The sequence below is a fragment of the Aminobacter sp. BA135 genome, from assembly GCF_050859125.1.
GTDB classification, from domain to species: Bacteria; Pseudomonadota; Alphaproteobacteria; order Rhizobiales; family Rhizobiaceae; genus Aminobacter; species Aminobacter ciceronei.
Genome location: NZ_CP139572.1, coordinates 1182014 through 1295458, shown reverse-complemented (window position 1 = coordinate 1295458; position 113445 = coordinate 1182014). Strand labels below are relative to the sequence as shown.

Below are 113445 nucleotides of genomic sequence, written 5' to 3'. Positions count from 1 at the left end.
CTGAACCGTCTCGACCCGGCCTTCGCGGAGACACCTGACGGCGATGCGGCGGCCTACGCGCTGCGTGTGTTGATTGCGGTGTCAGGCGGCGTGCCGCATCTGCCTGACGAGGCACGCGTCCGCGACCTGCTGGAGCGTCTCGCCGATGGGCCGGCTAACAAAAAACCGGCCCGCGCCACATTGTCGCGCGCACTCGTCGACATCAGAAGCACAGGCATTTTCCTGCTGCGCGAGGGACGCGGATTGCCGCGGGCAACGCCGTTGGCGACGGGTCTGTGGGACGGCCGCTACCGGATTGCGGCCCCACAACCAGGACAGGCTGAAATGACCGTCGCACCACTCGGTTTGACGGCCGCCATCTCGATGGCGTCGGAGGCGAATGCACCGCAAAGTCTTGTCCGGGCGGCACTTCAGGCCGAGCCCGCCTTGTGGCGCGGCGAAACATTGGCGGGATTGGCGTTTCTAACAAATGCTGACGCGCTGGCCGGCCCTTGGGCGCGTTTCCTCCCCGGCTTCGACCTAGCTCCGGCTCAGGCTGTGTCAGAACTGATTGGCGGGCGAGCGATCCCGGCCTCGCCATGCCGTGGTCACATTGCTGTTTGACCTTAACCGAGACTTAGGGACGCGCTTGGCAATGTCCGAGGCCGTGCCTATGTTAGGGGCAAGCTTACTCTCACCATACGCGCCCCTCGTGGGCGCCAACGGGAAACTCGATGAATCCGAACTATCGCAACTTCGCGCTGTGGGCGATCATAGCCGTTCTGCTCATCGCCCTGTTCAATCTGTTCCAGACCCCGCAGACCCGCGGCGCGTCGAGCGAAGTGGCGTATTCGCAGTTCCTCCAGGATCTGGACTCCGGCCGCGTCAAGACAGTGACGATTGCCGGTGACCGCATCAGCGGTACCTATATCGACAACTCGACAGGCTTCCAGACCTACTCGCCGGGCGACGCGACGCTGGTGTCGCGCCTCGAGCAGAAGAACGTCACCATCAACGCCCGCCCTGAAAATGACGGTTCGGGCTCGATCTTCTCGGTACTCTTGTCCTGGCTGCCGATGATCCTGATCCTCGGCGTGTGGATTTTCTTCATGCGCCAGATGCAGTCGGGTTCCGGCCGCGCCATGGGCTTCGGCAAGTCCAAGGCCAAGCTTCTGACCGAAGCGCACGGCCGCGTCACCTTCGGCGATGTCGCCGGTGTCGACGAAGCCAAGGAGGACCTGGAAGAGATCGTCGAGTTCCTGCGCGACCCGCAGAAGTTCCAGCGCCTCGGCGGCAAGATCCCGCGCGGTGTGCTGCTCGTCGGCCCTCCCGGCACCGGCAAGACGCTGCTTGCCCGCTCGGTCGCCGGTGAAGCCAATGTGCCGTTCTTCACCATCTCGGGTTCTGACTTCGTGGAAATGTTCGTCGGCGTCGGTGCAAGCCGCGTCCGCGACATGTTCGAGCAGGCCAAGAAGAACGCGCCTTGCATCATCTTCATCGACGAAATCGACGCCGTCGGCCGCCATCGTGGCGCTGGCCTCGGCGGTGGCAACGACGAACGCGAGCAGACGCTGAACCAGTTGCTGGTCGAAATGGATGGCTTCGAGGCCAACGAGTCGATCATCCTGATCGCCGCGACCAACCGTCCCGACGTTCTCGATCCCGCGCTGCTGCGTCCGGGCCGCTTCGACCGCCAGGTCGTTGTGCCGAACCCGGACATCGTCGGTCGCGAGAAGATCCTCAAGGTTCACGTCCGCAACGTGCCGTTGGCGCCCAATGTCGATCTCAAGACGGTCGCACGCGGCACCCCCGGCTTCTCCGGCGCCGACCTGATGAACCTGGTCAACGAATCCGCCCTGATGGCTGCGCGCCGCAACAAGCGCCTGGTCACCATGCAGGAATTCGAGGACGCCAAGGACAAGATCATGATGGGCGCCGAGCGCCGCTCCTCGGCCATGACCCAGGCCGAGAAGGAGCTGACCGCCTATCACGAATCCGGCCACGCCATCCTGGCGCTCAACGTGCCGGCCGCCGACCCGCTGCACAAGGCGACCATCATCCCACGCGGCCGCGCGCTGGGCATGGTCATGCAGCTGCCGGAAGGCGACCGCTACTCGATGAGCTACAAGTACATGATCTCGCGTCTGGCGATCATGATGGGCGGTCGCGTGGCCGAGGAGTTCAAGTTCGGCAAGGAGAACATTACGTCCGGTGCCTCCTCCGACATCGAGCAGGCGACCAAGCTGGCGCGCGCCATGGTCACCCGCTGGGGCTTCTCCGACAAGCTTGGCCACGTCGCTTACGGCGACAACCAGGAAGAGGTGTTCCTCGGCCACTCGGTGGCCCGCACCCAGAACATCTCGGAAGAGACTGCCCAGATCATCGACGCCGAAGTGCGCCGCCTGATCGACGAGGCCTATTCGACGGCCAGGACCATCCTGACCAAGAAGAAGAAGGACTGGATCGCACTCGCCGAAGGCCTGCTCGAATACGAGACGCTGTCGGGCGAAGAGATCAAGCAGCTGATCGCCGGCAGCAAGCCCGCCCGCGACATGGGTGACGACACCCCGCCGTCGCGCGGCTCGGCCGTGCCGAAGGCCGGTTCGACCCGCGGCAAGAAGAAGGGTTCGGAGCCCGAAGGCGGCATGGAACCCCAGCCGTCGAGCTGAGGCCCGGACACCGGTACTGAATGAAAACGCCGTCGAGGAAACTCGGCGGCGTTTTTGCATTCTGGGCGGTCGCAGACTGCCTCCAAGCAGATGATCGTTTCCGCCAAGTTTTCGCCGAAGTCATCGGCACGCTGCCGCCAATGTTCGGGCACGCATCCGAATCGCATCCGGTCGGCAGACCGCCAGAAAGCGGAACAGATCATGGTCGCATCGCGTCGTTCATTGCTCAAACTGGGATTGACCGGCATGCTTATCCCTCAGCGATCCTTGGCCTTTGCGGTCGACGCAAGGAACCCGTCTTTCGAAGACTGGCGCCGCGACTTCGCAGCCGGCATTCCTGCACGGATGAAGGCGGCAAACGTCGTGGGCGCGGCCGTTGCAATCGCATCCAGGGAAAACATCACGCTCTTCGCCGAGGCCTTCGGCTTCGCCGACCTGAAACAGCAGCGAAAGCTCACCACCGACACCCCGATGCACCTGGCGTCCATAAGCAAGCTTTTCACGGCCACCGCCCTGGTGCAGCTGTTCGAACGCAAGGGTCTCGACCTGCAGGGCGACGTCAGCGGGTTCATCGATTTTCAGGTCCGCAACCCGCACCATCCACAGTTGCCGATCACGCCACACCACCTTTTGACCCACACATCGAGCATTTTCGACGAAGGCCATGGCGACGTTTCTTTCCCGGGCGATCCCACGCAGAGCCTGTCGGACTTCCTGCGGAACTATCTTGTGAGTGGCGGCCGCGCTTATGCACCCGGGACATCCTTCCTCCAGGCAGAGCCGGGCACAAAGTGGGAATACAGCAACGTCGCCATTGCGCTCGCCGGCTACGTCGTCGAACGCGTCAGCGGGACGAGCTTCCCGGCTTACGTCAAGGAGAACATTCTCGACCCGATCGGCGTCAGCAATGCCCATTGGTATCTAAGGCAATTTCAGCCCGATGTGCTTGCCAAGCCCTACAGCTTCCAGGACGGCACGTTCGTCGAACTGCCGCAGCAGGGTTATCCCGACGTTCCGGCCGGAATGCTACGCTGCTCGGTGAGCGACCTCGTCAAGTCGCTGCATGCCATGCTGGGGGGAAGCCATAATGCCGTCCTGTCCCAGCGAGCATCCGCCGAAATGCTGCGCAGGCAGCTCGACCCGAAGATCTACCCTTATCAAGGGCTCGGCTGGACCGAAGAGGAAAGTGCCAGCCGCAAGGTCGTCGGCCACACAGGCAGCGACAACGGCGCCTCCAACATCGTGGCGCTGTCGGAGGACCAGAACCACGTGGCGGCACTTCTCATGAACAACGATGGCACTCCGGAGAGCGGCGCGTTCCGGGCGTCGGTGATCGACGACCTACTGGCCGGCGCGAAACTTGCGACGTGAGTCGGAAGCGTTCTCAGGGAACCGCCGCTGAGGACACCCAGCGGCGGTTCCGTATCTTCGGTGCAGCAGCCGGTGCGATGCTCAGTTTCGGCTGCCCAGCGCCACCCGGCATGCCAGCCCGGCAAAGACACTGGCGAGGAAATATTGAGGCAGCCTGCCCAGCCGCACCAATCCGCATGCCCGCTGGCGCAGGTGGCTGCTCAGCAGGATGACCGAGCCGTTGACGATAAAGCCGATCCCGTTGAGCACGGTCGCCAGCACCAGCGTCTGCACGATCATCGATCCGGTGTCGGGACGAATGAACTGCGGAAACAGCGCCAGCACGAACAACGCCATCTTGGGGTTGAGCAGGTTGCTGGCAAGCCCTGCGCCGAGGATGCGCCTTGACGAGAACCGCTTGAGACCGGACGTCGGCGCAAAGGCCGAGGTCTCGGAGCGCAGCGTCTTCCAGGCAAGGTAGAGCAGATAGGCGCAACCGGCCCAGCGCACGATCTCGTAGGCGACAGGCACTGCCACAAACAGCTGCGAAAGCCCGAGGGCCGCGGCCAGCGCATGGCAATAGGTGCCGAGCGCGATGCCGAGATAGGTCAGGAAACCCGCCGAGCGCCCCTGGCTGATGCTGCGCGAGGCGATGAGCAGCATGTCGGGACCGGGCGTGGCGGTCAGAACCACCGATGCGGCGGCAAAAAGCATAAGTGTGGAGAGATCCGGCATATCGTGTTCCTTCGAGTGAGCCGGAGTTCCTGTCTAGCTGGATTCAAGGAATTGGCAAGGTGGCGCCTTCTGCATCTGCGCCCGCCAGCTAAGCAACATCTGCAACCGGTGCGATATGGATTCTGTCGGGCTCCAACAATCGGTCTGCCCAAATTTGAGCCGCGCCACGTTTGTAGCCTGGCATCAGGGGGGCCGACAAAAGCTCACCCACCTTCAAGTCGGGGAGACTGCCGCGAAAAACCCCAACCCTTTTCTAAGCTTTTGTGACATAAAATCACCAAATGTGATGCGTTGGTCGGCCCGCGTTGTGGCAAAGCAGGCGCGGGTGGACTCCACGGGGACAGGCTAACATGGCTGGACGCTATTTCGGCACCGACGGCATTCGCGGACGGGCCAACAAATTTCCGATGACCGCTGAGGTTGCGATGAAGGTCGGCATGGCTGCCGGCCTGTCATTCCAGCGCGGCAATCACCGCCACCGCGTCGTGCTTGGCAAAGACACGCGCCTGTCGGGCTACATGATCGAGAACGCGCTGGTGTCGGGCCTGTGCGCCGCTGGCATGGACGTGTTCCTGCTCGGCCCGATCCCGACGCCGGCTGTCGCCATGCTTGTGCGTTCGCTGCGCGCCGACATCGGCGTGATGATCTCGGCATCGCACAATCCCTACCACGACAACGGCATCAAGCTGTTCGGCCCGGACGGCTACAAGCTCTCCGACGAGATCGAGGAACGCATCGAGGCGATGCTCGACCAGGATGTCGAGGCGCTGCTCGCCGATTCCGACGGGCTCGGCCGGGCAAAGCGCGTTGATGGCGTGCATGACCGCTACATCGAATTCGCCAAGCGCACCCTGCCGCGCTCGATGTCTCTGTCGGGCCTGCGCATCGTCGTCGACTGCGCCAACGGCGCAGCCTACAAGGTAGCGCCTGCCGCCCTTTGGGAACTCGGCGCCGAGGTGATCCCGATCAATGTCGAGCCCAACGGCTTCAACATCAACGCCGAATGCGGCTCGACCCATCCGGCCGGCCTGCAAAAGAAGATCCACGAGGTTCGCGCCGACATCGGCATCGCGCTTGACGGCGACGCCGACCGCGTCGTCATCGTCGACGAAAACGGCACCGTCGTCGACGGCGATCAGATCATGGCGCTGATCGCGCAATCCTGGCAGCAGAGCGGCCGTCTCGCCGGCGGCGGCGTCGTGGCGACCGTGATGTCGAACCTCGGCCTGGAGCGCTATCTCGGCGAGCTCAACCTCGAACTGCATCGCACCAAGGTCGGCGACCGCTATGTCGTCGAGCACATGCGCACGCATGGCCTGAACATCGGCGGCGAGCAGTCGGGCCACATCGTTTTGACCGATTACTCGACCACGGGCGACGGGCTGGTGGCGGCGCTGCAGGTGCTTGCCTGCATCAAGCGCTCCAACAAGCCGATGAGCGAGCTCAGCCGCACCTTCGAGCCGGTGCCGCAGTTGCTCAAGAACGTCCGCTTCTCCGGCGGCAAGCCGCTTGAGGAGACACTGGTGAAGGCGGCGATCGAAGACGGCCGCAACCGGCTGGGCAAGACCGGTCGTCTGGTGATCCGCCCGTCGGGCACCGAGCCCCTGATCCGCGTGATGGCCGAAGGCGACGACCCGCAACTTGTCGAAACCGTGGTCAACGACATCGTCGGCGTCATATCGGAAAGCCGCTCGGCCGCCTGAGCCGAGATATCTGAGAGACACTGAAAGGCCCGCCTCCGGCGGGCTCAGACTGCTGACGAACCCCGTCGAATTTCGGCGGGGTTTTGTTTTGTGGGTTGATTGAGCTTTTGGCTTGATTTCGGGGAGCAGATGCCAGGGCCGTTGCGAGCCCGCTTTGGCCTCATGCGAGGCTTGGTTTTGGCTTTGGCCAGAGGCTGATTGCGATCTTTTTCATGTTTTGGGCGGCGGCTGCGATCAGGCACTGGCAGGCGACGCGTGTTCGCCCTCGGAAGCGTGCATAGCGATGGCCGAAGAGCTGCTTGGCATCGGCGAAGGATCGCTCGACCGTCTCCTTGCGGCGTCGATAGATCGCCTTGCCCCATGCGGTTAAGCGGTTGGCATCGACCCGCTCGCGGACATCCTGCCAGACATGGCGCGTGATGGTGCGCTCGGCCTTGGCGTTTGATGTGCAAGACGCCAGCAGCGGACAGTTGCGGCAGATCGTCGGGTCGCTCTTGTAGTGGCGATAACCGCCGCGATCGGTGGTGGCGTAAGTGAGCAACTGGCCCTGCGGGCAACGATAGCCGTCAAGGTCCGGCTCATGGACGAAAGCGCCCTTCCTCATCTTGCCAGGCTTTGGCCGGGGCGGGTTGCGATAGCCGACGACACCCTGGATGTTCCTGTCCTCCAGGCCCTTGGCGATGCCTGGCGTGGCATAGCCGGCATCCAGCCCCGCCGCCGTGACGTCGAAGCCGAAACGCTCCACCTGGCGGTCGAGCCGGTCGAGATAGACGATCGAGTCATGCACGTTGGCCGGCGTGGCAAACGTGTCGGTGATGATGCCGAAGCCGCCATCCACCGTGCGGTGATCGAGATAAAAGAAGCCCTTCGGCTTGCCCTCGCGCACCATATAGCCTGCCTCAGGATCGGTGCGCGAGACCTTCGTCTCTTTCACCGCAGGCTGCCGCTCCTGCTCCTTCAGCGCCTTCTGGCCGTGCAGCGCCCGTTCGGCATCGATCGCCCGGTCGAGTTCGCCCCAGTAGTCGGCACGCGACTTGGCGACCATGGCAAGGTCGTACTTGCCCTTGTTGGCATTGGCCTTCAGGTGCGTGCTGTCGGTGTAGAGCACCGTGCCGTCGACCAAGCCTGCCCCGATCGCCTGCTCGACAATGCGGTCGAAGATCGCCTGCGCGATCGTCTCGTCCTGGTAGCGCCGGCGGCGGTTCTGCGACAATGTCGAGGCGTCGAACACCTTGTCCGTCAGCTTCAGCCGCAGGAACCACCGGTAGGCGACATTGACCTCGATCTCTCGCACCAATTGCCGCTCCGAGCGCACCCCGAACAGGTAGCCGATGAACAGCGCCTTGAACATCAAGGTCGGATCGAGTGGCGGGCGACCATTGTCGGCGCAGTAAAGCGGCGCTGTCAGATCGTGGATGAACGAGAAATCGATAACACCATCGATCTTGCGCAGAAGGTGATCAACTGGAACCAGTTGATCAAGCGTGACGATCTCAAGTGCGGTTTGTTCAGGGCCAGCTCGCTTCAACATCACACACTGAATCACAAACCCCCAACTCTCGCCAGGGGTTTGTCAGCAGTCTGGGCCCGCCTCCGGCGGGCTTTTTGTTGTTCAAAAGCTTGAGGCCACAACCTCGGCAACCATTGAGCGCAGGCAAACGTGGTTAATCGCCAAGGTTAAGCGGGCCTTAACCTATACCAAGCATTATCCATCCCGGTTAGTGACGTCGGGCGCGTAGCGGGTCCGCAAGTATAGGGTTATGGGCAATGTTCAATATTGGAAGGAACGCATTATTCGCCGCGCTGCTCGTCGGGGTCGCCGGGCCGGCTTTCGCCGCCGACATGCCCGAGCCGATCATCGAGGTCGAGCAGCCATCCTATGGCGGCTGGTACCTGCGCGGCCACATCGGCATGAGCAACCAGCGCATCAAGCGACTGGAATCGCCGCTGTTCGACATCCCGTTCGAACATGGCTGGTACGATGACGGCAGCTTCGGCTCGGCGCCGACTTTCGGCCTCGGCGTCGGCTATCAGTTCAACGACTTCCTGCGTGGCGACATCACCGCGGAGTATCGCGGCGCGGCGGACTTCACCGCACAGGACTGGCTGAGGGCCACGGCTCCCGGTGATCCGGTAACAACCAACAACTATCGCGGCAGAAAGTCGGAATGGCTGTTCCTGGCCAACGCCTATGCCGATGTCGGCACGTTCTATGGCATCACGCCATATGTCGGTGCGGGTATCGGCGCGTCGCGCAACACGATCTCCAGCTTCACCGACACCAACCCGCAGACGGGCGGTGGCGCCTATGCCGCCGACAAGTCGCGCTGGGATCTCGCCTGGGCACTTCATGCCGGCCTCGGCATCAAGGCCACCGAGCGCATGACCATCGACCTCGGCTACAGCTTCGTCAATCTCGGCGACGGCCAGACCGGTGAGCTGAAGAACGTCGACCCGTCCTTCCCCTTCCCACCTGCCAATGACGGCATCCGCTTCAAGGACATCACCTCGCACGACTTCAAGCTTGGTGTCCGCTACTCGCTGAACTAAGCGTCCAAGCGGATTTTCCTGACGCCAAACCGCCCGGCTCGCCGGGCGGTTTTTCTTTGCGGCGACGTCCGCAAACACCAGCTAACCATCTGTTATCCTTAACTGTGACTTAACCTCTATGGTTAATGATGAGGTGAACGGCTGCTGGGCTCATCGGCAACATCTGGCGCCATTTCGGGAGAATGCGATCATGACCTTGACGTCTCGCATAGCGCTGGCACTGGCCGCGACCATGCTTTGGCCACTCGCAGCCGGCGCTGCCGACTACGACCCGCCAATCGCCATCGACGAGGCCCCGGAATATGTCCCGGTCGAAGTCGGTTCCGGCTGGTACCTGCGCGGCGACGTCGGCTACAACATCACCAAGTCGCCCTACGACTTCACGCTGTTCGGTGTTGAATCCGACAGCACCAGCATCACCGGCAGCATCGGTGCGGGCTATCATTTCAGTGACTTCCTGCGCGGTGAGCTCAATGTCGGCTTCCTGGGCACCGACAGTTTCAGCGCTTCGGATGCCGACACCACCGTCTCGCTGAAGAACAGCTTCTGGAACGGCATGGCAAATGTCTATGCCGATCTCGGCACCGTCGCCGGCTTCACGCCCTATGTCGGCGCCGGCCTGGGCCTGATCTATTCAAGCCAGCGCGTGAGCATCGACGATGTCGACCCGACACTCGACTTCTATGCCCGCGACGCGCAATACAAGGTCGCATACTCGGTCGGCGCCGGTGTCGCATATCGCGTCGCCCAGAACACCTCAATCGACGTCGGCTACCAGTATCTGAGTGCGCCCGATCTGGAATATATGGATTTCAGCACGCTCACCACCAAGAAGGGCCTCGACTACCACCAGGTCAAGGTCGGCCTGCGCTACGATCTTTGGTAAGCGCCTGATCTCCCCTGGATGATGACAGCGGCGGGCAAAGGCCCGCCGTTTGCTTTCTGGAAGCGCTGCGTTCTCTCGAAGAAGCCAGCCGTGCCTCACATCTGGCTTTTTGCTGTCGGGATGCATGAGGCGCCGCGCTTGAGATCGTATATTCTGACGGTCGGCGCAACGAAGCCGTAGTCCCCATAGAGCCGGGAAATCGTTGCGACAGCATACCCGTCGAGGCAATGGAACATCGATGCCAGCTCGTAGACTTGCGAGCCTTGAGCTCTCAGCTCGCCACCGCGCAAATAGCGCTCGAATCTGAGCGACAGCAGATAGTCATACGAGGCCAGCGCTTCATAGTCCCATGTCTGCGCCACTGGATGACCGATCGGATAGTCGGAGATCACATTGGTCATCCCGTTTGCCGTCAGGAATTCGACTGCCCTCGTCCGCGTGTCCTTGCCGGGATTCATGTTCCGAACATAGGAAATCCCCGCATGTGCTGTGACCGTCAGCGCAACAAGGGCCAACACCATGGCGCCGGCTCGGCTTCGAATGGCGACTGAGCGCGAGCAGGCAATCCCAGCGGCGAGCAGGAAATAGATGACAACTGGAAGCACATAGCGCATCTGCCCCACGATCTTGAGCGGCGAGAGCTCAAGCGCGAACAACCATATGATCGCGGCCGCCGCGAAGGCTGCCACTTGCCGGTCTCGGTCCTTCACCAGCGCCAAACAGATTGCCCCGAGACCTATCAGAAACGTCATCGCCGTGATGCTTGGAAGCAGGTGGTGACGCAGATGGGTGAATCCATAGCCTGCCCAGACCCATTCCTTGAGGTCATGACCATCCTCGGCATGCCTGAGTTCCCTTGCGAGGCCAGTCAACACATCGCCAAGACCGGTTCCGCTTTCGCCCGCGAAGGAGACGAGCAGAACGGCGAGAATGGTGGCGGCGCCCGCGACGACCACCAATGCGCCCCCCCTCTCGCCTAACCGGCAGTACCACAGGGCAAACGCGAACAACCCGACGCTGTTCAGGAAACCAACATACTTGGCAGACGGCGCAAGACCGAGAGCAATGCCCAAATAGATCAGATTGTGCAGGTCGGTTCTTTCCGCAACCCGCACCAGCGCGTGGAGGCCAAGGCAAATGGCGAACACGAGCAACGCATCTTCCTTGAAGTAATGGGCGTGCACGGCGATTGCCGGAGACGACGCGAAAACGCAACTCCAGATAACGGACTGCAGGCGATCGACGTAGCGCGCCATGACAAGGTAGAAAAGCGCGCTTGCGGCCGTCATTGCCATGACACTGACGAAGCGGCCGGCCCAAAGCTGATCGAGGTCGCTGGAAGCCGACACGAGCCACACAACGCCCCTCGCCAGAACGATCAGCAACGGTGGGTGGAAATAATTGTTGGGCTTGTCCGCGACCAGTGCCACCTTCGTTGGTTCGTCGACATGGGCGCCATAGAGGAAGTCGAGATTGTAGAATCCAAGGGCCAGAGAAATGCCGACGATTGCAGCCAGTGAAGCCACGGTCACGGCTTGCGGACGAGCGGCAATCAGCCCCTGAAACCGCAGTCCGAGTGAAAACACGTGAGCCACGAACCACCCCGCCAATGCAAGCCCCGCAAACCGATGCCCGTTCTGCGTTAATTCCAATCGCCGCACAACCGCTGACCTAAACCGGTCTTCCCTGTGGCCACAAAGAGCGTTGGAGGCATTTCCGCCACCTCCCACCAGCCACTTCGTTATTGCAATTTCATCTTTCGGAATTTACGATTCTCTAAATTAGACTTTGCTTGGGGGCGGACTTGCGTGAACAACTTCCGAAACGAGGGCGGCGGCCGGTGGGGACCGAGGCCGTGCATATGAGGTTTCCATCGACCGTGCTGGACGCCGTGGACGAATATCGCCGCAACAAGCAGAGCGACGCCAGCCGGCAGGAAGCCATCCGGGAGTTGCTGCACGACCATCTGGTCCATGCGGGCTATCTGCCGGCAGAGTAGGTGGCGATTGCGGGCATGCCTGGTCGGCGACCAGCGCTGCCTCCGCACCTTCAGGGCATGTCCTCTTTGCGACAGAAACTTTCCTCTTGACGCTCGAACGCTAAACGCATATCGCCGTCCGTGGGCCACCCCTCCCCAACGAGGGGCCAACTATCTGGAAGGATAGAACCACGATGACGATCGTCGCCAAGCCCGGACTCCGTCCGGCAAACCCCAATTTCTCCTCAGGTCCCTGCGCAAAACGTCCCGGCTGGTCGCTCCAGGCCCTCGCTGACGCGCCGCTCGGCCGCTCGCACCGTGCCAAGATCGGCAAGACCAAGCTCGAGCAGGCCATCGCGCTGACCCGCGAAGTTCTCCAGGTCCCATCGGACTACCGCATCGGCATCGTTCCGGCTTCCGACACCGGCGCCGTCGAGATGGCGATGTGGTCGCTGCTCGGAGAACGTGGCATCGACATGGTCGCCTGGGAATCCTTCGGCGCCGGCTGGGTCACCGACGTTGTCAAGCAGCTCAAGATCGAAGGCGTCCGCAAGGTCGAGGCGCCTTATGGCGAGCTGCCGGATCTCACCAAGGTCGATTTCGACCGCGACGTCGTCTTCACCTGGAATGGCACGACCTCGGGCGTGCGCGTCGCCAATGGCGATTTCATCCCGGCCGACCGCAAGGGCTTGACCATCTGCGACGCCACTTCGGCGGCCTTCGCCCAGAAGCTCGACTTCCAGAAGCTCGACGTCGTCACCTTCTCCTGGCAGAAGGTGCTGGGCGGCGAAGGCGCCCACGGCATGCTGATCCTCAGCCCGCGCGCCGTCGAGCGGCTCGAGACCTATAAGCCGGCCTGGCCGCTGCCCAAGATCTTCCGCCTGACCTCGGGCGGCAAGCTGATCGAAGGCATCTTCAAGGGTGAGACGATCAACACGCCGTCGATGCTGTGCGTCGAGGACTACCTCGATGCGCTGAACTGGGCCAAGGGCCTCGGCGGCCTCGATGCCCTGGTTGCCCGCGCCGACGCGAACTTCGCGGCCATCGACGCGTTCGTCGAAAAGTCCGGCTGGCTCGCCAACCTGGCCGTCGTTGCGGAGACGCGTTCCAACACCTCGGTCTGCCTGTCGATCGTCGACCCTGAGGTCGCCGCTCTCGACAAGGACGGTCAGGCGGCCTTCGCCAAGGGCATGGTTTTAGCGCTGGAAAAGGAAGGCGTCGCCTTCGACATCGGCGCCTATCGCGACGCGCCTCCCGGCCTGCGCATTTGGGCCGGCGCCACCGTCGAGACGTCCGATCTGGTGGCGCTGATGCCCTGGCTCGACTGGGCCTTCGCCAACCAGAAGGCAGCGCTCAAGGCTGCGGCCTGACGCCCTTGCCCTCCCCCGCGCGGGGGAGGTCGATCCGCACGGCGGATTGGGATTGGGGGCGCTTCAGACTTTGCTCCCATCCCCGCGTTCAACCCATTCCCCCACCCGGTCGCTTCGCGACCGACCTCCCCACAAGGGGGAGGCAGACCAATCGCAAAGGGATTAAGACCCATGCCTCGCGTTCTCGTTTCCGACAAACTCTCCACCACCGCCGTCCAGATTTTCAAGGATCGGGGCGTCGAGGTCGACTACCTGCCCGACCTCGGTAAGGACAAGGAAAAGCTGCTCGAAGTCATCGGCAAATATGACGGCCTGGCCATCCGCTCGGCGACCAAGGTCACCGAAAAGCTGATCGCTGCGGCGACCAATCTCAAGGTCATCGGCCGCGCCGGCATAGGCGTCGACAATGTCGATATTCCTGCCGCCTCGCGGCGCGGTATCATCGTCATGAACACGCCCTTCGGCAATTCGATCACCACCGCCGAACACGCCATCGCGCTGATGTTCGCGGTCGCCCGCCAACTGCCCGAGGCCAATGCCTCGACCCATGCCGGCAAGTGGGAAAAGAACCGCTTCATGGGCGTCGAGATCACCGGCAAGACGCTCGGCCTGATCGGCTGCGGCAACATCGGCTCGATCGTCGCCACGCGCGCCGTCGGCCTCAAGATGCATGTCGTTGCCTTCGATCCGTTCCTGTCGGAGCATCGCGCCGAAGAACTCGGCGTCGAAAAGGTCGAGCTCGACGAGTTGTTCGCCCGCGCCGATTTCATCACGCTGCATACGCCGCTGACCGACAAGACGCGCAACATCATCAACGCCGAGTCCATCGCCAAGATGAAGACGGGCGTGCGCATCATCAACTGCGCCCGCGGCGGCCTGATCGTCGAGAAGGACCTGATCGCCGGCCTGAAAAGCGGCAAGGTGGCAGGCGCCGGCATCGACGTGTTCGAGGTGGAACCGGCTGAGCAAAACGAACTGTTCGGCATGGACAACGTCGTCTGCACCCCGCATCTCGGCGCCTCGACCTCGGAAGCGCAGGAGAACGTCGCCTTGCAGGTGGCCGAGCAGATGGCCGACTATCTGGTCAAGGGTGCTGTTTCCAACGCCATCAACATGCCGTCCATCACCGCTGAGGAAGCGCCGCGGCTCAAGCCCTTCGTCAAGCTCGCCGAAGTGCTCGGCGCCTTTGTCGGCCAGGTGACGGAAGACCCGATCACCGAGGTCGAGATCCTGTTCGACGGCCAGACCGCACAGATGAACACCAAGGCGCTGATCAGTGCTGCGCTCGCCGGCCTGATCCGGCCGCAGGTCTCCGACGTCAACATGGTGTCGGCGCCGATCATGGTGAAGGAGCGCGGCATCATCGTCGCCGAGGTCAAGCGCGACAAGTCTGGCGTGTTCGACGGATACATCAAGCTGAGCGTGAAGACCGAGCATATGACCCGCTCGATCGCCGGCACGTGCTTCTCCGACGGCAAGCCGCGTTTCATCCAGATCAAGGGCATCAATCTCGATGCCGAGGTCGGCCAACACATGCTCTATACCACCAACGCCGACGCGCCTGGCATCATCGGCCTGCTCGGCACCGTGTGCGGCGAGAGCGGCGTCAATATCGCCAACTTCCAGCTCGGCCGCGACCAGCCGGGTGGCAATGCGATCGCCTTGCTCTATCTCGACGCACCGTTCCCCGAAGACGTGCTCGCCAAGGTGCGCGACCACAAGTCGATCGACTCGGCCAAGCGCCTGCAGTTCGACGTCAACGGAATCTGACAAAGCCTCCCAAGGCACGAAAGGCGCGGGCCGATCCCCGCGCCTTTTTCTTTTCAGGCATCGGAGCTGTGTTTTTCGGCAGCCAAAAGCTCCTCGGCGCTCGCCATTTTCCGCCCGCTGTGCTCGGCAAGCCAGATGCCGCCGAGCACCAGCACGATGGCGAATGCGTGGTAGAGCTGGAAGTCCTCGCCGATGATCATCACCGACAACAACGTGCCGAAGATCGGCACCATGTTGATGAACAGGCCCGCACGATTGGCGCCGATGAGTTCGACACCCCTGATGTAGAAGATCTGCGCCAGGATCGAGGGAAACAGCACCATGTAGGCGGTGATCGCCCAGCCCGTCGCGTCGGGCGCGATGGCCCTGCCAGTGCCGATTTCCCAGGCGACGAACGGAAGAGAGGTGACGAAGGCTGCCGATGTCATGACGATCATCAGGCTCAGCCAGTGGATGTCCGGCTTGAAGCGCAGCGCAACTGTGTAGGCACTGTAGACGAGAACGGCGATCAGCATCAGCGCATCGCCGAAATTCATGTCGAGCGCGAGCAAGCTCCTGAGATCGCCATGGCTGGCGGTCAGCGCGATGCCTGTCAGCGACAACAGGAAGCCCAGAATCTGGCCCCAGCTGACCCGCATGCGAAACAGGATGAAGTTGGCGGCAAAGATGACCATGGGCATGCCGGCCTGCTCGATGCTGGCATTGATGGCCGAGGTGAAATTGAGCGCCGAATAGAGCGCGGCGTTGAAGGCGGTGAACCCAAGCCCGCCCAGGGCGACGAGCAGCCAGATGTGCCTGCGCGCCACCGCCCAGTCCACCCGGAGCCTGGACCAGCCGACGGCGCCGAGAAATGCTGCGGCGAACGCCCAGCGCAACGAGGTCAAAAGCATCGGCGAGGCGTGGCCCACGGCAAGCTTGCCCGCCACCGCATTGCCACCCCAGAACAGGGTGGTCGCCAACAGCAGGACATAGGCGTTTCGATGCATGCGGCCGGACTTTCGCTGGCGAGGGGCACCATGCCGGCCTAGGCGCTGGCTTTCGGCATGTAAATGCGCCCAAAGGCTGAATTTGTTGTGCCTGAGGCGGCAAAGAAAGGTCGCACATCCAATTGCTTGGCGTTATAGAGGCCTGTCATTTTGCACTGTTCGCGGCCTCAGCCGCGATGTCGGAAGGAAAATATTATGGCCAATGTGGTGGTCGTCGGTTCCCAGTGGGGCGACGAAGGCAAGGGCAAGATCGTCGACTGGCTGTCGGAGCGCGCCGATGTGGTGGTGCGTTTCCAGGGCGGGCATAATGCCGGCCATACGCTGGTGGTCGACGGTGTGGTCTACAAGCTGTCGCTGCTGCCATCCGGCGTCGTGCGCGAGGGCAAGCTGTCGATCATCGGCAATGGCGTGGTCTTCGACCCGCATGCCTTTGTCGCCGAGATCGAGAAGATCCGCGCCCAGGGCGTCGAGATCGGCCCCGATCGCCTGAAAATAGCCGAAAACACCGCGCTTATCCTGTCGCTGCATCGTGAGCTGGATGGTTTCCGCGAGGACGCCGCCTCCAATTCCGGAACGAAAATTGGCACGACCCGCCGCGGCATCGGCCCCGCCTACGAAGACAAGGTGGGCCGCCGTGCCGTCAGGGTAATGGACTTGGCGGATTTGGAAACGCTTCCCCAGAAGGTCGATCGTTTGCTGACGCACCACAATGCGATGCGCCGCGGCCTTGGCCATCCCGAAGTGACGCACGACGTCATCATGGCCGAGCTGACCTCGATCGCCGACAAGATCCTGCCCTACATGGACCGCGTCTGGAAGGTGCTCGACGACAAGCGCCGCGCCGGCGAGCGCATCCTGTTCGAAGGCGCCCAGGGCACCCTGCTCGACATCGACCACGGCACCTATCCGTTCGTGACCTCGTCGAACACAGTCGCCGGCCAGGCGGCAGCGGGTTCCGGCATGGGCCCGGGCTCGATCCACTACGTGCTCGGCATCACCAAGGCCTACACCACCCGCGTCGGCGAGGGCCCCTTCCCGACCGAGCAACAGAACGAAGTTGGCGAATTCCTCGGCACCCGCGGCCACGAATTCGGCGTCGTCACCGGCCGCAAGCGCCGCTGCGGCTGGTTCGATGCCGTGCTGGTGCGCCAGGCGGTTGCCGTCAACGGCATCAAGGGCATCGCGCTGACCAAGCTCGACGTGCTTGACGGCCTCGACGAGATCAAGGTCTGCACCGGCTACATGCTCGACGGCGAGCTGATCGACTACCTGCCGGCGAGCCAGGGCGCGCAGGCGCGTGTCGAACCGGTCTACGAGACCCTCGAAGGCTGGAAAGGCACCACCGCGGGCGCCCGCAGCTGGAACGACCTGCCGGCCCAGGCGGTAAAGTATGTGCGCTACATCGAGGAGCTGATCGGCGCCCCGGTGGCCATGCTTTCCACCAGCCCCGAGCGGGATGACACGATACTTGTGACCGATCCGTTTGAAGACTAGTTTTGGCAACTTTCCGGCGGCTGATTTGCCGCCGGAATCGCCGCGGCCCAGAAGAAGAGATAGGTCGACGAGAGAATGGCAGACTTCGTAGCGGTTCTGAAAAAGACGCTGGATGGCATGGGTGACACCACGCCGGCGATGCGAGCTCGGGTGTATGACAAGGCCCGCAGCACCATCGCGGCCAAGCTCGCCGCGCTCAACCCGCAGCCGCCCGCAGCCGTTGCCGAACGCCAGACCAAGTCGCTCGAGGACGCGATCGCGATCGTCGAGGCGGAATTCCATCCGCCCGTTGTGGAAGACGATCCGCTGGCCGAGCTGGAAAACGTCTTCACCTCGATCGCCCGCAATAAGGATCAGCCGGCCTATACCAGGGCGGCACCTGCACCGGAGCCACGCAGCCCGGTGACCCCGGTCGCGCCACCGCCTGCCGCAGCCCCCATTCCGGCCTACACGCCGCAGCAGCGCGAGCCCCTGCCCGACTTCTCGGCAAGCGACGATGACGAAGCGCAGGACGGCGAAGGCGACAACAGCTTTGGCGACGCCGCAGCCAACAATGGCGATCCATTCGCCAACACGCGGCAGAAGCCGCGCAAGCGCATCAGCGGCGGCCTGATCGCAGCGGCACTTGCCGTGGTGGTGGTCGGCGCCGGCGGCTATGCGCTGTGGTCCAACCGCGATGCCTTTGTCGGCAGTGGCAGCGACACGGCGGCGGAAACGCCCCCGCCAACGAATGAGGCAGCCACTCCTCCGCCCGCCAATGGCGGCCAGGCAGCACAAGCACCGGCAAGCGGCGAGCCCGGCAAGTTCACCCAGCGCATGACCGCGGATGGCAAGGAGGTCGATCCTGGTCCGGCCAGCGGGAGCAACACCGTCGGCGAAGGCACCTCGGTTGCGGCACTGACCCAGCCGGCTCCGGCAACGCCACCGGCGACGCCCGAGACCGCGCCGGCAACCCCTGCCACGCCCGCTACACCCGCCGAGGGAACATCGGCGACGACAACGCCTGCGGCAGGCGAAAACGCACCCGTGGCCGTCGGCCAGAAGGCGATCTTCTACGAAGAGCGCACCAGCGTCGCCCAAGGTTCGGCTGAGCCGGGTTCCGTCGTCTGGACGGTGGTACAGGAATCGCCCGGCGGCGAACTGCCGCCCGAGCCTGCCATCCGCGCCGAAGCGACAATCCCCGGCAAGGACATCCAGTTGCGCATGACGATCCGCCGCAACGCCGACAAGACGCTGCCGGCGAGCCATATCCTGGAAATGATCTTCCTGACGCCTCAGGGCTTTGACGGCGGCGGCATCGAGAACATCCTGCGCGTGGCGATGAAGAGCTCGGAACAGGACGCCGGCAATTCGCTGCTCGGCATTCCGGCAAAGATCGCCGACGGCTTCTTCCTCGTTGCGCTCAATGACACCAAGGCCGAGGTCGACGCCAATCTGAACCTCCTGCGTCGCCAGAGCTGGATCGACGTGCCGGTCGTCTACAAGTCGGGCCGCCGCGCGCTGTTCACGCTCGAAAAGGGCATCCCGGGCGACAAGGTGTTCGAAGACGCGATGAAGGCCTGGCAGGCCAAGGAAGCCGGCTGATCTGAAGCTTTCGCTGGCGCGGATGATCATCCTCCGCGTCAGTAGCCCTGGAACGGCGCGCCTGCAGGGCAACCATGACCGCCGCTTGCACGACGACCGAGACGTACCTTTCGGTCCCCGCGCGTCGTCTCACGCCAGAGATTCCAGCCGGCGGCTTAAAGTGGAAACACCTGAAGTAAGATGTTAGGTTGAAGAACGCCTTCGGCCGCGTCCAGGCTGACGGATATGACCCAGCCGACGGAAAGCCGAACGCCTTCGGTACATCATGTGCGCTGCGACGACAGATCTTCCGCATCTCGGCGCTTCCGTCGCACTCACCGACGGCGGCCTCAAGACAACGTTGGTCTTCCTGGACGGGATGGACCTGCCGTGTTTCGCGGCGTTTCCGCTGTTGCTCGATGCGGCCGGCCGCGACAGGCTCGACGGCTATTTCAGGCGCTATCTCGATATCGCCGAACAACACGACGTGAGTTTCGTGCTGGACACGCCGACATGGCGCGCCAATCCCGACTGGGGTGAGAAGCTCGGTTACTCCCGTACGGCACTTTCGGACATTAATCGTCGCGCCGTCGCCCAGGCGAAGGCGCTGCGAGCGCCCTATCTCGCCCGCGGCATGACGGTGCTGGTCAATGGCGTGGTCGGGCCGCGTGGCGATGGCTACCGCCCCGACATGAAGATGACGCCTGTCGAGGCCTCAGACTATCATCGCGACCAGGTCGTCGCATTCCGCGACGCCGGCGCCGACATGGTCAGCGCCGTGACCATGAACTATCCGGAGGAAGCTGTCGGCATAAGCTGTGCCGCCATGGGCGAGGGCCTGCCATCGGTGATCTCTTTCACGGTCGAGACCGACGGGCGATTGCCGTCGGGAGAGAGCCTGGCGGAAGCGATCGAGATCGTCGATGACGAGACGGACGGCGCGCCCGCCTACTTCATGATCAACTGCGCCCATCCCAGCCATTTCCAGAGCGTGCTGGCGGACGCCGGCAGCTGGGTCCAACGCATTGGCGGCGTGCGGGCAAACGCATCGACAAAAAGCCACGCCGAACTCGATGCCGCAACAGAGCTCGACCCCGGCGATCCTGACGATCTCGCCCGCCGCTATCGCGTCATGCGGGACGGCTTCGGTCACATCAAGGTTCTTGGCGGCTGCTGCGGCACCGACCATCGCCATATCGCGGCGATCTGCGAAGCCTGCCTTTAGGCCCCTGGCTAGCCTTCCAGTTCCTCGCGCAGCATCTCCAGCTCCAGCCACTCCTCTTCGAGAGCGGTCAGCGTCGCGCGCTCCTTGTCGAGCGCGGCTATGGTCTTCTGGAAGCCGTGCGGGTCGCGCTCGTAGAAGGCCGGATCGGCGATCTGGTTTTCCAGCCGCGAGATCGAAGCGGTCACCGCCTCCATCTTCTTGGGTAGGCTTTCGAGCGCGAACTTCTGCTTGAACGACAGCTTTTTCGACGCGGCCTTGGGCGCTTCGGCCTCACTGCGGCCAGCTGAGGCCTGACCACTGGCCGCCTTGCGCGACTTGCGGTCGTCGAGCTTGGTGCCTCCGCGCTGGGCCAGCATGTCGGCGTAGCCGCCGGCATACTCGATCCAGCGGCCCTCGCCGTCGGGCGCGATGATGCTGGTGACGGTGCGGTCAAGGAAATCGCGGTCGTGGCTGACCAGGATGACGGTGCCGGCGAAACCGGCGACCAGTTCCTGAAGCAGTTCCAGCGTCTCCATGTCGAGATCGTTGGTCGGTTCGTCGAGCACCAGAAGATTTGCCGGACGCGCCAGCACGCGCGCCAGGATCAGCCGGGCACGTTCGCCGCCGGAGAGTTCGCGCACCGGCGTCCGCGCCTGCTCGGGCTTGAACAGGAAGTCCTTCATGTAGGAGACGACGTGGCGCTGCTCGCCATTGATGACGAGGTTTTCGCCACGGCCATCGGTCAGGTAGCTCGACAGCGTCTCGTTCGGATCGACCGCCTCGCGCTTCTGGTCGAGGGTGGCGATCTCCAGATTGACGCCAAGCCGCACGCTGCCGGCATCGGGCTCCATCTCGCCAGTCAGCATCTTGAGCAAGGTCGTCTTGCCGGCGCCATTGGGGCCGACGAGACCGACGCGATCACCGCGCTGGATGCGGGTCGAGAAACCCTTGACGACTGAAAGCTCGCCAAAGCTCTTTTCGATGTTCTTGGCCTCGATGATAAGCTTGCCGGATTCTGCCGCCTCGCTCGCAACCATGGTTGCCGCGCCCTCGGCGCCGCGATGGCTGCGGAACGTCTGGCGCATCGTCTGCAGCTCGCCGAGACGGCGCATGTTGCGCTTGCGCCGCGCCGTCACGCCATAGCGCAGCCAATGCTCCTCGCGCACGATCTGACGGCCTAACTTGTGCTGCTCGCGCTCCTCTTCCTCCAGGATCTGGTCCCGCCATTCCTCGAAATGGGCAAAGCCGCGGTCGAGCCGGCGCGTCTGGCCGCGATCGAGCCAGACGGTGTTGCGGCTGACGCGCTCGAGGAAACGGCGGTCGTGCGAGATCAGGATCAGCGCCGAGGAGGTGCGGATCAGTTCCTCTTCCAGCCATTCGATGACCGACAGGTCGAGATGGTTGGTCGGCTCGTCGAGCAGCAGGATGTCGGGCTCGGGCGCCATGACGCGGGCAAGTGCTGCGCGGCGCGCCTCGCCGCCCGACAGGTCGGCCGGAGACTCCTCGCCGGTCAGGCCGAGATGGTCGAGCAGATAGGTGGCGCGATGCGGATCGTCAGCAGGTCCGAGCCCGGCTTCGACATAGGCGCGGACAGAGGCGAAGCCGTCCATGTCAGGCATCTGCGGCAAGTAGCGGATGGTTGCCGTCGGCTGGCGGAACACCACGCCGTCCTGCGGCTCGATCATGCCCGCCGCGATCTTGAGCAGCGTCGACTTGCCCGAGCCGTTGCGGCCGACAAGCGCGATCTTGTCGCCGGCAGCGGCCGTCAGTGCGGCGCCGTCGAGCAGCGGTGTGCCGCCAAAGGTCAGACGGATGCCGTCGAGATTGAGAAGCGGAGGCGCCATGTTTCAGAAATCCGAAGCAGGAAAGGGATGAGCGAGGAGCAGGGCACGGCCGCTGCCGAGCGAAATCCGCAACGGACCCCGCACTTCATTGGAAAGGGTCAGCGACGAGCCGAACGGCACGTCGACATTGTCGAGCGGCCACTTGGCGCCCTGTTCGGACAGCCCGGTCAGCTCGGAGAAGGCGAGCACCGAAAACAGCATGCCGTCTTCATAGTCGAAGCCGGCGCTGCCGGGCAGGAGCGGCAAAGCCTCCTGGCGCCCGCTGCTCAGCAGCACCTCGATGCCGGCTTCGGCAAGCCTGAGCGCCAGGGCGAAATGAAGGAAGGCGTGGTCGGCGCGGGCGCCGCCGAAGGCGCCGACAAGCACCAGCGAGGTCGCGCCGAGCCGAAGCGCGGCATCGATGGCCAGTTCACCGTCGGTCCTGTCCTTTTCGGCCGGAAAGGTCGCCCGCGGCAGGTCGGCAAAACGCGGGTCGAGATCTGATGGCACGGAATCGAAGTCACCGAGCCACAGTTCCGGCATCAGCCCGAGCGTGGCGGCATGGCGGATACCGGCATCTGCCGCAATCACCCTGCTGCCCGCCACCTGGCGGTCGAGGCGCGGGGTGCGGAAAAGCTCGCCGCCGAGAAGTATGGTGAACCGGGTCATGGCATGCGCATTACCAGCCCGGCAGCCGAAACGGAAGGCCGCGACGTGGTCGGTGGCCGGCAAACTACCGCTTGCGTGGCCTGATGCGCGGGCCTATTTGTTGAACCGCTCTAACGGGGTGCCGGTCGCGCAATTGCGTGCCGGCTGAGAGGCATAGGGAACCGTCCCGGCCAACCCGCTGAACCTGATCCGGTTTGTACCGGCGGAGGGATTAGATGCTTCGGACGCCCGGCGCTTCAAATTCCCTTTCAACACCAATGAAGGAGGCGCCGATGCGCTCGTTGATCCTGTCCATGACTTCCGCCCTGGCGCTGGCCACGGTTGCTTTCCCTGCCGCTGCCGAAGGCAAGCTTACCGTCTACACCTATGAAAGCTTCACCTCCGAGTGGGGCCCCGGCCCGCAGGTCAAGAAGGCCTTCGAAGCCGACTGCGCCTGCACTGTCGACTTCGTCTCGGTCGCCGATGGCGTAGCACTGCTCAACCGCGTCAAGCTCGAAGGTGCATCGACCAAGGCCGACATCGTGCTTGGCCTCGACACCAACCTGACAGCCGAAGCCAAGGCCACCGGCCTGTTTGCGCCGCATGGTGCCGCCGGCGCCGACGTCAAGGTTCCGGGTGACTGGAAGGACGACACCTTCGTTCCTTACGACTACGGCTACTTCGCCGTCGTCTATGACACCGAGACGCTGAAGAACCCGCCGAAAAGCCTGAAGGAACTTGTCGAGGGCAATCCGGAAGAAAAGATCGCGATCCAGGATCCGCGCACCTCGACGCCGGGCCTCGGCCTGCTGCTCTGGGTCAAGTCGGTCTATGGCGACAAGGCGCCGGAAGCCTGGGCCAAGCTCAAGGGCCGCGTGCTGACCGTCACCCCGGGCTGGAGTGAGGCCTATGGCCTGTTCACCAAGGGCGAGGCGCCGATGGTGCTGTCCTACACCACCTCGCCAGCCTACCACATGGTCGCCGAGAACACCGAGCGTTACCAGGCGGCATCCTTCGAAGAAGGCCACTACCTGCAGATCGAAGTCGCCGGCATCACCACGACCGGCGCCAAGAACCCGCTGGCCGAAAAGTTCATGGCCTTCATGACCAGCCCAGGCTTCCAGGACGCCGTACCCGAAACCAACTGGATGTTGCCCGCCGGCAAGACCGACAAGCCGCTCAACCCAGCCTTCGACAAGCTGGTGAAGCCGACCAAGACGCTGATCTTCAGCGCCGACGAGGTGGCTGCCAACCGCAAGGCCTGGGTCGACGAGTGGCTCGGCGTGATGAGCAAGTAGGCTCTGTCGACCTGCCATGGTTGCGCTTGAACACCCCCCTCTGGCCTGCCAGCCATCTCCCCCGCAAGGAGGGAGATTGGCTGTGGCATGGCCTGCGCCAACCTGCATGGTTGCAGAGGACAAGCGGGCGTTGAAGCTGCCGATCTCCCCCCTTGCGGGGGAGATGGCCGGCAGGCCAGAGGGGGGTGGGACGGAGCGCGACCTTCCTCGAGCTGGCAACCCAAAGCCTGCAAAATCTGATCCGTCATGTCCATAAGCCGCACCGACCCCCGCATCACCTCAGGCATCATCGCGCTGGCGGCCATCGGCATCCTGATCGGCGGCGCATTTGCCGGTCTTGGCATCGAGGCCGCACGCAATCCACAAGGTGCTGCCGACGCCTTCGATTCCTACCTCTTCCGCATTGCCCGTTTCACCCTGTGGCAGGCGCTGCTGTCGACCTTGCTGTCGGTTGTGCCGGCGATCTTCGTTGCCCGAGCGCTCGCACGGCATCCCGCCTTTCCCGGCCGCGCCCTGATCCTGCGCCTGTTTGCCATTCCCCTCGCCTTGCCGGCGATCGTCGCAGCCCTTGGCATCCTGTCGCTCTACGGCCGCGCCGGCTATTTCGCTGAACCGCTTGCGGCGCTGACCGGCGGCACTTGGCCCGGCATCTATGGCCTGTCCGGCATTCTCGTTGCCCATGTCTTCTTCAACCTGCCGCTGGCGACGCGGCTGATTCTGGAGGCGCTGCAGACGGTGCCGGCGGACCAGTGGCGGCTGGCGAGCCAGCTCGGCATGGGCGCCCGGTCGAGCTTCCGCATGATCGAATGGCCGGCAATCCGAGCAGCCTTGCCCGGCATTGCGGGCCTCGTTTTCATGCTGTGCATCACCTCCTTCACCATCGTGCTGACGCTCGGCGGCGGCCCGGCCGCAACAACGCTTGAGGTTGCGATCTATCAGGCGTTGCGCTTCGACTTCGACCCCGCGCGCGCAGTAGCCCTGACCCTGCTGCAGATCGCGCTCACGGCAGTTGTGGTTCTGGCGCTGATGCGGCTCGGCGCCAACACGACCGGCGACGCCAACCTGCCGGTGGCCCAGCGCAACTACATCAAGGCAAAGACCGGCGAGACGGCGTTCAACGCCGCCATCATCGTCGCGGCACTCGTCTTCGTCGGCGGCCCCATGCTGGCGACGATCGCCTCAGGGCTGGAGGCCGATCTCGGCCGCCTCGCCGGCGAAGCATCGGTGCAACGGGCGACACTGACCAGCATCGTGCTTGCCACGCTGTCGGCGACACTCGCGGCCATGCTTGCCCTGTCCCTCGTCATGGCGCGTCGGGCACTGGCCGGCCGAAGGACAGGCGGCGAAAAGACATTGCTCGAACGCTTCACCGACACCGGCGCCGGCTTCGTGCTGGTGGTGCCGCCGATCGTCATCGGCGCCGGCTGGTTCGTGCTGGTGCGGCAGTCGGTCGACGTGTTTGCGCTGGCGCCATTCATGGTCGTCACCGTCAACGCCGTTATGGCCATGCCATTTGCCGTCCGCGCCGTCCGCCCTGCCTATGACGCGGCCAGCGAACGTCACGAAAGGCTGTGCGCCCAGCTCGGCATCTCAGGCTGGAACAGGCTGCGGTTGATCGACTGGCCAGTGCTCAAGCGCCCGCTTGCAACGGCATTCGCCTTTGCCATGGCGCTGTCGCTCGGCGATCTCGGTGTCATCGCGCTGTTCGGCAGCGACGCGGTGCAGACCTTGCCCTACCTTTTGCTCGCCCGCATGGGCAGCTACCGCACCGATGACGCGGCGGGACTTGCGTTGATGCTCGGTCTGTTGTGCCTGGCGTTGACGATGCTCGCCGACCGCCTCGGCAGGGAGACTGCGAAATGACCTCGACCAGTGCCGCGGTACGCCTCGACCATGTGGTGTTCAGCTATAGCGACACCATGGTGCGCTTCGACGTGACCTTTGCACCGGGCGAGATTACCGCGATCATGGGACCGAGCGGCGCCGGCAAGTCGACATTGCTCAACCTCGTCGCTGGCTTTGAGATACCGCGCGAAGGCCGCGTGTTGATCGGCGACGTCGACGTGACGATCGCACCGCCATCCGAGCGGCCGGTGTCGATGGTTTTCCAGGAAAACAACCTCTTTGCCCATCTCGACGTCGTGAAGAATGTCGGGCTCGGTCGCTCGCCTGCGCTGCGCCTGGACACTGCCGACAGGCGGGACGTGGCAACCGCACTGACACGCGTCGGCCTCGCCGGCATGGAGAAGCGCCTGCCCCGCGAACTGTCGGGCGGCGAACGCCAGCGCGTGGCGCTGGCGCGCGTCCTTGTCCGCGACCGGCCGATTCTCCTGCTGGATGAACCCTTTGCCTCGCTTGGACCAGCATTGCGCGAGGATATGCTGGATCTCGTGGCGAGCCTTCATGCAGAACGCGGCATGACCGTGCTTTTCGTGACACACCAGCCCGAAGATGCCCGAAAACTGGCTAAAAACATGGTTTTCGTCGAGGCTGGCACTGTCGCGGCGGCTGGAAAGACTGCGGATTTCTTCACCAATGCTGGACCTGAAGCGTTCAGACACTATATCGGCGGTGAACGGTGATGACGCGATCACGCCGGGTTGCCCGGAAGCGGACATAATTTACAGCCAAATCGCCACATTGGCGGTATCGGCCTTATTGTGTCGGCGAGTCGTCTGTGGCTACGTCCATCTGGTCGGGCCCGCTTCTGCTTTGCCTGCCGCCTAAAGACTTCGAAAGGACGCGAGCTCTGCCCACCTGCCGCGACATGTTGATCGAGACGAGAACGCCCCGCTATGCGCGCCTGATGGTTGCCGTCGCGCTGTCGGCGCTTGTCTCGGGTTGCCAGATACTCAACCCCTCCGATGTCCGCGAGTCAGGCTTCCAGCCGTCCAACAATCCTGTCACCGTCGACAACGTCACCCGCAACGACAAGCTCGCCGAGATCGCCAAGGCGCAGCATCCGCGCATTCTGGCGACCTATGGCGGCGAGTATTCGGACCCCAAGCTGGAGCGCATGGTCGCCAAGGTTGTCGGCAGCTTGACCACCGTGTCGAGCAACCCGAACCAGACCTACCGCATCACCATCCTGAATTCGCCCAACGTCAATGCCTTTGCGCTGCCCGGCGGCTATCTCTACGTGACGCGCGGCCTGCTCGCGCTGGCCAATGATTCGGCCGAGTTGGCCGCCGTCATCTCGCACGAGATGGGCCACGTCACTGCCAACCACGGCATCCAGCGTCAGCAGAAGGAAGCCGAGGAAGTGTTGGCGACCAAGGTCGTCACCGACGTGCTCGGCGAAAGCCCGACCGCCAAGGCAGCGCTGATCCGCGGCAAGCTCCGGCTCGCCCAGTTCTCGCGCAATCAGGAGCTGGAAGCCGACGGCATCGGCATCAAGATGAGCGGCCAGGCCGGCTACGATCCGTTTGCCGCAGGACGCTTCCTTCAGTCGATGGCCGCCTACTCCGACCTGCGCGCGGTCAGCGGCGCCACCGACGCCAGCCTCGACTTCCTGGCCAGCCACCCCAACGCGCCGCAGCGCATCGACCTTGCCCAGCGCCACGCCCGCCAGTTCGGCGCGCCCGGCATCGGCCGCCGCGATCGCGATTCCTTCCTCGCCGGCATCGACGGCCTGCTGTTCGGCGACACGCCTGATGAAGGTTATGTGCGCGGCACCACCTTCATGCACCCCAAGCTCGGCATCTCGTTTGCCGTGCCGCAAGGCTTTGTCATCGACAACACGGCAGCCGCCGTCACAGCGACCGGACCTGACAATACGGCTATCCGCTTCGATGGCGTGGCGATCGACGCCAAGCTGCCACTGACCGACTACGTCAAGAGCGGCTGGGTCGCAGGCCTCGACCCGTCGAGCGTACGCGCCGATACGATCAACGGCAACGAGGCGGCCTTCGCCCGCGCCAGCGCCGAAGGCTGGCAGTTCGATATCGTCGTGATCCGCAATGGCGCGCAGGTCTATCGCCTGCTGACGGCCGCTCCGACGGCCAGCACCGCACTAGACCAGATCGCCCGTTCGGTCAGCTCCAGCTTCCGGGTCATGACGGCAGCGGAGAAGGCTGGTCTGAAGCCGTTGCGCATCCGCGTCGTCACCGTCCAGCCCGGCCAGAACATGGGCTCGCTCGCCGCCAGCATGGTCGGCGTCGACCGCAAGCTCGACCTGTTCAGGGTTCTGAATGCGTTGGCACCCGGCGCCTCGGTTTCCGCCGGCGACAAGGTCAAGATCGTCACCGACCGGTAGCGCATCGGCCCGGAAATCGAGCCGTTCGGGAAGCACGATGCAGGTCCAGGAGATCAGCGCTCAGGCGACCTGGAACGCCGGATTCTTCCGCTCCAGCGCTGATTTCAGCTTTTCCATGGCGCGGGTCTCGATCTGGCGAACCCGCTCCTTCGAGATGCCGAGCGAGGTGCCGAGCTCTTCCAGCGTAGCACCTTCCTCCGTCAGCCGACGTTCTTCGATGATCTGCAGTTCCCTCGCATTGAGCACGGTGAGCGCGTCATGCAGCCATCCCGAGCGGCGCTCGATGTCGATCGCCTCGCCGACCAGCTCGTCCGGCAAGGGATCGTCCGAGACCAGCAGATCCATCCGTTCGCCCGAATCGCCATCGTCGCTGAGCGGCGCATTGAGCGAGGTGTCGGGCACCGACAACCGCATGTCCATCAGCGCGACGTCGGCTTCCGACACGCCAAGGGCTACCGAAATCTCCTGATAGGCTGCGGTGCCGCCGAGCGGGTCGCCGCCCTGGGCGAGCCGGGCGCGCATGCGCCGCAGGTTGAAGAACAGCGACTTCTGCGCCGAACTCGTGCCGCCACGGACTATCGACCAGTTGCGCAGGATATAGTCCTGCATCGAGGCGCGAATCCACCAGGTCGCATAGGTCGAGAAGCGGACCTCACGCTCCGGGTCGAAGCGTGCCGCCGCTTCAAGCAGCCCGACATGGCCTTCCTGGATGAGGTCGCCCATCGGCAGCCCGTAGCGCCGGAACTTGACCGCCATGGCGATGACGAGGCGCATATGGGCGGTGGTGATGCGGTTGAGCGCGTCCTGATCGTGCCGCTCTTTCCAGCGGATCGCCAGCTCGAGCTCTTCGCCGCGCTCCAGATAGGGCGCGCGCGACGCCGCCCTCAGCATCATCTGCTCGCCAGACAGGCCTGCCCGATCCATATACATCTTGCGCCCCTTGTCCTGAGAGCAGCCAGACGCGCACCGCAATTGCCGCGCTGCCCCGCAGCGCCATTAACGCGCCGTGTCGTCGAATGTTCCGGGGCGGCTGGCGGCCTTCAGTTGCGTAGATTCACATTCCATTATTGCGTCAATTTTGAAATTTCATTCCTTATGTCGAGAGCTGGCTTCTGACAGATTGCCGCCAATCACAACTTTCCCGGCCAGCAAGCCGGGCACAAAATCGGGATCACACAAAATGAAGTGGTTTAAGTCGCTGGCCGTTGCCGCAACGATCCAGCTCGCAGCCGTTGCCGCCGGCCATGCCGGTGAAAATCTCAATGAGATCAAGGCAGCCGGCGTATTCAAGATCGGCACCGAGGGCACCTACGCGCCCTTTACCTATCACGACGCATCGGGAGCGCTCGTCGGCCTCGACGTCGAGATCGGCAAGGAAATCGCCAAGCGCCTCGGCGTCAAGGCAGAGTTTCTCGAAGGCAAATGGGACGGCCTGATCGCCGGCATCGACGCCAAGCGCTATGACGCCGTCATCAACCAGGTCGGCATCACGGAGGCGCGCAAGGCCAAGTACGACTTCTCCGATCCCTACATCGCCTCGAAGGCAGTGCTGATCGTCAGCGGCAAGAATGAGGACATCAAGGGCTTCGCCGACCTCAAGGGCAAAAAGTCGGCCCAGTCGCTGACCAGCAATTTCGGCAAGATCGCCGAGGCCAATGGCGCTGAGCTCGTCGGCACCGATGGCTTCGACCAGTCGATCCAGCTGGTGCTGAACGGCCGCGCCGACGCCACCATCAACGACTCGCTATCGTTCTTCGACTTCAAGAAGCACAAGCCCGACGCCGACGTGAAGATCGTCGCCGAAGAGGCCAAGGCCGACTTCTCCGGCGTGATCGTGCGTAAGGGTGAGCCCGAGCTGGTCGAGGCGATCAACAAGGCGCTGGCGGAGATCAAGGCCGACGGCACCTACAAGAAGATTTCCGAGACCTATTTCGGCGCCGACGTCTCGCAGTAACAGCATTGCCCTTCAGGCGGCGCCCGGCGTGGCGGCCGGCTGTAAGGCGCTCATTTTCCACCTCTCATTTTTTCCCATGAACTTGCCCGGAAAATCTGCGATTTTCCGGGCTTGTTTGTTGTGGAGAGGGAGCATTCATCTTGCCACACTGGCTTCAATTGATGCTGGACTCGCTCGGCCCACTGTTGTGGGCCGCGCTCGTTTTCACAGCCCCGCTGACGCTTCTCTCTTTCGCCTTGGGCCTGACCGTGGGGCTGGGCGCAGCCCTTGCCCGCCTGTTCGGGCCTGCCTGGCTTTCTGGCATCGTCCGCTTCTACGTCTGGATCATCCGCGGCACGCCACTTCTGGTGCAGCTGTTCCTGATCTTCTACGGCCTGCCCAGCATCGGCATCGTGCTCGACGCCTTTCCGGCGGCACTGATCGGCTTCACCCTCAATGTCGGCGCCTATTCCTCCGAGATCATTCGTGCCGCCATCAGCTCGGTGGCCAAGGGGCAGTGGGAAGCGGCTTACTCTATCGGCATGACATGGTCGCAGGCGATGCGCCGCACAGTCCTGCCGCAGGCAGCCCGCGTCGCCGTGCCACCGCTGTCCAACACCTTCATCTCGCTGGTCAAGGACACCTCGCTGGCTGCCGCCATTACCGTGCCGGAGATGTTCCAGGCAGCCCAGCGCATCGTCGCCACCACTTATGAACCGCTGATCCTCTATGTCGAGGCGGCCATACTCTATCTCGCAATGAGCTCGGTACTGTCGTCGCTTCAGGTCAGGCTCGAGAAGCGGCTCAACCGTTACGGCGGCTTCCTGGAGGCACGGTCATGATCGGACTGTCCCACATCGTCAAACAATTCGGCGACAATATCGTGCTCAAGGATGTTTCGGTCGAGATCCGCGAGGGCAGCGTCACCGCCCTCGTCGGGCCTTCCGGCGGCGGCAAGAGCACGCTGCTGCGCTGCATCAACCTGCTGGAAATTCCGACCTCCGGCACTGTGCGCATCGGCGACGACACACTCGAATTCCGCCCCGGCCACCGCGTCGCCACCAAGGCAATCCAGCAGTTGCGCCGCCAGACCGGCATGGTGTTCCAGAACTTCCAGTTGTTTCCGCATCGCACGGCGATCGAGAACGTCATGGAAGGGCTGGTGACGGTGCTGAAATGGCCAGATGCGAAGGCACGCGAGCGGGCCATGACGCTGCTCGACAAGGTCGGCATGGCGCACAAGCTCGACGCCTGGCCCGCGACCTTATCCGGCGGTCAGCAGCAGCGCGTGGCCATCGCACGCGCGCTGGCGCCGTCGCCCAAGGTGCTGTTGTGCGATGAGCCGACCTCGGCACTCGACCCGGAACTGGCGCAGGAAGTGGTCGACGTGCTCGGCCAGCTGGCGCGCGAGGGCACGACGATGGTGATCGCCACGCACGATCTGCGCCTGGCGTCGAAGATTGCCCATGAGGTGCTGTTCCTGGAAGCGGGCTCGGTGGTTGAAAAAGGACCGGCGAACGAAGTGTTCGGCAATCCGAAGCATGAGCGCACCAAACGGTTCATCGCGACGATCACGCATCAGCACGACCACGGCAAGGGCGGCGAAGGCTAGACCTCGCTGCCGCCCCAGGCAGTGCTCAGAACGAGATTGCCACGGCCGGGCGGACATCGACCACGGCATTGCCGGCACCAAAACCGTCGAGCGTTTCGTTGTGGTGGGCGATGATGTCGACATGGGTGAGATGGGCCGAGTCGGCGGTCGTATGACAGTCGGCGACGAGCGTGACGTCGTAACCGAGCGACACGGCCCGACGCACAGTCGTGTCGACGCAGAACTGGGTCATGCAGCCGCCGACGACAAGATGCGAGATACCAAGCTCCCCAAGGCGGGCGCCGAGCTCGGTCTCGTGAAACGAGTCCGAGCTCTTCTTGCGAACGAGAAGGTCACCTGCCCGCGGGGCCAGCTCCGGCCGGACTTCCCAACCTTCCGTGCCAACTGCCAGGCGGTGGCCCGAAGGACCGTCATGCTGGATGACTATGACCGGCACGCCCGCAGAACGGGCTCTGTCCTGGAGATCACGCAGCCTGCCGATCGTATCGTCGAGCGCAGCCTCGAGCAGTGGCTGCCGCTCCGAGGTGCCTTTGCCCCTCAGGATCGCATTCTGCACGTCGATGACAAGAAGTGCGGTGCCCATATGCTGCCTCTCCTGTTGCGATGATTGGCGTCGGATACAGCAAAACCGATCGGCTCAGTAGCGGCTTTCAAGCCAAACCGCTCGGCCAGAAGTGGCGGCATCTCATCCAGCCAGAGCCTCTAGGATACTTGCCAAAAGTGACTTTCAGCCGACTGGCCGCGCAACGCACCTTTGTCTGCTGAGACGCGCGGCCTCTCGGCAGACAAACAAAAAACCCGGCCAATGGCCGGGTTTTTCATAGCGGAACTTACAAGCCTTATCAGGCAGCTTCTTCCTGCTCGGCGTCGGCTTCTTCGTTGTCAGCCTTGGTGCCGCGCTTCGGACCCTTGTTGAGGTTGGTCTCGATGAGACGGACAGCCTCGGTCTCCGACAGGCGGTTGACCGCTGCCAGTTCGCGCGCCATGCGGTCGAGCGCTGCTTCATAGAGCTGACGCTCGGAGTAGGACTGCTCCGGCTGGTTGTCGGCGCGATAGAGGTCACGCACGACTTCGGCGATCGAGATCAGGTCGCCGGAATTGATCTTCGCATCATATTCCTGGGCGCGGCGCGACCACATGGTGCGCTTGACGCGGGCGCGGCCCTGCACGACCTTCAACGCACGCTCGACATAGTCGGTCTCCGACAGCTTGCGCATGCCGATGGACGTTGCCTTGGCGACCGGCACCTTGAGGCGCATCTTGTCTTTCTGGAAATCGATTACGAACAGCTCGAGCTTGTGTCCCGCCACTTCCTGCTCGTCGATCGAGACGATCTGGCCGACGCCGTGCGCCGGGTAGACAATGTACTCGCCAGTCTTGAAACCGTGACGTGCTGCGGATTTCTTCTGCGGGATGGAAGTTGCCATACGCCCTGAACTCCTTCTTGTGACACCGGCCCGCCGAGGCCGGTTGATCGGGACGGTCGCAAAACGCGACCTTCTGCCGCACAACATTCGACCCCCAATCGGAAGAGCCTGGACCGGCAAACCGCAAAACGTTGCGACCGCCGGGCCCAGATTACTCTGGTCCGGATTAGGGTTGTCACCTTTCAGTGAATTAGGCTATGCGCCATAAATCGACGTTGTGTCATCGGCATGTTGGGCTAGCTCTAACACAAAAAGTCGGAAGAATCAAGATTTTGCTGCATACGCGAACAATCTGCCGCGTCAAGAGTCGACGGCGGCTCTCAATCCAACGATCTAGCGCCATTTAGGGCGCGCTACCCTCAGTTGCCTTCGCCAGGCTCGGCCGAAAAGAACTTCTCGAACTTGCCTTCGACGCCGTCAAATTCTTTGGCGTCTGCCGGCGGCTCCTTCTTTGCCGTGATATTCGGCCATTTTTCGGCATATTCGGTGTTGATCTGCAGCCATTTGTCGAGCCCCGACTCAGTGTCAGGCTTGATCGCGTCGGCCGGACATTCCGGTTCGCAAACGCCGCAGTCGATGCACTCGTCGGGATGAATGACGAGCATGTTCTCGCCTTCATAGAAGCAGTCGACCGGACAAACCTCGATGCAATCCATGTATTTGCATTTGATGCAGTTGTCGGTGACGACGTAGGTCATGAAGCAGGCTCCGGGACTTCCCGTAGTTTGTATCTTTCGGGTGAGGTATCCCCTTTGCGGGGTCGTTGCAAGGGCGGCCGTTCCGCGCAGAAGCACGTTTGCGGAACGTAATTCTCAACTTCGTTGCCGCGGCTCCAGAGCCTTTGCGTCACTGGTCGCGCAGCCTGTCGGTGGCCCGCCGTTCTTTCTTGGTCGGACGGCCACTGCCAACCTCGCGCAGCGGCGGCCTGGCGTCGGGCGGCGCCTCATCCCTCGGCGTGGGTGCGGGAGAGATGTCGTCGTAGAGCTTGCGTGCTTCTTCGACCGGCCCGCGACGCTCGCCAGCCAGCAGAATCTTGTAGACCAGGATGCGACGATCGAGCGTGATGGTCAGCACGTCGCCTGCCTTGACGATGTCGGAGGCCTGGCTGAGCTTCTGGCCGTTGCACCTGACGCCGCCCGATTGCGCGAGCTTGGCGCCAAGCGAGCGCGACTTGACCGCGCGCGAGAAGAACAGCCACTTGTCGATGCGCTGTCTTCCCTCGCCGGCCAAGGCGCTTACTTCTTGAGCTGGTCGCGCAGCGCGGCGAGCTTGGCGAAGGGCGAATCCGGATCGATGCGCACCGGACGCTCCTCGCGTGGCTTGGGCTGGAAGGCGGGCTTGCCCTTGGGGCCGTTGCGGTCGCCGCCGTGCCTGTCGCCCTGCGGACGCTCATTGCGATTGCGGTGTTCGGGACGCCCACCCTCGCCCTGCGGCTTGCCGCCGGGCTTGCGGTCGAAACGCGGACGGCCGCCATCACGGCCTTCGCCACCCTCGCGCCCGCCATTGCGGTTGCCCTCGCCCTGACCCTGACGGGCTGCGGGTGCGCCGGCGGCACGCTGCTCGCGCTGGCCGCCGCGTGGGCGATTGTCCTGGCGATGACGCGGGCGCTGCTCGAAGCGGCCCTGACGCCACAAAAGGATCGGCTTGGGTTCTTCGACAGGCTCCGCGGCGGCAGTTGCCGGCTGGGCTTCGGCTGCAGCAGTCTCGACGGCGGCCGCTTCCGACAACGCTTCGGCTACAGGTTCTGCGACGGCTTCCACTTCTGCGGCGGGTGCAGCAACTGCCTCGGGTTCGACGGCAGGCTCGGCCGCCACTTCGGCCACGACCTCAGCTGCAACCTCGGCAACAGCTTCCGGCTCCTGCTCGGCATCCGCTTCCTGCGCGGCTTGGGCAAATGCTTCCGTGGAAACCTCGGCGGCCTGACCGGCAGCGGCAGCTGCCGCTGCGGCCTTGTCGGCCTGCGCCTTGGCCACGGCCGCGCGCGTGGCAGCGTCGATCGTCTCGAGCTTGTCCTTGACCTCGGCAGCAGGCTTCGGCTCGGCGCGATAGCCGAGGCCCTTGAGGATTTCTTCCATGTCGTCGCCGGTTGCGCCGAGGATCGACATCATCTGCGGCGTGACGATGAAGGCGCTGCCGTCATAGGCACCGTCAGGACGCGCACCGATGCCCTGCTTCCAGGCAAGCGCCGGGCGGATCAGATCGGCGAGACGTTCGAGAATGTCGACACGCACGGCGCGGCGGCCAAGATTGCGGAATCCGGCGAGCTTGTAGAAGGTCTTGTCGAACGCCTGATCGATGACAACAGACGTACGGCCGGCGGCCAACGCATGGACGACATCGCCGAAGCCCGGCTTGTCCTTGCCGTCATTCTTGAGCGCCCAGAGCAGCGTCACCAGGCCGGACGGTGCCGGTTTGATCAGCGCCGGTACAAAGACGTGGTAGGCACCGAAGCGGACGCCGAGACGGCGAAGTGCTGCGCGACCTTCCTGGTCGAGCGACTTCACCTCGTCGGCGATGTCGCGGCGATTGATCAGGCCGAAATTCTCGACCAACTGGAAAGCGATGCCACGGCCAATGCCGGAAAGCTGTTCGCCGGCCTTGAGATCGACCAACGGCTTGAGCAGCGACTCAATCTGGAAATTGACGAAACGGTCGGCGCGCGCCGCGACCTTGTCACGGGCCGGGCCCGTCAGTTGCTCGTCGGCGAGCAGCACGACGCGCGGCTTGAGCGCGTCCTCGCCCTCGACCAGCGTGCCGATCGGCGCGCCTATCCAGCGCAGAACGCCGTCGGAGCCAAGCGCGATATCGCCATTGGGCGACGCCGAAAAACGCTCCGCGCGGGCATCGAATTCTGTGGCGAGCGCCTTCTGCGCTGCCGTGCGCACGGCCTTGGCGTCTTCTCCGCCAGCGCTCTGATCTGCGGTGAAACGGAACCCTTGCAGTTCGCCGACATGGTGGCCCTCGACGAGGACAGTTCCGGACGGGCTTATTTCGGCTTCAAGCATAGTGTTTTCTCTAAGGCGGCGCATGAGGACGGAAGTCCTGCGGTCTACAAAGCGTTTCGTCAACCGCTCATGCAGTGCATCCGACAATCTGTCTTCGATGTTTCGCGTTTTTTCTTGCCAGTGTGCCGGATCGGCAAGCCAGCCAGGGCGGTTTGAGACAAAAGTCCAGGTCCGGATCTGTGCGATCCGGTGGGAGAGCGTGTCGATGTCGCCTTCGGTGGAATCGGCGCGGCGCACCTGTTCGGCCATGTAGTTTTCGTCGACATGACCGTTGCGGGCGAGATCGTCATACATCGACGCAATGAGGTCGGCGTGCTGGGCAGGCGCAATCCTGCGATAGTCGGGCAGCGCGCAGGTCTCCCACAACAGGGCGACACGTTCGCGACCGGTGGCGAGCGAGCGGATGTTTTCGTCACGCGACAGGTGTTCGAGCGCCTGGGCGTCGACCGCGGGCAGCGCCCGCGTCAGGCCTTCGACGGGCGCCACCGTGTCGATCGAGCGCTTGAGCGTGTCGAGGCTTGTGAAGTCGAACGAAGCGGTGCGCCACTGCAGCACCTTCACCGGCTCGAAATCGTGCCCCTCGATCTTCTCGATCAGTTCCTCGTCGAACGGATCCACCTGGCCGGTGACGCCAAAGGTGCCGTCGCGGAGATGACGGCCGGCACGGCCGGCGATCTGGCCAAGCTCGGCAGCGGTCAGCTGGCGATACTGGTAGCCATCGAACTTGCGGTTCTGGGCAAAGGCAACGTGGTCGACATCGAGATTGAGGCCCATGCCGATGGCATCGGTGGCAATCAGGTAGTCGACGTCGCCGGACTGGTAGAGTTCGACCTGGGCGTTGCGGGTGCGTGGGCTGAGCGCGCCGAGCACGACGGCAGCGCCGCCCTGCTGACGGCGGATGAGCTCGGCGATGCCATAGACCTCATCGGCCGAAAAGGCGACGATGGCCGAGCGGCGCGGCAGCCGCGTCAGCTTCTTGGAGCCGGCATAGGCAAGATGCGACAGGCGCGGCCGGGTGACCACCGACACGCCCTTCAACAGCTTCTGCAGGATGCCGTGCATGGTGGCAGCACCCAGCAGCAGCGTTTCCTGCCTGCCTCGCAGGTGCAGGATGCGGTCGGTAAAGATATGGCCGCGCTCGAGATCGCCGGCGAGCTGTACCTCGTCGATGGCGACGAAGGCGGCATCGGTCTGACGCGGCATCGCCTCGACGGTGCAGACGGAATACTTGGCACCGGCCGGCAGGATCTTCTCCTCGCCGGTCACCAGCGCGACCTTATGGGCACCAACCTTCTCGCAGAGCCGACCATAGACCTCGCGGGCAAGCAGCCTGAGCGGCAGGCCGATGATGCCGCTTTCATGCGCGACCATGCGCTCGATGGCGAGATGCGTCTTGCCGGTGTTGGTCGGCCCGAGGACCGCTGTCACATCGCGACCCGACACGATCAGGGGGTCATTCTGCTTGGAGTGAACATTCATTCTAAGGAACTGCCCTCGGCGCCGGGCCCACCCGGCGTTGCGCCGCTTTCACGACGACTGGACACATAGGGATTTGCGAGACGAAGCGAAAGCGGAATGTTCCAAATTTAAGAGTTGGAACGAGTCTGGAACGAATCAGCGACGAATCACTGACTCCGGCAGATTCAGGTTTTGTTCACCCCAACATATAGATTTCGTGCTGGCAAGTCGCACCACATGCAGATTCTCTAAAGTGGCCCGTTTCATGCTTTAGCCCACTGCTGTTAACCTTTGCCGACCAAGCGCCGGAACGCTTTGGCAAACCCGACGCAAAATAATGATTTTGTTGATGTTTCCTATCTCCGGGTTAACGCTGGAATCGTCGACGAGCGGCATTTCGTTAAGATTTGAACCAAATGCGGAACGAACAGGCGACGAATCACTGATAGGACAAGTTTCCTGATTTGTTCACCGCTAGATGTTGTGTCTTCCCCAACGTCTCCACCGATTATCCACCGTGGAGTCACAGGCTTGTCCACAACAGGCTCCCGGGCGCGTTAATCTTTGCGTGCCAAAGCGGCACACCGCTGGTCCGACGAAAATATCTGTGATTGCATTACGTTAAGGGAACCACACCCGTTGAATGCGGCAGCGAGGCATGTCTCCATCCGCATGTTGAGTCTGCGCGGCGGGGATTGCCCAGGCGGGGCCTCCGGAAAATGCGGCGCACCACGCAGGCGCACGACATCTGGAGGGAAGATCATGAGCAAACGTCTATTCGCCGAGTTCCTCGGCACATTCTGGCTTGTCTTTGGTGGTTGCGGCAGTGCGGTGCTTGCGGCTGCGTTTCCCGAACTCGGCATCGGCTTTGCCGGCGTAGCCCTGGCATTCGGCCTGACCGTGCTGACCATGGCCTATGCCGTCGGCGGCATCTCGGGCGGCCACTTCAACCCCGCAGTCTCTGTCGGCCTGATGATGGCCGGTCGCTTCGAAGCCAAGAACCTGGTACCTTATGTCATCGCCCAGCTTGTCGGCGCCATCGTCGCCTCGACGGTGCTCTACCTCATCGTCAGCGGTAAGGCCGACTTTGCCGGTATCGGCGGCTTCGCGACCAACGGCTATGGCGACGCTTCACCCGGCAAATATGGCCTGACCTCGGCATTGATCATCGAGGTCGTTTTGACCTTCATGTTCCTGATGATCATCCTGGGCTCGACCCATGGACGCGTGCCGGCCGGCTTCGCACCGATCGCCATCGGCCTTGCGCTGACGCTCATCCACCTGATCTCGATTCCGGTCACCAACACCTCGGTCAACCCGGCCCGCTCGACCGGACCGGCGCTGTTCGTCGGCGGCATCGCCCTGCAGCAGTTGTGGTTGTTCTGGGTAGCCCCGATCGTCGGCGCGGCGATCGCCGGCGTCGTTCACAAGGCGATGTTCGAAAAGGACTGAGCCTCACCGGCCAGACGCGAAAACGGCGCCTTGCGGCGCCGTTTTCTTGTTTCGGGGCAGCAAGCCCGACGGTCAGACGAAATATTGTCCGCCGTTTGCGGACAGGGTCGCACCCGTGATGAAGCCCGATTGTTCCGATGCCAGGAACACCACGCAGCGCGCGATCTCTTCAGGCTCGCCGAGCCTGCTGACCGGGATCTGGGCGATGATCGCTTCCCGCACCTTTTCCGGAACCGCCATCACCATCTCGGTGGCAATGTAGCCGGGACAGATGACATTGACGGTGATGCCGGCGCGGGCGCCTTCCTGGGCCAGGGCCTTGGTGAAGCCGATGTCGCCTGCCTTGGAGGCCGAATAATTGGCCTGGCCGGCCTGGCCTTTCTGGCCGTTGATCGAGGAGATGGTTATGACGCGGCCGAACTTGCGGTCGCGCATGCCGCTCCACAGCGGATGGGTCATGTTGAAGGCACCGTTCAGGTTGGTGTCGATGACTTCCTTCCACTGCTCGCGCGTCATCTTGTGGAACATCGAGTCGCGCGTGATGCCGGCGTTGTTGACCAGCACCGAGACGGGGCCGAGGTCAGCCTCGACCTGCTTGATGCCGGCCTCGCAGGCGTCGTAGTCGGCGACCGACCATTTGTAGACAGGAATGCCCGTCTCGGCCTTGAACTTCTGCGCAGCTTCGTCATTGCCGGCGTAGTTGGCCGCAACCGAGTAGCCCGCCTCCTTCAGCGCGATCGAAATAGCAGCACCGATGCCGCGCGATCCTCCGGTAACCAGTGCAACCTTGCTCATGCGTTTCCCCTTTTCTGCTGCTTGATGGACTGCCCTTGCGACAGGCTTTTCCCTTGCGAGAGGCTTTTAGAGACAAAAAGGGCGGCACATTGGCCGCCCTTTTGTTTTCGATTTACATCGCCTCGACACACATGGCGACGCCCATGCCGCCGCCGATGCACAGGGTCGCGAGACCCTTTTTCGCACTGCGCCGGCGCATTTCGTAGACCAGCGTGTTGAAGACGCGGGCGCCGGACGCGCCCACCGGATGGCCGATGGCAATGGCGCCGCCATTGACGTTGACGATCGCCGGATCCCAGCCCATGTCCTTGTTGACCGCGCAGGCCTGCGCGGCGAAAGCCTCGTTGGCTTCGACCAGGTCGAGATCGCCGACCGACCAGCCGGCCTTTTCCAGCGCCTTGCGCGACGCCGGGATCGGGCCGGTGCCCATGATCTGCGGGTCGACGCCGGCGGTCGCCCAGGAAACGATGCGGACCAGCGGGGTGAGGCCACGGCGTACAGCCTCGGCTTCGGTCATCAGCACGACAGCGGCAGCGCCGTCATTGATGCCGGAGGCATTGCCGGCGGTGACGGAGCCTTCCTTGTCGAAGGCAGGCCGCAGCTTGGCAAGCGAATCGAGGGTCGCACCGTGGCGGATGTATTCGTCCTGGTCGACGATGGTGTCGCCCTTCTTGCCCTTGATGGTGACCGGAACGATCTCGTCCTTGAAGCGGCCTGCAACCTGCGCGGCTTCGGCCTTGTTCTGCGAGGCGACGGCGAACTGGTCCTGCTCGTCGCGGGTCAGCTGCCACTGGCGCGCGACGTTCTCGGCGGTGTTGCCCATGTGGTAGCCGTAGAAGGCGTCGGTCAGGCCGTCCTTGATCATCGTGTCGATCATCTTGAAGTCGCCCATCTTCACGCCGCCACGCAGGTGCTGGCAGTGCGGCGCCATCGACATCGATTCCTGGCCGCCTGCGACGATGATCTTGGCGTCGCCGGTGGCAATCTGCTGCATGCCGATGGCAATGGTGCGCAGGCCCGAGCCGCACAGCTGGTTGAGGCCCCAGGCGGTCGCCTCCTGCGGCACACCCGCCGCCATGGCCGCCTGGCGGGCCGGGTTCTGGCCGGCGCCGGCGGCAAGGATCTGGCCGAGGATGACTTCGTCGACTTCCCTGGGGTCGACACCGGCGCGTGCCAGCGCCTCGCGGACCGCGACTGCACCGAGTTCATGGGCCGGGGTGTTGGCGAAGGCACCGTTGAACGAGCCGACCGGCGTTCGGGCGGCGCTGGCGACGACGATGGAGGACGAGGCGGACATGTTTCTCTCCAGACTTCGTTTGACGAATGGTTCTTGCGCCTCGAGGACATTGGCGCTCATGACTTTTCTTGCCCGTTCCAGGACCCGAGTCAAACCGGAAAATCAACGGATTGCCGATGCTGCGGCCGCACTGCAGCAATGCTGCGCAGCATTTTTTTGCCGGCGTTGCCTCGCCTTGCCTTCTTGCAGTGCACAAACCACTTGGATTTGCGATTGCTTTGCGCTTATCCTCGTGGCCGGCGAAATGTTACCGGCTGCTTACACGGCATTCCGGTCTTCCGGGGGAGGATGCTGATGGTTGCCAAAGACACGCCAATCGTAATCAAGAAATACGCCAACCGCCGTCTCTACAACACCGGCACGAGTACTTACGTCACGCTCGAGGACCTGGCCGAAATGGTCAAGAAGGGCGAGGAATTTACCGTGCAGGACGCCAAGACCGGCGAGGATATCACGCACCCGGTTTTGACCCAGATCATCTTCGAACTGGAGAACAAGGACGGCCAGAACATGCTGCCGATCCCGTTCCTCAGGCAGCTGATCTCCTATTACGGCGACCAGATGCAGATGGTCGTGCCGAGCTTCCTCGAACAGTCCATGCTCGCCTTCTCGAAGGAACAGGAACGCTTCCGCGAACAGATGAAGGCGACCCTCGGCAAGGCGCCGATGGACATGATGAAGGGGACCGCGCCGATGAAGGCGCTGGAAGAACAGACGCGCCGCAACATGGAGCTGTTCCAGAACGCGATGCGCATGTTCACCCCGTTTCCGATGCCCGGCACCGCAGCGCCCGCCGAGCCGGCGAAGAAAGAAACGGCCGAGAAGCCGGACGAGCTCAAGGAACTCAAGGACCAGCTCGCCGCCATGCAGCGCAAGATCGATTCGATGGGATGAGCACCCGGTCCGCCTAGGCGGATTGAAACGCCCGGTGGACGTTTCAAAGGGTGCGAACGCCGGGAAGCTGCCGGAGGCAGCGGGGCCCCGGCAGGGAACTGCGGCACGTAAGGCCGACGGAAAGCCAACTTGCTTGGCTTTCCGAGCGTCGAACGCCCGGAGCGACAGCGAAGGGCCGGAGAGACTTGAAGTCTTGAGCTCTTCCTTGAACCACCGGCAAGCCAACGCAGAACGCCCCCGCCCCTACCCTTTAGGACGAGAGATTTTCAACCTGACGCAGGGTTTTGCCGGGCGTCGGGAGGGTGTTTGCTAGACGCCTATCGATTTCATCAGGAGGACTGCACATGACCGAACTGACGCTGGCCAAGGCCAACGCCATCATCGACACCGCTTTCGGCCTTGCCGCCGAGCAGAAGTTCAAGCCGCTCGGCGTCGCCGTGCTCGACGCCGGCGGCCACCTCCTGGCCTTCCAGCGCCAGGACGGCTCGCCCTTCATCCGCGCCGAAGTGGCGTCGGGCAAGGCGTATGGCGCGCTTGCCGTCGGCTCGAGCTCGCGCGCACTCGGCGTTGCCGCCGTCGAGCGTCCGCATTTCTTCCAGGGGCTTTCGGCGGTGTCGGGCGGAAAGATCGTACCGGTGCCGGGCGGCGTGTTGATCCGCAACAAGAATGGCGACGTGCTCGGCGCGGTCGGCATTTCGGGCGATACGTCGGACAATGACGAACTGGCAGCCATGGCCGGCATCGAATCGGCCGGCTTCGTCGCCAAGGTCTGATCTGCAAAGCGCGCTCCCCCGGGGGAGCGCGCTCCTACTCGCGTCCGAACGTGACGTCGCGGTTGGCCGAACGGATCGATACCGAGAAGCCAGCCAGCACGTCGAGCAGCGCAATCACCATCAATATGAAGAAGACCGAGCTGGTGGCGCCGCGCACCAGCAGGAATTCGACCAGGAACGCGACGAAGACGAAGGTCGAAAGCAAGTGATCGACGACAGAGGCGCTGCCCGTGCGGGTCGCCTTGACGATCTCGACGAAGAAAAGCAGCAGCGCCACCACGATCAGCAGGTCGCCGAGGGTAAGCGCAAAACTTCCGCCCGACATCATCCCCAACGTGAGAATCTCGGTTGCCCACGGATTGCCGTCGGGGCCGCTGCCGAACAAGCCGGCCACGCCGATGTTGTAGAGGACGAAGGGTATGATCAGAAGGGGAATGCCCGCGAGCATGGACCGGTCTCCGCTTTGCGCTGGCACCTTCTAGAATCCCCCGACGGCCGGGCGTCAAGGAAATTCAGCACCATCATCCGGACACGCAAAAAGAAAGGACCGGCAAGACCGGTCCTTTCCCAATTTGCTCGCTCGGGTAAAGCCGCTTGGCTTTCCCTCAGGAAAAGCTGCTTAGCTTTCCTTCGGCGTCAGAACCTGGCGACCGCGATACATGCCGGTCTTCAGGTCGATGTGGTGCGGACGGCGCATTTCGCCGGAATTCTTGTCCTCGACATAGGTCGGGGCCTTCAGCGCGTCGGCCGAGCGGCGCATGCCGCGCTTGGACGGGGAGGTTTTTCGTTTTGGAACAGCCATGGATATACTCCACCAATCGGTCAAATGACCCTGTCCGCCCTCGTGAAAGGGCCGCGCATGGGCCGGAAACTGAGAAAGTTGGCGAGCCTATACACGGCGAAAGCAGGCTTGACCAGCCCGAAGCGACTCTTTTTTCAGCCGACAGCCGTCTATCTAGTTCAGGCACTGCACATAGGCGCCTGCCTTGGTGGCGCGGCGCTCGATGACCGATGCGAGCCGCCTCAGCCCGGGTCCAGGCTTGGCCGGATTGCGTGCCGCCGGATTGGGCAAGGTTACCGCCAGAAGCGCTGCCTGGCGCCGCGACAGCTGGCTGGCCGGCTTGCCGAAATAATGCTGCGACGCCGCCTCGACGCCGTAGATGTTGGGGCCCCACTCGGCGATGTTGAGGTAGATCTCCATGATCCGCCGCTTGGGCATCAGCGCGTCGAAATAGATCGCCAGCGGCAGTTCCAGCGCCTTCCGCAGGAACGAGCGGCCATTCCAGAGATAAAGATTCTTCACCGTCTGCATCGGGATGGTCGAAGCGCCACGAGTCGATTCCCCGTCGAGCGCATCGCTGATGACACCACGCAACTCACCCAGGTCGACGCCCCTGTGGGTGCAGAATTGCCCGTCCTCGGACATGATGACGGAATGCGCCATGACGGGCGCGATGTCGTCGAGCGGCACCCACTGGCGGTCATAGCCCTGCAGCGTGACGACATCCTTGATCATCAGCGTCGAGATCGGGCGCACGACCGGAGGCAGATAGAGGATGGTCAACACCACCGGCAGCGCGATCATCAGCGCGGCGAGCAGCGCACCGAGCCGCACCCAGCGGCGCAGGCTTCCGCGCGAGAACATCCCGCGTCGCGCTGCTGCCATCTCCAGCCTTTCGGTTTCCGGCTCTATGATCGGTTCCGACAACCCGTCCGCCCTGTCTTGTCAGCCTTTTGGCATAAAGGCGCTTGGCTTCTTGCGCAACGTCTGACTGTCGGCTACCGCTCGCCGCCATGACGATCGACAGCGATATCATGTTCGAAACCTTCCTGCGCATGCGCGCGGAAACAGTCGAAACGCGGTTGCGGCAGTTGCTCGGCGAGAGCCCCCTGTCCGGCGAGATCGCACGGCCCGGGCATCTGATGGCGGCGATGCGCCATGGCGTGCTCAACGGCGGCAAGCGGCTGCGCCCATTCCTGGTGCTGGAGAGTGCTGCCCTGTTTGATGCTGATGGCGAGGCAGCTCTGCGTGTCGCAACTGCGCTCGAATGTGTGCATTGCTATTCGCTGATCCATGACGACCTGCCGGCGATGGACGACGACGACCTGCGCCGCGGCCAACCGACGGTGCACAAGGCTTTCGACGAGGCGACGGCGATCCTCGCCGGCGACGGCCTGTTGACCTTTGCCTTCGACATTATTGCCGACGAGGCGACGCCGTTGCCGGCCGACCGCCGCGCAGCCCTCGTCTTGGCGCTGGCGCGCGCTGCCGGCCCCGGCGGCATGGTCGGCGGCCAGGCGCTCGATCTCGACGCCGAACACAACAAACCCAGCGAAACAGGCATCATAAAGCTGCAAGCGATGAAGACCGGCGCCCTGATCCGCTTCGCCTGCGAGGCCGGCGCCATCGTTGGCGGTGCATCTGCCGACGAGCGTGAAAGACTGGCCGAGTTCGGTTCGGCGATCGGGCTCGCCTTCCAGCTTGCCGACGACCTGCTCGACCTCACCGCCGACGCCGAGACGATGGGCAAGGCAACCGGCAAGGACGCTGCCGCCGGCAAGGCGACGCTGGTTTCACTCCACGGCCCCAACTGGGCCCGCTCCCAGCTTGTTGGCCTGGTCAACCAAGCGCACGACTTGCTGGAGCCCTTCGGCGAACGCGCAATCATGCTCAAAGCTGCCGCAAGTTTCGTCGCCGAGCGCAACAGCTGATCTTTACTGTCAGCCGGCAAGCAACATTTCGCGGACAAGTTGTGCGGGTCAGAAACTCTTAATGTTAATGGTGTCTATTCCGGCTCTGTAAAATTGTGCGTATGTGTTTGGGGTTGCGCATGCCGGAGCACTCGTCCTTCATCCGTTCGATACGGATCCGATATCTTTCGGGTCTCCTGATCTTCGCCCTGACGTCTATCGCCGTCATGCTGGCCTTCAGCCAGGGCAACACTTATCGCCGCGACGTCGATGCCATTGCCGCCGAGCTACAACTGTTCTCACGCGAACTGCGCAATGCCAGCAGCTTCGCCGAGACGACGAACGGTACCTGGCGGCCGGAAACGCAAGAAGCGCTGGCGGCTGCCGCTCGCAACCATGCTCTCAGGCTCGACGCCCGCATCAGCCACCTGGCCAGTTCGATCGACACCATCCGCCCCAGCCTGTCCAACAAATCCGTGCGCGAACTCGACAGCGCATCCGTCAATGGCGATCTGTTCTGGTCGGCACGCGACATCACCCACAACCTCGGCGCGCTGGCGAGTGCCAAGACCTCCGACGAATGGAGCTATCGCGAGATCCGCAACCAGAACGATCTTTTCGCCCAGCCGATGCTGCTGCGCGCCACCGCCGCCATGGAAAACGAACGCCGTTATGCCGAAGCGCGCAGCGACCGGCTGCTGACCACGGCCGCCGCACTGCTGATCCTGGTCATCGGCGGCGTCGCTGCGTGGGTCTTCCGCCCGATGGAGCACGCCATCCGCAAGGCATTCTCCGAAAGTGCCGAGTCGCTGTCGAAGGCCGAAGCGGCCGACCGGGCAAAGTCGAAATTCCTTGCCAATATGAGCCATGAGATCCGGACGCCGATGAACGGTGTCCTCGGCATGGCCGAGCTCTTGGCACGCACCGACCTGACCCCACGCCAGAAGACCTTCACTGAAGTCATCGTGAAATCGGGCAACGCGCTGCTGACAATCATCAACGACGTCCTCGACTTCTCCAAGATCAACGCCGGCCAGTTGACGCTCGACCCGGCCCCGTTCCATCTCGGCGAGGCGGTCGAGGATGTCGCGACCCTGATCTCGGCCCGGGTTGCCGAAAAGAACCTCGAGCTCATCGTCCGCGTCGATCCCCGCCTGCCGAGCCATGTCACCGGCGACGTCGGGCGCTTCCGCCAGATCATCACCAACATGCTCGGCAATGCGGTGAAGTTCACCGAGCGCGGCCATGTGCTTGTCGACGTGACCGGCGAGGTCGTCGATGGGACCGTGGCACTCAGCATCCGTGTCGAGGACACCGGCATCGGCATCCCCGCGGACAAGCTGCAGAGCGTGTTCGAGAAATTCGCCCAGGTCGACGGCAGCTCGACGCGTCGCCATGAAGGCACCGGCCTCGGCCTTGCCATCGCAGCCCGCCTAGTCGACCTGATGGGCGGCCGTATCGGCGTCGAAAGCGAGCTCGGCAAGGGTTCGGTGTTCTGGTTCACAGCGATGCTGCCGGTCCATGAAGCGCAACAGGAAAGCAGCGTCGTGCCGGTCGACGTCACCGGCGCGCGCGTGCTGGTCATCGACGACAATCCGGTCAACCGCGAAATCCTGCTGGAGCAGCTGAAGAGCTGGGGTTTCGACTGTGCAGCCGCGGAAAGCGGCGCCATCGGCCTCGCCTTCCTGGATCGCGCCGCCCAGCTCGGCGCCAGCGTCGACTGCGTCATCCTCGACTACCAGATGCCCGGCATGAACGGCGCCGATGTCGCCAAGGCAATCGCCGCCGACAGCCGCATCTCGTCGATCCCGGTGGTGCTGTTGACTTCGGTCGACCAGATCGATTTCTCCCGCATGGTGCTCGATTTCGGCATCGCCGCGCATCTGACCAAGCCCGCCCGCTCGGCAGTGCTGCTCGGCACGGTGATCGCTGCCGTGCAGAAGGCCCGATCGCAGGCCGGCCGCACCGAATTCGTGCGCGAGCCGGTCCGACACACACCTGCTTTCACGGTCATCCGCGGCCCTTCCGTCGCACCGGTCGCCCATCACGAGCCGGCAGTGTTGCAATCCAGCGGGCTCGACGTCCTGGTGGCCGAGGACAATGAGGTCAACCAGCTCGTCTTCGGCCAGATTCTATCCGGCCTCGGGCTCAGCCACCGCATCGCCGGCAATGGCCGCACGGCGGTGGAGATGTACCGCACCTTCAAGCCCAAGCTGATCCTGATGGATGTTTCGATGCCGGAGATGAACGGCTACGAGGCGACACGCGCCATCCGCTTGGAGGAAGCGGCCAATGGCAGCCGCACGCCGATCATCGGTGTGACAGCGCATGCGTTGAAGGGCGACCGCGAGAAATGCATTGACGCCGGCATGGACGATTACCTGCCCAAGCCGGTGTCGCCCGACAAGCTCGGCGCCAAGATCGGCACCTGGCTGAGCGAGAGCGCCGAGCTCGTCCAGTCTGCGTGACGACGCAAACTGCCTATGACTTCTTTATTTCTTGGCAGTTCCGCCCGTCTCGAATCCTGATGCGGCTGATTTTACCTTGCTGACGCGACCGGACGACGGCGACCTCGCCGCGCCGGCGTGAACAACAAGGAAGTAAGAAAATGCTTCGTACCCAGATGCCCGACCGGTTCGTCAGTGCACGGACCGCAGAGCCCACGCGCCGTGATGCCGCCAATGACGGTAAGCTGGTCAAGGGCCAGACCGAGCCCTTTATGTTCACCCGCCTGTTCTTCGTCACCGGCGTGCTGCTGGGCGGCCTGGCGTTGGCCACCATGCTTTCAAGCTGACAATGGAAATCTCGGCCGTGATTTCGGTCGAGGATGTGGTCCTCGACCTCCGGCCGGAGAGCAAGACACGACTGCTCAAAGCGCTTGCGGCGCATGCCGCAGGCCGCACCGGCTGTCTGGCCGCCGAGATCAGTTCGGTGCTTGCAGCCAGGGAAAAGCTCGGCTCGACCGGGCTTGGCCAGGGCGTCGCCATCCCGCATTCCAGGTTGCGCGGGCTGCAGACGCCCTATGGCGCGTTTGTAAGACTGGCCGCTCCCTGTGCCTTCGAGGCTATCGACGACCGGGATGTCGACCTTGTCGTGCTGCTGCTGTTGCCGCAGGCCTCGCCGCAAGAACATCTCAACGTGCTGGCCAAGATCGCCCGTCGGCTGCGCGACGTCGAAGTGGTGGCAAGCCTGCGCAAGGCAGGCGACGCTGCCACCTGTCATCGCTTGCTCACGGACCAGCCGCTCAAGAGCTCGGCTGCCGCCTGAACAGACCGGCCATCAGCGGTTCCTGACCACGATGCAGGAGCCGCCGATGCTGCGCAGGCTCTGGCAGATCTGGCCTGCTTCGCTGCGGTCGTCGGCGCCGATGCGCACGGCATAGATGCCACGTCGGCCGATTGGCGTACGCACCCGACTTACGACAGGATCATGCGACGACAGCAGCTTCGGAAATCGTCCCTCGAGCCGCTGCCACTGCCTGATCGCCGCCGCGCGGCGGAAATTGCCGGCGACCTGGATGCCCCAGGGTTTCACATGCACGCTGGCCATGGCGACTGTCTGGGACATGATCACCTTCAGCTTCTGGCAGGCGGCGGCAAAAGACATATTCGGATCGAGCGGCCGGTTCGTCCCGACATGGGCCTTGTCGGCAAAATTGTCGGCCGGCTCGCCCATGATGTCGAGCACATAGTCCTCGGTTTCGAGCGGCAGGAAGCCGCCTGACGACAGCCAGCGCGCGACACGGTTCTCGCCGGCATTGTAGGCAGCGGCGGCCAGGCCAAGATTGCCGAAGCCGGATTTGAGTTCGCCGAGATAGCGCGCCGACGCCGGGATCGCCTGCTCCATGTCGAACGGATTGGCGAGGCCGCGCATCGCTGCGGTACCGGGCATGAACTGGGCAATGCCTTCCGCACCTGCCGGGCTCACCGCATTCGGATCGAAACGGCTCTCCTTCCAGATCAGTCTTGCGAAGAACTCGCTGGGCAGGCCGTGGCGTCGGGCATGGGTGTCGATGAGTTCGCAGACGCGCGCGGCATGGGTCTTCTTCGGCGACCGTGGCGGATCGGCCCATGCAGGCAGGCACATGGCAAGCGAGACGAGGAAAGCCAGAGCTGCCCTCGACAGGTTGCGCATCCCTATTCGGCTGCCGCCTGGCCGCGGCCGAAACGCTGCTCGATATAATCGGCGACCATCTTTTCGAAATCCGCGGCGATCGCTGGACCGCGCAGCGTCGCGGCCTTCTTGCCGTCGATGAACACAGGCGCCGTCGGCGTCTCGCCGGTGCCGGGCAACGAGATGCCGATGTCGGCATGCTTGGATTCGCCCGGGCCATTGACGATGCAGCCCATCACCGCAACCTTCAGCATTTCGACGCCGGGATACTTCTCGCGCCAGACCGGCATGTTCTTGCGCAGATCGTCCTGGATGTTCTGGGCCAGCTCCTGAAACACGGTCGAGGTGGTGCGGCCGCAACCCGGGCATGCGGCAACGATCGGCACGAACTGGCGGAAGCCCATCGTCTGCAGCAGCTCCTGCGACACCTGGACTTCCCTGGTGCGGTCGCCATTGGGCTCAGGCGTCAGCGAGATGCGGATGGTGTCGCCGATGCCCTGCTGCAACAGGATGCCCATCGCCGCCGACGAGGCGACGATGCCTTTCGAGCCCATGCCTGCTTCGGTCAGGCCGAGATGCAGCGCGTGGTTGGAGCGAGCGGCGAGCATTGTGTAGACGGCGATCAGGTCCTGGACGCCGCTGACCTTGGCCGAAAGGATAATGTTTTCGCGCGGCAGGCCGATTTCTTCGGCGAGATCCGCCGAGATCAGCGCCGACTGCACGATCGCCTCGTGCATGACCTGGCTGGCGGTGAGCGGCGAGCCGTTCGCCTGGTTCTCGTCCATCAGCCGGGTCAGCAAATCCTGGTCGAGCGAGCCCCAGTTGACGCCGATGCGCACAGGCTTGTCGTGGCGGATCGCCATCTCGACGATGTCGGCAAACTGCTTGTCCTTCTTCTCCTTGAACCCGACATTGCCCGGATTGATGCGGTACTTGGCCAGCGCCTCAGCACAAGCGGGATTGTCGGCAAGCAGCTTGTGGCCGATGTAATGGAAATCGCCGACCAAAGGCACGTTGATGCCAAGGCGGGCGAGACGGTCGCGGATATGCGGAACGGCGGCGGCACTTTCGTCGCGGTCGACGGTGATGCGCACGATTTCGGACCCGGCGCGATGGAGCGCCGCGACCTGTGCGACGGTCTTGTCGATGTCGGCCGTGTCGGTGTTGGTCATCGACTGCACGACGACGGGTGCTTCGCCACCAACGATCACGCCGCCGACGCTGACGCCGACCGACTTGCGGCGGGGAAATGGGGACGAAAAATAGCCGGTCATCGACGGCCTTCTTGAAGCTCGAGGTATCCGCGCCTGAGGTGGCGCGCGCTGTGCGCGATGTCAATATCGCAGGTGGTCGCGCCCGCCAAGGGCGGCGTTAACCTGGCTGCAAGCGGCGAGATGAACAACGGTATCCAATGCTGTAGTGTGGACCCACATCCATGGGGGATTTCATGGCAGCATCGCTCCGCAGTCCCGTCTTGCCGCTTGTCGCTATATCGGCGCTTCTAGCGTGCGCCCAAGCCCGCGCCCAGGCAATCGAACCCGGCAAGGAGGGTGAACTCGCCAATTTCATTCCCCCTGAAGCTGGCGCCCTCGCCTGTTTCGGCCGGGTCTACGACGAAGCGCATCTCAAGGCGCATCCGAAGCAGCAGGTGACGGAAATACAGTTCCGCCTCGCCTACTATGTTCACGAGCCGGACGCATTTTACCCCAAGGGCCAGCGCAACTATTATTTCGAGGTCCTGGCCAGGCTGCGCGACCACAAGCAGGCGAAGCCGCTCAGCGCGATGGGCGAATGCAGACCCAGCGACGACGGCAAGTCGATCTTCTGCGGCGTCGATTGCGACGGCGGCGGCGTGACGGTCAAACGCAGCGGCGGCGGCAAGATAATGGTCGATCTCGAGGCGCTCGGCCGACTGCGCATGACATCGGATTGCGGCGAGGACGAAGAAGGCGGGGTCGAGTTGAAGTCCGGCGCCGACGACAAGCGCTTCCTGCTGTCGAAGCAGGCCTCATCCGAGTGCCCGGCCTACGACGACTGGTAGGAAAAACTCGGTCCTCACCCCACAATTTCACGAAACTGTGCGACAGCGGTGCTTCTTTTGCGCCGCACAGCACGTATATGTTGCATTGCACCATAAAAATTCCCGAAGGATTTTCCTGCATGACCGCGACCAGGACCGCCATCGTCACCGGCTCGACCTCCGGCATCGGCCTCGCCATCGCCGAGGCTTGCGCCCGCGACGGCATGAACGTCGTCATCAACTCCTTTTCCGATACGCCGGCCGACCATGCCATCGCCGAACGGCTGTCGAAGGAACACAAGGCCGAGGTCGTCTACATCAAGGCCGACATGTCCAAGGCGGCCGAATGCCGGGCGCTGGTCGCCAAGGCCGCCGAGGAATTCGGTACCGTCGACGTTCTGGTCAACAATGCCGGCATCCAGCATGTCGCCCCGGTCGAGGACTTCCCCACAGAGAAGTGGGACGCCATCATCGCCATCAACCTGACGTCGGCGTTCCACACCACCGCGGCCGCGATCCCGCTGATGAAGAAGGCCGGCGGCGGTCGCATCATCAACATCGCCTCGGCACATGGCCTGGTAGCCTCGGCCTACAAGTCTGCCTATGTCTCGGCCAAGCATGGCATTATGGGCCTGACCAAGACGGTGGCGCTGGAACTGGCGCAGGACAAGATCACCTGCAACGCCATCTGCCCCGGCTATGTGCTGACCCCGCTGGTCGAGGCGCAGATTCCCGACCAGATGAAGGCGCACAACATGGACCGCGAGACGGTGATCCGCGAGGTCATGCTCGACCGCCAGCCGACCAAGGAATTCGTCACCGTCGAGCAGATCGCAGCGACTGCCGTCTTCCTCGCCTCCCCGGCGGCAAGCCAGATCAACGGCACCCACATCTCGGTCGATGGCGGCTGGACGGCTCAGTAACGCTCCGCCAGGCGGACGAACCCCGACACAAAGGACAATGACGCCATGACTGGAAACGGCACGGCGGAGGAGAACAAGCCGATCAACGTGGCGCTCCAGGGTGGAGGTTCGCACGGAGCCTTCTCCTGGGGCGTGCTCGATCGCCTGCTGGAGGACGGCCGGCTCGACATCAGGGCCATCTCCGGCACCAGCGCCGGCGCGATGAACGCGGTGGCGTTGGCCGACGGCTGGGTCCGCGGCGGTGCCGAGGGTGCACGCGCCAAGCTCGCTGGTTTCTGGCAGGCAGTCGCACGAAAGGGACGCTTCAGCCCGGTGCAGCGTTCGCCATGGGACGTGCTGTGGGGCAATTGGTCGATCGAGAACACCCCCGGCTACATCTGGTTCGACACCATGTCGCGGGTGCTGTCGCCCTATGTCGCCAATCCCCTGAACCTCAACCCGCTGCGAGACGTCGTCGCCGAGGAGATCGACTTCGCCAATGTCCGCGCCTGCAAGGATATCGACCTGTTCATCTCGGCGACCAATGTCGAGACCGGACAGTTGCGTGTGTTCAGCGACGGCGAGATCGACCTCGACACGGTGATGGCCTCGGCCTGTCTGCCGCAGATCTTCCAGGCCGTCGATATCAATGGCGTGCCCTATTGGGACGGCGGCTATGGCGGCAATCCAGCGATCTATCCGTTCTTCAAGGCCAATGAAACGGACGACGTCCTGCTCGTCCAGATCAACCCCGTCATCCGCGAACAGACGCCGAAGACGGCCAACGAAATCCAGAACCGCATCGACGAGATCACCTTCAATGCCGGACTGCTGCGCGAATTCCGCGCCATCGCCTTCATCAAGGAGCTGATCGCCGCAGGCCGCCTGCCCCATGGTGAGTTCCGCGACATCCGCATGCACCGCATCGACGCCGACGAGGCGTTCAAGGATCTTTCAGCGTCGTCGAAGGTAAATGCCGAGTGGGCGTTCCTCGAATACTTGCGCGACCTTGGCCGCACGGCGGCCAGCGACTGGCTCGAGGACAACTTTGATTCGGTGGGCACGAAGGCCACGCTCGACCTATCCGGGCAACTCGACGACGGCTTCAAGCCGCTGCATGGCCCCTCGGTCGGGCGCCGCGTCCGCGAGTTTCTGGCCACCAGAACCAAGCCAGCTGCCGTTCGCCAGCACAACTAACCCGCGAAAATCCGTCATTGGGGACAAGCAACCACGGCGTGCTGACAGCTCCTGCCAGTTTTGTCAGGATGATGTTTCCATTCTTTTTTATCACTATTTTGTAATCTTCATTTGATGTAGAAGACGCCCTTCCGCCGCTTTGCCCCCGCGGCGGATTGAATGCGGTATTGCGCGCCACCATATCGGGGCGACGCGCCAGGCAAGATGGCGGTAGCCGCAACCGTCCTTAACGGATAACGACAATGTCGAAGATTAGGTTCCATAAGCTTGCAGCCTTGGTCGTGCTCGTGGCATTCGCCGCGTGGATGGGCACTGGCGAATTCTCTTCGGTGGGCAGCGCTCAGACCAAACCCGACGAAAAACCTGCCCAGGCCGCAGAACAACCAAAGGCACCGCTGCGCACTGTCATGGTTGTCGCGCCGCCACGCGTCGAACACGCCCGCGCCATCCGCATTTCCGGCCAGACCGAAGCAGAAAAGCGCGCAACGCTTGCCACTCGTGCGGCCGGCATCATTGCCGAACTGCCGGTCAAGCAGGGCGACCACATCAAGCAGGGTGACCTGATCCTGATGCTCGACGCCGAAGAGAAGGCCGCAGCCGTCGAAACGGCCAAGGCGGTGCTGTCGCAGCGCAAAGCCGAATGGGAAGCAGCGCAGAAGCTTACCAAGGCAGGCTCTGCAGCCAAGCTGACCGGCGACATTGCATGGTCCAACTACCAAACCGCACAGTCGCAGCTCCAGGCATCCGAAGCCGAGCTGTCGCGCAACCAGGTCAAGGCTCCGTTCAACGGCGTCGTCGATCGTGTTTCTGTGGAGCTCGGCTCCTCGGTCGCGCAAGGCGGCGAGGTTGCCACCATCCTGAGTCTCGATCCGATCCTCGCCAAGGGCGAGATCAGCGAGCGCGACCTGCGCTACGTCAAGATCGGCGATGAGGCCGATGTCAGCCTGATCAACGGCGAAGTGGTCAAGGGCAAGGTTCGCTATATCAGCCGCGACGCCACGGCCAAGACCCGCACCTTCCCGATCGAGATCGCGGTCCCCAACAAGGACAATGCCATCCCGGCCGGCATGACTGCTGAAATCACCGTGCGCGCCAACCCGACCGACGCGGTGGTGTTGCCCCGTTCGGTGGTGACGCTCGGCCAGAACGGCGACCTCGGCATCCGCGCCATCGACGCGGCGTCGAAGGTGGTCTTCTTCCCGATCGACCTGGTCGACGACACCCAGAAGGGTCTCGTCCTCGGTGGCATCCCAGCTGATGCGAAGGTCATCATCGCCGGCCAGGATCTGGTCAAGGAAGGCGACGAAGTGCAGGCCCAGGTCGCCGACGAGGCGGCCCTCAAGAAACTCGCTGAAAGCGCAGCCGGGACGCAGTAAAAATGGATATCGTCAGCCTTGCGATCCGCAATGCGCGACTGACCCTTTCGGTCTTGCTCTTCCTGGTCATCGCGGGGGCGCTTGCCTACCGCGCCGTGCCCAAGGAAGCCGAGCCGGACGTCGCCATTCCGATCATGTATGTCAGCCTGGTGTACAACGGCATTTCGCCTGAAGACGCCGAACGACTGTTGCTGCGCCCCGTCGAATCTCAGCTCAAGAGCCTGAAGGGGCTCAAGGAGATGAAGTCGAACGCCTATCAGGGTGGCGCCAACGTCATTGTCGAATTCGATCCGTCGGTCGATTTGGGCGACGCGTTGATCGACACGCGCAACAAGGTGCAGGACGCCAAGCGCGACCTCCCCGCGGGCGTCGAAGAACCGACAGTCAACGAGGTGAATCTGTCCGAATTCCCGGTCGTGTTCATCACGCTGTCCGGCGACATTCCGGAACGCGCTCTGACCGCCGCCGCCAAGGACCTGCGCGACCGCATCGAAGAGGTGCCCGGCGTGCTCGAGGCCGAGATCCAGGGGTCTCGCGACGAGCTCGTCGAGGCGATCGTCGATCCGGTAAAGCTGTCTTCCTATGGCCTGCAGCTCGACCAGCTCATCCAGGGCGTCGGCGCATCGAACAGTCTCGTCGCCGCCGGTACCATCGAGGGAGCGGAAGGCAAATACGCGGTAAAGGTGCCGTCGCTGATCGAAACACCGGAGGACGTCGCGAACCTGCCTGTCGTGGCCGGCCCGAACGCCGTCGTCCGGGTTCGCGACGTCGCCACCGTGCGTTCGACCTTCAAGGACGCCGAGACGATCGCCCGCATCGACGGCAGGCCGGCGATCACGCTGGCGGTCAAGAAGCGCATCGGCGCCAATGTCGTCGAGACCATCGAAGGCTCGAAGAAGATTGCCGAAGAGTTCGTGGCAAAGAGCAAGCAGGCGCTGCCCGACCTGCAGGTGACCTACACCCAGGACAAGTCGGTTTTCGTCAACCAGCTGCTGAACGACCTGCAGAACCACGTGATGATTGCCGTCATCCTGGTCTTCATCGTCATTCTCTATGCGCTTTCGGGGCGGGCCTCGATGCTGATCGGACTGGCGATCCCATCTTCGTTCCTGATCGGCATCCTGCTGCTTGCCTTGATGGGCTACACGATCAACATGATCGTGCTGTTCTCGCTCATTCTGGCGGTTGGCATGCTTGTCGACGATGCGATCATCGTCACCGAATATGCCGAGCGCCGCATGTCGGAAGGCATGCCAAAGGCGCAGGCGTTCGAGGAAGCCGCCAAACGCATGGCCGGACCGGTCATCGCGGCGACCCTGACCCGTATCGCGGCGTTTTCGCCGCTGCTGTTCTGGCCAGGCATCGTCGGCGACTTCATGAAGTATCTGCCGATCACGCTGATCGTCACGCTCGCCGCCTCGATGGCCTATGCGTTGATTTTTGCCCCGGCGATAGGCGCCATCATCGGCAAGGCGCCGCTTCATGGCGAGGAAGAAAACCGCGACGGCCTCTACATGGCGATCGTCAAGAAGGCCGTGGCCTTCCCGATCACCGCCATCGTCCTGACGCTGATGCTGCTGGGCGGCGGCCTCTATTCCTACGTCAAGTTCGGCAATGGCGTGGAGTTCTTCCCGTCGGTCGAGCCAGACTACGGCCTGCTTTACGTCCACGCCCGCGGCAACCTCTCGCTTGAGGAAATGGATGCCGCAACACGTATCGCCGAACAGCGCATCATCGGCTGGCCCGGCATCAAGTCGGTACTGACCAAGGTCGGCAAGACACGCGGCGGCGAGGATGTTCCGGAAGACGTCGTCGGTGTCATCAACTATGAGTTCATCGACTGGCGCGAGCGCGAATCCGCGCACAAGATCCTCGAAGACCTGCGTGTCGCGATGGCCGGCATTCCGGGCGTCGATGTCGAGGTGCGCGTTCCGGACGCCGGCCCGCCAACCGGCAAGGCCATTCAGGTCCAGCTCTCGGCGACCGACCCGACGGGGCTCAACGACTATGCCAAGCTGGTGGCCGCGACCGTGGCCAAGGTTCCCGGCGTCATCGACCTTTCCGATGGCCTGCCGCCCCCCGGGGTCGACTGGGCGCTCGAAGTCGATCGCTCCAAGGCCGCGCAGTTCGGCATCAGCCCGACCTCTGTCGGAACGGTGGTTCAGCTCGTGACCACGGGCCTGAAACTGACCGACTACCGGCCCGCGGGCACGGACGACGCCGTCGACATCAGGCTGCGTCTGCCGGAGGACCGACGCACACTGTCGGCGCTCGACGAGCTGCGCATCGAAACGGCACAAGGGTCTGTGCCTATCTCCAACTTCGTCTCACGCAAGCCGGAGCCGACCGCTGGCGTGCTGAAACGTATCGACAGCAAGCGCACCATCACCATCCAGGCCAATGTGGCAGGCGGCTTCCAGGTCGCCGAAGTACAGGCTGCGGTCGCCAAGGCCGTTGGTGAGATTGCCAAGCCGGGCGTCGACTGGAAGCTCGCCGGGTCGAACGAAGACAGCGCGGAGGCAGCTGCCTTCCTCAGCAATGCGTTCGGCGCCGCGATATTCCTGATCTTCATCGTGCTTCTGGCGCAGTTCAACAAGTTCACCAGCGTGCTCTTGGTGTTGTCCTGCGTCGTCATGGCGGTGATCGGTGCGCTGCTCGGCATGTTGCTGACCGGTCAGACCTTCGTCATCGTCATGTCGGGCATCGGCTTCATCGCACTGGCCGGCGTGGTGGTGAACAACAACATCGTGCTGATCGACACCTATGATCGGCTGCGCGATGAAGGTTGGAACAAGCTCGACGCGGTGCTGCAGACCTGCCGCGAACGCGCGCGGCCCGTGGTACTGACCGCACTGTCGGCCATCCTTGGCGTCATGCCGATCGCCTTCGGTCTCGGCCTGGAGATATTCCACCACGAGACGACGATCAACGCCCCGTCGACGCAGTGGTGGATCGCGCTCTCCTCGGCGATCGTCTTCGGCCTGTCGTTCGCCACCGTGCTGACACTGGTGGTGACGCCGGCGATGCTGATGGTGTTCACCCGCGAGAAGCGCAAGCCCGGCCAGCGTGGCTGGTTCAGCAAGCTTCTCCACCGGAAGGACAAGGTCGAGGCTAGCGCCACCCCGGCGCCTGGCCCCGACGAACCTGCTGTCGCCTTCCCCAAGGCAGCGGAATAGACAGACCAAACAAGACCCCATGAAAGGCCGCCCAGGAACAACCGGGCGGCCTTTTGCGTTGCTGCCTCGATGAACCCCAAGAATCCGAGGCATGAACAATGACGATTTCAACGCTGCTCATCATCATCCTGATCCTGATCCTGCTCGGCGCGGTGCCGGCCTGGCCGCACTCGCGCGGATGGGGATATGGCCCATCGGGCATCGTCGGCATCCTGCTCGTGGTGCTCTTGGTGTTGATGCTGATGGGGCGGATCTGACCGTCGGCGGACCAGCCGGCTAAGGCGACTGGAGCAAGCCTGCGCAGGTCGCCAGTCCCTTGCGGTAATCGTGCCGGGCCGGGATTTCGGGGACGACCGCCCCGGTCCGCAACGCATGCTGGACATCGGTGACATAAGCATTGAAGTCGGACGACGCCTCAAGGCAGACGCCGTACTTTCTGTAGGGGTTGTCGGCCCCGCCCACATCCATGGCCTTCAAAGCCCAGGCCTTCTCCCGCTTCGAGCTTGGCACATAGACGAGCCTCTCGATGTCGGCGGCGGTCTGGGCGGCGTCGTCCACCTTCTCGATCAGACTTTCAAGCACGGCCGACCGGGCGGAGATCGTGTCGTGTAGGTCCCGGCTGTCGGAGAGCGCGTCGGCCACGGCCGGCGCCGCTCCAAGCTGCGCTGCGAGCAACAAGGCGATACAGGTCAACGCGCTCATTCAACGCCCTCCACACGGCAACTATCTCATGCACAGTCACTGGCTGGAAGCTGAAAAGGCTTCAGGCGGCCGACTTGAGTCTGGAAGGGAGCAAGTCAAGATCGTCGAGCGCGCCCTTCACCGCCTCATCCAGCGGCGTGTGCGGGATCTCGCCGATGGCGGCTCCCAGCCGCATCGAGACGAGGCGATGCGGTTCGAAGCGCAGATAGGACATCGATACGATCGCCTTCCACATCGGCACGAACGGGCTGCCGGCGCGCAGCACCCACCATGGCATGCTGGCGAGCTTGAGCTTGCGGCCTGTCACACGCCCCATTGCCGCCTTGATCTCCAGGTCGGTCAGGGAGTGGCCTGGGAGATTGAAGCTTTCATAGGCGCCGAGATACTCTCGCCTGTCGGCCAGCACCACAAACGTCCTGGCGAGATCGGGCAGATAGGCCCAGGCATGAACGAGATCCACGGGGCCAGGCGCGGTGTAGACGCCCTTGGCCAGCTTGGAGGCGATGATCAGGTCGAACCAGGAGCCCGTGCCCTTGCCGCCGAAGAAGTCGCCGGCCCTGAGCAACACAGTACGAACCCGGCCGGCATCGGCCTCGTGCCGGTACAGCTCTTCTTGCTCTGCGCGGATGCGGCCCTTGTCGGTCGTCGGTCGCTGCGGCGTGTCCTCTGATATGACGGCAGGGATCGGCGAGCCGAAGTTGTAGACGGTACCGGCAACCATGTGCAGCGCGCCATTGGCGTGGCAGGCAGCCATGACGTTTTCGGCCATCGGCAGCACCGAGCTCCAGTCGGTGTAGACGGGACTCAGGCCGTTGAAGACGATGTCCATGCCACGTGTGGCAGCGACAAGCGACTGCCGGTCGAGCGCGTCGGCGGCGAACGCTTCGGCGCCAACAAGCTCAGCCGGCAGCGTGCCGTCGCGGGTGATGGCCCTCACCTCGTATCCCGCGTCGAGAAAGGCCTTGGCGACGGCGCGGCCAAGCCGGCCGCGGGCACCCAATATTGCGATCTTGGTCATGTCGGTCACTCCTGTTGTGACCGCAATGTCGTTCATTCATTTCGGGAAATAAATTGACTGGAAATGGCAAATTGATATTCATTCCTGTATAGATGCCTGAGCTCGACTGGAACCTCATCCAAAGCTTCGTCGCGGTTGCCGAAACCGGCAGCCTGTCGGCCGCGGCGCGCAAACTGGGCTCCAGCCAGCCGACCCTGGGTCGCCATATCGCCGAGCTCGAGCACGTACTCGACGTCACGCTGTTTCGGCGTGGCCGCCAGGGTTATGTGCTGACCGAGGCCGGTAGCCTGCTGTTCGAGCGGGGCCGTGCGGTCAGCGAACAGGCAACATCATTCGCGCGGCTCGCTTTGGGCGCGGTGGAAGCGATCGAAGGCACGGTCCGGATCGCGGCGAGCGAGATGGTTGCCGCCCATGTCCTGCCTGTGATGCTGGCGCGTCTCGGAATGGAAGAGCCGGGCATCGAGGTCGAGGTCGTCGCGTCCAACCAGGTCGAGAATCTTCTACGCCGCGACGCCGACATCGCGATCCGCATGGTGCAGCCGGCCCAGAACGAGCTGGTGGCCCGCAAGGTCACCGACATCGCGCTACGGATGTGCGCTGCTACAACCTATCTCGACCGCCGTGGCCGGCTGGGGCATCCGGAGGATCTGCAGCAGCATGACCTGATCGGGTTCGACCGCAACGACGAGATGATCCGCGGCCTCGAACGCTTCTACCCCGGGATGACGCGGCATGCCTTCCGCTTCCGCTCCGACAACCACATCGTGCTCTGGGAGGCCGTACGGGCCGGCAACGGCGTGGGTATCGGCCAGCTGCCGCTGATCCGCCGCGAGTCGGGGCTGGAGGTCGTCCTGCCTGACCTGCCGCTGCCTGTGCTGCCGGTCTGGCTCGCCATGCATCGCGACGTGCGCGCAAGCGTACGTATCCGTCACGTCGTCGACTTCCTGCATGAAGAGCTGAAGCGTTATTCCGCCGGCGCCGTTTGAGCCACGGCCCTGAAGTCGGCATGGCGGGCGAGCCCGGCCATGACGGATACCACGACCAGCAGGCCGGACAAGGTGACGAAAACAGGCGCAAAGCCCGTATGGCCGGCGACGAAGCCGATCGCAGACGGCGCCACCAGTATGCCTGAATACCCCATCGTGGTGACCACGCTCATGCCGATGTTCGGCACCACGCCGGGCTGGTTTCCGGCGGCGGAGAAGGCGATCGGCACCATGTTGGCGACGCCCAGCCCGCACATGGCGAAGGCGGCGATGGCGATCCAGGGATTGGGCGCAAGGCCTGCAGCCAGCATGCCGGCAGCGGCGACCAGTGCCGAGACGCGCAGGGTGTTGACCGCGCCGAAGCGGTTGCGGACACCATCACCCAGGAACCGCATCAGTGCCATGATTCCGGAGAAGGCGGCAAAGGCGAAACCGGCGGTAGCGATGTCGGCGCCAAGTTCCTGCTTGAGGTAGAGCGCCGCCCAGTCGAGCACCGCACCTTCCGGGATCATCGAAAACAGCGCCATGACACCGACGAAATAAATGGCCGCCAGGCGCGGCATGCGGAAATGCCGGTGCTCATGCGCCACCGGCTTGTCCTCGATCAGATAGCGCAGGGCAAAGGCGGTCATGGCCGCTGCAACGAGCGTGACGAACAAGGCATGCGGCAGATGCCCGAACTGCTGGATGATGGTGCCGCCAAGCCCGCCACCGACGAAGCCGCCGAGGCTCCAGAAGCCGTGCGACGAGGACATGATGGCGCGCGACAGCCGCTTTTCCACCGTAACAGCATTGGCGTTCATGGCGACATCCATGGCGCCCGCCGTGGCGCCGAAGATGTACATCGTCACCGCAGTCAGCCAGACATTGGGCGCCAAGGCTACCAGCAGCAGTGCAAAGACCAGAATCCAGGCGAAGCCGATGACAACAGGGCGTGAGCCGCGCTTGGTCATCAGGTAACCGGAGAACGGCATCGCCGTCAGCGCGCCGATGCCGAAACCAAGGATCAACAGGCCGAGCACGAACTCGCTGATGCCGAGCCGGGTGACCAGCAACGGAATCTGCGGCGCCCAGCTTCCGGTCATGAAGCCGTTCATGAAAAATGCTGCTGCGACAGCCCATCGGGCCGAAGCGTTGGCGGGTGTCGGGGTGGCGTCTTTGATGCTCATCGAGCGCGACTCCTAACATAGCTGCCTGGCAGCTGAAATCGATTTCAACCTGCCGTGATCGTCGGATTCAAAAAGTGACCGCCAAGCTCGACAGGCCCCGGTGTCGCCACCGCATTTCAAGGCGAATGCTGATTTTTAAATCGATTTAGAAGCCAGTCAAGTCAGCTTTCACGGCAAACATTGGGCCAGGACGGTAACAAAGGTTAACGATTGCCCGAATTCCGTCGAATAGCTGGGCTAGCAGGGAAGCCTGGAAACTGCGGCGGGACGGGCAACACACTCCACGTTCGCAATCGTTTCGATACGTTGCATGCCAAATCGGGTTGGGGGTCGGCTTCGGCATGTCGCCGGGCTGTACCAGTGTGGAGTCTTGTACCATGAATACCCCCGCCTTCCGGCTTGCCGGGATAGCAAGCGGCCTCGCCGCCCGTCTGCCCCGGCTGCATCTGTCGAAGCTCGAAATCGGCTTGCTTGGCGCAGCTGCGGCGCTGGCGATCGCCATCGTCGCATTCGGGCTCACCGGCAGCGATGAGCCGGACCCGATAGAAACCGCAGCCGTCCTGCCCCCGCGCCTCGAAACCAAGATCCCCGGCACGGAAATCCCCGCCGAGACAGCCAAGCCGATCGCATCGGCCACCGGTCAGACAGCAGCCGCTCCGGTTCCGGCAGTGCCGGCGCCAACACAGGCCCCGCTCCTGTCAGCCCTGGCCTCGGCACCCGCAACCAGCCATTTCGAAAAGCCCCGGGCGACGGCAGCTGCCGGCCCCGACGAGCGAGGCGAGACGGCCACAACGCCATTGACTACGGCCGCCGACCAGGCGCCCGATCCAGCGCCGACCACGGCCATTCCAACGGAAGGGTTGCGCGGTTCGATCGACGTCCAGGTGGCGGAAACGGAAACCGAAGTGGCGATGATCGAGCAGCAGACCGGCATGATCGACGGCGAGACCGGTAATGTTGCCCAGGCGACGACCGGCCCGCTGCCGGAGTTGCGCCCGGCAAAGGTGGTGAAATACGCCAATTTGCGTGACGGACCTGCCGACGAGGCCAAGGTGATCGTCGTCGTTCCGGCCAATGCCGAGATCGAGGCCGAGGTCGACTGCAACTGGTGCACGGTCGTCTACAAGGGCCAGCGCGGCTACATGTACAAGAACCTGATCCGCCGCACCGTGGCGGAAGAAGCAAAGGCAGGTCAGGGGCTGTTCTGAGCCCCCGACCCTGACCGCGATCAGCCGTAGACGACCAAAAGGTCCTTGGCGTCTATCTGGTCGCCGGCACGCACCAGCACCTCGGCAATGGTGCCGTCGCGTTCGGCATGCAGTGCCGTTTCCATCTTCATGGCTTCGATCGACAAGAGCACGTCGCCGGCCTTGATCGGCTGGCCGGCTGAGACGGCGAGCGTCGAGACGACGCCCGGCATCGGCGCACCGACATGGGCGTCGTTGCCGGCCTCGGCCTTGCGCCGTGCCTTGGAAGCGGAGGCGCCGTGGGCACGATCCGGCACCTTGACGCGGCGTGGCTGGCCGTTGAGCTCGAAGAACACCGTCACCATGCCCTTCTCGTCGACGTCGCCGACGGCGAGGCAGCGGATGACCAGCGTCTTGCCCTTTTCGATGTCGACGAAGACCTCGTCCTCCGGCTCCATGCCGTAGAAATAGACCGGCGTCGGCAGCACGCTGACCGGGCCGTAATTGTCCTGCGCCCCGACGAAGTCGGTGAACACCTTCGGATACATCAGCCATGAGGCGAACTCGTCCTCGGACAGCTTGCGCCCGAGCTTGGTCTCGATCTCCTTGCGATTGGCCTTGAGATCGGCCGGCTTGAGCAGCGAGCCTGGACGCGCGGTGATCGGCGTCTCACCCTTCAGCACCTTCTTCTGCAGCGCTGCCGGCCAACCGCCCGGCGACTGGCCAAGATCGCCGCGCAGCATCGACACCACCGAGTCCGGGAAGGCGATGTCCTTGGCCGGGTTCTCGACGTCGGCGACCGTCAGCTCTTGGCTGACCATCATCAGTGCCATGTCGCCGACGACCTTGGACGACGGCGTCACCTTGACGATGTCGCCGAACATCAGGTTGACGTCGTGATAAGCCTGCGCCACCTCGTGCCAGCGGGTCTCGAGGCCGAGCGAGCGGGCCTGTTCCTTCAGGTTGGTGAACTGGCCACCCGGCATCTCATGCAGATAGACCTCCGAAGCGGGTCCCTTCAGGTCGCTCTCGAAGGCGGCATACTGGTTGCGCACGGCTTCCCAGTAGAACGAGATGCGGCGGATCCATTCGGGCGCCAGGCCCGGGTCGCGATCCGAACCGCGCAGTGCCTCGACGATCGAGCCCAGGCACGGCTGCGAGGTGTTGCCGGAGAAGGCATCCATGGCCGCGTCGATGGCATCGACGCCGCTTTCGACCGCCGCCAGCACGGTTGCCGCCGACAGGCCCGACGTGTCGTGGGTGTGGAAATGGATCGGCAGGTCGGTGGCCTCACGCAGCGCCTTGAACAGCACGCGCGCCGCAGCCGGCTTGAGCAGGCCCGCCATGTCCTTGACGGCGATGATGTGCGCGCCGGCCGCTTCCAGCTCCTTGGCGAGGCCGACATAATACTTCAGGTCGTACTTCGCCCTGTTCGGGTCGAGGATGTCACCGGTGTAGCAGATCGCCGCTTCGCAGAGCTTGCCCTCGGCACCGACCGCATCCATCGACACGCGCATGTTGTCGACCCAGTTGAGGCAGTCGAAGACGCGGAACAGGTCGACGCCGCCTGATGCGGCCTGGCGAACGAAATGCTGGACGACGTTGTCGGGATAGTTGGTATAGCCGACGCCGTTGGCGCCGCGCAGCAGCATCTGCAGCAGGATGTTGGGCGCCGCCTGACGGACTTTCGATAGCCGTTCCCACGGGTCTTCGGTCAGGAAGCGCATGGCGACGTCGAAGGTGGCACCGCCCCAGCATTCGAGCGACAGCAGCTGCGGCAGCGCGCGCGCATAGGTACCGGCAATCTTGGCGATGTCATGGGTGCGCACGCGCGTCGCCAGAAGCGACTGGTGGCCGTCACGCATCGTCGTGTCGGTGATCAGTACCTGCTTCTGCGCCCGCATCCAGGCCGCGAACTTTTCCGGGCCAAGCTGGTCGAGCATCTGCCTGGTGCCGTCGGGGATCGGGCCGGTGAACCACGGCACGACCGGTGCTGCGGCCTCTGGATTGGGCGCGGCGCGGCCACGCGTCTCCGGGTGGCCGTTGACGGTGACGTCGGCGAGGTAATTGAGCAGCTTGGTGGCGCGGTCCTGGCGCTTGACCTGCGCGAACAGCTCGGGCGTCGAGTCGATGAACCTGGTGGTGTAGGAGTTATCGCGGAACGACGGGTGCGTGATGATCGCTTCGAGGAAGGTCAGGTTGGTCGCCACGCCGCGGATGCGGAACTCGCGCAGCGCCCGATGCATACGCGCGATCGCCTCGACCGGGTTCGGCGCCCAGGCGGTCACCTTTTCCAGCAGCGGATCGTAAAAGCGGGTGATGACCGCACCCGAATAGGCCGTGCCGCCGTCGAGGCGGATGCCGAAGCCGGTGGCGCCGCGATAGGCGGTGATGCGGCCATAGTCGGGAATAAAATTCTGCTCCGGGTCCTCGGTCGTGATGCGGCACTGCAAGGCATGGCCGTTGAGGCGGATGTCTGCCTGGACAGGCACGCCCGATTCCGGCGTGCCTATGGCGAAGCCGTCGAGGATGTGGATCTGCGCCTTGACGATGTCGATGCCGGTCACCTGCTCGGTGACGGTATGTTCGACCTGAATGCGCGGATTGACCTCGATGAAGTAGAACTTGCCGGTGTCGGCATCCTGCAGGAACTCGACAGTGCCCGCGCCGATATAGGCGGTGTCGCGGGCGAGCTTGAGGGCATAACCGCACAGCTCCTGGCGCAGCTCCTCGCTGAGGTAAGGTGCTGGTGCGCGCTCGACGACCTTCTGGTTGCGGCGCTGGATCGAGCAGTCGCGCTCGAACAGATGCACGGCGTTGCCATGCGTATCGCCAAGGATCTGCACCTCGACGTGGCGGGCGCGTTCGATCAGCTTCTCGAGATAAACCTCGTCCTTGCCGAACGCTGCCTTGGCCTCGCGCTTGCCTTCCGTCACCTCGCGGATGAGGTCAGCTTCGCTGCGGATGGCGCGCATGCCACGACCGCCGCCACCCCATGAGGCCTTGAGCATGACGGGATAGCCAACCTCGGCGGCGAGCCTCTTCACCTCGTCCATGTCGTCGGGCAGAGGGTCGGTCGCCGGGATCACCGGCACGCCGACTTCAATGGCAAGGTTGCGCGCCGCCACCTTGTTGCCAAGCCGGCGCATGGTCTCGGGCTTCGGCCCGATGAAGGTGATGCCATTGGCAGCACAGGCGTCGGCGAATTCGGGGCTCTCCGACAACAGGCCATAGCCGGGATGGATGGCATCGGCACCCGACAGCCGGGCGACGCGGATGATCTCCTCGATCGACAGGTAGCTTTCGATCGGCCCCATGTCCTTGCTGAGGTGGGGACCGCGGCCGACCTGGTAGCTTTCGTCGGCCTTGAAGCGATGCAGCGAATATTTGTCCTCTTCGGCCCAGATCGCCACGGTTTTGAGCCCCAGCTCATTGGCCGCGCGGAAGACGCGGATGGCGATTTCGGATCGGTTGGCGACGAGGATCTTGCTGATCGGCACGAATACGCTCCAGGGAACCGGATATTTAAGAGGCGGCGCATGATTAGCGGGAAAATGCTGCGGTGCAACCGAAAACACACATTGCTAAATCGATTTAATTTCCGTTGGGTCAGACCGGCATTTTTCCACGGCACAAAAAAATGCCCGGCGCAAAGCGCCGGGCATTTCTCATCAGCTGATGGGGCTGAAATTACTTCTGCGGCTTGTAGGTGTACTTGCCGTCGTCGCCCTTCACCCATTCATACATGATGTAGCCGGGCAGCTTCGGGTCGCCCTTCTCATCGAAGCCCATGTCGCCGAGCACGGTCGGGAAGGTGTTCGCCTTCATTGCCTTCGCCACTTCCTGCGGATCGACCGAACCGGCCTTCTTGGCAGCTTCGGCAATGACCTGCATCGCTGCGTAGGAGTAGAGGGTATAGGCTTCGGGGTTGAAGCCGGCGGCACGGAACTTTTCGACCAGCGCGTTGTTGGTCGGGTTCAGCGTCGGATCGGGACCGAAGGTGTTGAGGGTACCGGCAACCGCGTCACCGGCGATCGAGGCGAGTTCGTTCGAGACGATGCCATCGCCCGAAACCAGCTTTGCCTGGAGGCCCTGGTCAGCCGTCTGGCGGATGATCAGGCCGGCTTCGGTGTGCAGGCCACCCCAATAGATGATGGTGACGCCGGCTTCCTTCATCTTGCCGATCAGTGCCGAGAAATCCTTGTCGCCGATGTTGACGCCTTCGTACATGACCTCGGTCAGGCCGGCAGCGTTCATCGCCTTCTTGGTTTCGTCAGCCAGACCCTGACCATAGGGGGTCTTGTCGTGGATCACCGCGATCTTGGCGTCCTTGAACTTCTCAGCCAGATATGCACCGGCGATGGCGCCCTGCTGGTCGTCACGGCCGCAGGTGCGGAAGGTGTTCCACAGGCCGCGCTCGGTGAACTGCGGGTTAGTCGCAGCCGGGGTGATTTCGAGGATGCCGTTCTCGGCGTAGACTTCCGAAGCCGGGATAGAGACGCCCGAGTTGAAGTGGCCGACCACGAACTTGACGCCGTCAGCGACGAACTTATTGGCGACCGAGATGCCCTGCTTCGGATCGGAAACGTCGTCGCCGACAACCAGCTTGATCTGCTCGCCGTTGATGCCGCCCGCGGCGTTGATGTCGGCCACCGCCTGCTCGGCGCCCTTCTGGAGCTGCGCTCCGAAGGCTGCGTTCGGGCCGGTGATCGGGCCAGCGACGCCAACAATGATATCGGCCCATGCGCTGCCGCTGAACGCCACAAGCGCGGTCAGTGCAACAGCCGACAAAAGTGACTTTTTCATTGAAACACTCCCATTAGTTGAGTGGGCGTGGATGTTCTTTCATGCGATGCCCACCCATATCGCAGAAAGGCGAGTTTGCCGATTTTCCGGCAGTTGTCACGCCGATTCATTGGCGAATCGGCGCGTTAGAACCCCCTCAAGACTTGGCGCGCCAAGAAAGCGGCGAGGCCTTTTCATAGAGCCAGTGATATTGCTTCACCATCTGATTGGTGCGGGTGTATTTGTAACCAAGCGTTGCAAAAACCAGCAATATGACGGTGTCGACGATATAGTATTGCAGCGAGAACATGGTGCCCTCGAACAGCGCGTGGTGGATAAAGCGGACACCCAGCCCAAGCCCCAGAATGTAGAGCACTAGCTGCGGATAGCTGCGCCAGGTCTGGGCGCAGGCGCGTCCCGTCATCCAGGCAGCCCATCCGCCCAGCAGGCAGCTGACGAACAGGAACTGCCAGATCGAGGCTTCCTCGTAGAGAATGCCGTGCATGATGGTGTCTCCTAGTGGCGGCCGCCTTCGAGATAGGCTGCGCGGACCTCGGGATTTGCGAGCAGGTCCTTGCCGGTGCCGCTCATCGTGACCAAGCCATTGACCATGACGTAGCCACGGGTGGCGAGCTTGAGCGCACCGAAGGCGTTCTGCTCGACAAGGAACACGGTCAGCCCTTGGGTGCGGTTGAGCTCGCGGATGGCGTCGAAGATCTGCTTCACGATCAGCGGCGCCAGACCGAGCGAAGGCTCGTCGAGCAGCAGCAGCTTGGGTCGAGCCATCAGCGCGCGGCCGATGGACAGCATCTGCTGCTCTCCGCCGGACAGCGTGCCGCCGCGCTGGCCGATGCGCTCCTTGAGACGTGGAAACAGCGTGAACACCTTCTCGACGTCCTCATCATAGTATTTGAGGTTGTCGAGGCTTGCGCCCATCTGCAGATTTTCCATCACCGTCATGCGCGGGAAGATGCGCCGGCCCTCGGGCGATTGCGCAATGCGCAACCTCGCGATCTCGTGCGTCGGCATGTCGGTGATGTCGGTTCCGGCGAAGGTGATGGTGCCGCGGCGCGCCCTTGGTGTGCCGAAAATGGTCATCATCAGCGTCGACTTGCCAGCGCCGTTAGCACCGATCAGCGCGACGATCTCGCCTTCATTGACAGCGACATCGACGCCGCTGAGGGCGCGGATGTTGCCGTAGTAGGTCTCGACACCTTTGATGTCGAGCAAGGTCTTAGCCGCCGTCACTTGCCACCTCCGCGCTTGGCTTTCGCCGGCTTGGCCGCTTCACGCGCCAGCGCCTTGGCCTGCCCCACCCAGTCTTCCCGTTCGATGCGGCCGTCAAAGGCGAGATAGGCCTCGGCCGCCGCGATGTCCGACTTCTTCCACGCCGCCACCTGGTCGAAATGGAAGATACCGTGCTCGTTGAGCTTCTTTTCGTTGACCGGCCCGATGCCCTTGATCGCGATGAGCCGGTCGGCAACGCCGCCACGCGGAGCGGCAAGCACGTTGGAGATGGTCTTCGGAGCTGAGGGCTTCGCGGCGGCAGGTTTGGACACCGCCGGCTTGGCGGCAGTCGGTTTGGGCGTTGACGCCGCAGGTTTGGCGGCCGGCTTGGCCGCAGCCGTTGATGACGGTTTTGCTGGCGTCTTCGTTTCGGCTTTGGCGACCGCTGGCTTGGCAGCCGGGGCAGGCTTGGCGCTGCCCTTTGGTGCCGGCGTGGCCGTGACTGCAGACTTTACGACCTTTGCTGTCTTGGCAGCCGGTTTCGCCGGCGGCGTCGCCGTGCCGGTCGGCTTCGCAGCGGTCGTGGCTTTGGCAACCGGCTTGGCCGATACAGCGGCTGGCTTGGCTGCCGGAGCAGCCTTCGCCGGGGCCTTGGTCGTTGTCTTGGCAGCAGCCTTCGGCGCATCCCCCCTGGCGACTTGCTTTGCAGGTGCCGGCGCTGCCTTGGCCGCGGGCTTGACCGCCTCTTTCACGACCGCAGGCCTGCTTGCCCTGGCCGCAGGCTTCGTCTCAGCCTTTGCCGCTAGCTTGGCAGGAACAGCAGCGGATGCCTTGCCGGCTGCCGCCTTGGGCGCAGGCTTGACCGGCGCAGACATCAACCCCGCGGCTGGTGCAGCCGCAGGCTTGGCCTTCGGCGCCTTTCCGGCGGGAGCCATCTGGCTTGCAGGCGCGGCGGCTGCCCTTGCAGCCTGCGCTTCAACCTGACTGGCTTTCGATGCGCCCTTGGAGACCGAGACGACTTCGCCATGACCATCGCTGTGGCCAATGGTGTCGCTCACCGGTCCGGCCATCATCGACGAAGACGAACCAGGTCCATGGGCCGGATCCGGCATGCCTTCGAGCTCTTCGATGACCTGCTCGTCGCCAACCTCGACCAGAACGTTGGAAACCTCTTCGTCATCGACGCCGAGATAGGCGGCAATGACCTTCGGATCCGTCCTGACCGACATCGGGTCGCCATCGGAAATCTTGCGGCCGTATTCCAGCACCACGACGTGGTCGGAAATCTGCATGACCACCGACATGTCGTGCTCGATGAGCAGGATCGACGTGCCGGTGTTGTCCTTGATGTCGTTGAGCAACGTATTGAGCGCCAGCGACTCTTTAGGGTTTAGGCCGGCCGCCGGTTCGTCGAGGCAAAGCAGCTCGGGCCCGGTACACATGGCGCGCGCAATCTCGAGGCGGCGTTGTGCGCCATAGGGAAGATCGCCCGCCGGATCGTCGGCACGGTCGAGCAGTTCGGCCTTTTCGAGCCAATGCTTGGCAAGCTCGACTGATTCAGCCGACGCCCTGCGGTAGCCGCCAAGGCCGACCAGACCCATGACGGTAAACCCGGAGGCCTTCATCAGCTTGTTGTGCTGGGCAACCAGAAGATTCTCGAGCAGCGTCATGCCCGAAAACAGCCGGATGTTCTGGAAGGTACGCGCGACCTTGGCCTTGGCCGTGATCTGGAAGTCCGGCATGCGCTCGAGCAGGAATTCCCCGCCTTCGCGGCCGTTGAACCGGATCATGCCCTCGGTCGGCTTGTAGAAGCCCGTAATGCAGTTGAAGACCGTGGTCTTGCCGGCACCGTTCGGGCCGATAAGCGCGGTGATTTCCCCGCGCTTGGCCTCAAAGGACAGGTCGCCGATGGCGACAAGGCCACCGAATTTCATCGACAGATGCTCGACCTGCAGGATCGGCTTGCTCATGGATGCGCTCGCGTTCATCAGCCGTGTCCTTCCTTGGTGAAGGAACTGGAGACAGCTTTTCGTTCATGCAGGAAGGCGGTGGGTTCGCGGCTGCCGACGAAACCTCGCGGCTTCCACAGCATCACGATGACCATCGCCATGCCAAACAGCAGCATGCGGTAAAGCTCAGGCGTGAAGTCCGGCCCGAAGACGTGCTTGAGGAACTCCATCTCGCGCAGGATCTCGGTGCCGCCGATCATCACCGCAGCCGCGACCGCGATGCCGACCAGCGACCCCATGCCGCCGAGCACCACGATAGCCAGGATGATCGCCGATTCCAGGAAGACGAAGGATTCAGGCGACACGAAGCCCTGGCGCGCGGCGAAGAACGAGCCGGCGAAACCGCCGAACATAGCGCCTGTCGCAAAGGCGGTGAGCTTGGTGGTGGTGGTGTTGATGCCGAGCGAACGGCAGGCGATCTCGTCCTCGCGCAGCGCTTCCCAGGCGCGGCCGACCGGCATGCGGCGCAGGCGGATGGTGACGAAGGCAGTCAGCAGCGCCAGGCCAAGGATGAGGTAGTAGAGGAAGATCTTGTAGTAGGCGCCGGACTGGGCAATGCCGAGCACCTTGGCGATGTAGTTGGGATCGGAGACGTTGAACGACATCAGCCCGAAGAAGCTGACCTTCGGGATGCCGGAGATGCCGGCAGCACCGTTGGTGACTTCGCGCCAGTTGATCAGCACGAGGCGGATGATCTCACCGAAGGCGAGCGTGACGATCGCCAGATAGTCGCCTCGAAGCCGCAGCACCGGGAAACCGAGGATGACGCCCCAGAAGGCGGCCATGATGCCGGCCACCGGCAGCAGGATCCAGAACGACCAGCCGAGCTGTGTTGCCAAAAGCGCGTAGGCATAGGCGCCGACGGCGTAGAAGGCGACGTAGCCAAGATCGAGCAGCCCGGCGAGACCGACGACGATGTTCAGGCCCCAGGCCAGCATGACGTAGATCAGGATCTGGATGCCGAAATTGTCGACCCACTTGAGCGAACCCTGGAAGCCGCCAGCCATCGACCCCGTCAAGAGCGCGAGGATCAGAACGACAACGATTGGATAGGCGATCAGGACGCCGACGCCGAGGGCCGAAAAGTGGTTATGGATGAAGGCGCGGAAGTAGAACAGCACCGAGGCCAGCGCATAGATGATCGCCAGCGCGCGGAAGAAGCGCAGGTAACCAGCCAGGCCGGAACCGAAAATCCCGTCAAGCGAGCCGGCGAACAACAGAAGCACCGCCGCGACGACCAGCGCCCCAATGAAGTAGGGCAAGCGGAAGAACCGCGTCGCCACACTGTCTGGCAGCAGCCCGCTGGCGACATCGACGATCTTCTGTCGCGCCATGAATGGCTGCGCATAGGCGACGTAGAGGAAGCGGCCGAGCATGACCAGACCAACGACGATGGTAAGCAGGCCCCAGCGCGGAACGAGGACCAGTTCGTTGCTGATGTTCTGGTCGGTCTTGAGGCCGATGAAGAGGAAGAAAAGGCCAAACGCGATGATACCCGCATAGAAGGCCTCGCGAAGGCCGTGCTGCAATGGGCTGGCGGTCTCTTCGCGTGAAGCTTGGGCGATATTGGCCATGTTGTCAGACCTTCTCGACTTCGGGCCGGCCAAGGATGCCGGAGGGCAGGAAGATGAGCACGATGGCGAGGATCGAGAACGCTGCAACGTCCTTGTAGTCGATCGAGAAGTAGGCCGACCACATGCTTTCGATGAAACCGATCATCAGGCCGCCAATGACAGCTCCCGGCAACGAGCCGATGCCGCCAAGCACCGCCGCCGTGAAGGCTTTGACCCCGGGCACGAAACCGTCGGAGAAGGCAACGACACCGTAATACATGAGGAACAGCGTACCGGCGACGGCGGCAAGGGCTGCACCCATGATGAAGGTGATGGAGATGGTGCGGTCGACGTCGATGCCGAGCAAAGCTGCCATCTTGCGGTCCTGCTCGCAGGCGCGCTGGGCGCGGCCGAGCGAGGTCTTGTTGACGAGGTACCAGAACAAAGCGAGCAGCAGGGCGGTGACCACGACGATGATGATCTGCTTCAGCGAAATCGAGATGCCGCCGATATTGTAGACCTGGCTGACCATTGGCGGGATCGGCTTGTTGCGCGGACCCTGGGTGACCTGAACGAAGTTGGACAGCGCGATCGACATGCCGATGGCGGTAATCAGCGGCGCCAGGCGGAACGATCCGCGCAGCGGCCGGTAGGCCACTTTTTCGATCGTCCAGTTGTAGAGGCTGGTCAGGAGCATCGCCACGACCATCATGATCAGCAGGGCGATGACGACCGGCACCGAATAAAACATGGCGCCCAGGATCAGGAACACGATCAGAGCGGTAAACGCCCCAAGCATGAAGATGTCGCCATGGGCGAAATTGATCATGCCGATGATGCCGTAGACCATCGTATAGCCGATCGCGATCAGGCCATAGATGGACCCCAGCGTCAGCCCATTGACCAGCTGCTGGACGAAATATTGCATATGGATGCGGCTCCCCTGGAATGTCGCGCGATGCACGCATTCCTTTTGATATTTCCCCTAGTCCTAAAGTTTCGAGCCTGGATTGCAACGTGATTCTTCAACCCGTTGCGGCTTGCCGGACAGCGTTTTCCGCCGCCTCTGTTTTTTGTCGTCCAGGCCCTGGACTATCGCGAAACCTATCATTGGCTCAACGCAATGTCTTTGCCGATTCCGGTGATTTTGCGCGCCATGATCGAAGAATGTAGCGCCAAGATACGCAACAGCAACAGGTTCTTGCGTCTTGCCGATGGTCTCCTTCTCAAGAATGTCTAGACATATTGGCTGCCCCAGCTCCTCGCTATACGACTATTTGACTATGAACCCATGCGCGAACGGATCGCGATCGTCGATGAAGATGGTGTTCAATCCGGTCATCCGCGCCCATCCCCCGATCGAGGGAATGATCGCCTTCTTGCCGGCCACTTCGATCTCGCGTTCGACCCGCCCCTTGAACAGCGAACCGATGATTGATTCGTGCACGAAATCGTCGCCCGCCTTGATCTTGCCCTTGCCGTGAAGCTGCGCCATGCGCGCCGAGGTGCCGGTGCCGCAAGGCGAGCGATCGATGGCCTTGTCGCCATAGAAGACGGCGTTGCGGGCATGCGCTTCGGCATGCTTCGGCTCACCGGTCCACAGCATGTGCGACAGCCGGTTGATGCCGGGATTCTCGGGATGCACGAATTGATACTTCTCATTCAGCCGCTGACGGACCACCGGGCTCCAGGCGATGAGATCGCCGGCGCTGTGGTCGGCCATGTCGCGGTAGTTTTCCTGCGGCTCGACGATGGCGTAGAAATTGCCACCATAGGCGACATCGACCCTGATCTCGCCGAGGCCGGGGCAGTCGACGGAAAGCCCTTCGGCATAGAGGAACGAAGGCACATTGGTGATGCGCACCTCCTCGACATAGTCGCCGACCTGCCTGTATTCGGCAATGACGAGGCCGGCCGGCGTGTCGAGGCGCAGCGTGCCCGGCGTCTTCGGTTTGATCAGCCCGTGCTCGATCGCCATCGTCACCGTGCCGATCGTGCCATGGCCGCACATCGGCAGGCAGCCCGAGGTCTCGATGAACAGGATGGCGACATCGCAGTCGTCACGCGTCGGCGGATAGAGGATCGAGCCCGACATCACGTCATGGCCGCGCGGCTCGAACATCAGCCCGGTACGGATCCAGTCGTATTCGGCAAGGAAATGCGCCCGACGTTCCATCATCGTCGCGCCTTCGAGGCGGGGGCCGCCGCCCGCCACCAGCCGCACCGGATTGCCGCAAGTGTGGCCGTCGATGCAGAAAAAGGAATGGCGTGCCATGATCATACCTTGCGTCAGAAACGTTGTGCGGAAAAGAGGGTGAGATCGATCGCCGACTTTTGACCCAGCATGCGCTCACACACCAGCCGGCCGGTGGCCGCCGCCTGGGTGAGGCCAAGGTGACCATGGCCGAAAGCGTAGTGGACGCCGGCTTGGCTGCGCGAGCCGCCAATGACCGGCAGCGAATCGGGCAGCGACGGGCGGAAGCCCATCCATTCGCGCCCGCCCGAAGTATCGAGACCCGGCAGGAACTTGCGCGCCTTCTCCAGCATCGCCTTCGAACGCGCATAGTTCGGCGCCCGCGAGATGCCGCCCAGCTCGACCGCGCCGCCGACGCGCAGGCCGGTGGCAAGCGGCGTGATGACGAAGCCATGGCCGGAGAAGATCAGCTGTCGCTTGACGTCGAAAGCACTGGTGGGGAGCGTCGTGTTGTAGCCGCGCTCGGTTTCGAGCGGGATGACGTCGCCGAGCTGACGGGCGAGCAGATGCGACCAGGCTCCGGCGGCGATCAGCACCTGGCGGGCGAACAGCGTGCGGCCTTGCTTGAGCTGGATCAGGATGCGGTCACCAGCTGGCCGGACAAGCCCGACATCGCCCTTGACGAAGGAAGCGCCGCTGGCCTCGGCATGACGCCAGATCGCCTTGCCGAGATCCTTCGGGTCGGACACCGTCTTCCAGCCGGGCACGAAGGTGCCACGCGTGAAGCGGTCGGCCAGCCCGGGCTGATAGTTTGCGAGTTCGTGCTTTTCGAGATGCCGGTAGGCGATGCCGAAGCGGTCACGCGCCGCCCAGCTCGGCAATGCCGCCTTGAATTCCGCCTCACGCTCGTAGAGCTCAAGCGAACCGTCCTCGCGCAGCATCGAGCCGGTGCCCGAGCGCGCCATCAGCGACGCCCACTCCTGCTCGGCGAGCTTCATCAGCCCGGCCTGCGCGGCAAGGCTCGCCTCATAGTTGGCGGGTGCCCCGGCACGCCAGAAGCGGAAGAGCCATGGCGCAAGCTTGGGCAGGTAGGCAGGTGGAATGGTCAGCGGGCCAAGCGGGTCGGCCAGCCATTTCGGTACGTTGCGCATCATGCCCTTGTGCGCAAGCGGCAGCACATCGGAGAACGCAAACGCCCCGGCATTGCCGGAGCTGGTTTCCTCGCAGACGCCGGTGCGGTCAAAGACCGTCACCTTGCGCCCGGCCTCGGCGAGATAGGCAGCCGCCACGATGCCGACGATGCCGGCGCCGATGATGGCAATGTCGATCTCGTCGACCGCTGCACTCATGCCGTGCTCCCCTCCGAGCCCCTGCCCTTACCAGATCAGAACGAAGGCAGCTTGGGGCGGACTTCCAGGGCGTCCTTGATGATCTTCTCGACCGCGTTGCGGCGCTCGCCCGACAATGGCTTGCGCGGCATACGCACACGATCGTTGGAGCCGATCGCCAGCACCTCGGCAAGCTTGATGTTCTGGACCAGATAGGTCGAGACGTCGAGGTCGAGCAGCGGGCGGAACCAGCGGTAGATGGCGAGCGCCTCTTCGCGCCGGCCCTGCTTCATCAGCTGGTAGATGGCGACAGTCTCGCGCGGGAAGGCGACGACGAGGCCTGCAACCCAACCGATTGCACCGACCGAAAGAGCCTCGAAGGCGAGGTTGTCGACGCCGGTGAACAGGTCGTAGCGGTTGCCCAGGCGGTTGATGATCTCGGTCGAGCGGCGGATGTCGTCGGACGATTCCTTGACCGCGACGAAGCGCGTGTCGGACGCCAGTTCCTCCATCTGGTCGACGGTGACGTCGACGCGGTAGGCGAGGCGGTTGGAGTAGATCATGACCGGCAGGTCGCCGGCCTCGGCCACGGCGCGAAGGGCCGCCACCGTCTCTTCCGGGTTGGTGTGGTAGATCGGGCTCGGCACCACCATCAGGCCGGACGCGCCTTCCCTGGAGGCGCGCTTGGCGATGGCCGCCGCCTCGCGGGTGCCGGCCTCGTTGACCGTCAGCAGCACCGGCTTGCCGGCGGCGACCTTCTGGGCGGTCTTCAGCACCTCGATCTTTTCGTCATGCGAGAGCATCGGGCCCTCGCCGAGCGAGCCGGCGACGATCAGGCCGTCACATCCGGCCTCCATCTGCAGCGCGAAGCAGCGCTCCATTTCGGCATGATCGAGGCGCTCGTCCGCCGTGAATTTGGTGGTGACTGCTGGGATGACTCCGGCCCACATGGCGCTTTCTCCATCTGATATATCAGTGATATATGACGAGGCGACCAACATTGTCAATCGGCAATCGCATCTGATATATCAAAAATATATCATTGTGCTTTCAAGAGATTCGGTCATGCAAGCTGAGAAACTGGAACCGGCTGCGACACGAGCCTACCACGAGCTCGAACGGCTCATCGTCACCCTCGAACTCGCCCCTGGGACCATTGCCACCGAAGGCTCTCTGATCGACAGGCTTGGCCTTGGCCGCACGCCGGTGCGCGAGGCGATCCAGCGCCTGGCCTGGGAAGGACTGGTCGAGATCAGGCCGCGCGCCGGCTTGGCGATTGCGCCGCTGCACCCCGGCGACTGGCTGCGCGTGCTCGACGCGCGCCGCGGCATCGAGATCGTGCTTGCTCGTTCGGCGGCGCGCTTCGTCACCCGCGATGCCGCCAACCAGTTCCATGCCGCAGCCCTTGCGATGCAGAAAGCAGTGATCGCGGCCGACGTGCTCGGCTTCCTCGCGGCCGACAAGGCGCTCGACGAGGCCCTCGCCCTTGCCGCCGACAACGATTTCGCCGCCCGCCTCGCGGCACCTCTGCAGACCCACAGCCGGCGTTTCTGGTTCCGCTATCAGCGTGACACCGGCCTCGCCGCGTCCGCCGAACACCATGTCGCGCTGATCCGCTCGATCCTGGAGCACGACGAGGAAAGTGCAGCGCAGGAAGCCGAGCGGCTGATGGCGATGCTGCGCGCCCACGCCGAGGCGGCAGCGACGCGGTAAGGCCGCATGATCGATCAATGTCTCGGTTCGGCTTCCCTGACCTCGTCAACGGCGCTCTCCCAGCCGTCGCCGGCGGCGAGCACACAGCTGCGGCCTCTGACATCCGACAACAGCACGGTCCAGGTGCCATCGTCGGAGATGTAGATTTCGACGATTGCCGCGTCGCTGGCGACGCCGTAACCAAGGCGCCGCTCGTGAAAACTGTCCGTCAGGCCGGCCACGATCGCGTCATGGTCGCTGCAGAACAGCTCTGCAACTGCCGGGGTGGCCGGCAGCATCAGCGCCAGGCCGAAAGCCGCCAGCCCGCTTGTGTGGAATGCGGGCGCGAGTGTCATTCGACACCTCCTTGCCGCCGCATCTGTGCGGGAAGGTAACGGCCCATAGTAACACGAAAGCCAGTGGAAGCCCCGGAAGCATTGGGCCTTCCGTCATTCCGTCCAGGCCCTCGCACCCGGGGCATATTGCTGTACACCGCCGCAACAAGCGGCGGCACATCAGCCCTGCCGGGGATCACACAATGGCAGCTTTGCGATGGCGTCGTCCGTCAGCAGTTTTCTCAGGTTTACCGACGACACCAGGAAGTACTGTTCGTCCGCCTGGCTGCGCATGAAAATCTCTGCCGCGAGCGCGCCGGGGTTGATGGCACCGTCGCGGCATCCACCCTTGATCGTCACGGATATGCTTCCCTTGCCGTCCTTCCGGCCGGTCGCCTTGAAAGCGCGCGCCTTGGCCTGTGCGGCGGCGAGCCGGGCCAGGTCCGCTTGCGCGACGCGAGCGACCTGGATCCTTTCGAAGGAAGGGCTGGCCGACACGCCCGGCGCATTGTCGCCTGATACGATTTCGAGCGGCAAGGCCTCGTTTACCGGTCCATAAGGTGCCGGCGCCTCCATCGCGAAATGCAGCACGACATCGCCGGTGCGCAGCTTGAGCGGAACAGGCATGATGGCTGCGACGCTCATCTGCTCCGGCGCGATCTCTAGAGGATCAAGGGCTGCGAGCCTGGTCAGCGCCATCGGATTGAGCGAAGCGCAGGCAGACAGCGTCAACAGCGAGGCCAGCCCTGCAATCGAACGTCCACGCACCGACATAATGCCTCCATATGGTTGTTTGACAGCACTGACTTATTGTTTTACGTTAATTTTTGCAAACAGAATTTGAAGAGGCCGAAATGGAGACTGCCCGCGAGCGCGCCCGATTGCTGAGCCGGCGCATGGAAAAGCTCATCCTCGTGCTGATGGCTATTCTCGGCCTGTTCGTCCTCTACGGGCTGGTACTGGCCTGGTCCGACCCGACCTGGATCGGCACGTTCGTGATTGAAAGGCTGGCACTTCCGAGGCCGGCGCAGCTCTCGACCTCGACGATGCTGTTGCTGGCAGCGGCATTTCTCGCACAGGCCGGATTGCTCGGATGGGCGCTGCAGACGCTGCGGGCGGCGTTCCGCGAGATCAGCCTGCATGACATCGTCGGCGCTGAAAGCGCGCGCCTGATGCGCCTGTCAGGCGTGGCTTTTCTGACCAACGCGATCGCCATGGCGTTGGCCCCGCCGCTGGTCTCGCTCATCGTCAGCCTCGACATGCCGGCCGGCCAGCGGTTTCTGGCGATCAGCTTCGGCACGCACGAACTGCTGGCCCTGATCCTGTCGGGCATACTGATCGTCTTTGGCCACCTCCTTGCGGTGGCCGCCGAAGTCGACGACGACAACAAGCGGTTCGTCTGACATGCCGGTCATCGTCAATCTCGACGTCATGCTGGCGCGCCGCAAGATGCGTTCCAAGGAACTCGCCGCCAAGATCGGCATCACTGAGCAGAACCTGTCGCTGCTGAAGTCCGGCAAGGTGCGCGGTGTCAGGTTTTCGACGCTCGCCCGCATCTGCGCCGAGCTCAAGTGCCAGCCGGGCGACCTGCTGGAGTACCAGCCGGGACCGGAAGAAGAGGACGAAACGTAAAACGGGCGCCCAACGGGCGCCCGTTCAGACTGCTGACAAACCCCTGGCGAGAGTTGGGGGTTTGTGATTCAGTGTGTGATGTTGAAGCGAGCTGGCCCTGAACAAACCGCACTTGAGATCGTCACGCTTGATCAACTGGTTCCAGTTGATCACCTTCTGCGCAAGATCGATGGTGTTATCGATTTCTCGTTCATCCACGATCTGACAGCGCCGCTTTACTGCGCCGACAATGGTCGCCCGCCACTCGATCCGACCTTGATGTTCAAGGCGCTGTTCATCGGCTACCTGTTCGGGGTGCGCTCGGAGCGGCAATTGGTGCGAGAGATCGAGGTCAATGTCGCCTACCGGTGGTTCCTGCGGCTGAAGCTGACGGACAAGGTGTTCGACGCCTCGACATTGTCGCAGAACCGCCGCCGGCGCTACCAGGACGAGACGATCGCGCAGGCGATCTTCGACCGCATTGTCGAGCAGGCGATCGGGGCAGGCTTGGTCGACGGCACGGTGCTCTACACCGACAGCACGCACCTGAAGGCCAATGCCAACAAGGGCAAGTACGACCTTGCCATGGTCGCCAAGTCGCGTGCCGACTACTGGGGCGAACTCGACCGGGCGATCGATGCCGAACGGGCGCTGCACGGCCAGAAGGCGCTGAAGGAGCAGGAGCGGCAGCCTGCGGTGAAAGAGACGAAGGTCTCGCGCACCGATCCTGAGGCAGGCTATATGGTGCGCGAGGGCAAGCCGAAGGGCTTCTTTTATCTCGATCACCGCACGGTGGATGGCGGCTTCGGCATCATCACCGACACGTTTGCCACGCCGGCCAACGTGCATGACTCGATCGTCTATCTCGACCGGCTCGACCGCCAGGTGGAGCGTTTCGGCTTCGACGTCACGGCGGCGGGGCTGGATGCCGGCTATGCCACGCCAGGCATCGCCAAGGGCCTGGAGGACAGGAACATCCAGGGTGTCGTCGGCTATCGCAACCCGCCCCGGCCAAAGCCTGGCAAGATGAGGAAGGGCGCTTTCGTCCATGAGCCGGACCTTGACGGCTATCGTTGCCCGCAGGGCCAGTTGCTCACTTACGCCACCACCGATCGCGGCGGTTATCGCCACTACAAGAGCGACCCGACGATCTGCCGCAACTGTCCGCTGCTGGCGTCTTGCACATCAAACGCCAAGGCCGAGCGCACCATCACGCGCCATGTCTGGCAGGATGTCCGCGAGCGGGTCGATGCCAACCGCTTAACCGCATGGGGCAAGGCGATCTATCGACGCCGCAAGGAGACGGTCGAGCGATCCTTCGCCGATGCCAAGCAGCTCTTCGGCCATCGCTATGCACGCTTCCGAGGGCGAACACGCGTCGCCTGCCAGTGCCTGATCGCAGCCGCCGCCCAAAACATGAAAAAGATCGCAATCAGCCTCTGGCCAAAGCCAAAACCAAGCCTCGCATGAGGCCAAAGCGGGCTCGCAACGGCCCTGGCATCTGCTCCCCGACATCAAGCCAAAAGCTCAATCAACCCACAAAACAAAACCCCGCCGAAATTCGACGGGGTTCGTCAGCAGTCTGAACGGGCGCCCAACGGGCGCCCGTTCATTTTCTAGCTAGAAACGATCAGTTCATCGTCGGGATGATGAACTCCACGCCGTCGGGCTTAGTTCATCGTCGGAATGACGAACTCCGCACCGTCCTTGACGCCCGACGGCCAGCGCGAGGTCACCGTCTTGGTCTTGGTGTAGAAGCGGAACGCATCCGGACCGTGCTGATTGAGGTCACCGAAGGACGAAGCCTTCCAGCCGCCGAAGGTGTAGTAGGCGATCGGAACCGGGATCGGCACGTTGATACCGACCATGCCGACCTGGACACGCGAAGCGAAATCGCGGGCGGCGTCGCCATCGCGGGTGAAGATCGCCACGCCGTTGCCCATCTCGTGGTCGTTGGCCAGCTTGATGGCGTTCTCGTAGGTCGGCGCGCGCACCACCGAGAGAACCGGGCCGAAGATCTCTTCCTTATAGATGCGCATGTCGGCGGTCACATGGTCGAACAGACAGCCGCCCATATAGAAGCCGTTCTCGTAGCCCTGCATCTTGAAGCCGCGGCCGTCGACGACGAGCTTGGCGCCTTCCTTGACGCCGATGTCGACGTAACCCTTGATGCGCTCCAGCGCCTCACGGGTGACGACCGGGCCGAAGTCGGCGGATGAGTCGGTCGACGGGCCGACCTTCAGGCTCTCGACGCGCGGGACCAGCTTTTCCATCAGCCGTTCGGCGGTGTCGTGGCCGACGGGAACGGCCACCGAGATCGCCATGCAGCGCTCGCCGGCCGAGCCGTAGCCGGCGCCGATCAGCGCGTCGACGGTCTGGTCCATGTCGGCGTCGGGCATGATGATCATGTGGTTCTTGGCGCCGCCGAAGCACTGCACGCGCTTGCCGTTGGCGCAGCCCCGGCTGTAGATGTACTGGGCGATCGGCGTCGAGCCGACGAAGCCGACGGCCTTGATGTCAGAATCGTCGAGGATCGCGTCGACAACCGTCTTGTCGCCGTTGACGACGTTGAGGATGCCTGCCGGAAGGCCGGCTTCGAGGAACAGTTCGGCGATGCGCAGCGGCACGCCCGGGTCGCGCTCTGACGGCTTCAGGATGAAGGCGTTGCCGCAGGCAATCGCCGGCGCGATCTTCCACAGCGGGATCATCGCCGGGAAGTTGAACGGGGTGATGCCGGCGACGACGCCGAGCGCCTGGCGCATCGAGTAGACGTCGATGCCGGGGCCGGCGCCGTCGGTGAACTCGCCCTTCATCATGTGTGGAGCGCCAATGCAGACTTCGACAACTTCAAGGCCGCGCTGGATGTCACCCTTGGCGTCGGCAATGGTCTTGCCATGCTCGCGCGCCAGAAGCTCGGCCAGCGAGTCGTATTCCTTGTGCACCAGCTCCAGGAACTTCATCAGCACGCGGACGCGGCGCTGCGGATTGGTGGCCGCCCAGGCAGGCTGTGCTGCCTTGGCATTCTCGACAGCGGCGCGCAGTTCCTGCGCCGAGGCAAGTGCCACCGTGGCGCGTACCGAACCGTCCATCGGCTGCAGCACGTCCTGCTTGCGCCCGCTGGTGCCGGCGACATGCTTGCCGCCGATGAAATGACCGTAGTCGACCATTGCTTCTCTCCCAATTCTTTGTTGATGGCGCATTGTCCCGCTTAACGCGCGCCTTTGCAACGCGAGGGTGAACGCAACCGTTGTGCAGAAAATAAAGTCCGACGGGAGCTTGAATGCGATTTCATGCATAGTAGGCTGCACGGATCGTAGCCCTTCGCCTGAGGTCCGAACCACCGATGAACTGGGATGACGTCCGCATCTTCCTCGCCGTAGCGCGCACCGGCCAGATCCTCGGTGCGGCACGGCGGCTCGAGCTCAACCACGCAACCGTATCTCGGCGCGTGGCAGCCCTCGAAGAGGCGCTGAAGACAAAACTCTTCCGCCGGCTGACCACCGGCAGCGAACTGACGCCCGCCGGCGAGCGCTTCCTCGAAGTCGCCGAGCGCATGGAAGCCGACATGCTGACTGCCCGCGCCGAAATTTCGGGCGAAGGCGACGAAGTGTCGGGCACGGTGCGCATCGGCGCGCCTGACGGATTCGGCGTTGCCTTCCTGGCGCAACGCCTGGGTACGCTGACCGCCCAGCACGCCGACCTGCGCATCCAGCTCGTTCCGGTCCCAAGGACATTTTCACTGTCGCGGCGTGAGGCAGATATCGCCATCACCACCGAGCGGCCGAGCGAAGGCCGACTGGTGGCGGCAAAGCTTGTCGACTATTCGCTCGGCCTGTTTGCTTCCCGCGCCTATGTCGAACAATACGGCCTCCCCACCTCGCGTCCCGAGCTTTCGGCCCACCGCCTGATCGGCTACGTGCCCGACCTCGTGGTCAGCTCATCGCTCGACTACGCCGCCGAGTTCAGCCCGTCATGGGAGTCCGCCTTCTCGATTTCGTCCGCGCTCGGGCAGGTCGAGGCGGTGCGCTCAGGCGCTGGCATCGGCATACTGCACACCTTCATTGCCCGCAGGATTGTCGACATCGTGCCGGCAACGGCGATCCCGCCGATCCGCCGCGCCTACTGGCTTGTCTATCACGAGTCCGTCCGGCCATTGCGCCGCATCCAGACGGTGGCGGGCTTCATCACCAAAGCTGTGGAACGCGAGCGGGCGCTGTTCATCTGAACAGCCTTCCGACAAGCTCACACATCCGCTAACATCGGTGCTCCAACCGAGGAAACCGATTTGCTGCCCCGTCCCTACGCAGAATTGCTGCGCAAGGCCCGGCGCGCCACGAGGCGCGCCGATGAGGCCGAAGATCTGTTGCAGACGGTTCTAGTCGCGGCGGTCGAGGCGGGGCGCACCGACCTGTCGAATGTCGAGAACCGGCGCTGACTTGAAGGCGCATTGCGACGCCGCGCCGCCTTCGACGCGCGTTCGGCAGTTCGGCGCAGAAAACGAGAACAACCTTTCGCAGCCATCAGCTGTGAGCCAAAGCCCCATGAAGCCTCGCCGACCAGGTTCGTCGCGACCTTGCCCCCTGGCTTGCGCACGACGACGCTGCTGGCGCTGACAGGCCATACGCGGCAGGAAATCGCCTGGCCGCAGCGCCTCGCCGATCCTGCATTGCGGCAGCGCATCGCAGAAATACGGCGGCGCTGGTTAGCCTATGGCGGTGGCTCCTTTGGGGAAATTCCGGGCCTGACCGGCACTCTTGCCTTCGGCAGCATCAGGCGTTCCCTGCTCGCTTTGGCCAGGCAACCGGGCGCCCTGCTCGCCAGCCACGACCCCGACGGGCACCTTTTTGTCATCGGCACCTCACAAAACCCGGCGGCACAGCAACTCAACCGGCGTGCAACCGACATCACGGAGTGACCATATGTTCGGCAAAAGCAAACTCGGCAATATCTGCGACTACGTCTCGAACATCGACAAGACCGAAGCCTTCTATCGCGATGTCATAGGTCTCGAGGTCCAGCGCATGGAAGGCGACGCCGACACCGGCGGCGACTGGCTGCTCGCCAATACCGCCAATGGCGTCGACCTGATCTTCTTTGCGATGGAGTCCCGGCCCGGCAACTCTCCGATCATCGTCTTCGAGATCGCCGACGGCGGCATCGATGACATCGTGTCGACGCTGGCCGACAATGGCGTGACCATCGTCACCCCGGTGAGCCACGCGCCGGGCGGATGGTCATCCGAATTCACCGATCCCGACGGCCACGTCATCTCGATGTACCAATCGGCGGAGGCGCCGCGCACGCTGAAGAAGGTGGCCTGACGTCAGGCCCAAAAGCGCTCAGGGCCAAGGCCGCTGATATCGATCTCCGGCTCACGGCCGGAGATCATGTCGGCGAGGATTTTCGCCGAACCGCAGGCCATGGTCCAGCCTAGCATGCCGTGGCCGGTGTTGATGTAGAGGTTCGGCAGCTTGGTCCGTCCCAAAACCGGCGGACCGTCAGGCGTCATCGAGCGCAAGCCGCACCAAAAGCGCCCTTCGCGCAGATCGCCGGCATCCGGAAACAGCTCGCTTAGCGCACGCTCGAGCGGCATCCGACGCTGCTCGTGCAGGGTCAGATCGAAGCCCGACATCTCCACGGTGCCACCGATGCGGATGCGGTCGCCAAGCCGTGTGACCGCGACCGTGCCGGCAACATCGATAACACTCGAGGCAGGCGCTGCATCGACGTCGGCGATCGGCACCGTCAGCGAATAGCCCTTCAGCGGATAGAGCGGCAGGCGCTGGTGCAGCTTGCGCATGAAGCGTTCGGAATAGCTGCCCGCCGCCAGAACGAACGCGTCGGCATCCTCATGGCCGTTGACCGTGACGTGCTGAACTTTCCCGGCCCAGGCATCTATCGAAAAGACCTTCTGCCCGAACTTGAACACCACACCGCGCGCGGCGCACAACTCGACCAGGCGCTCGGTGAACAAGCTGCAGTCACCGGTCTCGTCGTCAGGCAGGCGCAGGCCGCCAGATAAGCTGTGGCGCGAGCGAACAAGACCGGGCTCCACTTCAACGCATCCCGCCGCATCGAGAATTTCGTACGGCACCTCGAGCCTGTCGAGCACGGCGACATCCGCAGCGATGCCGTCGAGTTGTTCCTGGGTGCGAAACAGTTGCAGCGTGCCATGACTGAGCTCGTCATAGGCGATGCCGGTGCCTTCGCGCAGCACCCGCAACATGTCGCGGCTGTATTCGGCGAGCGGCACCATCAGCGACTTCTTCGCCTGGTAGCGCTCGGCCGTGCAGTTGCGCAGCACCCGGGCCAGCCACATCCACATCTTGGGGTCGAATTTCGGCCGGAAGGAAAAGGGACTATCCTTCATGGCGAGCCATTTCAGCGCCTTGAGCGGCAAGCCGGGTGCTGCCAGAGGCGAGGCACAGCCGGAGGCAATCTCGCCCGAATTGGCATAGCTGGCTTCTTGCGCCGGCCCCTTCTGGCGGTCGTAGACGACCACCTCGTGGCCGGCCTCGGCAAGATAATAGGCAGTCGTCACCCCGATGACGCCGCCGCCGACGACTATGACCTTCATTGCGCCCCCAGATACAGGCTCCGATATATCAGGTCGATTTCGGAGCGTGCATATTCCCGATTTGCGGCTGCTTCGAGCACTCTCCGAAGCGCTGCAGACGGCGCCGGTCAGGCCGCAGACGGGCCCGGATCATCGCCATTTGTCGAGATGTGCCGGATTTTTCCCGGCACGCCAAGAGCTTGCGGCCCATCGGCGCTGAACACCAGCACTGGAAAGCGGCGTTCAGATGGGGCGGGACGAAGGTCCGGCGTCGCGATGCCCGGCCGCGCCGCCTCGGGCTGGTAGTGAATCTCGTCGACGCAGATGGTCTCGGTTGCACCGCGGCCGCAGTCGATCGATATCGACTGGCCCTTGCGCAGGCCGAGCAGGGCAAGCCCGCGCGGCACGGTGATCGGGATGATCTGCCCGACCATGCCGTCCATCGGCCCATGCGCCACGATCCGGGTATGCGGTGCGCCACCATCGACGCTGAAGGTGACGCGGCTGTTCAGCGTCACCACGTCGGCGTCGGCCTCATTCGAAAACACGACCTGGGCCGAAGCGAGCTTCCGGCGCAACAGCGCCACCAGCGGACCGCCTGACCAGGCGAGGCGGTCGAGCATCGTCTTGACGATGGCAAAATCCTTGGTCGTCAGCTGACATTTGGACATGGCTTGTCTCCGCAAGCACCGGGTGTTGCCCGGCATGCAGCGCCAGGCGTCAAGGTGGACGCGCAGGCGGGATTTCAGGAGTGGGCTGGCCGGAGCGCGCCGTCAGTTGGCGTCCGCACGGGGCGCTTCGACGGTCACGATCTCCAGTTCGAGACGGCGCCCGTCGCGCGAGGTCCAGGCAACTGACTGACCTTCGCGAAGACCGATCAGCGCTGCACCCACCGGTGTCAGGATCGAGACCTTGCCTTCGGCGATGTCGGCCTTGCCGGGATAGACCAGCGCCACCGTCTTGACCTCGCCGTCACCGCCGCGGAACGTCACGGTCGAGCCCATGCGCACGACATTGGCCGGGATGCGGCTGAGCGGCTTGATCTTGGCGCGCTCCATTTCGGCGAGCAGCTCCTCGGCGATTCCAGGTAGGCGTTCGAGGCTGGATTCGGCGAGGCCGGTCAGCCTGGCATGGTCGTTTTCGCTCACCACGATCTCATGTTCGCGGCGCTGCTTGATGTTCTGGCGCAATGGATACTCCACGGATTCTCGTCCGGCCGTGGCGGAAACGCTCACGACCGGTCCGTCCGCGCAAAAGCGGACGTGCCCAAATGTTCAGACCGTTCCGCCCAGCGGCCCGGTTTTCATGATTTCATGCATTGAAAAGTGCCCCGCAGGCTCGGACGTCGCATAGCGACCGAGCCGGGGCTAGGATCCCGCGATGGGGCAGACCCGGAACAAGGCAAAGCTGCCAATATGAGCGTAAGTGCACATGGCCGGAGGGTCGCCGACCCCGCCCTGCTTGTCAAGGGCGGCCGGCCAGATGCTATCCGGCCAAGTATTATCCGGCCGAGTATTATCCGGCCAGGTGCCTAAACGCCGCCACGACCTCGTCATAGACCTTGCGCTTGAACGGCACGATCAGCTCCGGCAGCTCGAACATCGACTTCCACGCCCAGCGGTCGAATTCGGCCGAATGGCCGCCCGGCGGCGGGTTGATTGCGATCTCGCTTTCCTCGCCCTCGAAGCGGAAGGCGAACCATTTCTGCGTCTGGCCGCGATATTTGCCCTTGAGGGCGATGCCGAGCAGATGCGGCGGCAGGTCGTAGTTGATCCAGTCGGGCGCCTCTGCGAGCAGGCTGACGCTGCGCATGCCGGTCTCTTCGTAAAGCTCGCGGAGCGCGGCCGGATACGGATCTTCACCCTTGTCGATGCCGCCTTGCGGCATCTGCCACAACTGGTCGGTATCAGACAGTTCGCCGTCCGGCTCGGCGATGCGGTGGCCGGCCCAGACCATCCCCCTCGCATTCAGCACCATGATGCCGACGCAAGGACGGTAGGGCAGATATTCGGGCGCTTTCAGGGTCTTCGACATCAAGTCCTATCCTCGTTCGGGGTCGCTCGCGACAGCCGAGATCGGCACGATCTCGATGCCGCGCTTGCGTGCCTCGCTTGCCCACGAGGCCACGGCGTCGACCGTGACGTCGAACGCATTGCCGGTGCCGATGGCAAAGCCCTTGGCGCGCGCCGTCCGCTCCAGCTCGTCGAGCTTGTCGAGGATCGCGCCGCGATCCTGAACGCCGTCGATGATGGCATCACCAGCAGCAAACGGCACGCCGTTCTTCAACGCTGTCTCAGGTGCCAGGCTTCGTGCCGATGTGCCGTCGTCGACATAACCGATGCCACGCTTGCCGAGCTCGGCCATCATCACGCCCATTGCCTCGGGGTTCGTCGAGAAGCGCGCCCCCATGTAGTTCATCACGGCAGTGTAGTTTGTCGTCCGCGACAGCGTCCAGCGCAGGTTCTTGAGGATCTCGTCGGCACCGGCCTCGACGGTCAGCGTGTTGCGACCGGGATTGACGTTGGGAAAATCGAACGGCTCGAGCGGCACCTGCATGATGATCTCGTGGCCCTCGCGCCGCGCCGCCTGCATCCATCGGCCAAGGCTGTTGCCCTGCGGCGCGAAACCGAGCGTGATCTCCGGCGGCAGCTTGCCGATCGCCGTCTGCGTTCCGGTCTGCGACAGTCCGAGCCCGCCGATCACGATCGCCACCCGCGCGCCACGCGCACCGGACCAGGCCCGGGCATAGACGTCGAACGGACGGCGCCCGTCGGCGGCGCGGATCGGCAACGGCCCGGCGGGGCTGTCCTCGATCAGTGCCTTCTCCGGCAAATGGGCGACGCGCACATTCTGCCCGACGGCAGAGGGATCGCGGACGACGACGGCGCCACCCTCGCTCTCTGGCGGGTTGACGCGGATGATCTGCGGGCCGCCGCTGCTCGGCGTCTGTGCCGGCTTCGGATTGGCCACGGGTTGTGCGGGCGCCGCGGCAACCACCTCGGGCGTAACCACCGCAACGACTTCAGGCGTGCGATAAGGCTTCTGGCGAAAGGCGATCGACGCCGACGCCGCCACCAATGCCACGACGCACAGGCCGGCAAGCAGCGGCCCCTTGCGCAGCCAGGCAGAGCGCTTGCCAGTCGGACGGCGCGGCGCCTGTCCGAGCGGACGGTCGATTTCCTTTTCGATCTGCACCACGCCGTGCCCTGTGGCCGAAGCCAGCCTCCCCGAATCAAACTGCCGGAACCTTGCGGTCCCGGCAGCATGGCATTGTCACGTAAAGCAGGCCAGCGCTTCGCCGGTCGCCCCTTACTGCTGGTTCATCACGGCCTTGTCGGGATTGGGCGGGAAGGCCGGATCGGTCTTCTGTCCACGCAACAGCTCCAATGCGTAATTGAGCTGCAGGTCGTCCTTCGGCTCCGGCGGCACATAGGCTGCCGAGCCCGAACCCTTGTCGCTTTCCTCGGCCCCCTTGATGTGGCCCTTGAGTTCGGACTCGCCACGGGTCACGTCGCGGCCCTGCAGATCTGCCGGCAGCGGCTGGTCGACCTTGATGTCGGGCGTGATGCCCTTGCCCTGGATCGACTTGCCTGACGGCGTGTAATAAAGCGCCGTCGTCAGCCTGAGCGCGCCGTTCTCGGCCAGCGGGATGATGGTCTGCACCGAACCCTTGCCGAAGGACTGCGTGCCCACCACGGTGGCGCGGCGCAGATCCTGCAACGCGCCAGCCACGATTTCCGAAGCACTCGCCGAACCGCCATTGATCAGGACGATCAGCGGCTTGCCGTCGATGTCGTCGCCGGGACGCGAGTCGAAGCGGGTGATGTCCTTCGGATCGCGGCCGCGGGTCGAAACGATCTCGCCGCGGTCGAGGAAGGTGTCGGAAACGCTGACCGCTTGGTCGAGCAGGCCGCCCGGGTTGAGGCGCAGGTCGAGCACGTAACCCTTCAACTTGTCCGCCGGGACCTGCTTCTTGATCGTGGTGATCGCGTTTTGCAGGTCGTCGAAGGTCTTTTCGGTGAAGGAGGTGACCTTCAGGTAGCCGACATCATTGTCGACGCGGAACTTGACCGCCTTGACCTTGATGACGTCCCGCATGATCGACAGCTCGATCGGCTTGTCGGCGCCTTCGCGCAGGATCGTCAGCTTGATCGGGGTGTTGATCAGGCCGCGCATCTTTTCGACGGCGTCGTTCAGCGTCAGGCCGCGAACTTCCTCACCATCGATCTTGGAAATGTAATCGCCGGCCAGCACGCCTGCCTTGGCGGCGGGCGTGTCGTCGATCGGGGTGATGACCTTGACCAGCTCGTTCTCCATCGTCACCTCGATGCCGAGGCCGCCGAATTCGCCCTTGGTCTGGACACGCATGTCCTTGGCCGCTTCAGCGTTGAGATATGACGAATGCGGATCGAGCGAGGTCAGCATGCCGTTGATGGCGTTCTCGATCAGCGACTTTTCGTCCGGCGGGGTCACATACTGACCGCGCACGCGTTCGAAGATGTCGCCGAAGATGGCGAGCTGGCGGTAGGTTTCGGAACCCGCCGCATTCGCTGTCGAGCCGGGCGCACCGTACACCAGGCTCATCGCGGAGCCTCCCATCAGCGCCCCGGCAAGCAGAAGCGACAGTTTACGCATCATTTCATGTCCTTCCAGAGGTGCGGTCCGCCCACCACGGGGTCGGATCGACGGGTTTTCCATCCTTGCGGAACTCGACATAGAGTTCCGGCGTCGCATTTGCATTGTCCGAGGCTGAGGTGCTCGCCACCCTCGCCTCTCCCATCGCACCGATCGGCTCGCCTGCTAGTACGGACTGACCCGGCGCGACGCTGATTCTGCTCATCCCCGCCAAGACGACATGATAACCGTCGCCGGCGTTGAGGATCAAGAGTTGACCATAGGAGCGGAAAGGCCCCGCATAAAGAACGCTTCCATCCGCCGGAGCGGTGACGATGGCGCCCGATTGTGTCGCAACCATGTCCCCAAGCATGGTGCCGCCGATGCCATCGTCGGCGCCGAAGCGGCGTTTGATCCGCCCGGCGACCGGTAGCGCCACCTGCCCCTGGAGCAAGGAAAATGGAGCGGAAGCAACAAGTTGGTTGGCTTCCGGCACCACCGGAACGACCGGTTCGTTTGCTGCCTTGGCTGCCTCCGCGGCAGCCTTTCGAGAGGCCTCTGCGTCGGCGGCCTTCTTCGCCGCCTGCTTGTCGAGCGAGGCGATCAAATCTTTGAGACTTTCGGCTCGCGCTGCGAGTTCGACTGAATTTTTCGTCTCTTCGGCAAGCGCTGTCTCGGATTCTGAGCGCAGCCGGGTCTTGGCTTCGAGCAGCAGGTCGAGTCGCGCCTTTTCGCCGGCCTGCGCCGTCATCGCGGTTGTCAGGCGGTCACGTTCCGCCTCGATCGAGGCGACAACCCGTGACAGCTCCTTGAGGTCGGCCATCAGAATCTCGGTCTCAGAGCGCAGCTCGGGCACCACGGCGCCGAGAAGGATGGCGCTGCGGATCGACGACAGCGCGTCTTCCGGCTTGACCAGGATCGCCGGCGGCGGATTGAGGCCCATGCGCTGCAACGCGCCAAGCACCTCCGCCAGCACGCCGCGGCGCATGTTGAGCGAGGTGCGGATGCCCGCCTCCTGCTCTTTCAGCCCTTCGACCTTGCCGGCGATATCTTCGATGTCCTGGGCGAGCTTGCGCTCAGTCTTTGCCGACTGGATCAGCGCCGCGGTGATCGAGGCGTGATCCTTCTTCACCTGGGCAATCTCGGCCGCCAGTTTTTCGCGCCGCTCGGCTGAAACCTCGATGACGCGCGACAGGTTCTCGAGTTCGGACCGCGTACGGTCTGGGTCCGGCAAGGGCGGGCCAACCTGGGCCAATGCGGCTCCGCAGGCGAGCGCGATCCAGCCTGCCGCGACGATGCCGCGGCATGGTTGGAGCCACGCCTTCACTGGGGAATTCCGCGCCATGCGATGATCCGATTGTATGCTTGCGACCTTAGCGGCGGCATCGTTAACGAACCATCAACCATGTTCATCGGGCACGACCGCGGGCGGACTTTTGCCCAGCCATTTTGTCAAATTCCGGACGCTGCCATTATTTTCCTGTTCGAATTTGTAGAGTGGACGCGATACGCCTTGTCGGAGAACCCACATGACAAGACTAAAGAGGTTCCTCTCACTGGCATGTATCTGCTCGGCACTTATCGCAGCGACGGATGCGTTGACCATCGAGAGCCGCGCCATAGGCGACGTATATTCGCTCTACGAATACTTGTCTGGTCAGGACCTTACCGGGGCAGCCCAAGAAAAGCTCGCAACCTTGGCGTGCCGGAAAAGGACGACGACGCCTTTGTACTTCGGCACCAGCGTTTTCAGCTGCAATATGCAGACCTTGTGCGGCAAGCCAACCGAGCACGTGGTCTACTATTCCCGAACCAGAGGCGCATACATGGTGCCGGATCCATTTGCTGAACGGTTCGCCAGATCCTGCCCGGAAATGCTGACTGACAAGGCGCTTGCCGACATGTCAGCCCAGCTTGATCAGGGTGGCTAGACCGCTACATCAGCCTATTCACGCGCGATGATAGGGATGCCCTGAAAGAATGGTCGCCGCGCGATAGAGTTGCTCGCCGAGCATGATGCGGACCATCTGGTGCGGCCAGGTCGCGGCACCGAACGAAATCAGCATCTGGGCTTCGTTGCGCAGCGCCTCGTCGTGGCCGTCAGGACCGCCAATGGCAATCATCACGCCGCGCTGGCCGCCGTCGCGCAGCGACGACATCTTGTCGGCAAATTGCTGCGAGGAGAGATTCTTGCCGCGTTCGTCGAGCAGGATGAGTGCGGTTCCCGGCGCCATCTGGGCGCGCAGCCTGTCGGCTTCTTCGCGCCGCCGCTCATCAACGGTCTGGGCACGGCTTTCTGCGATCTCGGTAACTCCGGAAAAGTCGAGGCCGAGCGGGCCGCCGCTTTTCGAGAACCGATCGAGATAGCGGTCGGCGAGTTCCTTCTCGGGGCCGGCTTTCATCCGGCCCACGGCATGTACCCAGACTTTCATCCCTGGCGTCTAGCGGCTCAATGAACCGTTTCTTCCTCGAGATCCGGCGCCTGCCACATCTTTTCGATGTTGTAGAACTCGCGGATTTCGGGCCGAAAGACATGGACGATGATATCGCCTGAATCGATGAGGACCCAGTCGGCACCTGACAGCCCCTCGACGCGGGCGGCGCCGAGACCGGCATCCTTCAGCGCTGTGAGGAGATGATCGGCAACCGCCGCGACATGACGGTGCGATCGACCCGAGGCGATGACCATATAGTCGCCGAGGCTCGATTTCCCCTGAATGTCGATGGAGACGATGTTTTCGGCCTTGGAGTCTTCCAGACTGTCAAGGACTGTCTTGAGGGCGCGGGCAACGGCGTCGAATTCGCCTATCCCGGCCGGCGAAGGCATGACTTCCGCCTTCTTCCGAAGTGCTGTTCTCAGTGTCTTTCCTTTCCGACAGGAACAACCAAATCACCCTGAACTCGGGCGACACCATTTAGATAGGCAGAGTTGGGCTACAGTTTCAAGACAGCGACAACAAGTTGATCGCCCCGGCAGCCCTCGCGCCAGGGTTCCTATGGCTCGGTCGACGGCGGCAGCTGGGCCGACATCGGCGCAAAGCTGCCAGCATCGGCCTCCGGCACCGCCGGACTGATACGCAGGCGCCAGAGCACGAAAGCGGTGAAAAACGCCGCGATGGCTGTGGCGACATACATGAAAGCCTGGGTTCCGTAGACAGCCGTCAGCAAGGTGCCGAGGCCGGGAACGATGAAGCCCGACAGCGACCAGGCAAACAGCATGCTGCTCGACAGTGCCACGAGGTCGTCCTTGTGTGCGCGGTCGCTGGCATGCGCGCTCGACAGCGAGTAGATCGATTCGCTGGTGCCGCTCCACACGACATAGATCGCGACCATCAACGGCAGGGCACTGCCGTCGAAACGGTTTGCCGCAATCCCGGCGATCACCACCAGGAGCCCCGCCGCCACCAGCACATAGCGCCGGTCGGTTCGATCGGAGATCCAGCCCAGCGGGATCTGGAACAGGAGCGTACCGAGGGGCATGGCAAACAACAGCGTCGCCACCTCCTGCTGGCTGAAACCGCTCGCCGTGGCGTGGATCGGCGCGAAGCCGGCGATCATCATCGACAGACCACCAACCGCAAGCATACCGGCGACGCCGACGGGAGAAATCCGCCACGCCCGCGCCAGCGCCACAGAGGCCGCCAGCGGCGGCGGCGGCTGCCGCAGCCGGGTCAGCCCGACGGGCAGGATCGAGATGGCGGCGGAGGCCACGCAAAGCAGCGGCGCCTGCGCGGTTGCGATGTCGACGAAGCGCAGCAGGAACGAACCGATACCGAGGCCGACGACATAAGCGACGTAGAAGATCGCCATGACTCGGCCGCGTATGTCGTTGCCGACGGCGTCGTTGAGCCAGCTCTGCGCGACGATGAACAAGCCGCAGATGGCAAAGCCATAAAGCGCCCGAGCGGCGATCCAGACGAAGGGGAACGTGCCTGCAGCGACGGCAACGTTGGACAGCACGATCAGGGCGGAAAACACCATGTAGGCACGGGCATGGCCGACACGGCGCACCAGCGCTCCGGTGAGCAGGCAGCCGGCAAGGCCGCCCGCCGACAGGCCGGTCAGCATCGTGCCCGCCCAGGTCGGCGCATAGCCCGCGGCCCCCAGGCTGACAGGGATGTAGCCGAACATCAGGCCGTTGCCGACGGCGAGCAGCGCCATCGCCAGGATCACACCGGCAACGGCGATCGCCGGCGTGTGGTCGCCCTCTTCGACTTCGCTGGTCATCCCGTGCCGTTGTTCCATGCAGCCAGTTTCGCGGCTGCGATGCATTGGCGCCGCTGCATTTGCGACATCGGCCGTGCAGGTTCAGCCAATAGTCCGGACTGGATCAAGACGGGCCGACCAGTGTATTTGCCATCGACATCGGCGCAAAAAAGCGTTGTGCAGCAAGCACGATCAAATGAACTTCCCCGCAAGCAGGCATATCGGGGTCGTCCTCATGCCGGAAACAACAATGACCCCTGTTCAGAAAGCCATATGGTACATCGAGAGCCACTACCTCAAGGACATCGGCCTCGATGACATCGCCGCCGCTGGCGGGGTCTCGCGTTTTCACATGTCGCGCGCCTTTGCTGCCGCCACCGGCCAATCGGTCACGGGCTATATCAGGGCCCGCCGCCTGATCGATGCTGCGCTGGCGCTGGCCAAGGGCGCGCCCGACATTCTGGCGGTCGCGCTCGACGCCGGTTACGGCTCGCATGAGGCGTTCACCCGGGCCTTCCGCGATCGCTTTGGGCAGACGCCCGAGGAGGTGCGCGCCAATGGCTCCGTTTCACAGACCCAATGCCTGGAGCTCCTCAAAATGGACGAGACCTTCGTCGAAAACCTCGCCCCGTCGCGCTTCGTCGATGGCGCCCCCCTGCTCATCGCCGGCTTCGGCCAGCGCTACACCAGCGAAACGAGCCTGGCGATACCGTCATTGTGGCAGCGCTTCGGCCCGCATTTTGGCAGCGTGCCCGGCCAGAAGAGCTATGTCGGCTATGGCGTCTGCTGCAATTTTGACGACGACAGTTTCGAGTACATCGCCGGCGTCGAGGTCAAGGATTTCGCCGACCTGACCTCGGAGTACACCCGTCTGCGCATCCCGCCGCAGCGCTACGCAGTGTTTGCCACCACCGACCACATTTCGATGATCCGTCGCATCACCCACACGGTGTGGAGTAAGTGGCTGCCGACATCGGGGCATGAAGCCGCCGATGGTCCCAATTTCGAGCTCTACCCCGAGAGCTTCGACCCGGCGACGGGCAATGGCGGCTACGAGATCTGGATCCCGATCAAAGGCTGACGCAATTCCAGGAAAACTGTACCGCGGTTTTCCGTCCGGACGGCTAGGACTTGTCCTTGGCCGTCCCGTTCCTCAGCGCCGTCGACGACAGCAGGGAACGGGGTCCGTGGATGAAGGTCCAGGCAGGGGCCTTCATCCGCGCCAGCAGCGGCGCGTCACCCTCGTCGACACGTGCATAGTCGAAGGTCTTGGCGACCACAGACGACAGGAACGACAGCGTCGCACCCGGCCTGTCGATGACCGCAATCGGGAAGGTCGTGGCGATCTGCCGCCAGCGCTGCCAGCGATGGAAATCGCGCAGATTGTCGGCACCCATGATCCAGACGAAGTCGACGCCCGGGTTGCGCGCCTTGATCAGTGCCAGCGTGTCGGCGGTGTAGCGCACATTGTAGCTCGCCTCGAAGGCGGTGACCTTGATGCGCGGGTTTTCCGCGATCTGCTCGGACAGTTCGATGCGTCTGGCCAGCGGCGCCAGCTCGCGTGTGCTTTTCAGCGGATTGCCCGGGGTGACCATCCACCACAGCTGGTCGAGTTGCAGGCGGCGCATGGCGATTTCAGCAACGAGGCCATGGCCGGCATGCGGCGGGTTGAACGACCCGCCGAACAGCCCGACCTGCATGCCCTTCATGGCATGCGGCATGCGCAGGTATTTTTGCGGAACTGCCGGCTCCAAGGGTGAGAGCATAGTGCTAGGCGCCCCCCTCTGCCCTGTCGGGCATCTCCCCCTCAAGGGGGGAGATCAGCAGCTCTGACCGCTGCGCAAATTCTGCTGCCTCAAAGAACGGCGAAAGCCGCGTTGATAGCCAATCTCCCCCTCTGAGGGGGAGATGCCCGGCAGGGCAGAGGGGGGTGATTGCGCGCAAAGCCTTCACACCAGCCCGATTTGCCCCGTCACGGCCGAAGCTGGCCGTTGCCGCGCACGCGGTATTTGAACGATGTCAGCTGCTCGACACCGACCGGCCCGCGCGCATGCATCTTGCCGGTGGCGATGCCGATCTCCGCACCCATGCCGAACTCGCCGCCGTCGGCGAACTGGGTTGAGGCGTTGTGCAGCAGGATCGCCGAATCGATCTCGTTGAAGAAACGTTCGACGGCCTTCGCATCCTCGGCAACGATCGCCTCGGTATGGTGGGAGGAGAACGTCTCGATATGCTCGATGGCGCCGGCGACCCCGTCGACAAGCTTCACCGAGATGATGGCGTCGAGATATTCGGTCACCCAGTCGGCATCGGTCGCCGGCTTGGCGTCGGCAAAGGCCGTGACCACATCCGCGTCGGCATGAATTTCACAGCCTGCCTTGCGCAGCGCTTCGAGCACCGGAACCAGATGTGTCGCCGCAACTGCGCGATCAACGAGCAAGGTCTCTGCCGCGCCGCAGATGCCGGTACGGCGCATCTTGGCGTTGACGGCGATCGCCACCGCCATGTCGAGCTTGGCCGATTTGTCGATGTAGAGATGGCAGATGCCCTCGAGATGGGCAAATACCGGCACGCGCGCCTCGGTCTGGACGCGTTCGACAAGGCTCTTGCCGCCACGCGGGATGATGACGTCGAGATTGCCAGACAGGCCCTTCAGCATTTCGCCGACGGCGGCGCGGTCGGCCACCGGCACCAATTGGATCGCGTCCTCGGGCAGATTGGCCGACTTCAGTCCCTCGGCGAGGCAAGAATGAATCGCCAGCGACGAGTTGAGCGAATCCGAGCCGCCGCGCAGGATCACCGGGTTGCCGGCCTTGAGGCACAGCGCACCGGCATCCGCCGTGACATTGGGACGGCTTTCATAGATCACGCCGATGACGCCGAGCGGCGTACGCACGCGCTCGATATGCAGGCCATTGGGGCGGTCCCATGCGGCAATCACTTCGCCGACCGGGTCCCTGAGATCGGCAATGGCGCGGATGCCGTCGGCCATGTCGCGGATTCGGCCCGACGTCAGCTTCAAACGGTCCATGAACGAACCGCTGAGACCGGCCTCCTCACCGTTCTTCACGTCGATGGCGTTGGCGTCGAGAATCTCGTACTCGCGCCGCAGGATGGCCTCGGCCATGCCGATCAGGGCGGCATGCTTGCGTTCGGCGGAGGCGATGGCGAGTGGGCGGGCGGCGGCACGAGCCTTGCGGCCGATCTCGGCCATCAGCCGCGCCGTATCCTCATGGGACTTCTCATGCGCCTTCAGCATGTCCTACCCTTCCGCTTGCACCGCAACCTTGTCCGTGTGGCTGACCACGAGGTCGTCGCGATGGATCATCGCCGAACGTGCCTCATAGCCGAGAACTGTCTCGATTTCGGCAGTCTTCAGCCCAGCGATCCTTACGGCATCCGCAGCGTCATAGGCAACCAGCCCGCGCGCGATCTCGCGCCCCTCGGGCGACAGGATCGCCACCGTGTCGCCGCGCGAAAAATTGCCGCTGACGAGTTTCACGCCCGCGGGCAGCAGCGACTTGCCCGAAAGCAGCGCGCCGACGGCACCCGCATCGACGGTCAGCCGTCCTGCCGGCTCGAGCTGGCCGGCAATCCAGGTCTTGTAGCCCTTGATCGGGTTGCCGCTCGGGCGAAACAAGGTGGAGCGTTCGCCGCGCTCGATCGCCATCAGCGGCGACAGGCGTGTGCCGGCGGTAATGATCATCGCCGTGCCGGCCGCAGTGGCGATCTTGCCGGCGTCGATCTTCGTCCGCATGCCGCCGCGCGACAATTCGGACGCGGCTCCCCCGGCCATCGCCTCGATATCAGGCGTGATGCGGTCGACGACCGGGATGAACTTGGCATTTGGGTCGCCTGCCGGTGGGGCGGTGTAGAGCCCGTCGATGTCGGACAGCAGCACCAAAAGATCAGATCCCATCATCGTCGCCACACGCGCCGCCAGGCGATCATTGTCGCCATAGCGGATTTCGCTCGTAGCCACCGTGTCGTTTTCGTTGATGACCGGCACAGCATTCATCTTGAGCAGCGTCGAGATGGTGGCACGTGCGTTGAGATAGCGCCGGCGCTCCTCGGTGTCGCCGAGCGTGACCAGAATCTGGCCCGACTTCAGCCCCTTGCGGCCGAGCTCTTCCGCCCAGGCGCCCGACAAAGCGATCTGGCCGACGGCCGCGGCGGCCTGGCTCTCTTCCAATTTCAAGGCGCGCTTGCCGAGACCGAGGATGGTGCGGCCAAGCGCGATCGCGCCCGACGAGACGACCAGCACGTCGGCGCCACCTTCGGCCAGCGTTGCGATGTCGTCGGCCATCGAGGCCAGCCATTCGCGCTTGAGACCGGTCGAGCGGTCGACAAGCAGCGCCGAGCCGATCTTGACTGTGATGCGCTTGTAGCTGCGAAGCGTAGGGATCGTCATGACAGTCTACTTCGTCCAGCGCGCGTCGGAGGGTGCCACCTCGCCGCTTGCCTGACGTGCCTCTTCGACCACGCTCATCAGCGCGCGCAGCGTCTCCTCGACGCCCTCGCGCGTCGCCGCCGACAGGAGGATAGGCGCGCGCCCAGCTGCGCGTTTCAACGATGCCATCTTCTTCTTGCGTTCATCTGGATCGAGCGTATCAGCCTGGGAAAGTGCGACCACTTCGAACTTCTCGTCGAGACCGTGGCCATAGGCCTCAAGCTCGCGGCGCACCGTCTTGTAGGCCTTGGCAGGGCTTTCTTCCCGCGCCGAGACCAGGTGCAGCAGCACGCGCGTGCGCTCGACATGGCCAAGGAAACGGTCGCCGATGCCGACACCTTCATGCGCGCCCTCGATCAGACCGGGAATGTCGGCGATGACGAACTCGCGGGCGTCGATGCGGGCGACGCCCAAGCCCGGATGCAGCGTGGTGAAGGGATAGTCGGCAATCTTCGGCTTTGCCGCCGTGACCGAGGCAAGGAAGGTCGACTTGCCGGCATTGGGCAGGCCGACGAGACCGGCATCGGCGATCAGCTTGAGCCTGAGCCAGACCCACATCTCCTGGCCTTCGAGGCCGGGATTGGCCCGCCGCGGCGCCTGGTTGGTCGAGGTCTTGAAATGCTGGTTGCCGAAACCGCCATTGCCACCCTTGGCGAGCAGATAACGCTGGCCGACCTGGGTCAGGTCGCAGATCAGCGTCTCGTTGTCTTCTTCATAGACCTGCGTGCCGACCGGCACCTTGAGCGTGATGTCGGCCCCCTTGGCGCCGGTCATGTTGCGGCCCATGCCGTGAATACCGGTCTGCGCCTTGAAATGCTGCTGGTAACGATAGTCGATCAGCGTGTTGAGACCATCGACGACCTCGAGCCAGACGTCACCACCGCGGCCGCCATCGCCACCGTCCGGGCCGCCGAATTCGATGAACTTTTCGCGCCGGAACGACACTGCACCCGCGCCACCGTTGCCGGAGCGGATGTAAACCTTGGCCTGATCGAGAAATTTCATCGGACTCTTCGTCTTCTGCTGCTATTTCGTTGTTTCAGCGCACTTGCCATAGCGCAAGGCGCGGCGAAGGGCGAGAGCGGATTGGGCCGCGAAGCCCGTATCGAAAGGACGTAGATGAAACTGGTCACCTACAACACCCAGTATGGCGTCGGCCGCGACGGGCGCTACGACCTCGACCGCATTGCCCGCGCCGTCGACGGCGCCGACATCGTGTCGCTGCAGGAGGTGACCCGCAACTTCATGCGCAACGACATGGCCGACATGGTCGACGGCCTTGCCCGCCTGCTGCCCGACTACTTCCATATCTACGGCGTCGCCATGGACATCGACTTCGGCATGCTCGGCACCGACGGCAAGCCCGCCAACAAGCGGCTGCAGTTCGGCAACATGGTGCTGTCGCGCTGGCCCATCGTCGCGTCGCGCAACCTGCTCCTGCCGCGCAGCAAGCGCCTCAGCCGCGGCAACCTGCAGCGCTCAGCGCTGGAAGCGCTTGTTATGGCACCATCGGGTCCGCTGCGTGTCTACTCCGTACACACCGACCACGTCAGCCAGGAGGAGCGCATCGCCCAGATCCGTCACCTCAAGGAACGGGTCTACGCCTTTGCCGCAGAAGGCGGCGTCCTCACCGGTGCTGCCGAATACGGTTTCCCCGAGCTCCCCAGCCCCGAGGAATTCGTTCTCATGGGCGACTTCAACATGGTGCCGGGCTCGCCCGAACATCTCGTCATGACCGGCGTGCCCGACCCGGTGGAAGGTCCGCAGATCGTCGCCCATCACCCTGTCGACGCCTATACGCTGGCGGGCGGAGTTCCGGATGGATCGGTCTCCTGGACCGACACGACCCATCCGGAAAAAACCCGCCTGATCGACTACGTCTTCGTTCAGGCCAACATGGCCGCCAGGGTCAAATCCGTCCGCATCGACAGCGATGCGGCAGGTTCCGACCACCAGCCGGTGTGGGTCGAGTTGGCCTGAGCCGTCCGCCTAGAACCGCGCCCACGACCTGAGGCTCGCCCAGGTCTTGCGGTCGAGCCGGTAACGCTCGACCGGGACCTGGCCGGCGACGATCGAGTTCAGCATGCCCTGGCCGGCATACTGGAAGCCGCACTTGTGGATGACCCGCCGCGACGCCGGGTTGATGACCCGGCACGAGACGTTGAGCACGGCAACATCGGTCGCCCGGAAGGCGAGATCGACGAGCGCATGCGCGGCCTCGGTGGCATAGCCCGACTTCCAGTAGGGTTCGCCGATCCAGTAGCCGAGCTCTAGCCCGCGGTCGGTGACGTTTAGCCCGGCCGAACCGACGAAGGCACCGGTGTCGGCGATGGTGATGGCATAAACCACCCCGCCGCGCCTGCTACGCGCCATCGACAGGAAGGCCCGCGCCTCGGCCTCGCCGTAGGGATGCGGCATCCGCGACAACATCTCGGCGATGTGGCGGTTGTCGGCCAGCTGCACCAGCTCGGGGATGTCGTCCTCGTGCGGTGGCCGCAGGACCAGGCGCTCGGTCAGCAATATCGGACAGTCGATCGACAGCCTTTCGTCTTCGCTGTCTTCCTTCTCGGCAACCATGTGAAATCCTCCAGGAAAATGAAAAAGGGGAGATGGAAACCCATCTCCCCTGATCCTTTTCCTGGCTTGGCCAGACACCGGTTCCCGAGATGGGGCGCCGGTGTTGTAGTGCGGAACCGGCTACTCCGCGGCCTTGAGAATCGGATTAACCGATACGTAGGTTCGGCCATTGGCTTTTTTGTTGAAGGTCACGGCGCCGGCTTCGAGCGCAAAAAGGGTGTGATCCTTGCCCATGCCGACATTGACGCCGGGATGCCAGGTGGTGCCGCGTTGACGAACGATAATGTTGCCCGGAATCACGGACTCGCTACCGAACTTCTTGACGCCAAGGCGCTTCGACTCTGAATCGCGACCGTTGCGCGACGAACCGCCAGCTTTTTTATGTGCCATGGATGTTCTCCTTCAGCGCTCTGATTACTCTGATTCCGCGACGGCTGCAGCCTTTTTCGGCGCTGCCTTCTTCGCGGACTTTTCTGCAGCTGCATCAGCTGCGGCTTCGGCCTTCACTGCCGCCTTCTTCGAAGGCTTCGCACCGCCGGTCAGGATCTCGGAGATCCGGACAGTGGTGTGGTGCTGGCGGTGACCGCGGGCGCGACGCGAGTTCTGGCGGCGACGCTTCTTGAAGGCGATGACGGTCTTGTTGCGGCCGTGCTCGACCACCTCAGCCGTCACCACTGCGCCAGCGACGAAGGGCGCGCCGATCTCGGCGTTTTCACCTTCGCCAACGGCGAGCACTTCAACGAATTCCACGGTGTCGCCGGCGGCGCCGACGAGCTTCTCAACCTTGATCACATCATTGGCGGCAACGCGATACTGCTTACCGCCCGTTTTGATGACTGCGAACATTTTGTGCCTTTCGCTGTTCGGTCGGCCTTTTCGGCCGTCTTTTTGTCAGTCGTTACAGGTTCATGACAAACGGCGCAGAGGACCCTCCACGCCGATTGCAGGGGTCCCGTAACCGAAGGTTGCCATGAAGTCAAGGCGAACACCTTGGCAAAGCTGCGCTTTTGAGCCCGGCCAGGCCTCCCGTGCCGAGGCGAGCCTCACGCAGCCCAGTCCCGGATACAGGCTTCAGCTCAAGCGAACAACTGCCGAGGCGACGCCCGCATAAACCCAAACGCCCGTGAAGCCAGTCTCTCGGACCGAGATTTTCCACCGGGCTGACGCAGCGTCCATCTGGCTAAATCGGCTCAATGAAAAAGATACGCCAACTCGGTCACATTTAGCCTTGTGCGACAGGCCATGAGCCGTTATTTACTGCGCCGCGCCGGCAACGGCCGATCACGACCGCGGAGAGGTGGCAGAGTGGTCGAATGCACCGCACTCGAAATGCGGCATGGGTGCAAGCCCATCGGGGGTTCGAATCCCTCCCTCTCCGCCAGACACCGCCGCTTCTACGCTTAAAGCCCTAAATATCTTGAGGCCGCAACGGCAGCTTCCCGCCTTCATTGCCGATGTTCGGCATTGCTGCTTTAGAGTGCAGATTATGGTTCATGATCGCGCCCACCTTGAGATAGCGTTCCGTGCCAAGGCACGCCTGAAGTTCCTTTTCTTCTGGGGGCACCAGCCTGCAAAGGATGGACGGATAACTGCCTCATGCTTCAGCCAGTGGTGGTCTGCGGCCTTTGAGGTGGCAAGCATCGGCTATCCCACGGCTGAGCATTGGATGATGGCTGAGAAGGCACGGCTGTTTGGCGACCAAGACGCGGTGCAGCACGTCGTTGAGGCGCGAAGTCCCAAGCAGGCGAAGCAGATCGGTCGCGAGGTGCGCGGTTTTGATGAGGCGCGTTGGGATGGAGAGAAGCGCCGCATCGTCACTGAAGGAAGCTTCGCAAACTTCTCACAGAACAAGGCGCTCGGGGCATTTCTGCTGTCTACCGGCAATCAGATTACCTCGGCATCTATGGCGGCACCAAATGGGGTGCCGTCGCCTTCAGAGGCGGTCTTGCCTACAGCCTGAGCGACATCGACGGTAGCCGCGCGGTCGGCTTCCCAGGCTTCTCCGACACGCTGAAGCACAGTTACCGCGCCGTCACGGCACAAGCCTTCGGAGAATTGGGCTATGACATGGAGGTCGGCCAGAGCTCCTTCGAACCCTTCGCCAATCTCGCCTACGTCAATCTCCACACGGATGGCTTTGCCGAACAAGGGGGCGCTGCGGCTCTCACCGTCGCAAGGGATTCGACCGACGTCACCTCACCACCGTCGGGTTGCGCGCTTCGACCGCATTACAGTGGCAGGCATAGAAACCAGGGCACGCGGCATGCTCGGCTGGCGCCACGCTTTCGGCAACACGTTTCCCTCGTCAGTCAATGCCTTTGGCGGCTCCAGCGCTTTCTCTGTCGCGGGGGCACCGATCGCCAGAGACAGCGCCATTGCCGAGGCCGGGCTCGACTTCGACATCTCCGCGGCTGCAAGCGTCGGCCTTGCCTATCATGGCCATCTGGCATCCGACGCACAGGATCACAGCTTCAAGGCAAACCTTGCGGTGCAGTTCTAGCCGTCTTCATGCACGCCATGCCGACCGTGGACGACTACCGGGACCTGAAGATGGTCGTGTATCTTCTGCAGCCGCGACGGCGTTTGCCGGCCGACCTGGCTACGGGCCTGGATGGGCCAGCCCTTGCCCGTCAGCGTGCGTGCGCACGCGCATGGTCGACATAGATCTCGCGCAGCCGCGTGACGACCGGTCCCGGCTTGCCGTCGCCGATCGGCTTGCCATCGATGCGGGTCACCGGCATGACGAAGGTCGAAGCGCTGGTGATGAAGGCTTCGGCAGCGGCCTGGGCTTCCTCGACGGTAAAGCGGCGTTGCTCGAGCGTTAGGCCGCCCTCCTCGGCCAACTGGACAAGCGCCTGCCGCGTACAGCCGGGCAGCGTGCGCTGGCTGTTGGCGGGTGAGACGATCTTGCCGTCATGGGTAACGATATAGGCGGTCGACGACGCACCTTCGGAGACATGACCGTCCTCGACCATCCACGCCTCGTCGCAACCTTCCGCCTTGGCGTCGCGCTTGGCCAACACCTGCGGCAGCAGGGACACGCTCTTGATGTCGCGCCTTGCCCAGCGCAGGTCGGCCAGCGTCTTGACGGCAATGCCGGTCCTTGCTGCGGCAACATCGACAAGCACCTTCGGCTGCGTCAACAGCAGGAGTGTCGGCTCCAGCTCCTCGCCGAACAGGAAGTTCCGCTCTTCGGCGCCCCGCGTCAGTTGCAGGTAGACAAGCCCTTCCTGCAGACCGTTGCGCTCGATTAGACCGTGCTCGATCTCTTCGATGGCAGCGGTGGTGATGGGCAGGCGCAAGCCAAGTTCACGGGCCGAACGCTCCAGACGCGCCATGTGCAGGTCGCTGTCGACTAGCTTGCCGTCGAGAACCGCCGTCACCTCGTAGATGCCGTCGGCAAACAGGAAGCCGCGATCGAAGATCGACAGTTTGGCCTCAGCGGCAGGCAGGTAGCTGCCATTCAGCCAGACGATGCGGTCTTGTCCACCGGCCATAGGTACTCTCCAATGCAAGTGAGATGTCAGCGCGCCTTGTACAGGCCCAGCGCCCCGATGGAAATTGCCTTATGCGAGACGGCGCCGCTGTCACGTATGGTTCCGAAGGGCTTCCGCGCAGGCCTCGAGATAGGCGTAACCATATCTCAGGTCGGGTTCGAGATACGCCCCCTCGCCCCACTCGTTCCAGGCATTGATGAAGACAAGGCGCTCGTTTGCAGGATTGGCCTGCGCGCGCTTCATCGCGTCCCCGAGCCATTGCTCGAACAGATCGGGCGTCGAGCCATGGTAGATCTGGGCAGACGTCGGACGGCGCGCGCTGTTGTCCCATGACGGCATGACGCCGGGATGGACGACGCCTGCCTCGACCGACTTCACCTTTTCCGCTGCCACCACGTCGGCGTAGCGTCGAATACGACCGCTGTCCCGGAAGCGTGAGACGGACAAGCTGCTTTCGATACTCGGCGTGCGGATGTTGTGCGGCGGAAACTCGGACAGCGCATCGAAGCCGTGGTCGCGATGCGCGCTGAAATCAAAGGCATTCGTCGCGATCAGGTAGATCCCAGGATATCCGAGCCTGGTCATCTCTGCGCGCCAGCGTGCGATGGTGGCTTTCATGTCCGGGAAGAGGCTCGCGCGATAAACGGTGAAAACCGGCTTGCCGTCGATTTTCAGATAGCGGGGATCGCGGAAATATTTGTCGAGGCCGCGAATGACCGCGATGTCGTCCTCCGCCGAATGCCGCTGCGCCAGAAGCACGTCCTGCTCGCGCCCGGACCAGCGTCGCGACCAGGTTTCGTTGGCCCAGCACAGGGAGAATGGCAGGTCGAGATCGGCGGTTGCCAGGTAATGGTCCAGCGGACCTTCCAGCAGACGCCGACCACCAAACCAGTAGAAATGAAAGCAGAAGGCTGAGATGCCATAGAGCTTGGCCAATTCGACCTGCCGGCGCATGACTTCAGGCAATCGCAGGTCATAATATCCCAGTTCTCCCGGCAGCCGCGGCTGGTAGTGACCTTCGAAGACAGGGAACGCGCGCGCAACGTTGCGCCATTCGGTGAAGCCGTTCCCCCACCACTCGTCGTTCTCCGCCGTCGGATGAAACTGCGGCAAGTAATACGCCACCAGGCGGACGTCGGTCGCGGCCGGCTTTTCGCTTGCTATCGGCTTATAGTCACCGGCCGGATAATGGCCAAGGAGATTGCGGACCTGTGTCTCGTATAGCCGGTCCGACGGCTGTGACCTTGCCAGCCATCGGGACGGCTGCGCGATCCGCCGCAACGTTCCCCAGACTCTGCGCAAGAAGGGTGGCCTTTCACGCCACGGGGCGCCTGACAGAGCGTTCACTGGCGCTTCCCGAAACTGCTCATAGGGCCGCCATTCAATCCGTTTGCAAATCCCAGAAGCTTGGAGCGTCGCGCACTGGAGAACAGCACATGCGGCCACAGCAGCTTCAGCCATGTACGGAAACGCTCGGCGGGTACGTCAAGCGGCATCTGGTGCTTGTTCATGACATAGACCAGCGACCGGCCCATCGCTTCACCCTTGATGCGGCCCGACTCGACCGACCGTGCGCTGGAGCGGCCTTCCGCATGGTCGACGGCAGCACCTGCAGCAAGCCGCAACTCGACACCGACCCGCAGCAGCCGCAAGCTGAGGTCGTCGTCCTCGTGGAACAGGAAGATGTTCTGGTCGAAGCCGCCAACCTGCTCGAAATGCTTGCGCCTGATGAAGATGCAGGCGCCATGCAGGACCGGGATGACGCAATCATGGTTGGGTGGCGCCCCGTGCCAAAAGTCGGACGCCGGCAGCAGTCGCGACCACCGTCTGAAGCGCCGGCGCGAGCCCGAATAGAAACGCGGATTGAAGGCGGCGTCGGGATGGGCAGCGGCTGCAGCAACAAGCGCCTCTATCGCGCCCGCCTCGAAGCGAAGGTCAGGATTGGCAAGCAGCAGGAATGGCGCATTGCCGGCGGCCGCGCCGACATTGCAGGCGCTGCCATAGCCGACATTTTCCTCGATCTCGATAACCTTCGCCCCGGCAGCCTCGGCAAGCGCCACGGAGTCGTCGACGCTGGCGTTGTCGACGACAACAACGTTTGCACAACTCGGAACAGTCGCCAAAAACACTGGCAAGACTGAGCCGCTGTTGTGGGTAACGACGATCAGATCCACTTCCGGTTTCATAAAGTCGTCCGCATCAACTTGACTTAACGTAAATGTCGACTCCTACCCAAAGCAGTGAGCTTTTCCTCGTCTCGCATCTATGCAGCGAAACGGCTGTCCGGACAACATTTGTACAATCACAGCTTCTTTCCGCCGTAGCAATCGGGTGATCAACCAAACGGGAACCTTGCGGCAACGGGCAACGGGCGTTCGCTTTCGAAAGCGCTCAGGGTCAGATTCACCTGTTTGCAGATCCGACCAGTTCCGTGACCAGGCCCGCGACCCGCTCTCGCCACTCGCCGGCACGGTAGCCGAAATCGCGGGCAAAGGCGTCCGAGCTCAGTTGCGAATTCGCCGGCCGCGCGGCCTTTGCTGGCCATTGCTCACTGCCGACAGGTTCTGCAAGCGCGGATGGTCCGCCGAGCGACGCACTGACGGTAAAGACGTGAGTGGCCAGCTCAAACCAATTGGCGCGGCCCTGGCCGGCGAGATGGTAGAGGCCCTGCGGAAAGCCGCCTTGCTTGCGCCACGAGGCAGCTGCCGCCAGCAAGCCGTCGGCGAGATCACGGGCCTCCGTCGGATTGCCGAACTGGTCGGCCACGACCTGCAGCCTGTCGCGTGTCGCCGCGAGCGTGAGCATCGTCTTGACGAAGTTGCGGCCATGGCGGCTGACGACCCAGGCCGTGCGCACCACCAGGTGGTCCGGATTGCCGGCACGGACGGCTTCCTCGCCCGCCAGCTTGCTGCGCCCATAGACCGTCTGCGGGTTGGGCATGTCCGTCTCTGAGTAAGGCTGCGCCGCCTTGCCATCAAACACGTAGTCCGTCGAAACCTGGACGATCGGGATGCCCGCAAGCCTGGTCAGCCGAGCCAATTCCGCCGGCGCCTCGGCATTGATGCGAAACGCGCGCTGGGGTTCGTCTTCCTGCTGATCGACGCCGGTGTGCGCGGCGGCATTGATGACCATATCAGGCGCGACCGATTTCAGGACCGGGGCAAATGTCGCGAGATCTTCAAGGTCGAGGTCAGGCCGACCGACAAGGACGATATCTGCTTTTCCCTTGGCGCGCTCGGCAAGCGAGAGCGCCAATTGGCCGGATGTTCCGGTAACCAGAATCTTCACTTGGCGGCGACCAGTCCCTGGCGGGTTCCGTCGAAGCGCTGCTCGCGGATCGGGCGCCACCACCAGCCATTGGCGAGATACCAGTCGACGGTCCGGGCGAGGCCGGTCTCAAAGGTTTCCAGCGGCGTCCAGCCCAGTTCCTGCTCGCTCTTGGTCGGATCTATCGCATAGCGCCGGTCATGTCCGGGCCGGTCGGTAACATAGGTGATGAGGTCGAGATGCGAGCGGCCGCCATTGCGGGGGCGGCGTGCATCAAGCAGGGCACAGATGGCTTCGACAACTTCGAGATTGGTGCGTTCGGCACGTCCGCCGATGTTGTAGCTCTCACCAATCCGGCCCCGGGTCATGACCGCTTCGAGTGCCCTGGCGTGATCCTCGACGAACAGCCAGTCACGGATGTTGGCGCCTTTGCCATAGACCGGCAGCGGCTGCTCATCCAACGCGTTGGCGATGACCAGCGGGATCAGCTTTTCCGGGAAGTGGTAGGGCCCGTAATTGTTCGAACAGTTGGAAAGGACCACCGGCAATCCGTAGGTCTCGTGCCAGGCGCGCACGAAGTGATCGGACGCCGCCTTCGATGCCGAATAAGGCGACGACGGCTTGTAGGGCGAGTCCTCGGTGAAGACGCCGGAATCGAAAGGCAGGTCGCCGAACACCTCGTCGGTCGAGACGTGATGGAAGCGGAAGCGCTTGCGTGCCTCCTCCCCAAGGCTACGCCAGTGGTCGACCACGGCCTGCAGCAGGCTCGCCGTGCCAACGACATTGGTGGTGACGAAGGCCATAGGCCCATCGATCGATCGGTCGACGTGGCTTTCTGCCGCCAGGTGCATGACGAGATCGACGGCTTCGTCTGCGAGAATCTTGCGCACCTTGTCGGTGTCGCAGATGTCGACCTTCCGGAAGACATAGTTCGGATTGCCATCGAGATCACGCAGCGACGTCAGATTGCCGGCATAGGTCAGCTTGTCCAGGTTAACGACGCGGTACTTGCCGCTTGCCACCAGATGCCGGCAGACGGCCGAGCCGATGAAACCGGCGCCACCGGTGACCAGCACAGTTTGAGGGACGTTTTTCACGGGTAGACAAATCCGGTTTCGACATCAGTCAGCAAGGGGGCGGCAGCATCCTTGTCCGACAGGATCAGGTCTTGTGCGGCTACCGGCCAATCGATCGCGATGTCGGGGTCATCGAAGCGGATCGAACGGTCATGCGGCTGCGAATAGGGTGCCGACACCTTGTAGGCAACTTCGGTGTCGGGCTCGAGCGTAACAAAGCCATGCGCGAAGCCCTTGGGCACCAATATCTGATTCCATTCTTTGGCGGAAACCGTCAGCCCCACCCATTTGCCGAAGGTCGGCGAGCCCACGCGAATGTCGATGGCGACGTCGTAGATCGATCCGCGCAGGACCCGCACCAGCTTGTCCTGTGCAAAGGGCGGCTTCTGGAAATGCAGCCCCCGCAACACGCCGCGCTCCCGCGACAGCGAGTGATTGTCCTGCACGAAATCGACGGCGATGCCTGCCTGGGCAAGCTTTTCGGCATTCCAGGTCTCGGAAAAGAAACCGCGTGCGTCATCGAACCTGGGGACGCGTATTTCGCAAACGCCGTCCAGGCCGAGTTTGCTCACCTCAACCATGACCGATTTCCCTGACCCGGCGCTCGAGATAGCGGGCGTAGTCGGTCTTGCCGAGCTCGGCGGCACGGTGCAACACGTCCTCTTCGCTGACCCAGCCGAGTTCGAAGCCGATCTCTTCCGGGCACATGATCTTGATGCCCTGGCGATGCTCGATGGTGCGCACGAAGGACGACGCCTCGTGGAGGCTGTCATGAGTGCCGGTATCGAGCCAGGCGTAGCCCCTGCCCAGGCGGACGACATGCAACGTATCGCGCTCGAGATAGGTGCGGTTGACGTCGGTGATCTCCAGTTCGCCACGCGCTGATGGCTTGATCGACGAGGCAATGTCGACCACCGAATTGTCGTAGAAATAGAGGCCGGTCACCGCCCAGTTCGAGCGCGGCTGCGCAGGCTTTTCTTCGATCGACAGGGCACGCTGGGTCTCCCGGTCGAATGACACGACGCCATAACGCTGCGGATCCTCGACATGATAGGCAAAGACCGAAGCGCCGCTCTCGCGGGCAACGGCTGCCCGACAGCGCTCCGACAGGCCGTCGCCATAGAAGATGTTGTCGCCAAGTATAAGCGCCACCGGGCTGTTGCCGATGAACTCGCGTCCGATGATGAACGCTTCGGCCAAGCCGTTGGGAGAAGGTTGGACGGCATAGGAAAACGACACGCCAAACGCCGAGCCGTCGCCGAGCAACTGCTGGAACTGCGGCAGATCGCGCGGCGTCGAGATGATAAGGATGTCCTGAATACCCGCCAGCATGAGAACGCCGAGCGGATAATAGATCATCGGCTTATCATATATCGGAAGTATCTGCTTCGATACTGCAAGTGTTGCAGGGTAGAGTCGCGTGCCACTACCGCCCGCAAGTATAATTCCCTTCACGGTACATCCCCGGTGTCGTTGCCTTCTGACCCCCGTCCCGGCTGACAATCCGCAATAGACCGTATGGCACGCACAAACAAGACATCAACTTCGTCTGCCACAATCACGAACAGTTTTGGTTTCAGAAGGTAAAACTTGCGGAGCGGAACCCGCTATCCAGCCCGCTCGGCCACACGTATCGAAAGATTAGGAACATGAACCGCCTATTGCTCAAGATCGCCTCTGTCCTGGCATTCGCCGCCATGGCATGGATTGCACCAGCCGCAGGAGAAAACATGCTCGAACGTGAATTGCATGCAAGCGCGAGCAAGGGTGACGCGACAGCTGTCCGCGACCTGCTTGCAAAGGGCGCCAGCATCGACGCACGCGACGACAGCGGCCGCACCGCACTTCTGCTCGCCACCCACGGCAACCAGATCGAAGCTGCCAGGGTGCTGATCGACGCAGGCGCCGACGTCAACGCCAAGGATGCCATCAATGACAGCCCGTATCTTTATGCCGGCGCGCGCGGACATTTCGAGATCCTGAAGATGACGCTGGCCCACGGCGCCGATCTCAAGAGCATCAACCGCTATGGCGGCACTGCCCTGATCCCGGCCGCCGAACGCGGTCATGTCGAAACCGTGCGTACGCTGATCGAGGCCGGTGTCGAGGTCGACCACGTCAACAAGCTCAACTGGACGGCTCTGCTGGAGGCGATCGTACTCGGCGACGGCGGTCCCCGCCACGTCGCGATCGTCAAGTTGCTCGTCGACGCCGGTGCTGACGTCAACCTTGCCGACGGCGACGGCGTGACACCGCTGCAGAACGCACGCAAGCACGGCTTCACCGAGATCGAGAAGGTCCTGGTTGCCGCCGGCGCCCGCTGAAGGAGGCCGAATTGGACAAGTCGAGTGAGTTCCTTTGCCAGGCAATCGAGCTGGCGCGCGCGAACATTTCGAGAGGTGGCCGCCCTTTTGGAGCGGTTGTGGTCAGGAACGGAGAGGTTGTCGCCAGTGGCGTCAACGAAGTGCTCTCGTCCAATGATCCGACTGCCCATGCCGAGATGTCGGCCATCCGGGCGGCAAGTCAGGCCCTGGCCTCGCCACGGCTCGACGGTTGCACAGTCTATGCAAGCGGCCATCCTTGCCCGATGTGCATGGGCGCAATGCGCATGGCGGGCATAACCGAAGTCGCATATGCATATTCGAATGACGACGGCGAGCCCTATGGCCTGTCGACGGCAGCTGTCTATGCCGACCTTGCGCGGCCTGCGACCGAACAGACGATGAAGGTCGCATATCGCCCGGTGCGCTCGCGGGACCACCAGCATCTTTACGCCGAGTGGAAGGCTGCACAGTCCCAATCCTAGGCTTCTTCACCCCAATCCGGCCGGAAGGTTTCACAAGCTCCTCCGCCAGCCTCTCGTTTTCGCCACAAGGAGTGCGGACCATGACCAAACCGGCCACCGGCCCGCTTGCCGGGCTTCGCGTCGTCGAATTCGTCGGTCTCGGACCTGCACCCTTCGCCGCCATGCAGTTCGCGGACATGGGGGCCGACGTCATCCGCATCGCGCGCCCGGAGGCCACG

Annotated in this window: 108 protein-coding genes, 1 tRNA gene, 3 pseudogenes and 1 riboswitch (2 of these 113 only partly in view); of the genes and pseudogenes, 52 read left to right on the top strand and 60 right to left on the bottom strand. The window is 63.3% G+C overall.

Features of this window, described 5'->3' with window-relative positions:
* The 3 genes from tilS to SLT36_RS06275 form a co-directional block, all read left to right on the top strand.
* Positions 1 to 603 carry the 3' portion of a tRNA lysidine(34) synthetase TilS gene (gene tilS, locus SLT36_RS06285; RefSeq protein WP_432286345.1) on the top strand. It extends 750 nt beyond the left edge of the window, so 603 of the gene's 1353 nt are visible here — the last part of the coding sequence; the start codon falls outside the window, past its left edge; it ends in the stop codon at positions 601 to 603.
* Between the two features lie 110 nt (positions 604 to 713).
* The gene (ftsH, locus tag SLT36_RS06280; RefSeq protein WP_067956781.1) at positions 714 to 2648 is read left to right on the top strand and encodes an ATP-dependent zinc metalloprotease FtsH; all 1935 of its coding nucleotides are present in this window, start codon (positions 714 to 716) and stop codon (positions 2646 to 2648) included.
* A gap of 201 nt (positions 2649 to 2849) precedes the next feature.
* Complete coding sequence (locus SLT36_RS06275; protein WP_432286344.1) at positions 2850 to 4019, top strand: serine hydrolase domain-containing protein; 1170 nt, start codon at positions 2850 to 2852, stop codon at positions 4017 to 4019.
* An 81-nt stretch (positions 4020 to 4100) separates the two neighbouring features.
* Here the strand turns inward: SLT36_RS06275 and SLT36_RS06270 are convergent, their stop codons facing one another.
* Positions 4101 to 4733 carry a LysE family translocator gene (locus SLT36_RS06270; protein ID WP_432286343.1) on the bottom strand — a complete coding sequence of 211 codons (633 nt, stop codon included), beginning with the start codon at positions 4731 to 4733 and terminating at the stop codon, positions 4101 to 4103.
* Between the two features lie 350 nt (positions 4734 to 5083).
* Between SLT36_RS06270 and glmM the strand changes: the two genes are divergently transcribed.
* The gene (gene glmM / locus SLT36_RS06265) at positions 5084 to 6436 is read left to right on the top strand and encodes a phosphoglucosamine mutase (RefSeq protein ID WP_432286342.1); all 1353 of its coding nucleotides are present in this window, start codon (positions 5084 to 5086) and stop codon (positions 6434 to 6436) included.
* Positions 6437 to 6596: 160 nt separating this feature from the next.
* Here the strand turns inward: glmM and SLT36_RS06260 are convergent, their stop codons facing one another.
* Positions 6597 to 7967 (bottom strand): IS1182 family transposase, encoded by a 1371-nt coding sequence (locus SLT36_RS06260; protein ID WP_432283660.1) that lies wholly within the window; start codon positions 7965 to 7967, stop codon positions 6597 to 6599.
* 236 nt (positions 7968 to 8203) lie between these two features.
* Here SLT36_RS06260 and SLT36_RS06255 point away from each other — a divergent pair, with 236 nt between their 5' ends.
* Together SLT36_RS06255 and SLT36_RS06250 are read left to right on the top strand one after the other, a co-directional pair.
* On the top strand, positions 8204 to 8986 hold the full coding sequence (locus tag SLT36_RS06255; RefSeq protein WP_432286341.1) for an outer membrane protein: 783 nt from the start codon (positions 8204 to 8206) through the stop codon (positions 8984 to 8986).
* Positions 8987 to 9176: 190 nt separating this feature from the next.
* On the top strand, positions 9177 to 9872 hold the full coding sequence (locus SLT36_RS06250) for an outer membrane protein (protein ID WP_067956766.1): 696 nt from the start codon (positions 9177 to 9179) through the stop codon (positions 9870 to 9872).
* A 95-nt stretch (positions 9873 to 9967) separates the two neighbouring features.
* Here SLT36_RS06250 and SLT36_RS06245 read toward each other — a convergent pair whose 3' ends face one another.
* Positions 9968 to 11467 carry an ArnT family glycosyltransferase gene (locus SLT36_RS06245; RefSeq protein ID WP_432286340.1) on the bottom strand — a complete coding sequence of 500 codons (1500 nt, stop codon included), beginning with the start codon at positions 11465 to 11467 and terminating at the stop codon, positions 9968 to 9970.
* A 266-nt stretch (positions 11468 to 11733) separates the two neighbouring features.
* On the opposite strand from SLT36_RS06245, the gene SLT36_RS06240 reads away from it, so the two are divergent.
* The 3 genes from SLT36_RS06240 (at position 11734) to serA (ending at position 14990) form a co-directional block, all read left to right on the top strand.
* Positions 11734 to 11871 (top strand): hypothetical protein, encoded by a 138-nt coding sequence (locus tag SLT36_RS06240; protein ID WP_169808307.1) that lies wholly within the window; start codon positions 11734 to 11736, stop codon positions 11869 to 11871.
* Between the two features lie 173 nt (positions 11872 to 12044).
* Entirely contained in the window at positions 12045 to 13220 is a 1176-nt protein-coding gene (locus tag SLT36_RS06235; protein WP_432286339.1) for a phosphoserine transaminase, read from the top strand.
* A 171-nt stretch (positions 13221 to 13391) separates the two neighbouring features.
* Positions 13392 to 14990, top strand: coding sequence for a phosphoglycerate dehydrogenase (gene serA / locus SLT36_RS06230; RefSeq protein ID WP_432286338.1), 1599 nt, complete (start codon positions 13392 to 13394; stop codon positions 14988 to 14990).
* A gap of 53 nt (positions 14991 to 15043) precedes the next feature.
* Here serA and SLT36_RS06225 read toward each other — a convergent pair whose 3' ends face one another.
* A complete protein-coding gene (locus SLT36_RS06225) occupies positions 15044 to 15976 on the bottom strand; it encodes a DMT family transporter (protein WP_432286337.1) in 933 nt (310 codons plus the stop codon).
* A 195-nt stretch (positions 15977 to 16171) separates the two neighbouring features.
* On the opposite strand from SLT36_RS06225, the gene SLT36_RS06220 reads away from it, so the two are divergent.
* The 3 genes from SLT36_RS06220 (at position 16172) to SLT36_RS06210 (ending at position 20258) form a co-directional block, all read left to right on the top strand.
* Positions 16172 to 17470, top strand: coding sequence for an adenylosuccinate synthase (locus tag SLT36_RS06220; protein ID WP_067956749.1), 1299 nt, complete (start codon positions 16172 to 16174; stop codon positions 17468 to 17470).
* A 75-nt stretch (positions 17471 to 17545) separates the two neighbouring features.
* On the top strand, positions 17546 to 19054 hold the full coding sequence (locus SLT36_RS06215; protein WP_432286336.1) for a hypothetical protein: 1509 nt from the start codon (positions 17546 to 17548) through the stop codon (positions 19052 to 19054).
* A 265-nt stretch (positions 19055 to 19319) separates the two neighbouring features.
* Positions 19320 to 20258 (top strand): homocysteine S-methyltransferase family protein, encoded by a 939-nt coding sequence (locus SLT36_RS06210; protein ID WP_432286335.1) that lies wholly within the window; start codon positions 19320 to 19322, stop codon positions 20256 to 20258.
* Positions 20259 to 20266: 8 nt separating this feature from the next.
* Here the strand turns inward: SLT36_RS06210 and SLT36_RS06205 are convergent, their stop codons facing one another.
* Together SLT36_RS06205 and SLT36_RS06200 are read right to left on the bottom strand one after the other, a co-directional pair.
* On the bottom strand, positions 20267 to 22081 hold the full coding sequence (locus SLT36_RS06205) for an ABC-F family ATP-binding cassette domain-containing protein (RefSeq protein ID WP_432286334.1): 1815 nt from the start codon (positions 22079 to 22081) through the stop codon (positions 20267 to 20269).
* A gap of 3 nt (positions 22082 to 22084) precedes the next feature.
* Positions 22085 to 22729, bottom strand: a complete 645-nt coding sequence (locus SLT36_RS06200; RefSeq protein ID WP_432286333.1) for a thiamine diphosphokinase — start codon at positions 22727 to 22729, stop codon at positions 22085 to 22087.
* A 104-nt stretch (positions 22730 to 22833) separates the two neighbouring features.
* Positions 22834 to 22957: riboswitch (TPP riboswitch) on the top strand.
* Positions 22958 to 23001: 44 nt separating this feature from the next.
* Between SLT36_RS06200 and thiB the strand changes: the two genes are divergently transcribed.
* The 4 genes from thiB to SLT36_RS06180 all read left to right on the top strand — a co-directional run bounded on the left by thiB (position 23002) and on the right by SLT36_RS06180 (position 28261).
* A complete protein-coding gene (gene thiB / locus SLT36_RS06195; protein WP_154386628.1) occupies positions 23002 to 24006 on the top strand; it encodes a thiamine ABC transporter substrate binding subunit in 1005 nt (334 codons plus the stop codon).
* A gap of 246 nt (positions 24007 to 24252) precedes the next feature.
* Positions 24253 to 25869 (top strand): thiamine/thiamine pyrophosphate ABC transporter permease, encoded by a 1617-nt coding sequence (gene thiP / locus SLT36_RS06190; RefSeq protein ID WP_432286332.1) that lies wholly within the window; start codon positions 24253 to 24255, stop codon positions 25867 to 25869.
* Entirely contained in the window at positions 25866 to 26588 is a 723-nt protein-coding gene (gene thiQ / locus SLT36_RS06185) for a thiamine ABC transporter ATP-binding protein (protein WP_432286331.1), read from the top strand. Before thiP ends, thiQ begins: the two co-directional genes overlap by 4 nt.
* Before the next feature lie 224 nt (positions 26589 to 26812).
* Positions 26813 to 28261: a M48 family metalloprotease gene (locus SLT36_RS06180; RefSeq protein ID WP_154386648.1), complete on the top strand. Its 1449-nt coding sequence runs from the start codon at positions 26813 to 26815 to the stop codon at positions 28259 to 28261.
* A 60-nt stretch (positions 28262 to 28321) separates the two neighbouring features.
* Here SLT36_RS06180 and SLT36_RS06175 read toward each other — a convergent pair whose 3' ends face one another.
* Positions 28322 to 29191, bottom strand: a complete 870-nt coding sequence (locus SLT36_RS06175) for an RNA polymerase factor sigma-32 (RefSeq protein WP_192313749.1) — start codon at positions 29189 to 29191, stop codon at positions 28322 to 28324.
* 250 nt (positions 29192 to 29441) lie between these two features.
* Here SLT36_RS06175 and SLT36_RS06170 point away from each other — a divergent pair, with 250 nt between their 5' ends.
* The 3 genes from SLT36_RS06170 to SLT36_RS06160 all read left to right on the top strand — a co-directional run bounded on the left by SLT36_RS06170 (position 29442) and on the right by SLT36_RS06160 (position 31806).
* Positions 29442 to 30215, top strand: a complete 774-nt coding sequence (locus SLT36_RS06170; protein ID WP_432286330.1) for an amino acid ABC transporter substrate-binding protein — start codon at positions 29442 to 29444, stop codon at positions 30213 to 30215.
* Positions 30216 to 30355: 140 nt separating this feature from the next.
* Entirely contained in the window at positions 30356 to 31036 is a 681-nt protein-coding gene (locus SLT36_RS06165; protein ID WP_432286329.1) for an amino acid ABC transporter permease, read from the top strand.
* Entirely contained in the window at positions 31033 to 31806 is a 774-nt protein-coding gene (locus tag SLT36_RS06160) for an amino acid ABC transporter ATP-binding protein (protein ID WP_432286328.1), read from the top strand. Before SLT36_RS06165 ends, SLT36_RS06160 begins: the two co-directional genes overlap by 4 nt.
* A 25-nt stretch (positions 31807 to 31831) precedes the next feature.
* Here SLT36_RS06160 and SLT36_RS06155 read toward each other — a convergent pair whose 3' ends face one another.
* From SLT36_RS06155 to SLT36_RS06135, 5 genes are all read right to left on the bottom strand, one after another.
* A complete protein-coding gene (locus SLT36_RS06155; RefSeq protein ID WP_432286327.1) occupies positions 31832 to 32389 on the bottom strand; it encodes a cysteine hydrolase family protein in 558 nt (185 codons plus the stop codon).
* Positions 32390 to 32648: 259 nt separating this feature from the next.
* Positions 32649 to 33233, bottom strand: a complete 585-nt coding sequence (locus tag SLT36_RS06150) for a CarD family transcriptional regulator (protein WP_067956717.1) — start codon at positions 33231 to 33233, stop codon at positions 32649 to 32651.
* A gap of 359 nt (positions 33234 to 33592) precedes the next feature.
* Complete coding sequence (fdxA, locus tag SLT36_RS06145; protein ID WP_067956714.1) at positions 33593 to 33931, bottom strand: ferredoxin FdxA; 339 nt, start codon at positions 33929 to 33931, stop codon at positions 33593 to 33595.
* A gap of 148 nt (positions 33932 to 34079) precedes the next feature.
* Positions 34080 to 34463 (bottom strand): RNA-binding S4 domain-containing protein, encoded by a 384-nt coding sequence (locus SLT36_RS06140; RefSeq protein WP_432286326.1) that lies wholly within the window; start codon positions 34461 to 34463, stop codon positions 34080 to 34082.
* A gap of 5 nt (positions 34464 to 34468) precedes the next feature.
* Complete coding sequence (locus SLT36_RS06135) at positions 34469 to 37717, bottom strand: helicase-related protein (RefSeq protein WP_432286325.1); 3249 nt, start codon at positions 37715 to 37717, stop codon at positions 34469 to 34471.
* A 741-nt stretch (positions 37718 to 38458) separates the two neighbouring features.
* On the opposite strand from SLT36_RS06135, the gene aqpZ reads away from it, so the two are divergent.
* On the top strand, positions 38459 to 39148 hold the full coding sequence (aqpZ, locus tag SLT36_RS06130; RefSeq protein WP_432286324.1) for an aquaporin Z: 690 nt from the start codon (positions 38459 to 38461) through the stop codon (positions 39146 to 39148).
* A 72-nt stretch (positions 39149 to 39220) separates the two neighbouring features.
* Here the strand turns inward: aqpZ and SLT36_RS06125 are convergent, their stop codons facing one another.
* Positions 39221 to 39943, bottom strand: coding sequence for a beta-ketoacyl-ACP reductase (locus SLT36_RS06125; RefSeq protein WP_432286323.1), 723 nt, complete (start codon positions 39941 to 39943; stop codon positions 39221 to 39223).
* Between the two features lie 112 nt (positions 39944 to 40055).
* Positions 40056 to 41240 (bottom strand): acetyl-CoA C-acetyltransferase, encoded by a 1185-nt coding sequence (locus SLT36_RS06120; protein ID WP_067956699.1) that lies wholly within the window; start codon positions 41238 to 41240, stop codon positions 40056 to 40058.
* Positions 41241 to 41534: 294 nt separating this feature from the next.
* On the opposite strand from SLT36_RS06120, the gene phaR reads away from it, so the two are divergent.
* Both phaR and SLT36_RS06110 read left to right on the top strand, forming a co-directional pair.
* Positions 41535 to 42134 carry a polyhydroxyalkanoate synthesis repressor PhaR gene (gene phaR / locus SLT36_RS06115; protein WP_432286322.1) on the top strand — a complete coding sequence of 200 codons (600 nt, stop codon included), beginning with the start codon at positions 41535 to 41537 and terminating at the stop codon, positions 42132 to 42134.
* Between the two features lie 344 nt (positions 42135 to 42478).
* Positions 42479 to 42907, top strand: coding sequence for a GlcG/HbpS family heme-binding protein (locus SLT36_RS06110; protein WP_067956696.1), 429 nt, complete (start codon positions 42479 to 42481; stop codon positions 42905 to 42907).
* A gap of 34 nt (positions 42908 to 42941) precedes the next feature.
* Here SLT36_RS06110 and SLT36_RS06105 read toward each other — a convergent pair whose 3' ends face one another.
* The 3 genes from SLT36_RS06105 to mtgA all read right to left on the bottom strand — a co-directional run bounded on the left by SLT36_RS06105 (position 42942) and on the right by mtgA (position 44573).
* A complete protein-coding gene (locus SLT36_RS06105; protein WP_432286321.1) occupies positions 42942 to 43355 on the bottom strand; it encodes a hypothetical protein in 414 nt (137 codons plus the stop codon).
* Between the two features lie 171 nt (positions 43356 to 43526).
* Positions 43527 to 43709 (bottom strand): 50S ribosomal protein L32, encoded by a 183-nt coding sequence (gene rpmF / locus SLT36_RS06100; RefSeq protein ID WP_008834724.1) that lies wholly within the window; start codon positions 43707 to 43709, stop codon positions 43527 to 43529.
* Between the two features lie 153 nt (positions 43710 to 43862).
* Positions 43863 to 44573: a monofunctional biosynthetic peptidoglycan transglycosylase gene (gene mtgA, locus SLT36_RS06095; RefSeq protein ID WP_432288267.1), complete on the bottom strand. Its 711-nt coding sequence runs from the start codon at positions 44571 to 44573 to the stop codon at positions 43863 to 43865.
* Between the two features lie 128 nt (positions 44574 to 44701).
* On the opposite strand from mtgA, the gene SLT36_RS06090 reads away from it, so the two are divergent.
* The 4 genes from SLT36_RS06090 to SLT36_RS06075 all read left to right on the top strand — a co-directional run bounded on the left by SLT36_RS06090 (position 44702) and on the right by SLT36_RS06075 (position 48865).
* Positions 44702 to 45619 carry a polyprenyl synthetase family protein gene (locus SLT36_RS06090; protein WP_432286320.1) on the top strand — a complete coding sequence of 306 codons (918 nt, stop codon included), beginning with the start codon at positions 44702 to 44704 and terminating at the stop codon, positions 45617 to 45619.
* A 119-nt stretch (positions 45620 to 45738) separates the two neighbouring features.
* Positions 45739 to 48066: a response regulator gene (locus tag SLT36_RS06085; RefSeq protein ID WP_432286319.1), complete on the top strand. Its 2328-nt coding sequence runs from the start codon at positions 45739 to 45741 to the stop codon at positions 48064 to 48066.
* A 140-nt stretch (positions 48067 to 48206) separates the two neighbouring features.
* On the top strand, positions 48207 to 48392 hold the full coding sequence (locus SLT36_RS06080) for a hypothetical protein (protein ID WP_432286318.1): 186 nt from the start codon (positions 48207 to 48209) through the stop codon (positions 48390 to 48392).
* A gap of 2 nt (positions 48393 to 48394) precedes the next feature.
* Positions 48395 to 48865: a PTS sugar transporter subunit IIA gene (locus tag SLT36_RS06075; protein ID WP_432286317.1), complete on the top strand. Its 471-nt coding sequence runs from the start codon at positions 48395 to 48397 to the stop codon at positions 48863 to 48865.
* Positions 48866 to 48877: 12 nt separating this feature from the next.
* Here the strand turns inward: SLT36_RS06075 and SLT36_RS06070 are convergent, their stop codons facing one another.
* Together SLT36_RS06070 and ispG are read right to left on the bottom strand one after the other, a co-directional pair.
* On the bottom strand, positions 48878 to 49732 hold the full coding sequence (locus SLT36_RS06070) for a transglycosylase SLT domain-containing protein (protein ID WP_432286316.1): 855 nt from the start codon (positions 49730 to 49732) through the stop codon (positions 48878 to 48880).
* A gap of 2 nt (positions 49733 to 49734) precedes the next feature.
* Positions 49735 to 50985, bottom strand: a complete 1251-nt coding sequence (ispG, locus tag SLT36_RS06065; RefSeq protein ID WP_432286315.1) for a flavodoxin-dependent (E)-4-hydroxy-3-methylbut-2-enyl-diphosphate synthase — start codon at positions 50983 to 50985, stop codon at positions 49735 to 49737.
* 173 nt (positions 50986 to 51158) lie between these two features.
* Between ispG and SLT36_RS06060 the strand changes: the two genes are divergently transcribed.
* The 6 genes from SLT36_RS06060 (at position 51159) to SLT36_RS06035 (ending at position 58639) form a co-directional block, all read left to right on the top strand.
* On the top strand, positions 51159 to 51752 hold the full coding sequence (locus SLT36_RS06060; RefSeq protein ID WP_432286314.1) for a hypothetical protein: 594 nt from the start codon (positions 51159 to 51161) through the stop codon (positions 51750 to 51752).
* A 119-nt stretch (positions 51753 to 51871) separates the two neighbouring features.
* Positions 51872 to 52654: a 3-hydroxybutyrate dehydrogenase gene (locus SLT36_RS06055; RefSeq protein ID WP_432286313.1), complete on the top strand. Its 783-nt coding sequence runs from the start codon at positions 51872 to 51874 to the stop codon at positions 52652 to 52654.
* 45 nt (positions 52655 to 52699) lie between these two features.
* Positions 52700 to 53830 carry a patatin-like phospholipase family protein gene (locus tag SLT36_RS06050; RefSeq protein ID WP_432286312.1) on the top strand — a complete coding sequence of 377 codons (1131 nt, stop codon included), beginning with the start codon at positions 52700 to 52702 and terminating at the stop codon, positions 53828 to 53830.
* Between the two features lie 242 nt (positions 53831 to 54072).
* Positions 54073 to 55206, top strand: a complete 1134-nt coding sequence (locus SLT36_RS06045) for an efflux RND transporter periplasmic adaptor subunit (protein WP_432286311.1) — start codon at positions 54073 to 54075, stop codon at positions 55204 to 55206.
* Positions 55207 to 55208: 2 nt separating this feature from the next.
* A complete protein-coding gene (locus SLT36_RS06040; RefSeq protein WP_432286310.1) occupies positions 55209 to 58382 on the top strand; it encodes an efflux RND transporter permease subunit in 3174 nt (1057 codons plus the stop codon).
* Between the two features lie 98 nt (positions 58383 to 58480).
* Complete coding sequence (locus tag SLT36_RS06035) at positions 58481 to 58639, top strand: DUF3309 family protein (RefSeq protein ID WP_083948446.1); 159 nt, start codon at positions 58481 to 58483, stop codon at positions 58637 to 58639.
* Positions 58640 to 58658: 19 nt separating this feature from the next.
* Here SLT36_RS06035 and SLT36_RS06030 read toward each other — a convergent pair whose 3' ends face one another.
* Complete coding sequence (locus SLT36_RS06030; protein ID WP_432286309.1) at positions 58659 to 59084, bottom strand: hypothetical protein; 426 nt, start codon at positions 59082 to 59084, stop codon at positions 58659 to 58661.
* A gap of 61 nt (positions 59085 to 59145) precedes the next feature.
* Positions 59146 to 60102: an NAD-dependent epimerase/dehydratase family protein gene (locus SLT36_RS06025; RefSeq protein ID WP_432286308.1), complete on the bottom strand. Its 957-nt coding sequence runs from the start codon at positions 60100 to 60102 to the stop codon at positions 59146 to 59148.
* 92 nt (positions 60103 to 60194) lie between these two features.
* Between SLT36_RS06025 and SLT36_RS06020 the strand changes: the two genes are divergently transcribed.
* A complete protein-coding gene (locus SLT36_RS06020; protein ID WP_432286307.1) occupies positions 60195 to 61088 on the top strand; it encodes a LysR family transcriptional regulator in 894 nt (297 codons plus the stop codon).
* Here SLT36_RS06020 and SLT36_RS06015 read toward each other — a convergent pair.
* A complete protein-coding gene (locus tag SLT36_RS06015) occupies positions 61067 to 62257 on the bottom strand; it encodes an MFS transporter (protein WP_432286306.1) in 1191 nt (396 codons plus the stop codon). The genes SLT36_RS06020 and SLT36_RS06015 overlap by 22 nt on opposite strands.
* Positions 62258 to 62634: 377 nt before the next feature.
* Here SLT36_RS06015 and SLT36_RS06010 point away from each other — a divergent pair, with 377 nt between their 5' ends.
* Complete coding sequence (locus SLT36_RS06010) at positions 62635 to 63465, top strand: SH3 domain-containing protein (RefSeq protein WP_432286305.1); 831 nt, start codon at positions 62635 to 62637, stop codon at positions 63463 to 63465.
* A 20-nt stretch (positions 63466 to 63485) separates the two neighbouring features.
* On the opposite strand, the gene pyc is transcribed toward SLT36_RS06010, so the two are convergent.
* The 11 genes and pseudogenes from pyc to SLT36_RS05955 form a co-directional block, all read right to left on the bottom strand.
* Entirely contained in the window at positions 63486 to 66944 is a 3459-nt protein-coding gene (gene pyc, locus SLT36_RS06005) for a pyruvate carboxylase (RefSeq protein WP_432286304.1), read from the bottom strand.
* Positions 66945 to 67134: 190 nt separating this feature from the next.
* On the bottom strand, positions 67135 to 68250 hold the full coding sequence (locus tag SLT36_RS06000; RefSeq protein ID WP_432286303.1) for a branched-chain amino acid ABC transporter substrate-binding protein: 1116 nt from the start codon (positions 68248 to 68250) through the stop codon (positions 67135 to 67137).
* A 136-nt stretch (positions 68251 to 68386) separates the two neighbouring features.
* Positions 68387 to 68734 carry a DUF6867 family protein gene (locus SLT36_RS05995; protein ID WP_432286302.1) on the bottom strand — a complete coding sequence of 116 codons (348 nt, stop codon included), beginning with the start codon at positions 68732 to 68734 and terminating at the stop codon, positions 68387 to 68389.
* 11 nt (positions 68735 to 68745) lie between these two features.
* Complete coding sequence (locus SLT36_RS05990; RefSeq protein WP_115730384.1) at positions 68746 to 69477, bottom strand: ABC transporter ATP-binding protein; 732 nt, start codon at positions 69475 to 69477, stop codon at positions 68746 to 68748.
* A pseudogene (locus SLT36_RS05985) lies at positions 69474 to 69728 on the bottom strand (ATP-binding cassette domain-containing protein); the annotation flags it as partial. The pseudogene SLT36_RS05985 and the gene SLT36_RS05990, both read right to left, overlap by 4 nt.
* 849 nt (positions 69729 to 70577) lie before the next feature.
* Positions 70578 to 71444: pseudogene (locus SLT36_RS05980) on the bottom strand (ABC transporter ATP-binding protein); the annotation flags it as partial.
* A complete protein-coding gene (gene livM, locus SLT36_RS05975) occupies positions 71444 to 73039 on the bottom strand; it encodes a high-affinity branched-chain amino acid ABC transporter permease LivM (protein ID WP_067956637.1) in 1596 nt (531 codons plus the stop codon). The gene livM and the pseudogene SLT36_RS05980, both read right to left, overlap by 1 nt.
* A 4-nt stretch (positions 73040 to 73043) precedes the next feature.
* Positions 73044 to 73946 carry a branched-chain amino acid ABC transporter permease gene (locus tag SLT36_RS05970; protein ID WP_432286301.1) on the bottom strand — a complete coding sequence of 301 codons (903 nt, stop codon included), beginning with the start codon at positions 73944 to 73946 and terminating at the stop codon, positions 73044 to 73046.
* Between the two features lie 345 nt (positions 73947 to 74291).
* Positions 74292 to 75293, bottom strand: a complete 1002-nt coding sequence (locus SLT36_RS05965; RefSeq protein WP_432286300.1) for a 4-hydroxyproline epimerase — start codon at positions 75291 to 75293, stop codon at positions 74292 to 74294.
* A gap of 14 nt (positions 75294 to 75307) precedes the next feature.
* Positions 75308 to 76561, bottom strand: a complete 1254-nt coding sequence (locus SLT36_RS05960; RefSeq protein ID WP_432286299.1) for an NAD(P)/FAD-dependent oxidoreductase — start codon at positions 76559 to 76561, stop codon at positions 75308 to 75310.
* Positions 76562 to 76596: 35 nt separating this feature from the next.
* Positions 76597 to 77490 carry a dihydrodipicolinate synthase family protein gene (locus tag SLT36_RS05955; RefSeq protein WP_432286298.1) on the bottom strand — a complete coding sequence of 298 codons (894 nt, stop codon included), beginning with the start codon at positions 77488 to 77490 and terminating at the stop codon, positions 76597 to 76599.
* Between the two features lie 115 nt (positions 77491 to 77605).
* Between SLT36_RS05955 and SLT36_RS05950 the strand changes: the two genes are divergently transcribed.
* Positions 77606 to 78253: a GntR family transcriptional regulator gene (locus SLT36_RS05950; RefSeq protein WP_432286297.1), complete on the top strand. Its 648-nt coding sequence runs from the start codon at positions 77606 to 77608 to the stop codon at positions 78251 to 78253.
* 14 nt (positions 78254 to 78267) lie between these two features.
* On the opposite strand, the gene SLT36_RS05945 is transcribed toward SLT36_RS05950, so the two are convergent.
* Together SLT36_RS05945 and SLT36_RS05940 are read right to left on the bottom strand one after the other, a co-directional pair.
* A complete protein-coding gene (locus tag SLT36_RS05945; protein WP_432286296.1) occupies positions 78268 to 78588 on the bottom strand; it encodes a hypothetical protein in 321 nt (106 codons plus the stop codon).
* Between the two features lie 159 nt (positions 78589 to 78747).
* Entirely contained in the window at positions 78748 to 79341 is a 594-nt protein-coding gene (locus SLT36_RS05940) for a hypothetical protein (protein WP_432286295.1), read from the bottom strand.
* An 80-nt stretch (positions 79342 to 79421) separates the two neighbouring features.
* Here SLT36_RS05940 and SLT36_RS05935 point away from each other — a divergent pair, with 80 nt between their 5' ends.
* The 3 genes from SLT36_RS05935 (at position 79422) to SLT36_RS05925 (ending at position 81648) form a co-directional block, all read left to right on the top strand.
* The gene (locus SLT36_RS05935; protein ID WP_432286294.1) at positions 79422 to 79970 is read left to right on the top strand and encodes a hypothetical protein; all 549 of its coding nucleotides are present in this window, start codon (positions 79422 to 79424) and stop codon (positions 79968 to 79970) included.
* A 1-nt stretch (position 79971) separates the two neighbouring features.
* Positions 79972 to 80199, top strand: a complete 228-nt coding sequence (locus SLT36_RS05930) for a helix-turn-helix domain-containing protein (protein WP_432286293.1) — start codon at positions 79972 to 79974, stop codon at positions 80197 to 80199.
* Positions 80200 to 80277: 78 nt separating this feature from the next.
* Positions 80278 to 81648, top strand: coding sequence for an IS1182 family transposase (locus tag SLT36_RS05925; RefSeq protein ID WP_432283660.1), 1371 nt, complete (start codon positions 80278 to 80280; stop codon positions 81646 to 81648).
* Positions 81649 to 81848: 200 nt separating this feature from the next.
* On the opposite strand, the gene SLT36_RS05920 is transcribed toward SLT36_RS05925, so the two are convergent.
* Entirely contained in the window at positions 81849 to 83345 is a 1497-nt protein-coding gene (locus SLT36_RS05920; protein ID WP_432286292.1) for a CoA-acylating methylmalonate-semialdehyde dehydrogenase, read from the bottom strand.
* A gap of 176 nt (positions 83346 to 83521) precedes the next feature.
* Between SLT36_RS05920 and SLT36_RS05915 the strand changes: the two genes are divergently transcribed.
* The 4 genes from SLT36_RS05915 to SLT36_RS05900 are packed head-to-tail and all read left to right on the top strand — an operon-like array spanning position 83522 to position 85499.
* Entirely contained in the window at positions 83522 to 84403 is an 882-nt protein-coding gene (locus SLT36_RS05915) for a LysR family transcriptional regulator (RefSeq protein WP_432286291.1), read from the top strand.
* 60 nt (positions 84404 to 84463) lie between these two features.
* Positions 84464 to 84613 (top strand): hypothetical protein, encoded by a 150-nt coding sequence (locus SLT36_RS05910; RefSeq protein ID WP_432286290.1) that lies wholly within the window; start codon positions 84464 to 84466, stop codon positions 84611 to 84613.
* Positions 84614 to 84625: 12 nt separating this feature from the next.
* Positions 84626 to 85093 (top strand): transcriptional regulator, encoded by a 468-nt coding sequence (locus SLT36_RS05905; RefSeq protein ID WP_432286289.1) that lies wholly within the window; start codon positions 84626 to 84628, stop codon positions 85091 to 85093.
* Between the two features lie 4 nt (positions 85094 to 85097).
* A complete protein-coding gene (locus tag SLT36_RS05900; protein WP_432286288.1) occupies positions 85098 to 85499 on the top strand; it encodes a VOC family protein in 402 nt (133 codons plus the stop codon).
* A 2-nt stretch (positions 85500 to 85501) separates the two neighbouring features.
* Here the strand turns inward: SLT36_RS05900 and SLT36_RS05895 are convergent, their stop codons facing one another.
* The 7 genes from SLT36_RS05895 to SLT36_RS05865 all read right to left on the bottom strand — a co-directional run bounded on the left by SLT36_RS05895 (position 85502) and on the right by SLT36_RS05865 (position 92693).
* On the bottom strand, positions 85502 to 86755 hold the full coding sequence (locus tag SLT36_RS05895) for a D-amino acid dehydrogenase (RefSeq protein ID WP_432286287.1): 1254 nt from the start codon (positions 86753 to 86755) through the stop codon (positions 85502 to 85504).
* A gap of 107 nt (positions 86756 to 86862) precedes the next feature.
* Positions 86863 to 87405 carry a nucleoside-diphosphate kinase gene (locus SLT36_RS05890; protein ID WP_432286286.1) on the bottom strand — a complete coding sequence of 181 codons (543 nt, stop codon included), beginning with the start codon at positions 87403 to 87405 and terminating at the stop codon, positions 86863 to 86865.
* A 102-nt stretch (positions 87406 to 87507) separates the two neighbouring features.
* Entirely contained in the window at positions 87508 to 87924 is a 417-nt protein-coding gene (gene rnk, locus SLT36_RS05885) for a nucleoside diphosphate kinase regulator (protein ID WP_432286285.1), read from the bottom strand.
* Between the two features lie 325 nt (positions 87925 to 88249).
* Positions 88250 to 88768 carry an RNA pyrophosphohydrolase gene (locus SLT36_RS05880; RefSeq protein WP_432286284.1) on the bottom strand — a complete coding sequence of 173 codons (519 nt, stop codon included), beginning with the start codon at positions 88766 to 88768 and terminating at the stop codon, positions 88250 to 88252.
* A 6-nt stretch (positions 88769 to 88774) separates the two neighbouring features.
* Positions 88775 to 89932: a divergent polysaccharide deacetylase family protein gene (locus tag SLT36_RS05875; protein ID WP_432286283.1), complete on the bottom strand. Its 1158-nt coding sequence runs from the start codon at positions 89930 to 89932 to the stop codon at positions 88775 to 88777.
* Positions 89933 to 90043: 111 nt separating this feature from the next.
* Complete coding sequence (locus SLT36_RS05870) at positions 90044 to 91372, bottom strand: S41 family peptidase (protein ID WP_067956602.1); 1329 nt, start codon at positions 91370 to 91372, stop codon at positions 90044 to 90046.
* A 1-nt stretch (position 91373) separates the two neighbouring features.
* The gene (locus tag SLT36_RS05865; protein ID WP_432286282.1) at positions 91374 to 92693 is read right to left on the bottom strand and encodes a murein hydrolase activator EnvC family protein; all 1320 of its coding nucleotides are present in this window, start codon (positions 92691 to 92693) and stop codon (positions 91374 to 91376) included.
* Positions 92694 to 92877: 184 nt separating this feature from the next.
* Here SLT36_RS05865 and SLT36_RS05860 point away from each other — a divergent pair, with 184 nt between their 5' ends.
* Positions 92878 to 93279: a hypothetical protein gene (locus SLT36_RS05860; RefSeq protein ID WP_432286281.1), complete on the top strand. Its 402-nt coding sequence runs from the start codon at positions 92878 to 92880 to the stop codon at positions 93277 to 93279.
* Between the two features lie 18 nt (positions 93280 to 93297).
* Here SLT36_RS05860 and rlmH read toward each other — a convergent pair whose 3' ends face one another.
* From rlmH to SLT36_RS05845, 3 genes are all read right to left on the bottom strand, one after another.
* Positions 93298 to 93780: a 23S rRNA (pseudouridine(1915)-N(3))-methyltransferase RlmH gene (rlmH, locus tag SLT36_RS05855; RefSeq protein ID WP_067956598.1), complete on the bottom strand. Its 483-nt coding sequence runs from the start codon at positions 93778 to 93780 to the stop codon at positions 93298 to 93300.
* Positions 93781 to 93797: 17 nt separating this feature from the next.
* Positions 93798 to 94175, bottom strand: coding sequence for a ribosome silencing factor (gene rsfS, locus SLT36_RS05850; RefSeq protein WP_067956597.1), 378 nt, complete (start codon positions 94173 to 94175; stop codon positions 93798 to 93800).
* Positions 94176 to 94342: 167 nt separating this feature from the next.
* A complete protein-coding gene (locus SLT36_RS05845; protein ID WP_432286280.1) occupies positions 94343 to 95575 on the bottom strand; it encodes an MFS transporter in 1233 nt (410 codons plus the stop codon).
* 229 nt (positions 95576 to 95804) lie between these two features.
* Here SLT36_RS05845 and SLT36_RS05840 point away from each other — a divergent pair, with 229 nt between their 5' ends.
* Complete coding sequence (locus tag SLT36_RS05840; protein WP_432286279.1) at positions 95805 to 96635, top strand: AraC family transcriptional regulator; 831 nt, start codon at positions 95805 to 95807, stop codon at positions 96633 to 96635.
* Between the two features lie 43 nt (positions 96636 to 96678).
* Here the strand turns inward: SLT36_RS05840 and SLT36_RS05835 are convergent, their stop codons facing one another.
* The 4 genes from SLT36_RS05835 to obgE form a co-directional block, all read right to left on the bottom strand.
* Positions 96679 to 97275 carry a nicotinate-nucleotide adenylyltransferase gene (locus tag SLT36_RS05835; protein ID WP_432288265.1) on the bottom strand — a complete coding sequence of 199 codons (597 nt, stop codon included), beginning with the start codon at positions 97273 to 97275 and terminating at the stop codon, positions 96679 to 96681.
* A 251-nt stretch (positions 97276 to 97526) separates the two neighbouring features.
* Positions 97527 to 98813, bottom strand: coding sequence for a glutamate-5-semialdehyde dehydrogenase (locus tag SLT36_RS05830; protein WP_432286278.1), 1287 nt, complete (start codon positions 98811 to 98813; stop codon positions 97527 to 97529).
* A 3-nt stretch (positions 98814 to 98816) separates the two neighbouring features.
* Positions 98817 to 99965, bottom strand: a complete 1149-nt coding sequence (gene proB / locus SLT36_RS05825; RefSeq protein WP_432286277.1) for a glutamate 5-kinase — start codon at positions 99963 to 99965, stop codon at positions 98817 to 98819.
* A 6-nt stretch (positions 99966 to 99971) separates the two neighbouring features.
* A complete protein-coding gene (gene obgE / locus SLT36_RS05820; RefSeq protein WP_067956589.1) occupies positions 99972 to 101009 on the bottom strand; it encodes a GTPase ObgE in 1038 nt (345 codons plus the stop codon).
* A gap of 114 nt (positions 101010 to 101123) precedes the next feature.
* Between obgE and SLT36_RS05815 the strand changes: the two genes are divergently transcribed.
* Complete coding sequence (locus SLT36_RS05815; protein ID WP_432286276.1) at positions 101124 to 101984, top strand: endonuclease/exonuclease/phosphatase family protein; 861 nt, start codon at positions 101124 to 101126, stop codon at positions 101982 to 101984.
* A 9-nt stretch (positions 101985 to 101993) separates the two neighbouring features.
* Here SLT36_RS05815 and SLT36_RS05810 read toward each other — a convergent pair whose 3' ends face one another.
* The 3 genes from SLT36_RS05810 to rplU all read right to left on the bottom strand — a co-directional run bounded on the left by SLT36_RS05810 (position 101994) and on the right by rplU (position 103427).
* Positions 101994 to 102581 carry a GNAT family N-acetyltransferase gene (locus SLT36_RS05810; protein ID WP_067956586.1) on the bottom strand — a complete coding sequence of 196 codons (588 nt, stop codon included), beginning with the start codon at positions 102579 to 102581 and terminating at the stop codon, positions 101994 to 101996.
* Positions 102582 to 102701: 120 nt separating this feature from the next.
* Complete coding sequence (gene rpmA, locus SLT36_RS05805; RefSeq protein ID WP_055974797.1) at positions 102702 to 102971, bottom strand: 50S ribosomal protein L27; 270 nt, start codon at positions 102969 to 102971, stop codon at positions 102702 to 102704.
* A 24-nt stretch (positions 102972 to 102995) separates the two neighbouring features.
* Positions 102996 to 103427, bottom strand: a complete 432-nt coding sequence (rplU, locus tag SLT36_RS05800) for a 50S ribosomal protein L21 (RefSeq protein ID WP_432286275.1) — start codon at positions 103425 to 103427, stop codon at positions 102996 to 102998.
* A gap of 445 nt (positions 103428 to 103872) precedes the next feature.
* On the opposite strand from rplU, the gene SLT36_RS05795 reads away from it, so the two are divergent.
* The 4 genes and pseudogenes from SLT36_RS05795 to SLT36_RS05780 all read left to right on the top strand — a co-directional run bounded on the left by SLT36_RS05795 (position 103873) and on the right by SLT36_RS05780 (position 105081).
* Positions 103873 to 103962 (top strand) — tRNA-Ser (locus tag SLT36_RS05795).
* Between the two features lie 105 nt (positions 103963 to 104067).
* Positions 104068 to 104541 (top strand): NADAR family protein, encoded by a 474-nt coding sequence (locus SLT36_RS05790; RefSeq protein ID WP_432286274.1) that lies wholly within the window; start codon positions 104068 to 104070, stop codon positions 104539 to 104541.
* A pseudogene (locus SLT36_RS05785) lies at positions 104445 to 104744 on the top strand (autotransporter outer membrane beta-barrel domain-containing protein); the annotation flags it as partial. The gene SLT36_RS05790 and the pseudogene SLT36_RS05785, both read left to right, overlap by 97 nt.
* 70 nt (positions 104745 to 104814) lie before the next feature.
* Positions 104815 to 105081 carry an autotransporter domain-containing protein gene (locus tag SLT36_RS05780; protein WP_432286273.1) on the top strand — a complete coding sequence of 89 codons (267 nt, stop codon included), beginning with the start codon at positions 104815 to 104817 and terminating at the stop codon, positions 105079 to 105081.
* Between the two features lie 130 nt (positions 105082 to 105211).
* Here SLT36_RS05780 and SLT36_RS05775 read toward each other — a convergent pair whose 3' ends face one another.
* From SLT36_RS05775 to rfbA, 7 genes are all read right to left on the bottom strand, one after another.
* On the bottom strand, positions 105212 to 106078 hold the full coding sequence (locus SLT36_RS05775) for a D-amino-acid transaminase (RefSeq protein ID WP_432286272.1): 867 nt from the start codon (positions 106076 to 106078) through the stop codon (positions 105212 to 105214).
* A 90-nt stretch (positions 106079 to 106168) separates the two neighbouring features.
* Positions 106169 to 107539, bottom strand: coding sequence for a glycosyltransferase WbsX family protein (locus tag SLT36_RS05770; RefSeq protein ID WP_432286271.1), 1371 nt, complete (start codon positions 107537 to 107539; stop codon positions 106169 to 106171).
* A complete protein-coding gene (locus SLT36_RS05765) occupies positions 107422 to 108264 on the bottom strand; it encodes a glycosyltransferase family 2 protein (protein WP_432286270.1) in 843 nt (280 codons plus the stop codon). Before SLT36_RS05765 ends, SLT36_RS05770 begins: the two co-directional genes overlap by 118 nt.
* A 217-nt stretch (positions 108265 to 108481) precedes the next feature.
* Entirely contained in the window at positions 108482 to 109366 is an 885-nt protein-coding gene (rfbD, locus tag SLT36_RS05760; RefSeq protein WP_432288264.1) for a dTDP-4-dehydrorhamnose reductase, read from the bottom strand.
* A complete protein-coding gene (rfbB, locus tag SLT36_RS05755) occupies positions 109363 to 110442 on the bottom strand; it encodes a dTDP-glucose 4,6-dehydratase (protein WP_432286269.1) in 1080 nt (359 codons plus the stop codon). The genes rfbD and rfbB overlap by 4 nt, the downstream gene beginning before the upstream one ends.
* Complete coding sequence (gene rfbC, locus SLT36_RS05750) at positions 110439 to 111002, bottom strand: dTDP-4-dehydrorhamnose 3,5-epimerase (RefSeq protein ID WP_432286268.1); 564 nt, start codon at positions 111000 to 111002, stop codon at positions 110439 to 110441. Before rfbC ends, rfbB begins: the two co-directional genes overlap by 4 nt.
* On the bottom strand, positions 110995 to 111876 hold the full coding sequence (rfbA, locus tag SLT36_RS05745; protein WP_432286267.1) for a glucose-1-phosphate thymidylyltransferase RfbA: 882 nt from the start codon (positions 111874 to 111876) through the stop codon (positions 110995 to 110997). Before rfbA ends, rfbC begins: the two co-directional genes overlap by 8 nt.
* Before the next feature lie 275 nt (positions 111877 to 112151).
* On the opposite strand from rfbA, the gene SLT36_RS05740 reads away from it, so the two are divergent.
* The 3 genes from SLT36_RS05740 to SLT36_RS05730 form a co-directional block, all read left to right on the top strand.
* Positions 112152 to 112745 (top strand): ankyrin repeat domain-containing protein, encoded by a 594-nt coding sequence (locus SLT36_RS05740; RefSeq protein ID WP_432288262.1) that lies wholly within the window; start codon positions 112152 to 112154, stop codon positions 112743 to 112745.
* Between the two features lie 11 nt (positions 112746 to 112756).
* Positions 112757 to 113227: a nucleoside deaminase gene (locus tag SLT36_RS05735; RefSeq protein WP_432286266.1), complete on the top strand. Its 471-nt coding sequence runs from the start codon at positions 112757 to 112759 to the stop codon at positions 113225 to 113227.
* Positions 113228 to 113307: 80 nt separating this feature from the next.
* On the top strand, positions 113308 to 113445 hold the 5' portion of the coding sequence (locus SLT36_RS05730) for a CaiB/BaiF CoA transferase family protein (protein ID WP_432286265.1). The gene runs 954 nt beyond the window's last position; only the first 138 of its 1092 coding nucleotides appear in the window; the start codon lies at positions 113308 to 113310; the stop codon falls past the right edge of the window.

Coding starts and splice junctions, on each gene's coding strand:
- ftsH (WP_067956781.1), top strand. CDS start 714: ATGAATCCGAACTATCGCAACTTCGCGCTGTGGGCGATCATAGCCGTT.
- SLT36_RS06275 (WP_432286344.1), top strand. CDS start 2,850: ATGGTCGCATCGCGTCGTTCATTGCTCAAACTGGGATTGACCGGCATG.
- SLT36_RS06270 (WP_432286343.1), bottom strand. CDS start 4,733: ATGCCGGATCTCTCCACACTTATGCTTTTTGCCGCCGCATCGGTGGTT.
- glmM (WP_432286342.1), top strand. CDS start 5,084: ATGGCTGGACGCTATTTCGGCACCGACGGCATTCGCGGACGGGCCAAC.
- SLT36_RS06260 (WP_432283660.1), bottom strand. CDS start 7,967: ATGTTGAAGCGAGCTGGCCCTGAACAAACCGCACTTGAGATCGTCACG.
- SLT36_RS06255 (WP_432286341.1), top strand. CDS start 8,204: ATGTTCAATATTGGAAGGAACGCATTATTCGCCGCGCTGCTCGTCGGG.
- SLT36_RS06250 (WP_067956766.1), top strand. CDS start 9,177: ATGACCTTGACGTCTCGCATAGCGCTGGCACTGGCCGCGACCATGCTT.
- SLT36_RS06240 (WP_169808307.1), top strand. CDS start 11,734: ATGAGGTTTCCATCGACCGTGCTGGACGCCGTGGACGAATATCGCCGC.
- SLT36_RS06235 (WP_432286339.1), top strand. CDS start 12,045: ATGACGATCGTCGCCAAGCCCGGACTCCGTCCGGCAAACCCCAATTTC.
- serA (WP_432286338.1), top strand. CDS start 13,392: ATGCCTCGCGTTCTCGTTTCCGACAAACTCTCCACCACCGCCGTCCAG.
- SLT36_RS06225 (WP_432286337.1), bottom strand. CDS start 15,976: ATGCATCGAAACGCCTATGTCCTGCTGTTGGCGACCACCCTGTTCTGG.
- SLT36_RS06220 (WP_067956749.1), top strand. CDS start 16,172: ATGGCCAATGTGGTGGTCGTCGGTTCCCAGTGGGGCGACGAAGGCAAG.
- SLT36_RS06215 (WP_432286336.1), top strand. CDS start 17,546: ATGGCAGACTTCGTAGCGGTTCTGAAAAAGACGCTGGATGGCATGGGT.
- SLT36_RS06210 (WP_432286335.1), top strand. CDS start 19,320: ATGTGCGCTGCGACGACAGATCTTCCGCATCTCGGCGCTTCCGTCGCA.
- SLT36_RS06205 (WP_432286334.1), bottom strand. CDS start 22,081: ATGGCGCCTCCGCTTCTCAATCTCGACGGCATCCGTCTGACCTTTGGC.
- SLT36_RS06200 (WP_432286333.1), bottom strand. CDS start 22,729: ATGACCCGGTTCACCATACTTCTCGGCGGCGAGCTTTTCCGCACCCCG.
- thiB (WP_154386628.1), top strand. CDS start 23,002: ATGCGCTCGTTGATCCTGTCCATGACTTCCGCCCTGGCGCTGGCCACG.
- thiP (WP_432286332.1), top strand. CDS start 24,253: ATGTCCATAAGCCGCACCGACCCCCGCATCACCTCAGGCATCATCGCG.
- thiQ (WP_432286331.1), top strand. CDS start 25,866: ATGACCTCGACCAGTGCCGCGGTACGCCTCGACCATGTGGTGTTCAGC.
- SLT36_RS06180 (WP_154386648.1), top strand. CDS start 26,813: ATGGTTGCCGTCGCGCTGTCGGCGCTTGTCTCGGGTTGCCAGATACTC.
- SLT36_RS06175 (WP_192313749.1), bottom strand. CDS start 29,191: ATGTATATGGATCGGGCAGGCCTGTCTGGCGAGCAGATGATGCTGAGG.
- SLT36_RS06170 (WP_432286330.1), top strand. CDS start 29,442: ATGAAGTGGTTTAAGTCGCTGGCCGTTGCCGCAACGATCCAGCTCGCA.
- SLT36_RS06160 (WP_432286328.1), top strand. CDS start 31,033: ATGATCGGACTGTCCCACATCGTCAAACAATTCGGCGACAATATCGTG.
- SLT36_RS06155 (WP_432286327.1), bottom strand. CDS start 32,389: ATGGGCACCGCACTTCTTGTCATCGACGTGCAGAATGCGATCCTGAGG.
- SLT36_RS06150 (WP_067956717.1), bottom strand. CDS start 33,233: ATGGCAACTTCCATCCCGCAGAAGAAATCCGCAGCACGTCACGGTTTC.
- fdxA (WP_067956714.1), bottom strand. CDS start 33,931: ATGACCTACGTCGTCACCGACAACTGCATCAAATGCAAATACATGGAT.
- SLT36_RS06135 (WP_432286325.1), bottom strand. CDS start 37,717: ATGAATGTTCACTCCAAGCAGAATGACCCCCTGATCGTGTCGGGTCGC.
- aqpZ (WP_432286324.1), top strand. CDS start 38,459: ATGAGCAAACGTCTATTCGCCGAGTTCCTCGGCACATTCTGGCTTGTC.
- SLT36_RS06125 (WP_432286323.1), bottom strand. CDS start 39,943: ATGAGCAAGGTTGCACTGGTTACCGGAGGATCGCGCGGCATCGGTGCT.
- SLT36_RS06120 (WP_067956699.1), bottom strand. CDS start 41,240: ATGTCCGCCTCGTCCTCCATCGTCGTCGCCAGCGCCGCCCGAACGCCG.
- phaR (WP_432286322.1), top strand. CDS start 41,535: ATGGTTGCCAAAGACACGCCAATCGTAATCAAGAAATACGCCAACCGC.
- SLT36_RS06110 (WP_067956696.1), top strand. CDS start 42,479: ATGACCGAACTGACGCTGGCCAAGGCCAACGCCATCATCGACACCGCT.
- SLT36_RS06105 (WP_432286321.1), bottom strand. CDS start 43,355: ATGCTCGCGGGCATTCCCCTTCTGATCATACCCTTCGTCCTCTACAAC.
- rpmF (WP_008834724.1), bottom strand. CDS start 43,709: ATGGCTGTTCCAAAACGAAAAACCTCCCCGTCCAAGCGCGGCATGCGC.
- mtgA (WP_432288267.1), bottom strand. CDS start 44,573: ATGGCAGCAGCGCGACGCGGGATGTTCTCGCGCGGAAGCCTGCGCCGC.
- SLT36_RS06090 (WP_432286320.1), top strand. CDS start 44,702: ATGACGATCGACAGCGATATCATGTTCGAAACCTTCCTGCGCATGCGC.
- SLT36_RS06085 (WP_432286319.1), top strand. CDS start 45,739: ATGCCGGAGCACTCGTCCTTCATCCGTTCGATACGGATCCGATATCTT.
- SLT36_RS06080 (WP_432286318.1), top strand. CDS start 48,207: ATGCTTCGTACCCAGATGCCCGACCGGTTCGTCAGTGCACGGACCGCA.
- SLT36_RS06075 (WP_432286317.1), top strand. CDS start 48,395: ATGGAAATCTCGGCCGTGATTTCGGTCGAGGATGTGGTCCTCGACCTC.
- SLT36_RS06070 (WP_432286316.1), bottom strand. CDS start 49,732: ATGCGCAACCTGTCGAGGGCAGCTCTGGCTTTCCTCGTCTCGCTTGCC.
- ispG (WP_432286315.1), bottom strand. CDS start 50,985: ATGACCGGCTATTTTTCGTCCCCATTTCCCCGCCGCAAGTCGGTCGGC.
- SLT36_RS06060 (WP_432286314.1), top strand. CDS start 51,159: ATGGCAGCATCGCTCCGCAGTCCCGTCTTGCCGCTTGTCGCTATATCG.
- SLT36_RS06055 (WP_432286313.1), top strand. CDS start 51,872: ATGACCGCGACCAGGACCGCCATCGTCACCGGCTCGACCTCCGGCATC.
- SLT36_RS06050 (WP_432286312.1), top strand. CDS start 52,700: ATGACTGGAAACGGCACGGCGGAGGAGAACAAGCCGATCAACGTGGCG.
- SLT36_RS06045 (WP_432286311.1), top strand. CDS start 54,073: ATGTCGAAGATTAGGTTCCATAAGCTTGCAGCCTTGGTCGTGCTCGTG.
- SLT36_RS06040 (WP_432286310.1), top strand. CDS start 55,209: ATGGATATCGTCAGCCTTGCGATCCGCAATGCGCGACTGACCCTTTCG.
- SLT36_RS06035 (WP_083948446.1), top strand. CDS start 58,481: ATGACGATTTCAACGCTGCTCATCATCATCCTGATCCTGATCCTGCTC.
- SLT36_RS06030 (WP_432286309.1), bottom strand. CDS start 59,084: ATGAGCGCGTTGACCTGTATCGCCTTGTTGCTCGCAGCGCAGCTTGGA.
- SLT36_RS06025 (WP_432286308.1), bottom strand. CDS start 60,102: ATGACCAAGATCGCAATATTGGGTGCCCGCGGCCGGCTTGGCCGCGCC.
- SLT36_RS06020 (WP_432286307.1), top strand. CDS start 60,195: ATGCCTGAGCTCGACTGGAACCTCATCCAAAGCTTCGTCGCGGTTGCC.
- SLT36_RS06015 (WP_432286306.1), bottom strand. CDS start 62,257: ATGAGCATCAAAGACGCCACCCCGACACCCGCCAACGCTTCGGCCCGA.
- SLT36_RS06010 (WP_432286305.1), top strand. CDS start 62,635: ATGAATACCCCCGCCTTCCGGCTTGCCGGGATAGCAAGCGGCCTCGCC.
- SLT36_RS06000 (WP_432286303.1), bottom strand. CDS start 68,250: ATGAAAAAGTCACTTTTGTCGGCTGTTGCACTGACCGCGCTTGTGGCG.
- SLT36_RS05995 (WP_432286302.1), bottom strand. CDS start 68,734: ATGCACGGCATTCTCTACGAGGAAGCCTCGATCTGGCAGTTCCTGTTC.
- livM (WP_067956637.1), bottom strand. CDS start 73,039: ATGGCCAATATCGCCCAAGCTTCACGCGAAGAGACCGCCAGCCCATTG.
- SLT36_RS05970 (WP_432286301.1), bottom strand. CDS start 73,946: ATGCAATATTTCGTCCAGCAGCTGGTCAATGGGCTGACGCTGGGGTCC.
- SLT36_RS05965 (WP_432286300.1), bottom strand. CDS start 75,293: ATGGCACGCCATTCCTTTTTCTGCATCGACGGCCACACTTGCGGCAAT.
- SLT36_RS05960 (WP_432286299.1), bottom strand. CDS start 76,561: ATGAGTGCAGCGGTCGACGAGATCGACATTGCCATCATCGGCGCCGGC.
- SLT36_RS05955 (WP_432286298.1), bottom strand. CDS start 77,490: ATGTGGGCCGGAGTCATCCCAGCAGTCACCACCAAATTCACGGCGGAC.
- SLT36_RS05950 (WP_432286297.1), top strand. CDS start 77,606: ATGCAAGCTGAGAAACTGGAACCGGCTGCGACACGAGCCTACCACGAG.
- SLT36_RS05945 (WP_432286296.1), bottom strand. CDS start 78,588: ATGACACTCGCGCCCGCATTCCACACAAGCGGGCTGGCGGCTTTCGGC.
- SLT36_RS05940 (WP_432286295.1), bottom strand. CDS start 79,341: ATGTCGGTGCGTGGACGTTCGATTGCAGGGCTGGCCTCGCTGTTGACG.
- SLT36_RS05935 (WP_432286294.1), top strand. CDS start 79,422: ATGGAGACTGCCCGCGAGCGCGCCCGATTGCTGAGCCGGCGCATGGAA.
- SLT36_RS05930 (WP_432286293.1), top strand. CDS start 79,972: ATGCCGGTCATCGTCAATCTCGACGTCATGCTGGCGCGCCGCAAGATG.
- SLT36_RS05925 (WP_432283660.1), top strand. CDS start 80,278: ATGTTGAAGCGAGCTGGCCCTGAACAAACCGCACTTGAGATCGTCACG.
- SLT36_RS05920 (WP_432286292.1), bottom strand. CDS start 83,345: ATGGTCGACTACGGTCATTTCATCGGCGGCAAGCATGTCGCCGGCACC.
- SLT36_RS05915 (WP_432286291.1), top strand. CDS start 83,522: ATGAACTGGGATGACGTCCGCATCTTCCTCGCCGTAGCGCGCACCGGC.
- SLT36_RS05900 (WP_432286288.1), top strand. CDS start 85,098: ATGTTCGGCAAAAGCAAACTCGGCAATATCTGCGACTACGTCTCGAAC.
- SLT36_RS05895 (WP_432286287.1), bottom strand. CDS start 86,755: ATGAAGGTCATAGTCGTCGGCGGCGGCGTCATCGGGGTGACGACTGCC.
- SLT36_RS05890 (WP_432286286.1), bottom strand. CDS start 87,405: ATGTCCAAATGTCAGCTGACGACCAAGGATTTTGCCATCGTCAAGACG.
- SLT36_RS05880 (WP_432286284.1), bottom strand. CDS start 88,768: ATGTCGAAGACCCTGAAAGCGCCCGAATATCTGCCCTACCGTCCTTGC.
- SLT36_RS05870 (WP_067956602.1), bottom strand. CDS start 91,372: ATGATGCGTAAACTGTCGCTTCTGCTTGCCGGGGCGCTGATGGGAGGC.
- SLT36_RS05865 (WP_432286282.1), bottom strand. CDS start 92,693: ATGGCGCGGAATTCCCCAGTGAAGGCGTGGCTCCAACCATGCCGCGGC.
- SLT36_RS05860 (WP_432286281.1), top strand. CDS start 92,878: ATGACAAGACTAAAGAGGTTCCTCTCACTGGCATGTATCTGCTCGGCA.
- rlmH (WP_067956598.1), bottom strand. CDS start 93,780: ATGAAAGTCTGGGTACATGCCGTGGGCCGGATGAAAGCCGGCCCCGAG.
- rsfS (WP_067956597.1), bottom strand. CDS start 94,175: ATGCCTTCGCCGGCCGGGATAGGCGAATTCGACGCCGTTGCCCGCGCC.
- SLT36_RS05845 (WP_432286280.1), bottom strand. CDS start 95,575: ATGACCAGCGAAGTCGAAGAGGGCGACCACACGCCGGCGATCGCCGTT.
- SLT36_RS05840 (WP_432286279.1), top strand. CDS start 95,805: ATGACCCCTGTTCAGAAAGCCATATGGTACATCGAGAGCCACTACCTC.
- SLT36_RS05835 (WP_432288265.1), bottom strand. CDS start 97,275: ATGCCGCATGCCATGAAGGGCATGCAGGTCGGGCTGTTCGGCGGGTCG.
- SLT36_RS05830 (WP_432286278.1), bottom strand. CDS start 98,813: ATGCTGAAGGCGCATGAGAAGTCCCATGAGGATACGGCGCGGCTGATG.
- proB (WP_432286277.1), bottom strand. CDS start 99,965: ATGACGATCCCTACGCTTCGCAGCTACAAGCGCATCACAGTCAAGATC.
- obgE (WP_067956589.1), bottom strand. CDS start 101,009: ATGAAATTTCTCGATCAGGCCAAGGTTTACATCCGCTCCGGCAACGGT.
- SLT36_RS05815 (WP_432286276.1), top strand. CDS start 101,124: ATGAAACTGGTCACCTACAACACCCAGTATGGCGTCGGCCGCGACGGG.
- SLT36_RS05810 (WP_067956586.1), bottom strand. CDS start 102,581: ATGGTTGCCGAGAAGGAAGACAGCGAAGACGAAAGGCTGTCGATCGAC.
- rpmA (WP_055974797.1), bottom strand. CDS start 102,971: ATGGCACATAAAAAAGCTGGCGGTTCGTCGCGCAACGGTCGCGATTCA.
- rplU (WP_432286275.1), bottom strand. CDS start 103,427: ATGTTCGCAGTCATCAAAACGGGCGGTAAGCAGTATCGCGTTGCCGCC.
- SLT36_RS05790 (WP_432286274.1), top strand. CDS start 104,068: ATGGTTCATGATCGCGCCCACCTTGAGATAGCGTTCCGTGCCAAGGCA.
- SLT36_RS05775 (WP_432286272.1), bottom strand. CDS start 106,078: ATGGCCGGTGGACAAGACCGCATCGTCTGGCTGAATGGCAGCTACCTG.
- SLT36_RS05770 (WP_432286271.1), bottom strand. CDS start 107,539: ATGGCTGAAGCTGCTGTGGCCGCATGTGCTGTTCTCCAGTGCGCGACG.
- SLT36_RS05765 (WP_432286270.1), bottom strand. CDS start 108,264: ATGAAACCGGAAGTGGATCTGATCGTCGTTACCCACAACAGCGGCTCA.
- rfbC (WP_432286268.1), bottom strand. CDS start 111,002: ATGGTTGAGGTGAGCAAACTCGGCCTGGACGGCGTTTGCGAAATACGC.
- SLT36_RS05740 (WP_432288262.1), top strand. CDS start 112,152: ATGCTCGAACGTGAATTGCATGCAAGCGCGAGCAAGGGTGACGCGACA.